Source organism: Nitrospirillum pindoramense, assembly GCF_007827955.1.
Taxonomy (GTDB): domain Bacteria; phylum Pseudomonadota; class Alphaproteobacteria; order Azospirillales; family Azospirillaceae; genus Nitrospirillum; species Nitrospirillum amazonense_B.
In genome coordinates this window covers 1-115,343 of the sequence record NZ_VITR01000009.1, presented here as the reverse complement: position 1 = coordinate 115,343, position 115,343 = coordinate 1, and the positions used below count along the sequence as shown (strand labels likewise).

General features: G+C 67.3%; 91 protein-coding genes and 2 pseudogenes. 53 read left to right on the top strand and 40 right to left on the bottom strand.

Features of this window, described 5'->3' with window-relative positions:
• Nucleotides 1–411: 411 nt before the first annotated feature.
• Entirely contained in the window at nt 412–1,140 is a 729-nt protein-coding gene (locus tag FBZ90_RS16200; RefSeq protein WP_145733717.1) for a class I SAM-dependent methyltransferase, read from the bottom strand.
• Between the two features lie 93 nt (nt 1,141–1,233).
• A complete protein-coding gene (recG, locus tag FBZ90_RS16195; protein WP_145733716.1) occupies nt 1,234–3,315 on the bottom strand; it encodes an ATP-dependent DNA helicase RecG in 2,082 nt (693 codons plus the stop codon).
• 159 nt (nt 3,316–3,474) lie between these two features.
• On the opposite strand from recG, the gene FBZ90_RS27875 reads away from it, so the two are divergent.
• The 6 genes and pseudogenes from FBZ90_RS27875 (at nt 3,475) to FBZ90_RS16165 (ending at nt 10,216) form a co-directional block, all read left to right on the top strand.
• Complete coding sequence (locus tag FBZ90_RS27875; protein ID WP_184806587.1) at nt 3,475–3,744, top strand: CopG family ribbon-helix-helix protein; 270 nt, start codon at nt 3,475–3,477, stop codon at nt 3,742–3,744.
• A gap of 8 nt (nt 3,745–3,752) precedes the next feature.
• Nucleotides 3,753–4,039: pseudogene (locus FBZ90_RS28835) on the top strand (type II toxin-antitoxin system RelE/ParE family toxin).
• Nucleotides 4,040–4,081: 42 nt separating this feature from the next.
• On the top strand, nt 4,082–4,375 hold the full coding sequence (locus FBZ90_RS16180) for a succinate dehydrogenase assembly factor 2 (protein ID WP_145733714.1): 294 nt from the start codon (nt 4,082–4,084) through the stop codon (nt 4,373–4,375).
• A 34-nt stretch (nt 4,376–4,409) separates the two neighbouring features.
• Nucleotides 4,410–8,090 (top strand): transcription-repair coupling factor, encoded by a 3,681-nt coding sequence (gene mfd / locus FBZ90_RS16175; RefSeq protein ID WP_246130449.1) that lies wholly within the window; start codon nt 4,410–4,412, stop codon nt 8,088–8,090.
• Nucleotides 8,091–8,200: 110 nt separating this feature from the next.
• The gene (locus FBZ90_RS16170; RefSeq protein ID WP_186455847.1) at nt 8,201–8,773 is read left to right on the top strand and encodes a tetratricopeptide repeat protein; all 573 of its coding nucleotides are present in this window, start codon (nt 8,201–8,203) and stop codon (nt 8,771–8,773) included.
• Nucleotides 8,774–8,923: 150 nt separating this feature from the next.
• Nucleotides 8,924–10,216: an O-acetylhomoserine aminocarboxypropyltransferase/cysteine synthase family protein gene (locus tag FBZ90_RS16165; protein WP_145733712.1), complete on the top strand. Its 1,293-nt coding sequence runs from the start codon at nt 8,924–8,926 to the stop codon at nt 10,214–10,216.
• 57 nt (nt 10,217–10,273) lie between these two features.
• Here the strand turns inward: FBZ90_RS16165 and FBZ90_RS16160 are convergent, their stop codons facing one another.
• The 5 genes from FBZ90_RS16160 to FBZ90_RS16140 all read right to left on the bottom strand — a co-directional run bounded on the left by FBZ90_RS16160 (nt 10,274) and on the right by FBZ90_RS16140 (nt 15,260).
• A complete protein-coding gene (locus FBZ90_RS16160) occupies nt 10,274–11,794 on the bottom strand; it encodes a tyrosinase family protein (protein WP_186455846.1) in 1,521 nt (506 codons plus the stop codon).
• Between the two features lie 301 nt (nt 11,795–12,095).
• Nucleotides 12,096–12,965 (bottom strand): DUF2189 domain-containing protein, encoded by an 870-nt coding sequence (locus tag FBZ90_RS16155; protein ID WP_145733710.1) that lies wholly within the window; start codon nt 12,963–12,965, stop codon nt 12,096–12,098.
• Nucleotides 12,966–13,219: 254 nt separating this feature from the next.
• On the bottom strand, nt 13,220–13,633 hold the full coding sequence (locus tag FBZ90_RS16150) for a VOC family protein (RefSeq protein ID WP_145733709.1): 414 nt from the start codon (nt 13,631–13,633) through the stop codon (nt 13,220–13,222).
• Between the two features lie 98 nt (nt 13,634–13,731).
• Complete coding sequence (locus FBZ90_RS16145; protein ID WP_040848305.1) at nt 13,732–14,148, bottom strand: thioesterase family protein; 417 nt, start codon at nt 14,146–14,148, stop codon at nt 13,732–13,734.
• 50 nt (nt 14,149–14,198) lie between these two features.
• A complete protein-coding gene (locus FBZ90_RS16140) occupies nt 14,199–15,260 on the bottom strand; it encodes a serine hydrolase domain-containing protein (protein WP_145733708.1) in 1,062 nt (353 codons plus the stop codon).
• Nucleotides 15,261–15,501: 241 nt separating this feature from the next.
• Here FBZ90_RS16140 and FBZ90_RS16135 point away from each other — a divergent pair, with 241 nt between their 5' ends.
• Nucleotides 15,502–17,031, top strand: a complete 1,530-nt coding sequence (locus FBZ90_RS16135) for an alkaline phosphatase family protein (RefSeq protein ID WP_145733707.1) — start codon at nt 15,502–15,504, stop codon at nt 17,029–17,031.
• 136 nt (nt 17,032–17,167) lie between these two features.
• The gene (locus tag FBZ90_RS16130; protein ID WP_246130448.1) at nt 17,168–18,082 is read left to right on the top strand and encodes a 3-keto-disaccharide hydrolase; all 915 of its coding nucleotides are present in this window, start codon (nt 17,168–17,170) and stop codon (nt 18,080–18,082) included.
• Between the two features lie 4 nt (nt 18,083–18,086).
• Here the strand turns inward: FBZ90_RS16130 and FBZ90_RS16125 are convergent, their stop codons facing one another.
• Both FBZ90_RS16125 and FBZ90_RS16120 read right to left on the bottom strand, forming a co-directional pair.
• On the bottom strand, nt 18,087–19,013 hold the full coding sequence (locus FBZ90_RS16125; protein ID WP_211102085.1) for an alpha/beta fold hydrolase: 927 nt from the start codon (nt 19,011–19,013) through the stop codon (nt 18,087–18,089).
• Nucleotides 19,014–19,066: 53 nt separating this feature from the next.
• Entirely contained in the window at nt 19,067–19,726 is a 660-nt protein-coding gene (locus FBZ90_RS16120; protein ID WP_145733705.1) for a DsbA family oxidoreductase, read from the bottom strand.
• A gap of 297 nt (nt 19,727–20,023) precedes the next feature.
• Here FBZ90_RS16120 and FBZ90_RS27870 point away from each other — a divergent pair, with 297 nt between their 5' ends.
• The 3 genes from FBZ90_RS27870 to cysS all read left to right on the top strand — a co-directional run bounded on the left by FBZ90_RS27870 (nt 20,024) and on the right by cysS (nt 23,439).
• The gene (locus FBZ90_RS27870) at nt 20,024–20,455 is read left to right on the top strand and encodes a hypothetical protein (protein ID WP_186455845.1); all 432 of its coding nucleotides are present in this window, start codon (nt 20,024–20,026) and stop codon (nt 20,453–20,455) included.
• A gap of 191 nt (nt 20,456–20,646) precedes the next feature.
• On the top strand, nt 20,647–22,008 hold the full coding sequence (gene gltX / locus FBZ90_RS16110; protein WP_145733703.1) for a glutamate--tRNA ligase: 1,362 nt from the start codon (nt 20,647–20,649) through the stop codon (nt 22,006–22,008).
• 57 nt (nt 22,009–22,065) lie between these two features.
• A complete protein-coding gene (cysS, locus tag FBZ90_RS16105) occupies nt 22,066–23,439 on the top strand; it encodes a cysteine--tRNA ligase (protein ID WP_145733702.1) in 1,374 nt (457 codons plus the stop codon).
• 18 nt (nt 23,440–23,457) lie between these two features.
• On the opposite strand, the gene FBZ90_RS16100 is transcribed toward cysS, so the two are convergent.
• On the bottom strand, nt 23,458–24,591 hold the full coding sequence (locus FBZ90_RS16100; protein ID WP_145733701.1) for a tetratricopeptide repeat protein: 1,134 nt from the start codon (nt 24,589–24,591) through the stop codon (nt 23,458–23,460).
• Nucleotides 24,592–25,422: 831 nt separating this feature from the next.
• Here FBZ90_RS16100 and FBZ90_RS16095 point away from each other — a divergent pair.
• Complete coding sequence (locus FBZ90_RS16095; protein ID WP_145733700.1) at nt 25,423–25,812, top strand: VHL beta domain-containing protein; 390 nt, start codon at nt 25,423–25,425, stop codon at nt 25,810–25,812.
• Nucleotides 25,813–25,863: 51 nt separating this feature from the next.
• Here the strand turns inward: FBZ90_RS16095 and FBZ90_RS16090 are convergent, their stop codons facing one another.
• Nucleotides 25,864–27,525 (bottom strand): methyl-accepting chemotaxis protein, encoded by a 1,662-nt coding sequence (locus FBZ90_RS16090; RefSeq protein WP_145733699.1) that lies wholly within the window; start codon nt 27,523–27,525, stop codon nt 25,864–25,866.
• A gap of 312 nt (nt 27,526–27,837) precedes the next feature.
• On the opposite strand from FBZ90_RS16090, the gene cimA reads away from it, so the two are divergent.
• Entirely contained in the window at nt 27,838–29,460 is a 1,623-nt protein-coding gene (gene cimA / locus FBZ90_RS16085) for a citramalate synthase (RefSeq protein ID WP_145733698.1), read from the top strand.
• 33 nt (nt 29,461–29,493) lie between these two features.
• Nucleotides 29,494–30,300 (top strand): RNA methyltransferase, encoded by an 807-nt coding sequence (locus FBZ90_RS16080; protein WP_145733697.1) that lies wholly within the window; start codon nt 29,494–29,496, stop codon nt 30,298–30,300.
• A gap of 16 nt (nt 30,301–30,316) precedes the next feature.
• Here the strand turns inward: FBZ90_RS16080 and FBZ90_RS16075 are convergent, their stop codons facing one another.
• On the bottom strand, nt 30,317–31,186 hold the full coding sequence (locus FBZ90_RS16075; protein ID WP_145733696.1) for an AraC family transcriptional regulator: 870 nt from the start codon (nt 31,184–31,186) through the stop codon (nt 30,317–30,319).
• 120 nt (nt 31,187–31,306) lie between these two features.
• On the opposite strand from FBZ90_RS16075, the gene FBZ90_RS16070 reads away from it, so the two are divergent.
• The 6 genes from FBZ90_RS16070 (at nt 31,307) to rpsD (ending at nt 37,306) form a co-directional block, all read left to right on the top strand.
• The gene (locus FBZ90_RS16070; protein ID WP_246130447.1) at nt 31,307–32,263 is read left to right on the top strand and encodes an alpha/beta fold hydrolase; all 957 of its coding nucleotides are present in this window, start codon (nt 31,307–31,309) and stop codon (nt 32,261–32,263) included.
• 65 nt (nt 32,264–32,328) lie between these two features.
• On the top strand, nt 32,329–34,023 hold the full coding sequence (locus tag FBZ90_RS16065) for an amidohydrolase (RefSeq protein ID WP_246130446.1): 1,695 nt from the start codon (nt 32,329–32,331) through the stop codon (nt 34,021–34,023).
• Nucleotides 34,024–34,074: 51 nt separating this feature from the next.
• The gene (locus FBZ90_RS16060) at nt 34,075–34,875 is read left to right on the top strand and encodes a tetratricopeptide repeat protein (protein ID WP_145733693.1); all 801 of its coding nucleotides are present in this window, start codon (nt 34,075–34,077) and stop codon (nt 34,873–34,875) included.
• 113 nt (nt 34,876–34,988) lie between these two features.
• Nucleotides 34,989–35,636 (top strand): tetratricopeptide repeat protein, encoded by a 648-nt coding sequence (locus FBZ90_RS16055; RefSeq protein ID WP_145733692.1) that lies wholly within the window; start codon nt 34,989–34,991, stop codon nt 35,634–35,636.
• A gap of 110 nt (nt 35,637–35,746) precedes the next feature.
• Nucleotides 35,747–36,463 (top strand): peroxiredoxin-like family protein, encoded by a 717-nt coding sequence (locus FBZ90_RS16050; protein ID WP_145733691.1) that lies wholly within the window; start codon nt 35,747–35,749, stop codon nt 36,461–36,463.
• Between the two features lie 228 nt (nt 36,464–36,691).
• Nucleotides 36,692–37,306, top strand: coding sequence for a 30S ribosomal protein S4 (gene rpsD / locus FBZ90_RS16045; RefSeq protein ID WP_145615591.1), 615 nt, complete (start codon nt 36,692–36,694; stop codon nt 37,304–37,306).
• A gap of 74 nt (nt 37,307–37,380) precedes the next feature.
• Here rpsD and FBZ90_RS16040 read toward each other — a convergent pair whose 3' ends face one another.
• From FBZ90_RS16040 to FBZ90_RS28830, 3 genes are all read right to left on the bottom strand, one after another.
• The gene (locus FBZ90_RS16040) at nt 37,381–37,926 is read right to left on the bottom strand and encodes a cytochrome b (RefSeq protein WP_211102082.1); all 546 of its coding nucleotides are present in this window, start codon (nt 37,924–37,926) and stop codon (nt 37,381–37,383) included.
• Nucleotides 37,927–37,946: 20 nt separating this feature from the next.
• Nucleotides 37,947–40,502, bottom strand: a complete 2,556-nt coding sequence (locus FBZ90_RS16035; RefSeq protein ID WP_145733690.1) for a cation-translocating P-type ATPase — start codon at nt 40,500–40,502, stop codon at nt 37,947–37,949.
• A 429-nt stretch (nt 40,503–40,931) separates the two neighbouring features.
• On the bottom strand, nt 40,932–41,075 hold the full coding sequence (locus tag FBZ90_RS28830; RefSeq protein WP_420872608.1) for a hypothetical protein: 144 nt from the start codon (nt 41,073–41,075) through the stop codon (nt 40,932–40,934).
• On the opposite strand from FBZ90_RS28830, the gene FBZ90_RS16030 reads away from it, so the two are divergent.
• Nucleotides 41,066–41,956 (top strand): sulfotransferase family protein, encoded by an 891-nt coding sequence (locus FBZ90_RS16030; protein WP_420872607.1) that lies wholly within the window; start codon nt 41,066–41,068, stop codon nt 41,954–41,956. The two genes, FBZ90_RS28830 and FBZ90_RS16030, sit on opposite strands and share 10 nt — an antisense overlap.
• Nucleotides 41,957–41,966: 10 nt before the next feature.
• Here the strand turns inward: FBZ90_RS16030 and FBZ90_RS16025 are convergent, their stop codons facing one another.
• Nucleotides 41,967–42,257: a hypothetical protein gene (locus FBZ90_RS16025; protein WP_145733688.1), complete on the bottom strand. Its 291-nt coding sequence runs from the start codon at nt 42,255–42,257 to the stop codon at nt 41,967–41,969.
• 110 nt (nt 42,258–42,367) lie between these two features.
• Between FBZ90_RS16025 and FBZ90_RS27865 the strand changes: the two genes are divergently transcribed.
• Nucleotides 42,368–42,538 (top strand): hypothetical protein, encoded by a 171-nt coding sequence (locus FBZ90_RS27865; RefSeq protein WP_186455862.1) that lies wholly within the window; start codon nt 42,368–42,370, stop codon nt 42,536–42,538.
• 117 nt (nt 42,539–42,655) lie between these two features.
• Here the strand turns inward: FBZ90_RS27865 and grxD are convergent, their stop codons facing one another.
• The 4 genes from grxD to purQ form a co-directional block, all read right to left on the bottom strand.
• Nucleotides 42,656–42,994: a Grx4 family monothiol glutaredoxin gene (gene grxD / locus FBZ90_RS16020; RefSeq protein WP_145733687.1), complete on the bottom strand. Its 339-nt coding sequence runs from the start codon at nt 42,992–42,994 to the stop codon at nt 42,656–42,658.
• A gap of 216 nt (nt 42,995–43,210) precedes the next feature.
• A complete protein-coding gene (locus FBZ90_RS16015) occupies nt 43,211–43,447 on the bottom strand; it encodes a BolA family protein (protein ID WP_040846404.1) in 237 nt (78 codons plus the stop codon).
• Between the two features lie 156 nt (nt 43,448–43,603).
• On the bottom strand, nt 43,604–45,823 hold the full coding sequence (gene purL / locus FBZ90_RS16010; protein WP_145733686.1) for a phosphoribosylformylglycinamidine synthase subunit PurL: 2,220 nt from the start codon (nt 45,821–45,823) through the stop codon (nt 43,604–43,606).
• On the bottom strand, nt 45,820–46,509 hold the full coding sequence (gene purQ, locus FBZ90_RS16005; protein WP_145733685.1) for a phosphoribosylformylglycinamidine synthase subunit PurQ: 690 nt from the start codon (nt 46,507–46,509) through the stop codon (nt 45,820–45,822). Before purQ ends, purL begins: the two co-directional genes overlap by 4 nt.
• 299 nt (nt 46,510–46,808) lie before the next feature.
• Here purQ and FBZ90_RS16000 point away from each other — a divergent pair, with 299 nt between their 5' ends.
• Both FBZ90_RS16000 and FBZ90_RS15995 read left to right on the top strand, forming a co-directional pair.
• A complete protein-coding gene (locus FBZ90_RS16000) occupies nt 46,809–47,234 on the top strand; it encodes a hypothetical protein (protein ID WP_145733684.1) in 426 nt (141 codons plus the stop codon).
• A 174-nt stretch (nt 47,235–47,408) separates the two neighbouring features.
• A complete protein-coding gene (locus tag FBZ90_RS15995; protein WP_145733683.1) occupies nt 47,409–48,800 on the top strand; it encodes an NAD-dependent succinate-semialdehyde dehydrogenase in 1,392 nt (463 codons plus the stop codon).
• Between the two features lie 74 nt (nt 48,801–48,874).
• Here FBZ90_RS15995 and galA read toward each other — a convergent pair whose 3' ends face one another.
• Nucleotides 48,875–51,409 (bottom strand): beta-galactosidase GalA, encoded by a 2,535-nt coding sequence (galA, locus tag FBZ90_RS15990; RefSeq protein ID WP_186455843.1) that lies wholly within the window; start codon nt 51,407–51,409, stop codon nt 48,875–48,877.
• 392 nt (nt 51,410–51,801) lie between these two features.
• On the opposite strand from galA, the gene FBZ90_RS15985 reads away from it, so the two are divergent.
• Nucleotides 51,802–54,645, top strand: a complete 2,844-nt coding sequence (locus FBZ90_RS15985) for a hypothetical protein (RefSeq protein WP_145733682.1) — start codon at nt 51,802–51,804, stop codon at nt 54,643–54,645.
• A 138-nt stretch (nt 54,646–54,783) separates the two neighbouring features.
• On the opposite strand, the gene map is transcribed toward FBZ90_RS15985, so the two are convergent.
• Both map and FBZ90_RS15975 read right to left on the bottom strand, forming a co-directional pair.
• Nucleotides 54,784–55,560: a type I methionyl aminopeptidase gene (map, locus tag FBZ90_RS15980; RefSeq protein ID WP_145733681.1), complete on the bottom strand. Its 777-nt coding sequence runs from the start codon at nt 55,558–55,560 to the stop codon at nt 54,784–54,786.
• On the bottom strand, nt 55,560–55,781 hold the full coding sequence (locus FBZ90_RS15975) for a ParD-like family protein (protein WP_145733680.1): 222 nt from the start codon (nt 55,779–55,781) through the stop codon (nt 55,560–55,562). Before FBZ90_RS15975 ends, map begins: the two co-directional genes overlap by 1 nt.
• A gap of 254 nt (nt 55,782–56,035) precedes the next feature.
• Between FBZ90_RS15975 and FBZ90_RS15970 the strand changes: the two genes are divergently transcribed.
• From FBZ90_RS15970 to FBZ90_RS15950, 5 genes are all read left to right on the top strand, one after another.
• Nucleotides 56,036–56,902, top strand: coding sequence for an ImuA family protein (locus FBZ90_RS15970; RefSeq protein WP_145733679.1), 867 nt, complete (start codon nt 56,036–56,038; stop codon nt 56,900–56,902).
• 4 nt (nt 56,903–56,906) lie between these two features.
• Nucleotides 56,907–58,607, top strand: a complete 1,701-nt coding sequence (locus FBZ90_RS27860; protein ID WP_186455842.1) for a Y-family DNA polymerase — start codon at nt 56,907–56,909, stop codon at nt 58,605–58,607.
• A 173-nt stretch (nt 58,608–58,780) separates the two neighbouring features.
• Nucleotides 58,781–62,053, top strand: a complete 3,273-nt coding sequence (locus tag FBZ90_RS15960; RefSeq protein WP_145733678.1) for an error-prone DNA polymerase — start codon at nt 58,781–58,783, stop codon at nt 62,051–62,053.
• A gap of 61 nt (nt 62,054–62,114) precedes the next feature.
• Nucleotides 62,115–62,375 carry a type II toxin-antitoxin system Phd/YefM family antitoxin gene (locus FBZ90_RS15955; protein WP_145733677.1) on the top strand — a complete coding sequence of 87 codons (261 nt, stop codon included), beginning with the start codon at nt 62,115–62,117 and terminating at the stop codon, nt 62,373–62,375.
• 257 nt (nt 62,376–62,632) lie between these two features.
• A complete protein-coding gene (locus FBZ90_RS15950; protein WP_145733676.1) occupies nt 62,633–63,439 on the top strand; it encodes an SDR family NAD(P)-dependent oxidoreductase in 807 nt (268 codons plus the stop codon).
• 162 nt (nt 63,440–63,601) lie between these two features.
• Here FBZ90_RS15950 and FBZ90_RS15945 read toward each other — a convergent pair whose 3' ends face one another.
• The 8 genes from FBZ90_RS15945 to FBZ90_RS15910 all read right to left on the bottom strand — a co-directional run bounded on the left by FBZ90_RS15945 (nt 63,602) and on the right by FBZ90_RS15910 (nt 75,874).
• Nucleotides 63,602–65,059 (bottom strand): esterase/lipase family protein, encoded by a 1,458-nt coding sequence (locus FBZ90_RS15945; protein WP_145733675.1) that lies wholly within the window; start codon nt 65,057–65,059, stop codon nt 63,602–63,604.
• Between the two features lie 75 nt (nt 65,060–65,134).
• Nucleotides 65,135–65,470, bottom strand: a complete 336-nt coding sequence (locus FBZ90_RS15940) for a MoaF-related domain-containing protein (RefSeq protein ID WP_145733674.1) — start codon at nt 65,468–65,470, stop codon at nt 65,135–65,137.
• 134 nt (nt 65,471–65,604) lie between these two features.
• Nucleotides 65,605–67,935: a TonB-dependent receptor gene (locus tag FBZ90_RS15935; protein WP_246130445.1), complete on the bottom strand. Its 2,331-nt coding sequence runs from the start codon at nt 67,933–67,935 to the stop codon at nt 65,605–65,607.
• Nucleotides 67,936–68,322: 387 nt separating this feature from the next.
• Nucleotides 68,323–70,659 carry a TonB-dependent receptor gene (locus FBZ90_RS15930; RefSeq protein ID WP_145733673.1) on the bottom strand — a complete coding sequence of 779 codons (2,337 nt, stop codon included), beginning with the start codon at nt 70,657–70,659 and terminating at the stop codon, nt 68,323–68,325.
• A gap of 366 nt (nt 70,660–71,025) precedes the next feature.
• Nucleotides 71,026–72,591, bottom strand: coding sequence for a P-loop ATPase, Sll1717 family (locus FBZ90_RS15925; protein WP_145733672.1), 1,566 nt, complete (start codon nt 72,589–72,591; stop codon nt 71,026–71,028).
• A 300-nt stretch (nt 72,592–72,891) separates the two neighbouring features.
• Entirely contained in the window at nt 72,892–73,794 is a 903-nt protein-coding gene (locus FBZ90_RS15920) for a LysR family transcriptional regulator (protein ID WP_145733671.1), read from the bottom strand.
• A 163-nt stretch (nt 73,795–73,957) separates the two neighbouring features.
• Nucleotides 73,958–74,539 (bottom strand): hypothetical protein, encoded by a 582-nt coding sequence (locus tag FBZ90_RS15915; RefSeq protein WP_145733670.1) that lies wholly within the window; start codon nt 74,537–74,539, stop codon nt 73,958–73,960.
• Between the two features lie 111 nt (nt 74,540–74,650).
• On the bottom strand, nt 74,651–75,874 hold the full coding sequence (locus FBZ90_RS15910; RefSeq protein WP_145733669.1) for a citrate synthase family protein: 1,224 nt from the start codon (nt 75,872–75,874) through the stop codon (nt 74,651–74,653).
• A 112-nt stretch (nt 75,875–75,986) separates the two neighbouring features.
• Here FBZ90_RS15910 and FBZ90_RS15905 point away from each other — a divergent pair, with 112 nt between their 5' ends.
• From FBZ90_RS15905 to FBZ90_RS15895, 3 genes are all read left to right on the top strand, one after another.
• Nucleotides 75,987–77,384, top strand: a complete 1,398-nt coding sequence (locus FBZ90_RS15905) for a CoA transferase (RefSeq protein WP_145733668.1) — start codon at nt 75,987–75,989, stop codon at nt 77,382–77,384.
• A 132-nt stretch (nt 77,385–77,516) separates the two neighbouring features.
• Nucleotides 77,517–78,128: a hypothetical protein gene (locus FBZ90_RS15900; protein ID WP_145733667.1), complete on the top strand. Its 612-nt coding sequence runs from the start codon at nt 77,517–77,519 to the stop codon at nt 78,126–78,128.
• Between the two features lie 19 nt (nt 78,129–78,147).
• Nucleotides 78,148–79,707: a PepSY-associated TM helix domain-containing protein gene (locus FBZ90_RS15895; RefSeq protein WP_186455841.1), complete on the top strand. Its 1,560-nt coding sequence runs from the start codon at nt 78,148–78,150 to the stop codon at nt 79,705–79,707.
• Here FBZ90_RS15895 and FBZ90_RS15890 read toward each other — a convergent pair.
• Nucleotides 79,704–80,150 carry an acyl-CoA thioesterase gene (locus tag FBZ90_RS15890; RefSeq protein WP_145733665.1) on the bottom strand — a complete coding sequence of 149 codons (447 nt, stop codon included), beginning with the start codon at nt 80,148–80,150 and terminating at the stop codon, nt 79,704–79,706. The two genes, FBZ90_RS15895 and FBZ90_RS15890, sit on opposite strands and share 4 nt — an antisense overlap.
• A gap of 120 nt (nt 80,151–80,270) precedes the next feature.
• Complete coding sequence (locus tag FBZ90_RS15885) at nt 80,271–81,911, bottom strand: long-chain-fatty-acid--CoA ligase (RefSeq protein ID WP_145733664.1); 1,641 nt, start codon at nt 81,909–81,911, stop codon at nt 80,271–80,273.
• Nucleotides 81,912–82,157: 246 nt separating this feature from the next.
• Between FBZ90_RS15885 and FBZ90_RS15880 the strand changes: the two genes are divergently transcribed.
• Together FBZ90_RS15880 and FBZ90_RS15875 are read left to right on the top strand one after the other, a co-directional pair.
• The gene (locus FBZ90_RS15880; RefSeq protein WP_145733663.1) at nt 82,158–83,441 is read left to right on the top strand and encodes an outer membrane beta-barrel protein; all 1,284 of its coding nucleotides are present in this window, start codon (nt 82,158–82,160) and stop codon (nt 83,439–83,441) included.
• A gap of 50 nt (nt 83,442–83,491) precedes the next feature.
• Entirely contained in the window at nt 83,492–83,941 is a 450-nt protein-coding gene (locus tag FBZ90_RS15875; protein WP_145733662.1) for a septal ring lytic transglycosylase RlpA family protein, read from the top strand.
• Between the two features lie 68 nt (nt 83,942–84,009).
• Here FBZ90_RS15875 and FBZ90_RS15870 read toward each other — a convergent pair whose 3' ends face one another.
• Nucleotides 84,010–85,653 carry an ankyrin repeat domain-containing protein gene (locus tag FBZ90_RS15870; protein ID WP_145733661.1) on the bottom strand — a complete coding sequence of 548 codons (1,644 nt, stop codon included), beginning with the start codon at nt 85,651–85,653 and terminating at the stop codon, nt 84,010–84,012.
• Between the two features lie 269 nt (nt 85,654–85,922).
• Between FBZ90_RS15870 and FBZ90_RS15865 the strand changes: the two genes are divergently transcribed.
• Together FBZ90_RS15865 and FBZ90_RS28410 are read left to right on the top strand one after the other, a co-directional pair.
• Nucleotides 85,923–87,011, top strand: coding sequence for a pesticin C-terminus-like muramidase (locus FBZ90_RS15865; protein WP_145733660.1), 1,089 nt, complete (start codon nt 85,923–85,925; stop codon nt 87,009–87,011).
• Nucleotides 87,012–87,057: 46 nt separating this feature from the next.
• On the top strand, nt 87,058–87,816 hold the full coding sequence (locus FBZ90_RS28410; protein ID WP_145733659.1) for a hypothetical protein: 759 nt from the start codon (nt 87,058–87,060) through the stop codon (nt 87,814–87,816).
• A gap of 213 nt (nt 87,817–88,029) precedes the next feature.
• Here FBZ90_RS28410 and FBZ90_RS28825 read toward each other — a convergent pair.
• Nucleotides 88,030–88,623 (bottom strand): annotated as a pseudogene (locus FBZ90_RS28825) (transposase); the annotation flags it as partial.
• 287 nt (nt 88,624–88,910) lie between these two features.
• Nucleotides 88,911–89,855, bottom strand: coding sequence for a hypothetical protein (locus tag FBZ90_RS15850; RefSeq protein ID WP_145733658.1), 945 nt, complete (start codon nt 89,853–89,855; stop codon nt 88,911–88,913).
• A gap of 413 nt (nt 89,856–90,268) precedes the next feature.
• On the opposite strand from FBZ90_RS15850, the gene kdpF reads away from it, so the two are divergent.
• The 10 genes from kdpF (at nt 90,269) to FBZ90_RS15800 (ending at nt 103,730) form a co-directional block, all read left to right on the top strand.
• Complete coding sequence (gene kdpF / locus FBZ90_RS15845) at nt 90,269–90,382, top strand: K(+)-transporting ATPase subunit F (RefSeq protein WP_211102081.1); 114 nt, start codon at nt 90,269–90,271, stop codon at nt 90,380–90,382.
• A 47-nt stretch (nt 90,383–90,429) separates the two neighbouring features.
• Nucleotides 90,430–92,157 carry a potassium-transporting ATPase subunit KdpA gene (kdpA, locus tag FBZ90_RS15840; RefSeq protein WP_145733657.1) on the top strand — a complete coding sequence of 576 codons (1,728 nt, stop codon included), beginning with the start codon at nt 90,430–90,432 and terminating at the stop codon, nt 92,155–92,157.
• Between the two features lie 67 nt (nt 92,158–92,224).
• Nucleotides 92,225–94,366: a potassium-transporting ATPase subunit KdpB gene (gene kdpB / locus FBZ90_RS15835; protein ID WP_145733854.1), complete on the top strand. Its 2,142-nt coding sequence runs from the start codon at nt 92,225–92,227 to the stop codon at nt 94,364–94,366.
• 16 nt (nt 94,367–94,382) lie between these two features.
• Entirely contained in the window at nt 94,383–94,994 is a 612-nt protein-coding gene (kdpC, locus tag FBZ90_RS15830) for a potassium-transporting ATPase subunit KdpC (RefSeq protein WP_145733656.1), read from the top strand.
• A 110-nt stretch (nt 94,995–95,104) separates the two neighbouring features.
• A complete protein-coding gene (locus FBZ90_RS15825) occupies nt 95,105–97,822 on the top strand; it encodes a sensor histidine kinase (protein ID WP_186455840.1) in 2,718 nt (905 codons plus the stop codon).
• A gap of 46 nt (nt 97,823–97,868) precedes the next feature.
• On the top strand, nt 97,869–98,570 hold the full coding sequence (locus tag FBZ90_RS15820; RefSeq protein ID WP_145733655.1) for a response regulator: 702 nt from the start codon (nt 97,869–97,871) through the stop codon (nt 98,568–98,570).
• A 143-nt stretch (nt 98,571–98,713) separates the two neighbouring features.
• Entirely contained in the window at nt 98,714–99,277 is a 564-nt protein-coding gene (locus tag FBZ90_RS15815; protein WP_211102080.1) for a PTS sugar transporter subunit IIA, read from the top strand.
• Nucleotides 99,278–99,383: 106 nt separating this feature from the next.
• Entirely contained in the window at nt 99,384–100,172 is a 789-nt protein-coding gene (locus tag FBZ90_RS15810) for a CBS domain-containing protein (RefSeq protein ID WP_145733654.1), read from the top strand.
• A gap of 161 nt (nt 100,173–100,333) precedes the next feature.
• Nucleotides 100,334–100,891 (top strand): EF-hand domain-containing protein, encoded by a 558-nt coding sequence (locus tag FBZ90_RS15805; RefSeq protein ID WP_145733653.1) that lies wholly within the window; start codon nt 100,334–100,336, stop codon nt 100,889–100,891.
• A gap of 562 nt (nt 100,892–101,453) precedes the next feature.
• Nucleotides 101,454–103,730, top strand: a complete 2,277-nt coding sequence (locus FBZ90_RS15800) for a glycoside hydrolase family 31 protein (protein WP_246130443.1) — start codon at nt 101,454–101,456, stop codon at nt 103,728–103,730.
• On the opposite strand, the gene FBZ90_RS15795 is transcribed toward FBZ90_RS15800, so the two are convergent.
• Together FBZ90_RS15795 and gstA are read right to left on the bottom strand one after the other, a co-directional pair.
• Nucleotides 103,702–104,172 carry a DUF2267 domain-containing protein gene (locus FBZ90_RS15795; RefSeq protein WP_145733651.1) on the bottom strand — a complete coding sequence of 157 codons (471 nt, stop codon included), beginning with the start codon at nt 104,170–104,172 and terminating at the stop codon, nt 103,702–103,704. The genes FBZ90_RS15800 and FBZ90_RS15795 overlap by 29 nt on opposite strands.
• Before the next feature lie 78 nt (nt 104,173–104,250).
• Nucleotides 104,251–104,883 (bottom strand): glutathione transferase GstA, encoded by a 633-nt coding sequence (gstA, locus tag FBZ90_RS15790; protein ID WP_246130442.1) that lies wholly within the window; start codon nt 104,881–104,883, stop codon nt 104,251–104,253.
• A 296-nt stretch (nt 104,884–105,179) separates the two neighbouring features.
• Between gstA and FBZ90_RS15785 the strand changes: the two genes are divergently transcribed.
• The 3 genes from FBZ90_RS15785 (at nt 105,180) to FBZ90_RS15775 (ending at nt 108,314) form a co-directional block, all read left to right on the top strand.
• Nucleotides 105,180–106,595 (top strand): DHA2 family efflux MFS transporter permease subunit, encoded by a 1,416-nt coding sequence (locus tag FBZ90_RS15785; protein WP_145733650.1) that lies wholly within the window; start codon nt 105,180–105,182, stop codon nt 106,593–106,595.
• 382 nt (nt 106,596–106,977) lie between these two features.
• Entirely contained in the window at nt 106,978–107,292 is a 315-nt protein-coding gene (locus FBZ90_RS15780) for a hypothetical protein (protein WP_145733649.1), read from the top strand.
• A gap of 215 nt (nt 107,293–107,507) precedes the next feature.
• On the top strand, nt 107,508–108,314 hold the full coding sequence (locus tag FBZ90_RS15775; protein ID WP_145733648.1) for an oxidoreductase: 807 nt from the start codon (nt 107,508–107,510) through the stop codon (nt 108,312–108,314).
• 26 nt (nt 108,315–108,340) lie between these two features.
• Here the strand turns inward: FBZ90_RS15775 and FBZ90_RS15770 are convergent, their stop codons facing one another.
• Nucleotides 108,341–109,228, bottom strand: coding sequence for an SMP-30/gluconolactonase/LRE family protein (locus tag FBZ90_RS15770; RefSeq protein ID WP_145733647.1), 888 nt, complete (start codon nt 109,226–109,228; stop codon nt 108,341–108,343).
• A gap of 237 nt (nt 109,229–109,465) precedes the next feature.
• Between FBZ90_RS15770 and FBZ90_RS15765 the strand changes: the two genes are divergently transcribed.
• The 3 genes from FBZ90_RS15765 to FBZ90_RS15755 all read left to right on the top strand — a co-directional run bounded on the left by FBZ90_RS15765 (nt 109,466) and on the right by FBZ90_RS15755 (nt 114,859).
• Nucleotides 109,466–110,692 carry a TCR/Tet family MFS transporter gene (locus tag FBZ90_RS15765; protein WP_186455839.1) on the top strand — a complete coding sequence of 409 codons (1,227 nt, stop codon included), beginning with the start codon at nt 109,466–109,468 and terminating at the stop codon, nt 110,690–110,692.
• 283 nt (nt 110,693–110,975) lie between these two features.
• The gene (locus tag FBZ90_RS15760; RefSeq protein WP_145733645.1) at nt 110,976–112,142 is read left to right on the top strand and encodes a response regulator; all 1,167 of its coding nucleotides are present in this window, start codon (nt 110,976–110,978) and stop codon (nt 112,140–112,142) included.
• A gap of 35 nt (nt 112,143–112,177) precedes the next feature.
• Nucleotides 112,178–114,859, top strand: coding sequence for a response regulator (locus FBZ90_RS15755; RefSeq protein WP_145733644.1), 2,682 nt, complete (start codon nt 112,178–112,180; stop codon nt 114,857–114,859).
• Between the two features lie 17 nt (nt 114,860–114,876).
• On the opposite strand, the gene FBZ90_RS15750 is transcribed toward FBZ90_RS15755, so the two are convergent.
• Nucleotides 114,877–115,284, bottom strand: a complete 408-nt coding sequence (locus FBZ90_RS15750; RefSeq protein ID WP_276509100.1) for a beta-barrel domain-containing protein — start codon at nt 115,282–115,284, stop codon at nt 114,877–114,879.
• Nucleotides 115,285–115,343: the final 59 nt, after the last annotated feature.

The window sequence follows — 115,343 nt, the reverse complement described above, 5'->3', positions numbered from 1 at the left end:
CGAGGGTAAGTCTCAGCCGGCCTATAGGGCTGGGCTGGTCGGCGGGGATGGAGCGGGCGCGATAAGCCCCGATCAATCCCATGCTCGCCATTCCGCCCAATGCGCCCCCCAGAACGGAGCCGACAAGGGCGCCCCGGCTGGTTGGCAGGTCGTGTCTCATGATGAAAATCACCATCGGTATCAAGCCGAACCCCAAGCCCAACAAGACGTGCCTGACGATGGTCAACGTTCGCAGGCTGACCTTATCGGCCGCGGGGCCCGTTGGGGTGGCGGCGGAAGTGGGCGTGGCGACCATGGCGTATCTCCTGAAAGGGGGCGGGACCCCATGGGACATACGGCGCCGATCCCGCGCTGCAACTGTGCGGAGGAAATAGCCCGGCGGCACAAGTTTCCGGTTGCGGGTGCCCTCCCTTATGGGCCCACCGTCAGTGATGCGTTAAAGCCATCCATTATTGCCTGTGAGGAAACAACCTCATTTTCCTGGTAGAACTTCTCAATTCCTTCATCTGTCATGGATATTCCGCCAAACTCTTTAAGTATTTCATAATAATTGTCCTCCAGAATTTTTGAGGATGGGTCGAGGTTTGTAATGCAGACGGTGCCCGTCGGTGTCGTGTCGACGAGCGTGATGTGCAGGTCTTTTCTATATTTCTTCAATATCGGTATCATTTTCCAGACGTCGCCGGTCCACCATCCGGCATAGCTCTGATTTGTTCGCTGTGGCGCATTGTGCTGCCTTTCAGTCATTTCCGCATTCACGGGCAGACAGTCATCCAGCATGATGAGGCTGTGTCGATGGCAGTTTTTTTCGCTGTTTATAAAATCTCTCAGCAAATATTCAAATTGATGGAGGCCATCAAGGAATACAACATCAAGCGTATCGCCTGATATTGCTCTCGCATCATGATCCCTGAAGAATTGGTCGCTGGTCTTTTGGTATAAGAAAAGGGACGGCTTCGTGCCGATGGGGCTTGAGCTGAACTGGAAACAAGGATCGACGCCGATTGCGGAGCAGTCGACCATTGCCAAGGTGGAACCATCGCGAACGCCGATCTCCATGTAGGTTCTAGCCATTTTTGACTTGACCATTTTTTGTATGAACACTCGGAAATCGATGCCGACATGATTGCGATGATACATGATGGCTCCAAATAAAATTATAAATTGAAATCAGTGGGGCCGGGTCTTGGATTTTCCAATCAAGCATTACGCCGCCGTTGGGACGGGGTGCTCTCAACCGGACCGTAGTGTGCGCACCGCCTCATCCCGCTGGAACAGGTAGAGCAGCACGCGCAGGGCCTGGCCGCGCGGGGTTTCCAGGTCGGGGTCGCGGGCCACCATCAGGCTGGCGTCGTCGCGGGCGGTGGCCAGCAGGTCGGCATGCACGGTGATGTCGGCCATGCGGAACTCCGGCAAACCCGACTGGCGGGTGCCCAGCACCTCACCGGCGCCGCGCAGCTCCAGGTCCTTCTCCGCGATGAGGAAGCCATCCTCGGTGGAGGTCATGACGTCCAGGCGGGCGCGGGCGGTCTCGCCCAGGGGGGCGGTGTACAGCAGCAGGCAGGCGGAAGCGCGGTCGCCGCGTCCCACCCGGCCGCGCAGCTGGTGCAGCTGGGCCAGGCCGAAGCGTTCGGCATGCTCCACCACCATGATGGTGGCCTCCGGCACGTTCACGCCCACCTCGATGACGGTGGTGGCCACCAGCACGGACAGCTCGCCGGCGGCGAAGCGGGCCATGACGGCGTCCTTCTCCGTGCCCTTCATCTTGCCGTGCACCAGACCGACGCACCCGCCCAGCCGTTCCATCAGCGTGGCATGTCGCAGGGTGGCGTTGGCGAGGTCCACGGTTTCCGACTCGTCCACCAGGGGGCAGACCCAATAAACGCGCTGCCCGGTCTTGATGGCGGCGGCCACGCGTTCCACCACCTCCTCGATGCGGTCGGCCGCGGCGGCGCGGGTCACCACCGGCTTGCGCCCCGGCGGCTTTTCCATCAGGCGGCTGACGTCCATGTCGCCATAGGCGGTCAGGGTCAGGGTGCGGGGGATGGGGGTGGCGGTCATGACCAGGGTGTCGACGCCGCGCCCCTTGGCCGCCAGGGCCAGGCGCTGGTGTACGCCGAACTTGTGCTGCTCATCGATGATGGCCAGCGCCAGGTCGCGGAAGGCCACGTCCTCCTGAAACAGGGCGTGGGTGCCGATCAGGATATCGATCTCTCCCGAGGCCAGGCGGTCCAAGACTTGCTGGCGCGCCTTACCCTTGTCGCGGCCGGTCAGCAGGGCCAGGCGGATGCCGGCGGCGTCGGCCAGGTCGGCCAGGCTTTCGGCATGCTGGCGCGCCAGGATTTCCGTGGGCGCCATCAGGGCCGCCTGGGCCCCGGCCTCCACCGCCGTCGCCATGGCCATCAGCGCCACGATGGTCTTGCCGCTGCCCACGTCGCCCTGCAGCAGGCGCAGCATGCGCTCCGCCTTGCCCATGTCGGCGTCGATCTCCACCAGCGCCTGGGCCTGCGCGCCGGTCAGCTGATAGGGCAACGCCGCCTGGATGCGGGCCCGCAGGCGGCCATCGCCCACCGTGGCGCGGCCGGCCAGCCGGCGCTGGTGCCACCGTACCAGAGCCAGGGCCAGCTGGTTGGCCAGCAGCTCGTCATAGGCCAGGCGCTGGCGCAGGGGACTCAGGGGGTTGACGTCCTTCTCACCCTGGGGATCGTGCGCCGCCGTCAGCGCCGCCTTCCAGGCTGGCCAGCCCTGGCGCTCCAGCCATGCCGGGTCCTGCCATTCCTCCAGCTCGGGCGTGCGGGCCAGGGCCGCCTGGATGGCGGTGCGCAGCGGCTTGGGGTTCAGGCCGCCCGTCAGGGGATAGACCGCCTCCACCTCCTGCGGCGGCGCGCCTTCCTCCACCGGGGCGAAATGGTCGGGGTGGGGCATCTGCAGCAGGCCGTTGAAACGCTCCACCTTGCCGCTGACCACCACCATGGTCCCCTGGGGCAGCTTCTTCTCCAGCCAGTCGCCCTTCACATGGAAGAACACCAGCTCCATCTCCCCGGTATGGTCGGTGCAGCGCACGCGGTAGGGGCGGTGGCGCTGCACCGGCGGCATGTGGCCGTCCACCCGCACCGTCAGGGTGACGATGCGGCCCTCCGGCGCCTCACTGATGCTGGGGGCGTTGGCGCGGTCCAGGACGCCGGTGGGCAGATGCCACAGGATGTCCGCCACATGCGGGCCGGTCAGCCGCTCCGCCAGCTTGCCCAGGCGGGGCCCCAGGCCCGGCAGGCTGGTGATGGGCGCGAACAGGGGATAGAGGACGGGCGGACGCAACGGGGCAGGCTCCAGGACGCAAAACCGTGGGCATATGCCTATATGTTAGCGGGCCCGCTTGTCGACCGGCTACCCTCGTGGTGTCTCTTGGCGGCGAGGCGTGTTTACGATGTGTTCTTTTTGGGGTATGATGGAAGCATCCCAAGCGGCGGAGCCGACATGACCAAGATGATGTCTGACAGCATAAGGCTGGAGCCTGAGCTTAACGACCAGGTGACCGCGCTGGCGGAAGCTTTGGACCGATCGCCGTCCTGGGTGATTGAACAAGCTGTCCGGGATTATCTCGCGGTCCAGGAAGGGCATTTGGCGGCCATTGATCAGGGGTTGCGCGAGGCTGACGCGGGCTTGCTAATTCCGCATGAAGAGGTTGCCGCATGGATTGAGTCGCTGGGCACACCGGGGGAATTGCCTATGCCCAGGCCGAAATAAGGTTCGGCATGCGCCTCCGTTGGTCCCCGTCGTCCTTGAGGGACGTGGTGTCCTTGCAAGCCCATATCGCCCAGCATGATCCGCAGGCTGCGGAAAATCAGCTTCGGCAAGTTGTTATGGCGGCCAAAGGGCTGGTCCGGTTTCCGGAGATGGGGAGGCAGGGCGGCGCCCCGGCACGCGGGAGCTTGTCGTTACCCGAACACCTTATCTGATCGCCTACAGGATACGGGGTGACAGGATCGACATTCTGCGCGTACTTCATGGCCGGCAGCTTTGGCCGGATGCCTTGAAATAAGTTCGGCCGCTCGCGCGTTCCCATCATCAAGGCTTTCCGATCATGTCCACCGACGACCTGTCCGAAACGTTTCCGGCCGAAGACGCCCTGGCCGTGCGCCGCAAGCGCCTGATCTTCCGCAGCTGGCATCGCGGGATGAAGGAAATGGACCTGCTGATGGGCACCTTCGCCGAAAAGCATGTGCCCACCTTCACCGTGGAACAGCTGGACCGCTATGAGCATTTGCTGGATTTGAACGACCCGGACGTCTTCGACTGGCTGCTGGGTCGCGCACCCTTCCCGGATGACCTGGACGCGGACCTGATGGCCCTGCTGCAGGCCCACCGCGTCGCCTGATTTTTCCGTCACCGCCTAACGCCTGGCTTCCCCCATGCCCCACACCGCGCCCGACACCGTGCTGCCGTCCGCCTTGCTTTCCAGCCTTAACCCCGACACGCCGCGCCGCCTGCTGGTGGCCGGCGCGCCGGAGGGGCATGACGCGCGCGTGCTGGCTGACTTGGCGCGGCGGGCGGGGGCGTCGGGCCTGCTGCACGTGGCGCTGGATGACACGCGCATGGCCCGGGTGCAGGAGGCTTTGGCCTTCTTCGCGCCCGACGTGGCGGTGCTGCCCTTCCCGGCGTGGGACTGCCTGCCCTATGACCGCGTCTCGCCCAACGGCGACATCGTGGCCCGGCGTATCGAGACGCTGACGACCCTGCTGGGCGCGCGGCCGAAAGGCCCCTTCGTCGTCCTCACCACCCTGAACGCCGCCCTGCAGAAGGTGCCGCCGCGCCTGGCCTTCCGCAACGCCACCTTCGGCGCCAAGGTCGGCGGCCGCCTCAACGTCGATGAGCTGCAGCGCTTCCTGGCCAACAACGGCTACACCCGCGCCCAGACGGTGCGTGAGCCGGGTGAGTACGCCGTGCGTGGCGGCATCATCGACCTGTTCCCGCCGGCGACGGCGGAGCCGTTGCGCCTGGACCTGTTCGGGGATGAGCTGGAAGGCGTGCGCGCCTTCGATCCCATGACCCAGATGACCACGGAAAAGCGGGCGGGCGTGGACCTCAAGCCCATGTCGGAGGTGTTCCTGGACGAACCCTCCGTCCAGCGCTTCCGCACCGGCTATCGCGAGCTGTTTGGCGCGGTCACCGACAGCGATCCGCTGTATGAGGGCATCAGCGCCGGCCGCAAGATGCCGGGCATGGAACATTGGCTGCCCCTGTTCCACGCCGGGCTGGACACGCTGTTCGACTACGTCCCGGCCGCGATGGTCAGCCTGGACGCGCAGGCGGAGGAGGCGCGCGACGCCCGCCTGTCCCAGGTGGCGGATTTCTATGACGCCCGCCGCACCTTCCAGGAGGTGGAGAAGAAGTCCGGCACGCCGGTCTACAAGCCGGTGCCGACGGCCAGCCTGTTCCTGGACGGCGACGCCTGGGACCGCCACCTGGCCCTGCGCTGCGTCGCCCAGCTATCGGCGTTTGCCGCTGTGGAGGGGGGCGCCAACCCCAACCTGGTGGACGCCGGTGGCCGCCGGGGGCGGGATTTCGCCGACGCCCGCGCCAACCCGGACGTGAACGTCTTCAAGGCTTTGGGTCAGCATATCGACCAGTTGCGCGCCGATGGCCGCCGCGCGGTGGTCGCCGGCTACAGCCAGGGCGCCCGCGACCGCCTGGCCAAGATGCTGAAGGAACACGGCATCAACCCGGCCCTGACCGCCGACAGCTGGGCGGAGGTGGGCGCGCAGGAGGCCAAGGCCACCGCCGTCATCGTGCTGGGCATCGACACCGGCTTCACCACCGGCGACCTGGCGGTCATCACCGAGCAGGACATCCTGGGCGACCGCCTGGCCCGCCCGTCGCAGAAGAAGCGCCGCGCCGCCAACTTCATCGCCGAGGCCGCCAGCCTGTCGCCCGGCGACCTGGTGGTGCACGTCGATCACGGCATCGGCCGTTACGATGGGCTGGAGACGCTGACCGTCACCGGCGCCCCGCATGACTGCCTGCGCATCCTCTACGACGGCGGCGACAAGCTGTACGTGCCGGTCGAGAACATCGAGGTGCTGTCCCGCTTCGGCTCCGAGGAATCGGGCGCGCAGCTGGACAAGCTGGGCGGTGTCGGCTGGCAGTCGCGCAAGGCCCGCGTCAAGAAGCGGCTGAAGGACATGGCGGACGCGCTGCTGCGCATCGCCGCCGAGCGCGCCCTGCGCAAGGCCCCGCCCATCGAGGTGCCGGACGGCGTCTATGACGAGTTCGCCGCCCGTTTCCCCTATGCCGAGACGGATGACCAGCTGAAGGCCATCGAGGATGTGCTGGAGGATTTGAACTCCGGCCAGCCCATGGACCGCCTGGTGTGTGGCGACGTCGGCTTCGGCAAGACCGAGGTGGCCCTGCGCGCCGCCTTTGTCGCGGCCATGAGTGGCCTGCAGGTGGCGGTGGTGGTGCCCACCACCCTGCTGGCCCGCCAGCATACCCGCACCTTCGAGAAGCGCTTCGCCGGCCTGCCCGTGCGCCTGGGGCACCTGTCGCGCCTGGTGACGGCGAAAGAGGCCAACCAGACCAAGGCCGGCCTGGCCGACGGCACCATCGACATCGTCGTCGGCACCCACGCCCTGCTGGCTAAGAGCATCCAGTTCAACCGCCTGGGCCTGGTCATCGTGGACGAGGAACAGCATTTCGGTGTGAAGCAGAAGGAACGGCTGAAGGAACTGCGCACCGACGTGCATGTCTTGACCCTGACCGCCACCCCCATTCCCCGCACCCTGCAACTGGCGCTGAGCGGCGTGCGCGAGCTGTCGCTGATCGCCACCCCGCCGGTGGACCGCCTGGCCGTGCGCACCTTCGTGCTGCCCTATGATCCGGTGGTGATCCGCGAGGCCATCTTGCGTGAGCATTATCGCGGCGGGCAGAGCTTCTACGTCTGCCCGCGCATCGAGGATCTGCCCAAGCTGCAGGAACGGCTGGCGGAGCTTGTGCCGGAGGTGAAGATCATCACCGCCCACGGCCAGATGCCGGCGGCGCAGTTGGAGGAGGTGATGACCGCCTTCGATGAGGGCAAGTACGACCTGCTGCTGGCCACCAACATCATCGAAAGCGGCCTGGACATCCCCAGCGCCAACACCCTGATCGTCCACCGCGCCGACATGTTCGGCCTGGCGCAGCTATACCAGGTGCGTGGCCGCGTGGGCCGGTCCAAGGTGCGCGGCTACGCCTACCTGACCTACCAGCCCAAGACCGTGCTGTCGCAGACGGCGCAGCAGCGCCTGCACGTCATCGAGACGTTGGACAGCCTGGGCGCGGGCTTCCAGCTGGCCAGCCACGACATGGACATCCGCGGCGCCGGCAACCTGTTGGGTGAGGAGCAGTCCGGCCAGATCCGTGAGGTGGGTGTGGAACTCTACCAGCAGATGCTGGAGGAGGCGGTGGCCGCCGCGCGCGGTGGCCTGACGGAGGCGCAGGCGGCGGAGGAACAGTGGACACCGCAGATCCAGCTGGGCATGCCCGTGCTGATCCCGGAAGACTACGTCGCCGACCTGGGCATCCGCCTGTCGCTCTACCGCCGTGTGGCGGACCTGGTGGACCGGGCGGAGATCGACGCCTTCGCCGCCGAGATGGTGGACCGCTTCGGCACCCTGCCGGGGGAGGTGGAGAACCTGTTGCGCCTGGTGGAGATCAAGCGCCTGTGCCGCGACGCCGGGGTACAGACCCTGGACGCCGGCCCCAAGGGCGCCGTCATCGGCTTCCGCAACAACGAATTCAAGAACCCGGCCGCCCTGGTCGGCTTCATCCAGCAGCAGGCCGGCACCGCCAAGATCCGGCCGGACCACAAGCTGGTTCTGCTGCGGCCCTGGGACAGCGCCGAAACCCGCATGGACGGCGTGCGCAAGCTGATGAGCGACCTGGCCAAGATGGCGGCGGGCGAGACGGTGAAGACCGACCCGCCCCCGCCGCCGCCGCCCCCGCCGCCGCCCAAGCCCCAGGGCAAGCCCGTCTCCGCCTGGGGCCACAAGCCGCCCCTGCCGGCCAGCAAGCTGAACCGCCCGGGTTTCTCCGCCCCGCCGCGCAGCCGGCGGTAGGGGCGCGAGGAAACGGTTGGCCCCGTGCCCTGGCGGTATAACCAATCCCCGCCTTCCGGATGTTGGCGGAGCGGGTTAAGATTCGGGATATGTCCTGGAGGGCAGGGGCCATGGTCAGGGTGCAAGAGCTTCTGGAACAAGCCGCCGCCGCCCGGCGGGCGGGCCGGCTGCCGGAAGCCATCGACCTGGCCAGCCAGGCCGTTACCCTGTCGCGCGCCAGTGGCCAGGAGGGTGGCGCCGATCTGCGCCAGGCGTTGACGCGGCTGGCACAGGCCTCGCGCGACCTGGGGCGTTACGATGACGCCCGATGCGCGCAGGAAGAGGCGGTGGCCCTATTGCGCGCGGATGGTGGCTTGCCCCTGGCGGGCGCCTTGCGGCACCTGGGCGGCATCCTCGACGACCAGGGCGCGCATGCGGAGGCGGCGCCGGTCTATGCAGAGATGATGGTCTTGTACCAGGCGGCGGACACCGCCCCGCTGGAGATGGCCAACGCCGTGCGTGCCCTGGCCTGTAATGCCGAGGGGCGCGGGAACCAGGGTGAGGCCGCAGTGCGATGGCAGGAGGCCCTCGACCGTTACGCCGTGCTCGACCAGCTGTTCCAACGAGACTATGGCCTGCCGGACAACCCCGGCGTCGCGGAGGCGCGGACCCGCCTTGCCCGCCTGCACGCCACGCCGCCCTGACGCAGCCCGGAACCGGGCGGAGAGGACATCTGCCCAACTATTCAGGCAAATAAATGAAATAATTTAATAAGCACCGATCCATGGGTGCAATTTCCAGTCGGGTGGGGCAACAATCGGCGCCAGTCCAATAAGAGATGGGAGAGCGCCGCCATGGCCGTCGACAGCAAGCACCCCGAAACCTTGGCCCTGCATGCCGGGTACCGCGCCGATCCCGCCACGGGGGCGGTGGCCGTGCCCATCTACCAGACGACGTCCTATCAGTTCCAAAGCACTGAGCACGCCGCCAACCTGTTCGCGCTCAAGGAACTGGGCAACATCTACACCCGTATCATGAACCCCACCACCGACGTGCTGGAACAGCGCCTGGCGGCGCTGGAGGGCGGGGTGGCGGCCTTGGCGGTGGCGTCGGGCCAGGCGGCCAGCACTTTCGCCATCCTGAACGTGGCCAGCGCCGGCGATAACTTCGTCACCTCCACCGACCTGTACGGTGGCACCTGGAACCTGTTCGCCAACACCTTCAAGCAATTGGGCATCGAGGCGCGCTTCGTCGATCCCTCGGATCCGGAGAACTTCCGCCGCGCCACCGACGACCGCACCCGCGCCTATTACGCCGAGACGCTGCCCAACCCCAAGCTGCGTGTCTTCCCCATCGCCGAGGTGGCGGCCATCGGGCGGGAATTGGGCGTGCCGTTGATCGTGGACAACACGGCCACCCCCATCATCGCCCGCCCGCTGGACCATGGCGCGGCCGTCGTCGTCTATTCCACCACCAAGTATATCGGCGGCCATGGCACCAGCATCGGCGGCGCCCTGGTCGATGGCGGAAATTTCGACTGGGAGGCGCACGCCGACCGTTTCCCCCTGCTGAACCAGCCGGACCCCAGCTATCATGGGGCGGTGTGGACCCAGGCGGTGAAGCCGCTGGGCCCCATCGCCTATATCCTGCGCGCCCGCGTCACCCTTTTGCGCGACATCGGCGCCGCCCTCAGCCCGTTCAACGCCTTCCAGGCCATCCAGGGGCTGGAAACCCTGCCGCTGCGCATACGGGAGCATAACCGCAACGCGGCGGCCGTCGCCGCCTTCCTGGCGGAGCATCCCAAGGTGGCCGACGTCATCCACCCCAGCCGTCAGACGGGCGAACTACGCCGCCGCGCCGACGCGGTGCTGAAGGGCGGCCATGGCGCCCTGGTGGGCTTCGAGCTGAAGGACGGGGCCGATGCCGGGCGCCGCTTCATTGATGCGCTGAAGCTGTTTTACCACGTCGCCAACATCGGCGATGCCCGCAGCCTGGCCATCCACCCGGCCAGCACCACCCATTCCCAGCTGTCGGTCGAGGACCAGGCGTCAACCGGCGTCACCCCTGGCTATGTCCGCCTGTCCATCGGCATCGAGCACATCGACGACATCCTGGCCGACCTCAGCCAGGCGCTGGACGCGGTGTGATGTGAAGGTACTGGCGCGGGATGGCCCCATCCCGCGCCAGCCTCCCCCGCAAGGGGGTCACTCGCTGCGCAACTCGATGCCGCCGGTGATGACGGGATCGGAACCCTGCGCCGGCGTGCCGGTGGGCACCAGCGACACGGTCGCCTTCTCCGGGTTCTTGCCCTCCGCTTCCAGCTTGGCGGCTAGGTCGGTGATGTCGAACACCTTGTCGACCCCGCCGTGGTCGGCATGGCCCGGCATGTCGACGGCGTCGAAGAAGGTGACGATGCCCACGTAGTTGGCGTCGGACGCCTCGGGCTTCGCCCCCTCCGGCAGGTTGAGATAGACTTGATAGGTGATGCCGGGGTGGATCTTGGCGTGCAGGCCGTGCAGCACCAGCAGCAGGCGCTGCGGTGCCGCCGCCCGCAGGCTCTTCTGGGTCTTCAGCGTGTTGCTGAGCGTGTTCTGCGGCGTGGTGGGCTGCAGCTCCACCTTTTGGGCTTGCGCGCCCAGGGTGACGGGGGCGGTCGCGTTGGGGGTCGGCTGGCTGGTCTGCAGCAGGGCCACGTTCTGGACTTTCGCGGTTGCGGTCGAGGCCTCGGCGCTGGCCACGGCCTGGGCGCCGAAGGGACCGTTCGGCGGCACCGGCAGCACGTCATAGCTGTAGGGCAGTTGGCTGTTGGTGCGATAGTTGTCGATGGCCAGCGTCACCGACTGGCCTTGCGGGCCGGCGAAGGTGAAGGTCTTGCCCGGCCAGCTGGGCGTGACGCCGCCCGCGGCGTTCCAGCCGGCCAGGATGCGATCGATGTTGCAGTGATGCAGCCAGAAGATCGGGTCCTCCGCCGCCGTCGGGACGTTGCCCATGTTGGTCTGGTCGCCCACGTAGACGTGGACCGAACCATGCAACTGGCTGTTCAGTTCGGCGTTGAAGCCCGTCCTGTTGTTACCGTAGTACGGCACATTCATATTGTTCAGATTCAGGAAATTCCTGCTGCCGGGGAAGTACTTGTTGATCGGGGCGCCGGCATTGACATCGGCGTAGCCGTTTTTCGGGTCATTGACGTTGCGGTTCTGCTGGAACAGCGTGCCGAACAGGGCGTCATTGCGATAGGCGTTCTGGAACTGGACCGGGATGGCGTAGTAGCGCGGGTCGGTATAGTTCCAATAAGGCAGGGCGAAGCCCGGTTGCTTGGTCACCGTGCGGATGATGGATTCCAGGCACAGCACGTACAGCCGGTGCCAGGGCAGGAAGAATTCCACGGGCCGGCCGCCGTGGGCCTGGCAGGTATCCCACGCCGCTTCCGCCAGTTGGCGCGCCGGGCTTTGGGTGCTGCCGAAGGCGTCACTGATCTCCTTCGCCTTTCCCCGGGGGGAGGCGTGGATGAACCATTGGAAGTTCCAGGACAGCGGATCGGTGACCGGCCGCTGCTTCATCAGCTTCACGCCCTGGGCGTAGATGGCGAGCATGCGCTGTCCCTCGGGCGTCGCCACGTCCGACCGGACATAAGGGGCGCCAAAGGCCGGCAGGGCCGGCAACGTGCTGCTGGCGGCTAGCGCCGCGGACCCCAGTAATGTGGCGCGCCGTGTGATGTTGACCATGAATGTCCACCCTTGCGTCATCGGGCGCGCCCCAGGGGGTGCCCATTGTTTTGCGAGGAACGCAATCGCTCCAAACGCAAAAGTAGCAAATGCCACCAGGGAGGAAATCCGCATAGAGTGATTACTACTTATGAGATTAATTTCATTTATTAACTTCATTTAAATGGCGAGCGTTGGCATCGGGTGCCGGGGAACGGGCCCCCCATGGAACGCCGGTCCAAACCGACGTCCCCGGGGCGCTCCGTCCCGGACCGCTCCATGGGTAAAGAGCCAAGATGGGGGTGCCGCCTGGAACGGGGCGTCAGGCCACCAGCCGGCGGTAGAGATGCCAGGTGCTGTGACCCAGCACCGGCATCACCACGATCAGGCCGACGAAGGCCGGCAGGGTGGCCACCAGCAGGCTGCCGGCGACGATCAGGCCCCACAGCGCCATGACACCGGGGTTGTGTGCCACCGCCCGCATGGAGGTGCCGATGGCGGTGTGCAGCGGCACGTCGCGGTCCAGCAGCAAGGGGAAGCTGATAGCGGCGATGGCCAGCACCACGGCGGCGAAGACGGCGCCCACGGCGCAGCCCACCGCGATCATGGTCCAGCCGGCGTGGGTGCCCGCCACATCGGCGGCGAACCGCGCGACCGAGGCCGGCGGTTGCGGCCCCAAGGTGGCGTCATAGATGCCTTGGGCGGCGTACAGCCAGGCGAAATAGAGGATGGTCAGCAGGAAGCCCAAGGCCGCGATGGCGGCGATGGCCGGCGACCGCAGGGGCCCGAACGCCTCCCGCCAACTGGGCCGGGCGCCACGTTCCCGCTGCCGGCTCATTTCCAGCAGGCCGATGGCCGCCACCGGCCCCACCAGCACGAAGCCGGAGGCCAGCGGGAACAGCATCGGCAGCATATTCAGGTTCACCGCCGCCCGGGCCAGCACACAGCCCAGGATGGGGTAGATGATGCATAGCGCGAAGACGTCGGTGCGAAAGGCGCCGACATCGCGGAAGCCGGCGGCGATGGCCGCGCCCAGATCGGCCACGCCGATGCGCCGCACCACCGGCGCCTCATGCGCCCGCAGATCCTCCATATGCCCGATGGCCCGGCCGACGCTGGCGACACCCGCCGCCGCGTCGCCCAGCCGTTCCCATGTCCATTCCACGGGATTGCGGATGGTTTGTTGTGTCATGCCCTGATCCTCCTGAACGCGGTTCGGTTTCAGGCAGGGGCCCAGAGATCGCTGGGGCCCAAGGCAAAGGTGTCCTGCGGTGGCGGCGGTGCGATGGTCAGCTGAACAGCCGCACGGGGGCGGTTTAGCGCCGCTCCTGTTTTCGCGGCAAGTGTACGCCGGTAGACAGGGATTGTTAATGGGCGAGGAAACGGGCGACAGGCACCGGACGCGCAACGGGGTTGCCCTGTCGAGGTGGGGTCGCCCGCATCCGGCTAGGGCTGGGGAGGAAGCTGGGCGGCGTCCAGGAAAAGCGGCTCCCAGACATGGCCGTCCGGATCCTCAAAGCTGCGGCTGTACATGAAGCCGAGATCCTGCTTGGGGTTCACATCGGCCTTGCCGCCGTGCCGGCTGGCGGTCTCGGCCATGGTGTCCACGGCGGCGCGGTCGTCGCAAGACAGCGCCAGCATCAACGCCCCGCTGGCGTGGGTGTCGGTGATGGGCTTCTGGGTGAAGACCCGCCACTTGTCGTGGGTCAGCAGCATCACGAAGATGGCGTCGGAGAACACCATGCAGGCGGCGGTTTCGTCGGTGAACTGCGGATTGTTCACCGCGCCGATGGCGGCATAGAACGCCATCGCCCGGGGCAGGTCGCGCACCGGCAGGTTGATGAGGATTTGCTTGGCCATTGTCCTCTCCTTTCAGGGGGCAGTGCCCACAGGACGCGCCATCCCGCCCGAAACCGACACGGCCCCGAAATTTTTCTTCCGGTGTTCCTGCCGGTTCATCAGCACGCCGCCTTCTTCTCCACCCGCGCCATGAAGCGGGCGTAGTCGATGACGCCCCGGCTGTGGAAGCCTTCGCCGATCAGGCCGGTGGCATCATGGGCGGCGACCTTGAAGCGCAGGGCGCGGCCGTCGAAGGCGATCAGTTCCACGGTGGCGGTGACGGTCATGCCCACCGGCGTGGCGGCCACGTGGCTGACATCGACATGGGTGCCGACGGTGCGCTCCCCCGGTTCCAGATAGGGTGCCAGCGCCTGCACGCAGGTCCATTCGATGAAGGCCACCATCTGCGCGGTGGCGAAGACCGGCGGCATGTCGTGAAAACCGCCGAAGGCGGCGGGCAGGGCGGGCACCAGCATGCTGGCGTCCACCGTCAGGCTTTCGCTGTGGCGCAGGCCGGGCTGCAGGCAGGATTTCATGGGGGCGGCCTCCTTTGTTGGGCGGCCGCTGTTCGTCAGGCCCCAGGGGATCAGGGCAGGGTCGCCAGAATGCCCAGCAGGATATCCTGCGATCGCCGCTGGCCATAGCCCTTGCCGTAGGCGATGGAGGTGACGGCCACCACCAGGTCCAGCGACGGCACCACATAGATCTTGTTGCCGCCATTGCCGGAGGCGAAGTGGACGGGCACGGTGCGGCCGTCGCCCACGGGCTCATCCTTTGCGTACCACATATAGCCGTAGAAATCGGCGTAGGGGTCGCTGGCGGCGATGGGGTGGGTGCGGGCCAGGCTGTCGCGGAGCCAGCGCGCGCTGACCACGCGGTGGCCGTTGTGCGTCCCCTGGTTCAGGACCATCTGGCCGATGAGGGCGGCGTCGCGGGCGGTGATCGACAGGTTGCCTTGCCCGGTGCCGTGGCCGCCAGGCAGGGTGCGCCAGTTGTGGGGCCCGATGCCCAGCGGGGTGAACAGGGCCTCCTGTGCCAGGGCGTCCAGGCTCTGGCCGGTGGCGCGCTCCACGATCAGGCCCGCCAGGAAGGCGTTGAGGGAGCAGTATTGGTAGCTGCGGCCCGGCGGCTCGCGCACCGGCACGGCCAGGGCGGCGGCGGCCCAGTCGCCGTTCTTCTCCCCCGCCGCATCCAGCGTGTCCTCATTGCCGGGGGAGGCGGGATCGGTATCGTCCGCCGCCAAGCCGGAGCGCATGGTCAGCAGGTCGCGGATGGTGATGGCCTCCCATCCCGCCGGCAGGGGGCCGGGCAGATAGCGGCCGATGGGGGCGTCCACGCCCGCCACCCGGCCCTGGTCGATGGCGATACCCATCAGCAGGCTGGTCAGGCTTTTGGTGGCGGAGCGGATGTCGTGCAGCGTGGCGGGGCCATCACCGTTGTAATAGGCCTCGGCGATGCGCCGCCCGTGGCGCATCACCACCACGCCCTTGAGGTCGGGATGGGGATCGCTGCGCCAGGTTTCGAGCAGGGCGGTCAGCCGGGATACAATCGTTTCCGTCGCCCCCGCCGTCCCTGGCGTCAGGCTGGCCAGCGCCGTGCCCGCCAGGCCACCGAGCACCAACCGCCGGTCGCAACACCATCCGTTCATGCCTGCACTCCCCTGATATGGGGATAGCGTGGCGTCGTTCGGGGAAAGGGACAACGGCCATCCGCGCGCGGTGGCTTGGGGCCACTTCGCGGTTGGACCGGCGCGGCCCTGCGGAAACTACAATCTATGAAAGAATTTCTCACATTCTATCCGTTGCCCAGGTAGTTCCGATCTGGAACTATGCGGCGAAATTCGGCGGGGGTGGACGCCTTCGCCGTACGCGCGCATGCAGGGGGGAATCATGGGAAACCGCTTGTCGTCGATCAAGCATGTGGTCCAGCTGATGCTGGAGAATCGGTCGTTCGACCAGATGCTGGGCTTCCTTTATGAGGACAGCGGCAACCGCTCCCCCGCCGGCCACCATTTCGAGGGGTTGACCGGGCGCGAAACCAATCCCGACGGCGCCGGCCATGAGGCGCGGGTCTTCAAGATCGGGCGGGAGGCGCGGCCCAGCCCCTATTTCATGCCGGGTGGCGACCCGGGCGAGGGCTTCTTCAACACCAACGTCCAGCTGTTCTCCACCGAGAACCCGCCGGACCGCGCGCGGCCGGAGAACCGGGGCTTCGTGGTCAATTTCCGCAGCGCCATCAACTACGACAACGGGCAGCAATACATGCACGTGCTGCCCGGCACCGCGCCCAACGACATCATGGGCATGTTCACGCCCGACCTGCTGCCGGTCCTGTCGGGCCTGGCGCGCGGCTATGCGGTGTGCGACCGCTGGTTCGCCTCGGTGCCGACCCAGACCATTCCCAACCGCTGCTTCGCCGCCGCCGCCACCTCGCAAGGGCATTTGGACAACAAGGTCAAGACCTTCACCTGTCCCAGCATCTTCGGCCAGCTGTCGCGGTTCGGCGTGGACTGGGCCATCTTCGGCTATAACCAGCCGCCGATGACCCGGCTGGACTATCCCGACACCCGCAATGCGCCGGACAGCCATTTCGGGCTGTTCAGCGATTTCCAGGCGCAGGCGCGGGCCGGCACCCTGCCGGCCTACACTTTCCTGGAGCCGGACTTCTCCTACACCGGCAACAGCCAGCATCCCAATTACGACGTGGCCCTGGGCGAACAACTGATCCACGATGTCTATTACACCCTGCGCGACAGCCCGGGCTGGAACGAGACGCTGCTGCTGATCACCTATGACGAGCATGGCGGCTGCTACGACCATGTGCCGCCCCCCTACGGCGCCACGCCGCCCGACGACACGGTGGGGGAGTTCGATGATTTCGATTTCCGCCGCTTCGGCGTGCGCGTACCGGCGGTCCTGATCTCCCCCCTGATCGAGCCGGGGACGGTGTATCGCGCCGACCACGGCACCATCGACCATACCTCCGTGCTCAAGACCATCGAGGAGCGCTGGAACATCCCGCCCCTGACCCGGCGCGACGCCGCGGCGCCCAGCTTGGGCGACGTGCTGACGCGGGAGGAGCCGCGCACCGACGATCCGCTGGCGGGGGTGGTGGTGCCCACCTCCGGCATGGTGCATCCCGGGCCGGGCAAGCCCTCCGCCCTGGAACTGGTGCATGCCCAGCGCCTGGCCGACCTGCCGGTGGCCAACGCCTATGGCACCTTCGACCATGACCCGCCGGACCTGTCGACCGCCGCCGCCGTGGCCGACTATATCCGCGCCCGCACCGCCGCCTGGCAGCACCACAAGGCCCGGCGCCAGGCGGGACCGCTGATGGCCACCCCGCGCGCGCCGCTGCCCACGGTCCTGCCGGCGGACCAGGACGCGCCGGCGGAACCGGATAGTCCGGCGGCCGGCTGACGCACGGCTTCCCCTGTCGCCCGCCCCTGTCGCCCGCCGCCCGATGCTGTTATGAAGGCGTCGCGATGAAATCGATAACATCGAGAGCGGCGGCATGGCGGTACGGGCGGCGTGGGGACTGGTTCTGGCGGTAGGAATGGGGCTGGGTTGGGGGCAGGCGGGGGCGGCGGAAGCGGTTCCCCCCAACCCCGCGCTGGCGGCGGTGCTGGCGGACGATCCGCCCTTCCAGGCGCAGCGCTTGCGCCTGGTGGACGTGCCGGCACCGGCGGGACCGGCGGTCAGCCTGTTCAACGGCCATGACTTGAGGGATTGGGACGCCTGGCTGGGCTATCCCGATCCGGCGCGCACCTATCTGGCGCGGCCCGGCCAGACGCCCGTGGGGACCGACCCCGCCGCCATCGCCAAGATAGTCCATGTGGTGAGGGAGGAGGGGGAGCCGGCGATTTTCATCACCGGGCAGATTTGGGGCGGCATCGTCAACCGGGGCGACCACGCCAACTATCACCTGCGCCTGGAATACAAGTGGGGCCGGGCGCGTTACGCCCCCCGCCTGGCCCTGCCGCCGAACAACGGCCTGCTGTACCACAGCCACGGCGCCCCCGGTGCCGTCTATGGCACCTGGATGGCGGCGGCGGAGTTCGAGATCATGCAGGGTTCCGTCGGCATGGTGGTGCCGGTGGGCCCCGACGTGACGGCGACGACGGACGTGGGGCGCGACCCCACGCTGATCGATCCGCAGCGGCGCTACATGAAGGGCGGCCGCGCCGTGGTGGTGACGCCGCCCGCCTGGAACGTGGAGGCCGCCAGCGATGCCGAGAAGCCGGCGGGCCAGTGGAACGTGCTGGACCTTTACGTGCTGGGCGACCAGGCCGTGCATGTGGTGAACGGTGTGCCGGTCATGGTGGTGCGCGACCTGCGCATGCGGGAGGGCGGCGCCTGGGTGCCCCTGACCCACGGCCGCATCCAGCTGCAATCCGAAGGGGCCGAGACGTATTTCCGCCGCATCACGCTGGAACCCATCACGCGCCTGCCCCGGGTGATCCAGGACTGAGCCCTTAGGGCGCCGCCGTCTCAGTCCCCAGGAAATCCAGCAGCAGACGGTTGATGGCTTCCGGCGCTTCGCGCTGCGGGAAATGGCCGACGCCGGGCAGCACCTCCCGGCGGTAAGGGCCGGTGAAGTGGCCGGCTGCCGTTTCGGTGGTGGCGGGCAGGGTGCAGCGGTCGTCCCCGCCCTGGATCATCAGGGTGGGCACGGCCAGGGTACGGGTGGCCCGCTGGCGCCTTTCCAACTCGGCGTAGCGGGGATCGGGCTTCGCCTCATCCCAGCGCACGCGATAGGAATGCAGGGTGATGGCGGCCCAGTCCGGGTTGTCGAACGCCGCCGCCGTGCGCTCGAACTCCACCTCCTCGTACCAGCCGGCGGGGCCCCAATTATCCCACTGGTGGCGGGCGAAGGCCTTGCCGTCATGGCAGACGGTTTCCGCCCCGCGCTCCGTCGTCAGGAACCATTGGTACCAATAGCTTTGGGCCTGGGGCAGGGCGGGGGTGGGCAGGCTGCCCGGCTCCCACCCCACAGACAGGGCGGCGATGCGACACAGCCGGTCAGGCGCCACGGCGGCCAGGAAATAGGCGACACGGGCGCCCCAGTCGTGGCCAATGACACTGAAGCGCTGCCAATCCAAGGCGTTGGCCAGGTCGAGCGCGTCCTGCGCCAGGGCGGCGATCTGGCCGGACCGGGTGGTCTGGCTGGACAGGAAGCGGGTGGGGCCGAAGCCGCGCCACCATGGGGCCACCGTCTTGTACCCCGCCGCCCACAGCGCGGGCGCGACCTTGTCCCAGGTGTGGGCGTCATCCGGCCAGCCGTGCAGCAGCAGCACCGGCGGCCCATCGGCCGGTCCGCCGGCGATATAGGCCATGTCCAGCAACGGTGTGGTGACGTGGTCGATCTCGGGTTCCGTCATCTCGGGTTCCGTCATGGGCATGATGTCAACCTGGTTGAAAAGCGGACGGTTCCGACGCGCCGCCCTGTGTTCCGTCAGCCCGCCGCGCTGGCCACCACGCCCTCGGCCCCCGCCAGGTCCAGCAGGGGCAGGAAGGCGCCGGGCTCCTGCGCGCCGGACAGGGAATAGAGGCGGTTGAAGATAAAGCAGGGCACCGCCTGGATGCCCAGTTGGCGTATGCTGGCCAGGGATTGCCGCAGGGTGTCGCGGTCGGCGTCGCTTTCCAGGAAGGCGGCGGCCGCGTCGGCGTCCAACCCGCTCTCCCCCGCGATGGCCGCCAGGACGGCGCGGTCGCCGATGTCACGACCGTCGCGGAAGAAGGCGGCCTGCAGGGCGGAGGCCAGCTCCATGGCCTGCCCGCCCCTGCCATTGGCGTCGGCATGGCGCATCAGGCGGTGGGCGTCCAGCGTGTTGGGCGTGCGGCGGATGCGGTCCAGGTTCAGGCTCAAGCCTTCCGCCGCCGCCGTCTGTTCCAGCAGGGCGTTGACCTGGCGGATGCGCTCGGCACTGCCGAACTTGGCCAGCAGGTCGATGGTGCGGTCGATACCGCCGGGTGGGGTGTCCGGGTCCAGCTGGAAGGGCATCCAGCGCACCTCCGGCTGCGATGTCGGCCGTTGCGCCAGCGCCCGCTCCAGCCGGCGCTTGCCGATGTAACACCACGGGCACACGAAGTCGGCGACGATCTCGATCAGCATGGGCGCGGGCGTGGTTCGGGTCGTGGTGGAGGCAGGGGACTATACGGCGGTGGTGGCGGCCTGCCGAGTCTCGTCCGATGGTTTATACACCAGGACCGCGAGGGCGGCGAGACGCCCACCGGCGGTGGCGTGTTTCTTTTCCGTTCCGGTCGGCAGCCTCCTGCGCTAAACTTTTCACGTCTCTGCCTTATGTGGGTGTGCCGTCGGCCTTGGTCGATGGCGCCGGGTGGAGATATCGCGGCGATTTCGCAATAGGCCGGTCCGGTGTGGACCTGCCCGCCGGTGGGGGCCCGTTCCATGAGCGAAACCTACGTCTCCATGAAGATCCGCGAGGCCATGGCCCAGGCCCAGGGCAGCCGCGCCCAGGCGCAGCGCATCCTGATGGCCTGGGCGCTGGCGGATGAGCAGTTGATGCGCGGCTTGTGCAAGCCCTTCCTCAAGGGCATCACCGGTGCCGCCATCGAACGCGCCTATCGCGGCACCGGCGCGGCGCCCTCCCTGGCCCCGGCCGGCGCGGCCGCCGCCGGTGGCGTCCCCCGGCGGGCGCCGGCGCCGCAACGCCTGACCCAGGCGCAATTGGACGCCATCGTCGCGCGCATGGGCGGCACCCGTCTGGCCAACCAACCGCCCATCCTGAACGGCGCGCCGCCCCCCAAGACCGATGGCACGGTTAAGCAGGCAGCCTCCGTCAAGGCCCTGGCCGCCGCCTTTCACCGCAAGAAGTTCTGACGGCCGGCGTCCCCGTTGCACAAGCACTGGCGGGCCAATCGGCGCCGCCCTGTTTCCCATGCCGCAGGCATCCCTGAAATGGGTGGAGCCCCCGGGGCTCCGCCTTTTGCTTTTGTGCCGCTTCATGGTATCGCTGCGGCCTTGCTTTCGTCCGGGTTTTGCTCCCGTTTTTCATAAGGTCCGCTTTTCCCATGAGCCCAGTCGCCGTCCGTTTCGCGCCCAGCCCCACCGGCCGCCTGCATATCGGCAACGCCCGCGCGGCGGTGATGAACTGGCTGTTCGCCCACAAGCAAGGTGGCAGCTTTATGCTGCGCATGGACGACACGGACCGGGAGCGGTCGACGGCCGAGTATGCCGCCGGCATCGAGGAGGATCTGCGCTGGCTGGGCCTGACGTGGGACCGCTACGCCCGCCAGTCCGACCGGCTGGACCGCTACACCGCCGCCGCGGAGCGCCTGAAGGCCGCCGGCCGGCTGTACCCCTGCTATGAGACGCCGGATGAGCTGGGCCTGAAGCGCAAGGCCCAGCTGGCCCAGCACCGCCCGCCGCTGTACGACCGCGCCGCCCTGCGCCTGACCGATGCCGACCGCGCACGGCTGGAGGCGGAGGGCCGCCGCCCGCACTGGCGCCTCAAGCTGGAACACACCCCCGTCGTCTGGGACGATCTGGTGCGGGGCACCCAGCGCTTCCAGGGCCAGGATCTCAGCGACCCGGTGCTGATCCGTGAAGATGGCCAGCCGCTGTACACCTTCGCCTCGGTGGTGGACGATATCGAGCTGGGCATCACCCACGTCATCCGGGGTGAGGACCATGTGGCCAACACCGCCGTGCAGATCCAGCTGTGCGAGGCGCTTCTGGGTGAAATTGGGGGCGGCCCGGTTCCCACCTTCGGCCATTTCCCCCTGATCACCGACGCCAGCGGCGCCGGCCTGTCCAAGCGCCTGGGCAGCCTGAGCCTGAAGAGCCTGCGCGAGGAATCGGGGCTGGAGCCGCTGTCCATCCTGTCGCTGCTGGCCAAGATCGGCACCTCGGACGCGGTGGAGGCCCGGGGCACGCTGGACGACCTGGTGGCCGATTTCGACCTGGCCAAGGTCGGACGCGGCACGCCCAAGTTCGATACCGAGGATTTGAACCGGCTGAACGCCCAGATCCTGCACCACATGCCTTACGCGGCGGTGGTGGACCGCCTGCCGGCCCTGGGCATGGCGGGGGCGGATGAGGCCTTCTGGCTGGCCGTGCGCCCGAACATCACCCATGTCGCCGAGGCCAAAGGCTGGTGGGACATCACCCACGCGCCGCTGGCGCCCGTGGTGACCGACGCCGCCTTCCTGGCCGCCGCCGCCCAGGTGCTGCCGCCGGCCCCCTGGGGCCCCGACACCTGGGGCCAGTGGGTGGACGCGGTGAAGGCCGCCACCGGCGCCAAGGGCAAGGCCCTGTTCATGCCTCTGCGCCTGGCCCTGACCGGCCTGGAGCATGGGCCGGAGCTGAAGACCCTGCTGCCCCTCATCGGGCGGGAGCGGGCGCTGGCCCGGCTGTCGGGGCAAACCGCTTAAACTGTCCGCATCGTCAGCGTATTATCGTCTTTTCCTCTTATCCCAGGTCAATCCGTCATGGCACTGCAGCTGTACAATACGCTCACCCGCGCGAAGGAAGTCTTCGTGCCCGTCGACGCCAGCCATGTGCGGATCTATTGCTGCGGCCCCACCGTCTACAGCTACGCCCACATCGGCAACGGCCGCACCTTCACCGCCTTCGACCTGCTGGCCCGGGTGATGAAGCACCTGTACCCCAAGGTGACCTACGCCCGGAACATCACCGACGTCGATGACAAGATCATGGACCGGGCCAAGGCCCTGGGCCAGAGCATCGAGACGGTGACGGAGACGACGACGGCGCAGTTCCATGCCGACATGGACGCGCTGAACCTGCTGCGCCCGGATGTGGAGCCGCGCGCCACCGGGCACATCGGCGCCATGATCACCATGATCGAGCGGCTGATATCGTCCGGCCACGCCTATGCCGCCGAGGGGCATGTGCTGTTCAACGTGCCGTCCATGCCCGACTATGGCCGCCTGTCGCGCCGCAGCCAGGATGAGATGATCGCCGGCGCGCGGGTGGAGGTGGCGCCCTACAAGAAGAGTGCCGCCGACTTCATCCTGTGGAAGCCGTCCGCCGAGGACCAGCCGGGCTGGGACAGCCCCTGGGGCCGTGGCCGCCCCGGCTGGCATATCGAGTGCAGCGCCATGACCGCCGCCCATCTGGGCCCGGTGTTCGACGTGCATGGCGGCGGGCTGGACCTGATCTTCCCCCACCATGAGAACGAGATCGCGCAGAGCCGCTGCGCCCACGGCACCCAGGTCATGGCCAACTACTGGGTCCATGCCGGCTTCCTGACCATGTCCGGCGACAAGATGTCAAAGTCGCTGGGCAACATCTTCACGGTGGCCGAACTGCTGGACGAGGTGCCGGGCGAGGCCCTGCGCCTGGCGCTGCTGCAGGCGCACTACCGCCAGCCGCTGGACTTCTCCAAGGAGGGCCTGCGCCAGGCCAAGGCCACGCTGGACCGCTGGTACGGCGTGCTGCGGGCCGCAGGGAACGTGCCGGCGGGTGAGGTGCCGGCCGACGTGCTGGCGGCGCTGGAGGACGACCTGAACACGCCGCTGGCCTTCAGCCTGCTGCATGAGCTGGCCAACCGCTTCCACAAGGAGACGGAGGAGGGCGCCCGCCAGGCCGTGGCCGCCGGCTTCAAGGCCGCCGCCACCCTGATGGGCCTGCTGACCCAGGACCCCGAGGCCTGGTTCCGCTGGACTCCCAAAGGCACGGAGGGCCTGGATGAGGCCGCCATCCAGGCCGCCATCCAGGCGCGCAAGGACGCCCGCGCCGCCAAGAACTTCGCCGAGGCCGACCGCATCCGCAAGGATCTGATGGACCAGGGCGTGGTGCTCGAGGATGGGCCCCAGGGCACGACCTGGAAGCGGGCGTAAGCGAAGCGGGGCGGGGGACTACCCCACCGGCGTCCTGGCCCGCAGTTCCCACGCCCGGGCCTCGTCCGTCCGGCCCAGCTTGCGCAGGCAGGCGGCACCGGCCGACAGGATGGCCGGCAAGCCGGCGGGATCGCCGTGCTCGGCGGTTTCGGCGGCGTGGCGGTACCAGTCCATGGCTTCGTCGAAGCGGCCCATGGCCACCAGGGTGTCGCCCACCGCGTGCACGGCATGGCACAGGCCCGCCAGGTTCACACGGCCGGCGGCGTCGCCGTCCTCCACCGCCGTGACCGCGGCCAGCGCCCAGGGCAGGGCGTCGGCGGGGCGCGCCAGGTCCATCAGGCACTGGCCGATGCGCAGACGCGCACGGCCGACGTCGTCATGGTTCACCGGTGCCAGAGGGCCGCCCCGCTCCAGCGCCGCCACGCTGCGCTGGAACCAGAGCAGCGCCTCCTCCACCAGGCCCAGGGCGTAGAGGCAGTCGGCCGCCAGGTGCAGGCTGGCGCCCAGGCTGGCGTGATCGATACGGCTGGGGTCGGTGCTTAAATTGGCGCCGCCCTGTTCCTTGGCCGCCACCGCCTGTTGCAGCCAGGTCAGGGCCACGTCCGGCTGGCCTTGGCGGGCCAGGCAGGCGCCGACCTGGTGCAGGCTATGCCCCACGGCCTCATAATCCACCCGCCCCTGGACATCTCCCCGCGCGGCCGCCTCCGCTGCGTGCTGGAACCAGGCCAGCGCCTCCGTGTCCCGGCCCAGGCGGGCCAGGCAGGTACCGACCAGATGCTGGCAGGCGGCCAGGTTGTCGCCGTGCACCCGGCCCTGGGCATCGCCCTGTTCCGCCGCGGCCACGGCGTCCTGGAACTCCACCAGCGCCTCATCGACGCGGCCCAGATCGTACAGGCAATATCCGACGTCATAGAGGATGCGGCCCAGGCGGTCGGCATCGACCACCCCGCGCGCGTCACCCTGCCGGGCCAGGGCCGCGGCATGCTGGAAAACGGGAAGGGCCTCCTCCGGACGGCCCTGGTCGATCAGGCCGCGCCCTTGGCGATGGAAGCGGTCGTGAGGCATGCCGTCCGGGCTCACGCCATCCGGGGACATGCCAACCGGGGACATGAACGCGTCGTCGGTGAAAGGGCGGGCCATGGGCGCCGGCATGTGGGATGGGTCCCTAGCCAAGAGGGTGCCGGCCAAGGGTGGCGGCTCGCCCCCCGCCCTGTCAACGCGGGCCCGGCCAGGGGGGCCTTAAGGGGAGGGGGATGGGGCCGGGCCTATGGAGGATGGGATATGGCGCGCGCGATAGCCCAGCCCCAAGAGGGCTCCGTGCCCCCCGTATGTCCCGGGAACGCTTCAGGTCACATCTTCCGGTGCGCGGCGTCGGCCTCGACCACGGCGTGGCCGACGCGATGCCGCGCGGCCAAACCTTCGGCGGGAGCGATGATCCCGCAAGCGCCGCCTTGGGGGGCAGGGCTGGCGGCGGGGCGCGCTGCGCCCAGCGCCAGTCGAACCCTGGAGATGACTGGGGTGGCCCGGCAGTGTGCCGAGAAGCGACGTGCTGCTTACTGGGGTTGGGGCCCCATTCACAGATCATTATTATAGCGTGAAGGAGTGGCCTTCATGAGTCACCGAATCTATAGGGAAAAGGATCAATAGATTATGATAAGAGAAGTCTAGATATCGCCAGACTGGTGCATTAATGGACGGAAAATTTCCTAATTTCTTTTCAATATGATTAAATTCAGCACGGAAGGCCGCTAAATGGCCAATGTCCATGCTCTGATTTTGCACGTCATAGGGAATTGAGGTAAATGTCGAGCTCTCGTTTCCTCTCTTTTCCTTCGGTGCTAAATGCCTGGTGTATGCGTCTGCTTCCGCCAGTCGCAGCAGGGCCAGCCGCCTATAAAGTTCGGTGGATGAAAAGTGCGCCGGTAAAGTTTCCTATGCCGGTATTTTTCCAATGAAAAATTCAAATATTGAGGGGGGTTTGTCATGCGTAAATTCGCTTTCTTCTGCGCCCTGGCTCTTACTTTGTTGTTCGCCTCATATGCTGGCGCCCAGCAATGCGATAATCAACAGGAAGCGTCGCCGCAATCACGGGTCAAGTCCGGCCTGACCCTGCAGAACACCACCAACAGCCAGATCAACGTTCTGTGGGCTGGATTCGACGGTGTCCTCACCCACTACACGACCCTGCAGCCAAAGCAGTCGGCGGACTTCGCCACCTACGTCGGCCACATCTGGTACCTGGAGGCGTTCACGCCCAACGGCGCCGTCTGTCCGGGGCCCATTCGCCCGGTGCAGACCACGTCCTGCAAGCTGAAGAATTCCTTGCAGGACGGCGACTTCGCCTATGAGCAGCAGGGCTGCCAGGTCGAGTAGGCGCCTGGGGCGGCGCGGGAGGAGCGGGTGGTGTAGGGGCCCAATGCCCCTTCACGCCGCCCGCACCGTTCCCAGAAACCGCTCCACCGCGCCGGTCAGCACGTCGGCATGCTCCGCCAGTTTGCCGGAGGTGCCCCTGATCTGGGTGGCGGCGGTGCCGGTGGTGGCGGCGGCGGTGCTGACGTGGGTGATGTCGCGCGACATGTCCTCGGTGCCGCTGGCGGCCTCGTTGATGCCGCGGGCGACCTCCCGGGTGGCGGCGGTCTGTTCCTCCACGGCGGAGGCGATGGCCATGGCGATGTCGGCCATGGCGGTGATGGCGGCCTCCAGCCCGGCCAGCGCGCCGGCGGTGCGGTCGCCCAGGTCCTGGATGCGCTTTACCTGGGCGGTTACGTCCTCGGTCGCCTTGGCGGTCTGGGTGGCCAGGGCCTTGACCTCGCCGGCCACGACGGCGAAGCCCTTGCCGGCCTCCCCGGCGCGCGCGGCCTCGATGGTGGCGTTCAGGGCCAGCAGGTTGGTCTGGGCCGCGATGCCGGCGATGATCTCCACCACCTCGGTGATGCGGCTGGTGCTGTCCTGCAATTGGCCCACCACCTGGGCGGAAGTGGCGCAGTCGGCGATGGCGTCCTGGGCTTGGCGGCGGGACCGTTCCACCTGGCGCGCGATCTCCTGCACCGTGGCGGCCAGCTCCTCCGACGCGGTGGCGACCATCTGCACATTGGCGGAGGTCTGCACGGCGGTGCCGGCCACGGCGCTGGACCGGTCGCGGGTGATGCCCGCCGCCTCCGCCATGGACTCCGCCGTGTCCTTCATCTCGCGCGCGGCGGTGGCTAGGGCGGTGATCAGGCCGGCCACCTGGGCCTCGAAGGTGTCGGCCACCGCCGCCTGGGCGGCCTTGCGCTCCCGCTCCGCCTGGGCGCGCAGGGCCACTTGTTCCGCCTCCAGCCGTTTCATGGCGGCGGCGTTGTCGCGGAACACCGCCAGGGCGCGGGCCAGGTCGCCCAGTTCGTCGCCGCGCCCGGTGGCGGCGACGGTGACATCCAGGTCGCCGGCGATGATGGCGCGCGTCGTGCCGGTCAGCCCGCCCAGGGGGCGCACCACCAGCCTCAGCGACAGGAAGACCGCGCCCAGCAGGCCGGCCGCGACGCCCAGCGCCCCCGTCCAGGCCAGGAGGCGCCCGGTTTGGGCCCGTGTTTCGGCCGCCTCGGCGGTCAGGGACGCGATCTTCTTGCCCTGGTCGTCGATATACCCGTCGGTGAGGGCCGAGGCCTCCCGCTCACGCGGCCGGACCTGGTCGCGGAAGCGGGCCGTGGCCGTGGCGTCGTCGCCCGCCAGGGCGGCGGTGATGACGTCGGTCGCCGCCCGCATCACCGCCTCCTGGTCCCGGGTGAAGGCCGTCATGCCGCCATCGGCCGGCAGCCGGGGCTGCAAGGCGGCGACCTGGCCGCGCATCTCCTGCACCCGTTTCAGGGCGCGGTCGGCGAAGGCCTTCTTGGCCGCCGGCGCTTCCAGGATCGTGTTCAGGGCGTCGCGCTGGATGGCGCGGCTGAGGGCGCGCACCTCCGACGCCTGCACCATCAGCGCCTGGGCATCCTCAAGGGATTGGGAAATCGCTGCCGTTCGCCGCAGGCCGATCTGGCCAGCGATGACAAGGAATCCGGCGATGACGGCAATGCCCACCGCCGGCAGCAGCAGTTTCGGTGTCAGGCCCATTCGTGTTTTCCGCTGTTCCATTGACTGACGACTATTCTTGCGGCGTTCCCGGCGGGCCATGTCCTGGGGCTGATGTGTCCGAACGGTGGTTGGGAGGGGCGCGGGCAAGGGGGAATTTTTCAAGTGAATTTAATAATTCAACTTAAAATATTATACAATATATCTTTCTGTATGGACGGATGCCGGGCGTCGGTATGTTCGGGCTCAGGGCCGCCATGTGCGCGGTTGGTAGCGGGAAAGGTTGCTTCGTTGCGTGGCTTCGTCCATTGTCGCAACTCCGTTTCGTTTATTGGCCTTGCCGCGATCCTCATTATGACTGACCGCCCCCGCATCCACCTGTACGACACCACCCTGCGCGATGGCGCGCAGACCCAGGGCGTGGACTTCACCGCGGCCGACAAGGCCGCCATCGCGCGCGAGCTGGACGCGCTGGGCATCGACTATATCGAGGGCGGCTGGCCGGGGGCCAACCCAACGGACGACGCCTTCTTCGCCGACCCGCCGGTGCTCAAGCGGGCGCGGCTGACGGCCTTCGGCATGACGCGCCGGCCGGGCCGCAGCGCCGGCAACGATCCGGGGCTGAACGCCCTGTTCAACGCCACCGACCGGGTGCCGGGCGCCGGCGTCTGCCTGGTGGGCAAGACCTGGGACTTCCATGTCGATGTGGCGCTGAACATTCCGCGTGGCGAGAATTTGGACCTGATCCGCGACAGCGTGGCGGAAACCGCCGCGCGCGGGCGCGAGCCGCTGTTCGATGCGGAGCATTTCTTCGACGGCTACAAGGCCAACCCCGATTATGCCCTGGCCTGCGTGCGGGCCGCCTATGAGGGCGGGGCGCGCTGGATCGTGCTGTGCGACACCAACGGCGGCAGCCTGCCGCATGAGGTGGAGGCCATCGTGGCGGCCGTGGCCCGCATCATCCCGGGCGACCGGCTGGGCATCCATTGCCATAACGACACCGAGAACGCCGTGGCCAACAGCCTGGCGGCGGTGCGCGCCGGCGCCCGCATGATCCAGGGCACGCTGAACGGCCTGGGGGAGCGCTGCGGCAACGCCAACCTCATTTCCCTCATCCCCACGCTGGCCCTGAAGATGGGATATGACACCGGCGTGGATGAGGAGGGGATGCGCCGCCTGGTCCATGTCAGCCGCCTGCTGGACGACCGGCTGAACCGCGCCCCCAACCGCCACGCCGCCTATGTCGGCGAAAGCGCCTTCGCCCATAAGGGCGGCCTGCACGTCTCGGCGGTGGAGAAGGACCCCACCAGTTATGAGCATGTGCCGCCGGAGAGCGTGGGCAACCGCCGCCACGTCGTGGTGTCGGACCAGGCCGGCCGCTCCAACGTCCTGGCCCGCCTGCGCGAGGTGGGCATCGCCATAGAGCCCAACGACCCGCGCGTCGGCGCGCTGGTGGAGGCGGTGAAGCGGCGGGAGTTCGAGGGCTACGCCTATGATGGGGCCGAAGCCAGCTTCGAATTGCTGGCCCGCCGCACGCTGGGCACCCTGCCGGACTATTTCCGCCTCATCTCCTTCCGCGTGCTGGATGAGCGGCGGTGGAACGCCAAGGGCGACCTGGTCACCCTGTCGGAGGCGACCGCCAAGCTGGAGGTGCCGGGCGTGGCCGACGCCCTGATGACGGTGGCGGAGGGCAACGGCCCGGTGAACGCCCTGGACACCGCGCTGCGCAAGGCCCTGATCCCCGCCTATCCGCATCTGGACGGCATGCGCCTGGTCGACTACAAGGTCCGCATCCTGACCCCCCAGGATGGCACCAAGGCGGTGACCCGCGTCATGATCGAAACGCGGATGCCGGACGGCGCCCCTTGGGTTACCGTCGGGGTATCGGCCAACGTCATCGACGCCTCGTTCAACGCGCTGTTCGACAGCATCACCTATTGTCTCTACCGCGCGGGGGCCACCGTTCCCGCCGCCTGAGGGACGAAAGCCAGTTTCAGGACCCCCCAAGCCATGAGTGGAACCGACCGCCGTATGCTCGCCAAATCCCAGGCCGAAGGGACGGAGGAGGGCGCGGGCCCGGCCGTCATCCTGGTGGAGCCCCAGTTGGGGGAGAACATCGGCACGGTGGCGCGGGCCATGCTGAACCACGGCCTGACCGATCTGCGCCTGGTGAACCCGCGCGACGGCTGGCCCAATGAGAAGGCGGTGTCGGCCTCGGCCGGCGCCACCCTGGTGCTGGACCAGGCCCGCGTCTTTGAGTCCACCAAGGACGCCATCGCCGACCTGCAGAAGGTCTACGCCACCACGGCGCGCCCCCGCTATATGGTCAAGACCGTGCTGACGGCGCGTGAGGCGGCGACGGAAATCCGGGCGCATGCCCAGGTCGGCCGCGGCGTCGGCATCCTGTTCGGGCCGGAACGCACCGGCTTGGTTAACGACGACATCGCGCTCGCCGACACCATCATCACCATCCCGCTGAACCCGGGCTTCTCCTCCCTCAACCTGGCGCAGTGCGTGCTGCTGGTGGCGCACGAATGGTTCCAGGCGGGCTATGAGGGGCCGGAGCGCGAGCTGTACACCGGCAACTCCCGCCCCGCCACCAAGGAGGAACTGGTCAACCTGTTCGAGCACCTGGAGGCGGAGCTGGACGCCACCGGCTTCTACACCAGTGAGGAAAAGCGCCCCAGCATGGTGCGCAACATCCGCAACCTGCTGCAACGGGCGCACATGACGGAGCAGGAGGTGCGAACCTTCCACGGGGTGATCGCCGCCCTGACCGGACGGCGCAAGGACGGCGGCCCGGTGAAGGGGCACTGACCCCCACGCCCATCCGTCACACAACCACCGGCACATAAAAATCAATGATGGCGCCGGGGCGGGTGGGCGCGAATTCACTGTCGTAAAGCTCGAAGTCCGGGCTGTCCGCCACCCGCAGGCCCGACGCCGGGATCAACTCGCCCCAGATGCGGGCCATGGCCGTCTTGACCTGGGGATGCAGGGGGCCGCCGTTCAGCGTGATGCGGAACACGGCGTAGGTGGCGGCGGGGATGCGCAGGGTGGTGAACCCCGCCGGGGGCTTGGCGTCGGGGGCGACGCGCACGCCGGCCATGTAATCGAAGCTGCCTTCCGACCTGTCCGCCGCCCACACCACGCCGTAGGTCGCCCAGCTGGGTTCTTGGCCCGGGAAGGGCAGGGCGCCGATCAGCGCCGGCCACAATTGCGGAATGGTGGCCTTGGTGGCGCCGTCGAAGCGCCGCGACGGCCCCGCGACGGTGAAGGCCTCCAGGGAGACCAGATCAGGCAGTTGCGCGACGTCGCCTTCGGCGGTTTCGGGCAGGGTCATGGGATATTGTCCTTCAAAAGGGGTGGCGGAGTAGCCTTGGCGGAAGCGGCCGGGGGCCACGCCGAAGAGGCGGCCGAAGGCGCGGGTGAACGCTTCCTGGGAGTCGAAGCCGCAATCGAACGCCAGGTCGATCAGGCGCACCTCCGGATCGCTGGTCAGGCGGCGCGCCGCCTTGACCAGCCGCCGCCCCCGGACGTACGCCATGACGCTGCGTCCCATGCGGGCGGTGAACAGTCGGGAGAAGTGATAGGGCGACAGCGCCATGCGCGCAGCGATGCCGTCCAGCGTTAGCGGCTGGTCCAAATTCTCCTCGATCCAGGGCAACAGGTCGGCGAGGCGGTCGGGGCGGGGCGGGCTCATGGCCTCACTATGACCAATGCCAACGCCGTCGTCCTGACCGGTCTTGCTGTTTTGGGGGGAAGGAAGGCACCCTGTCGTCCTACCGGTCCCGATGGGTCGGCCAACGATGCGGGGAACCCAATGCGGTCAGGGACGATGATACGGGCGGCGGTGTTGGCGGCCGCCTTGGCGATGGCGCCCATCACGGCGCCGGGGAGCGGGCACGCGGCTGCACCACCCGTCGCCGCCGGACGGGCGGCGAAGACCGAGGCCCAGACCATCCAGCTGTTCGGCGCCTCGATCCAATATTACGAGGCGGGGCAGGGCCCGACGCTGGTGCTGGTCCACGGCCTGGGCAGCAGCGCCCAGGGCGACTGGGGCAAGGTCATGTCGGATCTGGCCAAGACCCATCACGTCCTGGCGCTGGACCAACTGGGCTTCGGCGCGTCGGACAAGCCCATGATCGACTACGCCATCCAGACCTGGGTGGATTTCCTGGGCGAGTTCCTGCGTCAGAAGAAGGTGACGGACTTCACCCTGATGGGCGAATCCCTGGGCGGCTGGATTGCGGCGCAATACACCATCCAGTCCCTGGACGGCATCGCCGCCGATCCCGCCTTCGCCCTGCCCAGGCCGTCGCGGCTGGTGCTGTGCGACGCCGCCGGGCGGCATGACACCATGGCCAAGACCTTTGGCCCCAAGCCGGCAGGGGCCGACGCCCCGCCGCCCGCCGCCTCGCTGGCCGGGCAGAAGGCGCTGCTGGGCGCCATCTTCCATGATCCGCGCTGGTCCACCGGTCCCGCCGCCCTGAAGCGCGGTTTCGCCTGGAGCCTGTCCAAGGGCGACGCCTGGACCATCCATTCCGTCTACAGCAATCCGGCGCTGCTGAACGAGACGGTGGACGGCAAGCTGAAGGACATCACCATCCCCACCCTGGTGGTCTGGGGCGCCGAGGACAAGCTGCTGCCCCCGGCGGACGGCCAGTTCTACGCCGACGGCATCCCTGGTGCTAAACTGGTCACCATCCCCGACAGCGGCCACGCCCCCATGATCGAGACGCCCAAGGCCTTCCTGGCGGCGGTGGAACCGTTCCTGTAAGGGAATTTGACCGCACGGAAATCCCCTGTACCCTTGGCGGCAATGAAACCAAGGGGATGGGGATCATGATGCGAATGGGGCGGGTCGCGGTGGCGGTATCCGGTTTGGCGCTGCTGGCGGGCCAGATGGCGGCCCAGGCGGGGGCCGCGCCCACGCTGCTGGTCAACGCGCTCATCCATACCGAGGACACCGCCCATCCCACGGCCAGCGCCCTGGCCTGGGATGAGAGCGGCATCCTGCTGGCGGTGGGGGAGACGGCGGACCTGACCCGGCGCTATCCCGGCGCCGTCACGGTGGATGCCGGCGGCGCCCCCGTGGTGCCCGGCCTGATCGACGCCCACGGCCATGTGCAGGAGGAGGGGGCGGCGCTGCTGACCGCCGACCTGTCGGGCAGCACCAGCAAGGCGGAGATCCTCACCCGCCTGAAGGCGCAGGCGGCTAAGCTACCGCCCGGCGACTGGCTGCAGGGCTGGGGCTGGGACCAGAACCGTTGGCCGGATAAGGCCTTCCCCACCGCCGCCGACCTGGACGCCGCCTTCCCCGATCGGCCGGTGCGGCTGGAGCGCATCGACGGCCACGCCGTCTGGGTCAATAGCGCCGCCCTGCGGATCATGGCCGCGCGGCCCAAGGCCAAGAGCCTGGACGGCACCTGGCAGCCGCAAGGCGGCCGCATCGTGCGCCAGGGCAAGAAGGCCACCGGCGTGCTGATCGACAACGCCATGGATCTGGTGGCCGAGGCCCTGCCGCCGCGCACCGACGCCCAGATCCGCCAGAACTATACGCTGGCCTTCGCCGAGATGGTGTCGCTGGGCCTGACCGGCACGCATGAGCCGGGCATCGACCTGCAATCCTTCCGCGTGCTGCAGGACATGGCCGCCAAGGGGGAGGTGCCGGTGCGCCTCTACACCATGGCTGACGGCGACCATGAGGCGCTGGCCTGGCTGTGCACCCAGAACGGCGGCTACACCGACCCCTCGGGCCGCGTGCGCATGCGGGCGGTGAAGCTATACATCGACGGCGCGCTGGGCAGCCGGGGGGCCAGGCTGCTGCGCCCCTATAGCGACGATCCGGGCAACAGCGGCATCTATGTCACCAACCCCGCCGACTATCCCCGCATCGTGGCCAAGGCCAAGGGCTGCCACCTGCAGGTGGCGACCCATGCCATCGGCGACGGCGGCAACCGCCTGGTGTTGGACACCTACGCCAAGGTGCTGGGCGCGGACGTCAAAAGCGACCATCGCTGGCGGGTGGAGCATGCCCAGATCCTGACCCTGGATGACATCCCGCGCTTCGCCCAGTTGGGCGTCATCGCCTCCATGCAGCCCACCCACGCCACCTCCGACATGCCGTGGGCGGAGAAGCGCCTGGGCCATGACCGCTTGGCCGGCGCCTATGCCTGGCAGAGCCTGCGCCGGACGGGCGCCCGCTTGGCCCTGGGCTCCGACTTCCCGGTGGAAAAGGTGAACCCCATGCTGGGCCTCTATGCCGCCGTCACCCGCCAGGACCTGGCCGGCCAACCCCCGGGCGGCTGGCTGCCCGACCAGAATCTGACGCGGGAGGAGGCGCTGGCCGGCTTCACCCGTGACGCCGCCTACGCCGGCTTCATGGAGGGCGAGGTGGGCGCCCTGAAGCCGGGCCTGCGCGCCGATTTCGTCATCCTCAGCGGCGATCCCCTGACCGTGCCCCCGCGCCAGATCGCCGATATCAAGCCGCTGTCCACCTGGGTGGATGGCAAGAAAGTGTATGAGGCCGGGAAATAGGATTTTAGTACGGGGGTTGCACCCCTGGCGCGCCGCTACCGCCCTGATAGAATGATCGCGAACGTGCGACGATCGCACGGCATGGGGATGGGGGAAGCGATGCGCGCTGGGGTGTTCGCCGTTCTGGTGTTGTCTTGTCTCTTTGCCGGAACGGGGCTGGTTAAAGCTCAGGAACGAGAGGGGACGGCCGGGCAGCCGGCGCCTGCGGACAAGGTCGATCAGGAGGAGATGAGGCACCTGATCCGCGAGGGCCTGCAACTGCTGAAGTCCGGTCAGCCGCGCCAAGCCATCGACAATGACTTCGACAAGATCATCGCCGCTTACGAGGCCGCCTATAAGCACGGCAAGGTGCAGGTCTATTCGATCGCCAATCCGGCGGAGGCGCTGGCCTACATGGCGATGGCGGCCAAGGACGGCAAGCATGCGGTGGCGCTGGACGACACCTGGGCCTATGCCCTGTATTTCAAAGGCTACGCGCTGGTGGAAGTGGGCGATCTCGCCGGAGGGGAGGCGGTGCTGCAGCAGGCCCAGGCCATGGCCCCGTTCAATCCGCAAATCATGATGGAACGGGCGAACATCCATAAGCTGCGCAAGGAATGGCCGCAGGCGATGGAGCTGTATCAAGAGGCTGCGGGCTTTGCCAGCGGCTTCGCACGACCGGGGCTTGAAGCGGATATGGAGGCCAAGGCCAACCATGGCATCGCCTACATCGATTCAGAGACAGGCAAGCTCGATGAGGCGGAAGCCATCTATAAGAAGTGTCTGGAGAAGAATCCACAGGACGGTTACGCCAAGAATGAGCTGCAGTACATCGCCGAGCAGCGGGCGAAGCAAGCGCGGCCGGGGCGGTAGAGGTGCGGGTGGGCCGGTGGCTGACATGCTGCATCGTGGCGCTGGCCCTTGCGCCCGCTGTGGCATGGGCCACCCCGCCGGGGCCGGACCCGGCGGGTCAGGGAGCGGCCCCCTTGCCGGTCATCGATCTGGCGCCCGATCCCCTGCTGGCGGATGCCTTGCAGGAGGGGCTGGCGGCTTTGCGTGGAGGGAACGCCCGTCTTGCCCTGGATGGTTATTTCAACAAGATCATCGCCGCCTACCAGGCGCGCTACCGCGACATCAGGGAACGCCTCTATTGCGCCCGCACCCAGGCAGAGGCCAGCCGCTATCTTCAGGAGGCGGCGGGCCGGCAACAAAGCGTGCGGATCGTGGAGGCGGGGCTGGTCCAGGCCTATGCCTACCGGGCCTATGAACTGATGGTGCTGAACGATATGTCAGGAGCGGTGGAGAGCCTGGAGCGGGCACGTGACCTGTCGCCTGGCAACGCCGACATCCTGTCCCGCCTGGCCGTCCTCTACAAAGCGCGGCAGAAAGTGCCCCAGGCGCTGGAAACCTATCAGGCGGCAGTGCTGGCGGCGTCGGAATTGTCGCCGCCGGACCGACGATGGGAGGAACTGCACGACGCTTATCATGGACTGGGCGGCATGTTCCTGGCTATGGGCCGGCTGGATGAGGCCGCAGCCACCTATCAGCAATGCTTGGCGGCGCTGCCGGACGATGACGACGCCAACGAGGAGTTGGCGTACATCCGCCAGCGCCAGCGGGCCCAAGGCCACTGATGGGGCCACTTCATCCCGGCCAATAAGACGCTCAAGGATTCCTCGGGTTTTTCAGGGGGCCGCCGCTGGCAGAGTGGCGGCAACCCTTCAAACCCCGGGAGCCCAGAGCCATGAGCCAATCCGCCCTCACCGAAGCCGCTGCCCAGCCGACCTTGAACCAGCTGTTCGCCGACCTGCACGCCCACCGGGTGGCGACCATGGATCCGGCCCAGTTGCAGATCAACATCGACCAGCGGCGCGAATTGGTGGAAACGGCGGACAGCGCCGCCTTCGTCCGGCCGGGTGACCGGCTGGTGGGCGAGGTGCTGCTGGATGTGGAGGGCGGCACGCTGCACCTGGGCGCCCTGCTGGCGCGCGGGCCGGTGGTGCTGGTCTTCTTCCGCTTCGCCACCTGTCCCGCCTGTAACATCGCGCTGCCCTATTACCAGCGCCATCTGGAGCCAGGCCTGCGCGCGCTGGGCGCTCAACTGGTGGCGGTCAGCCCCCAGGTGCCGGAGCGCCTGGTCGACATCAAGCGCCGCCATGACTTGACCTTCACCGTCGCCAGCGACCGCGACAACGCCCTGGCTCGCCGCCTGGGCATCGTCTTCACCGCCAACGCCGCCTCGCAGGCCAGCCAGCTGGCCAAGGGCACGTCGCTGGGCGAGGTCACGGGCACCGGCACCTGGGAATTGCCCATGCCGACGGTGGTGGTGCTGGGGCGCGACGGCGTGGTGCGCTATGCCGATGTCAGCCCCGACTGGCTGGTCAGGACTGAACCGGGCCCGGTGCTGGACGCGGTGCGCGCCGTGGTGGCCGAGGATCGTTCCAGCCGGGCGGCGGAATAGGGGGGGGCGCCGGATCGTCCCCGCATGGCCCCTGTGCAATGGTCGCTGTGAGAAGCCTGCGGTTTCCATTGACTTGGCCGGCGCGCTGCTTATAGTGCCGGCCTTCCCTTCCCGGGAAGGCGGGTCCGGGGGATCTCTCCCCTTGTCCCCGTCCGTGGGGCCTGATTGGCAGGATGCCATGGAACTACCGGGACAACAAGCCGCGTCAGCGGCAGCTGGAGCTTAGAGATGAGCAAGCGTTTAGAGTCCAAGTATAAGATTGACCGCCGCCTTGGCGTCAACCTGTGGGGCCGTGCCAAGAGCCCGGTCAACCGCCGCGAATACGGCCCCGGCCAGCACGGCCAGCGCCGCAAGAAGCCGTCCGACTTCGGCCTGCAGCTGATGGCCAAGCAGAAGCTGAAGGGCTACTACGCCAACATCGGTGAGCGTCAGTTCCGCCGCATCTACCAGGAAGCCGTCCGTCGCCGTGGCGACACCGGCGAGAACCTGATTCAGCTGCTGGAGCGTCGCCTGGACGCCGTGGTCTACCGTATGAAGTTCGCGCCGACCCCGTTCGCCGCGCGTCAGATCATCAACCACGGCCACATCCTGGTGAACGGCAAGCGCCTGAACATCGCCTCCTATCGCGTGAAGGATGGCGACACCATCGAAGTGCGCCAGAAGGCCAAGCAGTTCGCCATCATCCTGGAGTCCGTCGCTTCGGGTGAGCGCGATACCCCCGAGTACGTGCAGGTCGACACCGGCGCGCTGAAGGGCACCTTCGTCCGCGCCCCGAACCTGGCCGACGTCCCGTACCCGGTGACCATGGAACCGAACCTGGTGGTCGAGTACTACTCGCGCTAATCCAGGCTCCTTCCGGAACCGGAAAGATCAGGCCGCGCCCCTCGGGACGCGGCCTTTTCTATTGGGCGTCCGTGTCACGTCCGGCGGGGCAGCATGCGCTCCAGGATGCGGTCGCGCCACAGCACGACATGGACGGCGACGGCGGCGACATGCAGGCCGATCAGCACCAGCAGCACGGTCACCAGGGCCTCATGTATTTCGCCCAGCGTCCGCCCCAGGCTTGACCCCGTGGCCACCAGCGCCGGCAGGTCCAGGGCGCCGAACAGCGTCACCGGCCAGCCGCGCCGCGACGCGTCGGCCCAGCCGGTCAGCACCAGGGTGAAGACCAGCAGGTACAGCAACCCATGCACCGCCGCCGCCGCCTTGTGCTGCCAGGCCGGCAGGCGGGGATCGGCGGCGGGCTGGGGCGTCAGCAGCCGCCAGCCCAGGCGCAACGCCATGACGGCGCCAATGGCGACGCCGAATGACAGGTGCAGGTTGACCAACCCTTCCGGCGGCATGCCCCGGCGGAGTTCCGGCATGGTCCAGCCCAACGTGTACTGCACCGCCAGCAGAACCACGACCAGCCAGTGGAACCCCTTCATGGCGCCGCTGTAGTGGGCTGTCGGTATCGCGTCCATGGCTTCCTCCTTTTTACTAATCAAAGGCGTAGTTGCTTGGCCCACAGGGGCTTGATCGCCTCCAGGGCCAGGACCATGACGGCCGCCGCCCCCAGGGTGATGGCCACGTCATGGGCGGGCAGCGGCGCGAAGGCGAACAGGGCCGCCGCCGGCGGCCAGGCCAGGGTCACCGCCAGCACAGCGCCCATCACCCCGGCCACCGTCCACAGCGTGGGGTTAGGGCGCGTCACCGCCCTGAGGAGGGAGGCGCTGAAGGAGCGGTTGACCAGCACCAGGCCGAAATTGACCAGCACCAGGGCAACGAAGGCCAAGGCCCGCGCCTCTTCTGTCGGCAGTCCACCGCGCAGCGCCCCGACAAACAGCAGGGCGACCGTGCCGAACGCGACGGTTCCCTGCAGCAGGCTCCACATCAGCAGCGCGCGCGAGAACAGCGGGCTATTTGGTGGCCGCGGGGGCCGGCGCATGCTGTCCGCCTCGGACCGCTCCGCCTCGAAAACGATGGAGCACACGGGGTCGATCACCATTTCCAGGAAGGCGATGTGCACCGGGGTCAGCAGCAGGGGCAGGTCCAGCACCAGCGGCAACAGGGCCAGGCCAGCGATGGGCACATGGATGGCCACGATATACCCCATGGCCTTGCGCAAATTGTCGTAGATGCGCCGTCCCAGGCGGATGGTCTGGACGATGGACCCGAAATCGTCGTCCAGCAGCACCAGGGAGGCCGCCTCGCGCGCCACATCGGTGCCACGGCCGCCCATGGCGATGCCGATATCCGCGGCCTTCAGCGACGGCGCGTCGTTCACGCCGTCCCCGGTCATGCCCACGATCTGGCCGGTCCCCTGCAGGGCCTTGACGATGGCCAGCTTGTGCGTCGGCTGGGTGCGGGCGAACAGGGCGGCCTCGCGGATGCGCACCGCCTGCTCCCCAGGCGATAGACGGTCCAGATCCGCCCCGGTGACCAGCGGGGCGATGGGTAGGCCAGCCTGGGCGGCGATGGCTCGGGCGGTTTCCGGGTAGTCGCCGGTGATCATGACCACCCTGATACCGGCCGACAGGCAGTCCCGCACGGCGGCCGGCACTTCGGCGCGCAGCGGGTCGCTGAAGCCGACCAGGCCCAGCAGGCGGCAGGAATACTCCCGGCGGTCCACGGGCGGCGGGTTCGGTGCCTCGCCCCCCGCCACGGCCAGGACGCGCATGCCGTTCCGGGCCATGCCGTCCACCGCGCTGAGCATCGCCGCGTGGGTGGGCCCGTCCAGGCGGCACAGCGCCGCCACGGCCTCCGGCGCGCCCTTGATGGCCACGATGGCGTTGGTCTCCGGATCTGCCTGCCAGACCTGGGTGATCGCTGGCAACCCCGGCTCCAGCCCGTATTCCTTCACCAGGGTCCAGGACGGGCCCGCCGGGGACATGTCCAACTCCCGCCCCAGGGCGTGAAAGGCGCGATCCATGGGGTCGGCGGGGGTTTGCGCGCTGGCCAGGATGCCATGCCGGATCAAGGCGCGGGTGACGTCCGCCGGGTGATCGCCTCGCGGGTCCAGGCCCTGCGCCAGGTCGGCGGCGTCCCGTATCTCCGTGATCGCCATGCGATTCTGCGTCAGGGTTCCGGTCTTGTCGGTGCACAGGACGGTCGCGGCGCCCAGCGCCTCGATGGCGGCCGCGCGGCGGGTCAGCACCCGGGCCCGCGACAGGCGCCACGCCCCCATCACCATGAACACGGTCAGCACCAGGGGAAATTCCTCCGGGATCATCGACATGGCCACGGCCAGGCCAGCCAGGATCCCTTGCAGCCAATCCCCCCGCACCAATCCGTACAGCGCCATGACCAGCAGGCTGACGGTCAGGCCGGCCACGGCGACGCCCCGGACCAGCCGCCGCGTCTGCCGGTTCAGGCGCGTGGGCTCCGGGTGGATGCCGCCCAGGGCGGCGCCGATCTTGCCGATCTCGCTGTGGCGGCCGGTGGCCGTCGTGGTGCCGCATCCCCGCCCGCGCACCACCAGGGTGCCGGAAAAGGCCACCGGTAGGTCATCACCGCCGGGGGTGACCGCCTCGGCGGCGGCGCTGCTGGCGGGCCGCTTGCGCACCGGCAGGGACTCACCGGTCAGCAGGGATTCGTCGATCTCCAGGTCTTGGGCGGAGATCAGATGGATGTCCGCGGGCACCCGGTCGCCTTCCTCGATGAAAACGACATCGCCAGGCACCACCTCCCGGCCGGGAATGCGCAGCCGCACGCCATCCCGCACAACCTGGGCGCGGGGACTGGTCAGGGTGCGCAGGGCGTCCAGCACCCGTTCGCTGCGGCTTTCCTGCGCGGCGGCGATGCCCACCGATGCCGTGGCGAACGCCAGCAGCATGAGGCCCTCACGCAGGTCACCCAACAGCAGGTAGATGAGGGCGCTGACCATCAGCAGCGCGAACATCGGCTCCGCCAGGATATCCAGCAGGATACGGGGCAGGGGGCGCCGGTCGGGGCGGGGCAGTTCGTTATAGCCGTTGGCCGCCAGCCGCCGCGCCGCCTCCGTGGCGGTCAGCCCGGAAACAGGGGTGCCGGCGATCGGGGCATGGGCGTCGCTGGGCATGGGGGCACACCGGTGGGCGGTGGTTGGGTTCCCCCAGACTGCGCCCCTTACGGTCAACCGCCTTGATGCACGTCAGCCAGGCGGGGCCCGCCGCCATGTTCAACCCGGCGCCTCATTGAACAACCATAGGGCGCGCTGAATGGTGGCGTCTCAGAGGTGCGGGCTCAGGTCTTATTGAATGATGATTGCAAAAATAGTGAGTAAATATTCATCTGTTATATGACGATTGTCGGGTTCGCCATATATCTTATGGATTTCGGAATATGATCCGGCCTATCCAAAATAATGCGTTTTATCTGGTCAAGTTGACGCAGGGATCTTCATCCTTATCCGTAACAGCAAAGTCACAAAAAGTACCTGTGACTTGTGGACGCAGCGTCACCTGGATTGTTCCGGGGAGTTGTCGTTCGTCCAATCACTGCGATGAGGTCAACGTCTTGTCGAACGCCTACGCCAAGAATTGGAATAGTCAAAGCCGCAGCGGCAGGGTGGTTTCCGGTCGCGTCGGGCCGGCCGTTGGCAGCGGCGGCACGATAGATCGGCTGCGGCGCCGCTTCGCCGACTTGCCGGCACCTGTCATCGTCTACAACAAGTCGCATTCGGGTAGTCGGCTTCTGGCCCAGATGCTGGAGGATCAAGGCGTTTTCATTGGTGGCCGGCTGAATGAATCCAACGACGCCATGGCCATCCTGCCCCTGGTGGAGCGTCTGGTCGAAGATTATTACCCCGATTACCAGGCGCTGTGGGACCAGGACTGGCCCGTGGACTTGGAGGCTTTGTTCGTCACGGCGATGATGGAGCATCTGGAGGGCTATGACGGACACTCCCCCTGGGGGTGGAAGCTGTGCGAAACGACATACATCGTTCCCATCATCGCCGCCGTCTTCCCAAGGGCTCGTTTCGTCCATCTGCTGCGCGATGGCCTGGATGTGGCGTTCAGCGACCATGTGCCGCCGCAGGCCCGGTTCTGGCGCAAGGTCTACTTCAACAACGGCGACATCCAGGGCTGGCGCGGCCTGTCCATGACCAACCGCGCCTATGTCCGGCGGCCCCACATCTACAACGCCCTGCACTGGCTTAATTCCGTGGAAGTGGGCCGCACCTATGGCGCCATGTTGCAGGGGCGCTACCTGGAGGTCCGGTATGAGGACCTGTGCCGGGACTTCCTCCCCACCTCACGGCGCATTCTCGGCTTCATGGGCCTGGCGCCGGATGAGGCGGCGTTGATGGCGCGCGCGGCGTCCGTCCGCAAGGGCACCATCGGCAAGCACCACCGCCACCGCCGTCAGCGCCGCCAGGTGCTGCGCCTGATCGAGCCGACGCTGTTGTCCCTGGGCTATCTGGATGCCCCCTCCCGGCCGGGCCCTTTGTGGCGCCTGCGGGAACGCTGGTACAGCGCCCTGCGCGAGATGGGCAAGGGATGGGCCCGGCTGTGCCAGGCTGTGCGGGCTTAGACGATAATCTCTAGCTCGCCATCTTGCTCAGGCGCCGGCGATTGGCGCGCACCTTGCGGCGGTAGTGCGCCAGCACCTTGGCGGTAGCGCCATCGGCGGTCACGCCCAGGCCGCCGGTCAGGGCCCGCATCTGCAGGTCCAGGCCGGCGGCGATCTTCTCATTCACCATGCGCTGCGCCTCCGTCTGGGCGGCGGCCCCGCCGGCCGCCAATTTCAGGGTGCGCAGGGTGATGACCTGCAGTGCCTCCACGCCCAGCAGCCAACTATCGAAGCCATTACGCATCCAGGCGTTTTTTCCCATCCTATATCTCCGGGCCGACATCATCTGAAATGAAACGGGACAGCCAGGCTTAAACGGCGGTGTTCCCGTCCCGGTTCCAACGATCGGCCGCTCGTCTGGGAACAATATCGATGCTTGCGACGTTTCGGTTGTGGCCTGGCCCAGTCGTGGGGGACCGGCCTCAAGACTTGATCGAGCAAAAACCGAAAAATGAGGAGGTCACGGCGATGCGTTACGCGCTTTTATGGCTGCTGGGGGTGCCGTTACCGGTCCTGATCATCATCTATCTGATTTTCCATTGAGCCGGTCTGTTGAGCCGCTCTGCGGCGTAATCCCCGCGCCGCGCTGACCCGCAGAAAGCCAAAGGGCCGCGCCCGGTGTCCCGGGGCGGCCCTTTGTCAATCCGATATGCGGCTCGGTCAGGCGGCGGCCTGGGCGGCGATGCCCTTCTCAGCCAGCAACTGCACCAGCTCGCCCGACTCATACATGTCGCGGACGATGTCGCAGCCGCCCAGGAACTCACCCTTCACATACAGCTGCGGGATGGTCGGCCAATTTGTGAATTCCTTGATGCCCTGGCGCAGGGCCGGGTCGACCAGGATGTCGATGCCCTTGAACTTCACGCCCAGGTGGCTCAGCACCTGCACGACGGCGGCGGAGAAGCCGCACTGCGGGAAAACGGGGGTGCCCTTCATGTAGAGCACGACGTCGTTCTCGGTGATGTCGCGGCGGATGCGCTCTTCGACGGTCTTGTCCATGTACGATCGATCCTCTGGTGCCGTGCCGTCGCGATGCTAAGGCGGCGGTTGGCGGTCTAACCCAAACCGGCGACTGGTCCCGCCGGTGCTGCCGGTGCCCAGGATACCGCGAGCGGTCAACCGGTTCACCAAACAACTTCACCTGTCATAAATGAGCGCGCGACGACCGTCTGTCCAGAGGGAATAGCCGGCGCATCGCCCCGCAAGGGCTGCGGATCAGTCCTGCGTGGCCGCCGTGGTCAGGGCCAGGGCATGCAGCTCATTGCCCATGCGACCGCCCAGGGCCGCGTACACCATCTGGTGCTGCGCCACCCGGCTCTTGCCCTTGAAGGCCGCGGCGGTGACGTAGGCGGCGTAATGGTCGCCGTCGCCCCGCAGGTCTTCGATCCGCACCTCGGCGCCCGGAATGCCTTCCCGGATCAGGCGCTCGATTTCAGAGGCGTCCATGGCCATAAGTTATTCCCCTTCTATGTTCCCTCAGGCGCCGGCGGGGCATCCGCCCCGTGGCTATCCTCGATTTCCAGTCCGCTGACGCTTCCCGGAAATCTCCGGCGCCCGCGGTCGCGGGCTACGCTGGCATGGATAAGTCATGCCAGCGCTCCCATTTGCTTAGGCGTCGCCGGCCATGTAGCCGGGCAGCCAGCCTTCGTGCGCCTCGCGCAGATCGGCCAGCGCCAGGGCGCCGCCGCCCAGGCCGGCGATGGCGTCGCCGCCCACCGTGCCCAGGGTGGTGACGGGTACACCGGCGGCCTTGGCCGCGTCGGTGACCGCGGCCACATCGCCGGCGGCGGCGGTGACCAGGTAACGGCCCTGGTCCTCACCGAACAGCAGGCCGGCGTCCGCCGCCTCCAGGCCGGTCAGGGCCACACCCTTCTTGCCACGCAGGGCCATCTCCGCCAGCCCCACGGCCAGGCCGCCGTCGGCCAGGTCGTGGCAGGCGGTCAGCTTGCGGGCCTCGATCAGGCCGCGCACCAAGTCGCCGGCACGGCGCTCGGCCGCCAGGTCCACCGGCGGCGGGGCGCCTTCCTCACGGCCGTGGACCTCACGCAGGTACAGCGACTGGCCGACATGGCCTTTCGTCTCACCCAGCAGCAGGACCACGTCACCCTCGGCCTTGAAGCCGCTGCCGATGGCCAGGGTGCTGTCCGTCAGCAGGCCCACGCCGCCGATGGCGGGGGTGGGCAGGATGCCTTCGCCGTTGGTCTCGTTGTACAGGCTTACGTTGCCCGACACGACGGGGAAGTCCAGGACGCGGCAGGCCTCCGCCATGCCTTCGATGCAGCCGGCGAACTGCCCCATGATGCGGGGCTTCTCCGGGTTGCCGAAGTTCATGTTGTCGGTGATGGCCAGGGGCAGGGCGCCCACGGTGATGATGTTGCGGTAGGCCTCTGCCACCGCCTGGGCACCGCCGCGCACCGGGTCGGCGTAGCAGTAGCGCGGGGTGCAGTCGGTGGTCATGGCCAGCGCCTTGGGCGTGCCGTGCACCCGCACCAATGCCGCGTCACCACCCGGGCCGATCATGGTGTCGGCACCCACCTGGCTGTCGTACTGCTCCCAAATCCAGCGGCGGGATGCCAGGTCCGGCGTGCCCAGCAGGGCCAGCAGGGTGTCGCGGGCCGACGCCTTCAGCGGGGCCTCCGCCGCGGCGATCTCGGCCTGCGGCGGGGTCGGCTCCGTCGGGCGGTTGTACAGCGGCGCCTTGTCGAACAGGGGCGCCAGTTCCACGTCGCACCAGGTGTGGCCATGCATGCGGATGACCATGCGGCCGTTGTCCGTCAGCTTGCCGATGACGGCGAAGTCCAGTTCCCACTTGTCGAAGATGCGCTTGGCCTCTTCCTCGCGGCCGGGCTCCAGGATCATGAGCATGCGCTCCTGGCTTTCCGACAGCATGATCTCATACGGGGTCATGCCGGCTTCGCGCTGGGGAACGGCGTCGAGATCCAGGTCGATGCCCAGGCCGCCCTTGCCCGCCATCTCGACGGAGGAGGAGGTGAGGCCGGCGGCACCCATGTCCTGGATGGCGACGATGGCGTCGGTGGCCATCAGCTCCAGGCAGGCCTCGATCAGCAGCTTCTCGGTGAAGGGGTCGCCCACCTGCACCGTCGGGCGCTTGGCCTCGCTGTCCTCGGTGAACTCGGCGGAGGACATGGTGGCGCCGTGGATGCCGTCGCGGCCGGTCTTCGATCCCACGTACACCACGGGCTTACCCACGCCAGCGGCCTTGGAATAGAAGATCTTGTCCGTCTGGGCCACGCCCACGGTCATGGCGTTGACCAGGCAGTTGCCGTTGTAGGCCTTGTGGAAGTTGGTCTCGCCGCCCACGGTGGGCACGCCGACGCAATTGCCGTAGCCGCCGATGCCGGCCACCACGCCCGCCACCAGGTGGCGGGTCTTGGGGTTGGCGGGCTCCCCGAAGCGCAGGGCGTTCAGGTTGGCCACGGGGCGGGCGCCCATGGTGAAGACATCGCGCAGGATGCCGCCCACGCCCGTCGCCGCACCCTGGTAGGGCTCGATGAAGCTGGGGTGGTTGTGGCTTTCCATCTTGAAGATGGCGGCCTGGCCGTCGCCGATGTCGATGACGCCGGCGTTCTCACCGGGGCCGCAGATGACCCAGGGCGCCGTCGTCGGCAGCTTCTTCAGCCACACGCGCGAGGATTTGTAGGAGCAGTGTTCCGACCACATGACGGAATAGATGCCCAGTTCCGTCAGGGTGGGCGTGCGGCCCACGCTTTCCAGCATGCTGGCGTATTCGTCGGGCTTCAGGCCGTGCTCGGCCGCCAGCTCGGCGGTAACCTTCGGTTCGCGGTCAGGGGTGTGGGTGACGCTCACGACAGGCTCTCCAGCAGGCTGGTAAACAGGGCGCGGCCATCGGTGTTGCCGTGCTGCGGGTCAAAGGCGCGTTCGGGATGGGGCATCATGCCCAGGACGGTGCGCGTCTCGTTGAAGATGCCGGCGATGTTGTTGGTGGCGCCGTTGGGGTTGCCGGCCGCGTTCACCACGCCGTTGGCGTCGGTGTAGCGGAAGGCCACGCGGCCATCGCCTTCCAGGCGCTTCAGCGTCTCCTCATCCGCCACGTAGTTGCCCTCGCCATGGCCCACCGGAATGCCGATGTGCTGGCCCGGGGTGTAATGGCGGGTGAAGGCGCTGTCGGTGTTCTCCACCTTCAGGTCCACCGTCTTGCAGATGTACTTCAGCGACTGGTTGCGGATCAGCGCGCCGGGCAGCAGCCCCGCCTCCGTCAGGATCTGGAAGCCGTTGCAGACACCGATGACCTTGACGCCCTTGGCGGCCCGTTCCTTCACCACCCGCATGACGGGGGAGTTGGCGGCCATGGCGCCGCAGCGCAGATAGTCGCCGTAGGAAAAGCCGCCGGGAACGGCGATGACGTCGACCTCGGGCAGGTCGGTGTCGCGGTGCCAGGCGTGGAAGGTCTTGTGGCCGGAAACCTGTTCCAGGGCCACGGCGATGTCCCGTTCACAGTTGGAACCGGGAAAGACGATGACGGCGGACTTCATGGGGGCCGCAAATCCAATCGTTGGAGGCCGGGGAAGGCGGGATTCCCGCCGATATTAAGCCGGCGCTGCACCCGTCGTCTTGTGGGGCGGAAGCTAGCCGCGCCGCAGGTCGAATGCAAGGTGCCGGGGTGAGGGGCTACCCCGCGCGGATGTGGGGGCGGGAATAGGCACACCGCCGGCCCTTGGCTTTGATCTGGACTGGAACGAAAAAGGAACATATGATGCTATTCCATCAACCGTCCAATGACCTATTTTGCCGGGCCTATCCATAGGCTGGTGTGCGGGAGCGGCGCCGATGAATGCTGGCTTGGATAGGGGCGCGCTTGCGCGGTGATGAAATGCCACTCCGAAAATGTCCGATAAATTGCCGCGGAGGAATGCTATTACTAGTTTCTTTGTTTTTAATTTTTCCGCCTAATCCAAAGAACACAGAAGAATCATTGCCATTGCCGGTAATCACGCCGCGCGCGCTTTGGATCGCCCAAAAAGCCGCTGAAGCGGAGGAGAGAATCAGGCAAGGCGATTTCCAATCAGCGAATGCTCTGCTTAAGCAGGCTATAAAAGCTCTCGGTGAGTGTCCCATGCTCGGTGTTTTTGATGATACCGAGCAGGGTATGGGTGTTGCCCAAGCTGACGAGGATGACGGCGACCTGGAAAACGCCGCTATCGACAGATATGCCGTACTTAGAAGTCGCATGGGTAGGTGTCCCCAAACATTCCCGTGATCGTCGCCTTTTCCGTCGCGTCTGTACGCCTGGTGTGGCGATCCGCTCGCCAGCGGCCAGCGACATCCCATCCCTCGATGGCGGCCTTGACCCACGTCATGGCCGCAGGCCGGACGGGGTGCTCCGATGGGGGTGGCCGGGACGGTGTGCCGGCCAGCAACGGAGGATGACGCCATGCCGTACGCGACCACCAATCCCTATACCGGTGACCTGCTGAAGACCTTTCCCGACGCCACCGACGCGGAGGTCGACCGCGCCCTGTCGGACGCCCACGCCGCCTTCCTGGCCTGGCGGGAAACGCCCTTCGCCCACCGCGCCGGCATCATGCAGAAGGCGGCCGACATCCTGCGTGCCGAGGCCGACGCCTATGCCCGGCTGCTGACGCTGGAGATGGGCAAGCTGTTCACCGAGGCGAAGGCGGAGGTGGAGCTGTCCGCCCGCATCTTCGAATATTATGCCGAGAAGGCGGAGGCGCTGCTGGCGCCGGAGAAACTGCCGGTGGCCGACCCGGCGGAGGGCGAGGCCGTGCTGGTGTGCGAGCCGCTGGGCGTGCTGCTGGCCATTGAGCCGTGGAACTTCCCCTATTACCAGATCGCCCGCATCATCGCCCCGCAGCTGTCCGCCGGGAACACCATGCTGCTGAAGCACGCCTCCAACGTGCCGCAGTGCGCCGCCGCGTTCGAGGGGCTGATGCGCCAGGCGGGACTGCCCGACGGGGCTTTCAAGAATCTTTACGCTACCCGCCAGCAGATCGAGCGCATCCTGAATGACCCGCGCGTCCACGGCGTGGCCCTGACAGGATCGGAAGCGGCGGGTGCCGTGATCGCGGCCCAGGCGGGCAAAGCCCTGAAGAAGTCCACCATGGAACTGGGCGGGGCCGACGCCTTCGTCGTGCTGGCGGACGCTGATATGGAAAAGACCGTCAAGTGGGCGGTGTTCGGCCGGCATTGGAACGGCGGCCAGGTCTGCGTCTCCTCCAAGCGCATGATCATCGTGGATGAGGTCTATGACCAGTTCCTGGACCGCTACATCGATGGCGTCGCCGGGCTGAAGGCGGGCGATCCCTTCGATGCCGCGACCACCCTGGCGCCCCTGTCGTCGCAAGGGGCCGCCGATGAGGTGAAGGAGAAAATCCGCGAGGCGGTGGCCTACGGGGCCAAGGCGACGGAGGTGGGCCCCAAGGTCCCCAACCAGGGCGCCTTCGTCCAGCCCACCATCCTGACGGAGGTGGGGGAGGACAACCCCGCCCGGTACTGGGAATTCTTCGGCCCCGTCTCCATGCTGTTCCGGGCCAAGGATGAGGATGACGCGGTGCGCATCGCCAACGACTCCCCCTTCGGCCTGGGCGGCTCCGTCTTCACCCGCGACACCCAACGCGGGGCGGCGGTGGCGGCCCGCATTTCCACCGGCATGGTCTTCGTCAACCACCCGACCATGGTGAAGGCCGACCTGCCGTTCGGCGGCATCCGCCGTTCCGGCTACGGCCGCGAATTGCTGGGCCTGGGCATCAAGGAGTTCGTGAACCACAAGCTGATCGACGTGGTCGACATCGACGCGCCGTTCTGAGCGTTGGGAGGCGACCACGCGGGCGCGGCGCCCATGCCGCGCCCGCGTGTTCATGCATCGTCAGGCTGGTGGCGTCAGGCTGGACCGACGCTCGGCACCAGCGCCGCCTTTGCCAGCGACAGTTCCACCGTGGCCGCCTTCAGGCCCTCGGCCTTGGCGGTCACGCGCACCGTGCCGGCTTGGCGGCCCGTCTGCACGATGGCGCCGCACAGGCCCTTGAAGGCCTTGCGATAGGGGGCGTGGTCGGGCTCCAGGCTGGTGGGGTCGCCGTTGCCCACGCCCAGCAGGCGGGCGCCGCCTTCTAGGGTGAAGGTGACGAGGGTGTCGGCATCGGGCACCAGACGGCCCTTGGCGTCGACCACGCTGGCCGACAGCACCGCCACGTCGTCGCCATCGGCCAACAGCGTGACGCGGTCGGCGGCCAGGGTCAGGGCGTGGGCCGGCCCGGCGGTTTCCTGCCGCTGGGTCAGCACGCGGCGGCCGTCCTTGTAGCCATGGGCCTCGATGGCTCCCGGCTGATAGGGCACGGTCCATTCCAGGTGACGGTTGCGGGTGACGTCCTTGCGCCCCAGGCTGCGGCCGTTCACGAACAGCTCCACCGCGTCCAGGTTGCTGTGGCACCAGACGGCGATGTCCTTGCCCTCCCGCCCCGGCCAGGTCCAGTGCGGGAACAGGTGCAGGTGCGGCTGGTCCGGCCGCCACCAGGCGCGGTAGTAGTGGTAGTTGTCCTTGGGAAAGCCGCACAGGTCCAGGATGCCGAAGTTGGACACGGTGTTGGGCCAGTCGATGAAGGGCGTCGGCTCCCCGCGATAGTCGAAGCCCGTCCAGGCGAAGCCGCCGGACAGGAAAGGGCGGCTGTCGTAGAAGGTCCACCACTGTTCCGCCGTGCTGGCCCACTTGGGATACTCGGTGTCATAGGCGGGGACGTAGTGGCGGGCGTCGTCGTGGGCATAGACGCCGCGGGTGCAGACGGTGCTGGCCGTTTCCGTCCCGATCATGGGCTGGTTGGGGAAACGGGCATGGAAGGCGTCGATCTCATCCAGGTAGTAGTTGAAGCCCATGACATCCAGCACCGGGCTGGCGCCCTGGCCGAACTTGCCGTTGAACGCCTCCGTGATCGGGCGGGTGCCGTCCAGTCGGTACACCGCGCGCTTCATGCTGGTGGCGATGCGGGCCCCCTGTTCCGTGCCGCGGTGGATTTCCTCGTTGCCGATGCTCCACAGGAAGACGGAGGGGCGGTTGCGGTCGCGCCTCACCATGCGCTCCAGCTGGCTCATGCCCTCCGGGTTGCTGGACATCTGGCGGGTTTCCTCCATCACCAGGATGCCCAGCCGGTCGCAGGCGTCCAGCAAGGCGGGGGCTGGCGGGTGGTGGGTGGTGCGCCAGGCGTTGGCGCCCATCTCCTTCAGCCGTTCCACGCGATAGGCGTGCAGGCGGTCGGGCACGGCGAAGCCCACGCCGGCATGGTCCTGGTGGTTGCAGGTACCCTTCACCTTCACCGGCCGGCCATTCAGGAAAAAGCCCTGGTTGGCGTCGAAGCGCAGGGTGCGGATGCCGAAGGGGGTGTGATAGCGGTCGACCACCGCTCCACCCACGCTGACCTCCGTTACCAGGGTGTGGAGGTTGGGCGCCTCCAGCGACCATAGGGCGGGTGAGGCCAGGGTGGCGGTCTGCGTCACGGCGCCCGTTTCCCAGGCGCCCAGCGTCACCGGCGGGGCATCCAGTTGCAGGGCGGGCTTGCCGTCGGGGCCCAGCACGGTGCTGCGGACCGTGAGGTCCGCCGCCGGGCCCTCATTGGCCAGCTCGGTGGTGATCGTGAGGTCGGCGCCGCTGGGCGTCACCGTGCTGCGCACGAAGGTGCCCCACTGCGGCACATGGGCGGGGGCGGTCTTCACCAGCCAGACGTGACGGTAGAGCCCGGCGCCCTCATACGACCAGGCCTCGCCCAGGGTGGCGTCCACGCGGATGACCAGGGTGTTGGCACCGCCCAGGAGGACGAAGTCGGTGATGTCCACGCGGAAGGGGGCGTAGCCGCTTTCGTTGGTGGCGACGATGAAGCCGTTCAGCACCACCAGGCAGTTGCGGGCGACCCCGTCGAACTCCAGCGACAGGCGGCGCCCGGCGTCGGCGGCGGGCAGGGTGAAGCTGCGGCGGTACCAGCCGACGCTGGTCTCCGGAAACTGCCGCCCCAGGGGCTTGAAACCCTGGTAGGCCATGGCCTCCGCCGCCTCCTTGCCCGGCAGCCGCGCCTGGGTGAAGGGCAGGTCCATCGCCCAGTCGTGCGGCAGGGTGACGGCGGCCCAGTCCTTGTCATCGAAATCGGCCTTGGCCACCGGCGCGCTGAGATCGCCGGACTTGGCGTAAGTGCTGCGGTCGGCGCCGAAGCCGAAATCCTGTAGCGGGTCGGCGGCATGCCCCAGATGGAAGCGCCAGCCGTCATTCATCCGCAGCCGCTCGCGCGGGGCCAGGTCGGCGGGCACGGGGGCAGGGGATGCTGCCGCGACCTGGGGGATCGCCGCCGGTGCCGGGGCGGCCCCCGCCGGCGCCACACCTAAGGCCGGAAGCGTAGCGGCGGTGACGAGCAGGCGGCGCCGGGTCAGATCAGGCATGGCGGGAATCCCGAAGTGGTGAATATATATATTATATAATATCCAATCGCGGCCGTGGGGAACCCCTAACATTTTGAGGGCATGGCCAGCCTCGCCCTCCAGCTTCCATATCTATGGCTGAACAAGCTTTAAGGCGCTAGAATCAGAGTTGATCTGGGGAATTGCTTTCTATCAGAGCGGTGGCTCAATATGCGATTGGCACTTTCATCGAAGGATTCTATAAACGCCAAGCGGCAGAATCTCGTTTCGACCTGCAAAAGCCGCCTCTTTTTTTGTGTCATCTAATAAATGGAAAATAAACCTCCATATATTAACATTATTACAATTCAATTACAAAAACTCAAGAAGAGAAAATAGCCAAAAACCTATTTTCAACGCATGGGGTCACGATAATGGGGCAAGAAAAAGACGCGGATATTTTAAAGATATTCGGGAGCGAGGCCAAGCCGAAGAGTGACGGTGCTCAGACATCTTCGTCAAGCTTTTCGAATCTTATTTTCGATACCTTCAGGCCAGAGATAGCCTCCGGCAAAAGCCCCATGAAAGGGGACCCCTCGCACAAGGCGGAACCGTCCTCCAAGGGCATCGATCTTGGGCAGGGCGCTGACAACAAGCCATCGCAAGGTGATGTTGGTCCATCGGGTGAGCGCAGACCATCGACAGGAGGGTCTTCGTGGTCCTTGGTCGGTCTTTCCGATGAGGATGACCCCGGGAAGGCCGCCAATCCGAAAACTGGCCAGGCTGCCGCCCGCAAGGAGGGGCAGGTCCCTCGCGATGCGGAGCGGATCAAGCTGAGCGTTGTGGATCCAGGCACCAAAGCGGGTGAGCAGAAGCCTGCCGAAAAAGCGCCGCTGACGATGAGCGGAGAGGTCAAACAGGAAATCGCCAAACTGCCGGCTAATTTTTTCAAACAGACGGCCGCAAGCATATTCACCATTAAGGCCAACCTGGCCCAGCAAGGCGCCGAAGTAGACGGCAAAATCAAAGTCTCCGGCAGCGATAAGCCGCAAGTGGTGAAGACGGAGATCAAAACGACGACGGGGTCGGTAACCCAAGAGACCGCGTCTGGTTTCTACAGCGCTGATTACGCTGGAAAACTAGCTTATGCCGACAAGGCCCAACGAGCGGCAGGCATCCTTGTCGCCGCGGGGTACGAAGGCGGTTGGAGCAGCAAGACGATCATTCGGGAGGATCGTTTCGGCGCGTTGGTGACGGTGACCGAAGCATGGGCGGATGCGACGTTTCAAGTCGACACCAGGGCAGGCGCGGACGCCAACGCCGCCGGCGCTCAGATGAATGTCAAGATCACGACACAGGTGACTGCCGACAAGGGCATCAAAATTTCGACGACGGATGCCGCCACCGGTATCACCTACACGAAGTCCGGCGTGCTGCGGGCAGAGGCCTCTGCGGGGGCCGAAGCCAAAGCTATGATCACCTGGGAGCGTGTGTCGGTGAAGTTGGGTGCCAGGGTGGGAGCGTCCGCCTCCGCGACTGGCGGTTTCCAGGCGATCGACCGGGATGGAACGGGGGTCGGAATCGGCTTGAGCGCCGCGGCGAATGCGGAGGCCCAGGCGAAGCTGGGCGCCGACGCCTCCTGGAATCCGATGGATGGATACACGGCCAAAATCAAGCAAGGGATCGAGGTGGATTTTGGCATCGCCTTGGGTCTTGAGCCAAAATTGGCAACGGTCGTCTCGGAACTCACAGTGGGGGCTGATGCCTGCTTCGGCAAGATCGGTGCCCATGCCGATTTCGACATCGGCTACAAGGATGGAATATTCAAGCTGTCCTTGGATATCGGCGGCGCGCTGGGGATCGGTGGCAATCTGAAGTTCAGTCACGAACTTGACGTGGTCAAATATGCCAAGAACGCCACGTACTGGTATGGGGCTACGGCATCGGGCGCGCAATTCGCCCATACCGGCCAATTCAACCCGGTTGTGTCGATTCTGAACCCGAGTGACTTGCCCGCCGCCGGTATTTTGGCATTTTTTGGAAATGCGCCCGAGGAACAGGAAGAGGTCGTTCCCCTTGACCATTGGCAGCCAACGGGCGCGGAATTTGACGCGACCACGAAAGCCATAATCTATGGCGGCGCCCCGGTTAACGATAAAAGCGACGTGATGAAATTGTTTGGCGAGATGGTCTACAAACTTGCCAGGCAGCCCAACCTTAAGCAAGTGATCGATAATTTTGGAAGCGGAAACAGCCAGTTTGCGAAATTAATCAAAGACAATAATAGATTTATGGACCGCGACCCGACGGATCTAAACTCCTTCACTTTCACACCGGGGAAAAACCCTGTCTATGACATCAGCGACCGTTGCGAGAAATGGTTCCCCGGCAGCGCTGATCCAGCAATCAAAGCAATAGAACTCTCTTTCAAGGGCCTGCCGTTAGGATTTGAGGAGGCGTTCAGGTTCAAAAACAGCGACGGGAACCAGACGCCGGACCCGCAATCCGCCTTCGCGATGTTTAGCGGTCTGAGCCTGGTGCAATATCTGTCGATCAAGGCTTATGAGCCGATCTTGGCGATGGATGAGCAGGAACTGGATGCGTATCTAAAATCGCCCCAGACCGCTCACCTCGAGGATGAGGCCAAGGTAAAATTGGCCAAGCTTTGGGACGATGCGCGCAAGCATGGGCGCTTGCCGGACCCCTATAGGAAGACAAGGTCGATAATCAGGCTGAATTCCTATGGTGCGAACGTTCTGGACATGGCCATCGACTCGGAATTCTGGAAACTCGCGAGAAGTGAGGCGAACGGCAAGGACAAGAAAGCACAGTTTGATAGTCTTGTGGCCGAATTCAACGGCAAGTTCTTTAAAATGCCCAAGTCCCCGGTTGCTGACCATACCCTTGGGCCGGTGAACGGATTTGGTCAGCATCTCATTGATTTCAAGTGCGTTCCGTTTAGCGAGGACATGTGGCGCCTGATTGATCTGGTCCCTGCCAAGGAAGGAAAAATCGGTATAAACGACCTCATCTATCAGCATACCGAGCGGAAGATGGATAGTCTTGGCAGCCCGCAAGCCGTCTTCCAGTTTTTATCGGACGCGGAAAGCTACTGGATTGCTGATAACGGATACTCCCGCACTGTCCTGTTTCAGGAGTGGTGGTCGAAAAATAAGAATGGGGAGTGGAGTAAGGCTGAAGATCCAGATGCGGTCGCCGCGCGACAATGGTACAATGAACATAAAAAAGAATTGTTCAGTAATAAACCGTTTCATTGATCTAGGTAATCGCTCTTTAACAGTCGCTTTTATTCGTTCGTAAGCTCTGGACCGGCCCCCTGTCGCGTTCTGACGCCATCATCGTTGCGGCGGCGCTGTCAGTTGCTGCGCATCATCAACCTTTTCAGGGTCTAGCCACTATAAGTCCGCTCGCCTTTTTCTTTCCTCCGCCCGCAGGGTCAGGACGCGCACGCCGGTGGCGGTGACGGCCACGGTGTGCTCGAACTGGGCGGACAGCCTGCCGTCCACCGTCACCACCGACCAGCCGTCGTCCTTGGTTTCCACCTGGGCGGCGCCCTGGTTCAGCATGGGCTCGATGGTGAAGACCATGCCTTCCTTCAGGCGCAGGCCCGTGCCCGGCTTGCCGAAATGCAGGATCTGCGGGTCCTCGTGCATCTCCCGGCCGATGCCGTGACCGCAATATTCCCGCACCACGGTATAGCCGTTGCGCTTGGCGTGGCGCTCGATGACATGGCCGATGTCGCCTAAATGGGCCCCGGGGCGCACTTGGCGGATGCCGTGCCATAGCGCCTCATAGGTCGTCTGCACCAGGCGTCGCGCGGCCGGTGCCACCGCGCCGATCAGGTAGGTCTTGCTGGAATCGGCGATGTAGCCGTTCTTCTCCAGCGTGATGTCGAAGTTGACGATGTCGCCGTCCGCCAGGATGTCGGTGGCGGCGGGCACGCCGTGGCAGACGACCTCGTTGCGGGAACAGTTGAGGACGTAGCCATAGCCGTATTGCCCCTTGCTGGCGGGGCGGGCGTGCAATTGGTTGACGATGTAGTCCTCGACCCTGTCGTTGACCGCCAGCGTGCTGAGGCCGGCCAGGGGCATGTCGTCCAGCATGTGGAAGACGCTGGCCAGCAGGCGCCCGGCCTCCCCTAGCTTTTCGATCTCGTCGGGGCGCTTGACCATTATGGGGTGGGTTCCAACTGCGGCGTTTCCGGTTCCAGCTTCACCGACGCCATCTTCAGTTGGATGCGCAGGATGTCGTTCAGCGACAGGGTGGGGTTGGCCTCCGCCAGCATGCCGATCTTCATCCAGTATTCGGCCTGGGCGTTGATGGACCGGCACAGCACGGTGCTGGCCTTGCGCACCTCCTCATGCAGGTCGTCGTCGATCTTCACGATGCCCATGGGGCTCTCCGATATATAAAACGTATACGTTTCATATAGTGTAGGCGGGGGGCCGTCAACCGACGCTGTCGATTTCGGATAGTCCGATTTTGGGGTGTCGACTCATCTTGACCGGGCTGGTGACTCCGGATTAGAACATAACAAGAACATCATCCCGCCCCGTGAGAACCCAAGGCAGCATCCCCATGCCCGCCATTCCTCCCCCCATTTCCGCAGCCCCGCCAACAGCATGCCCTGAAGAGGGACAGTCTGAGGTGGCCCTGGACCGTCAGCGCCTGCTGGCGATGCTGCGGGAACAGGTGCGCGCGGTGGAGGCGCCGGGGACCGGCCGGGGGGTGGTGCCGCTGGGGGTGCCGGCGGTGGATGCACATCTGCCGGCGGCCGGCCCGGGGGAAAGTGGCGCCCACGGCCTGCCGCGCGCCGCCCTGCATGAGGTGATGGCGGCCGGCGATCTGGACGCCGGCGCCGCCACCGCCTTCACGGCGCTGCTGGCCGCCCGGCTGGCGGAACAGGTGCGCGGCCCCATCCTGTGGATGACGCGCGCGCCCGACCTCTACGCGCCCGGGCTGGATGCCCAGGGGGTGGGGCCGGGCCGGCTGGTGGTGGTGCACGCCGCAAACGAGGTCGACCTGCTGTGGGCCATGGAGGAGGCGCTGCGCTGCCCCCGCGTGGGCGCCGTGGTGGGGGAGGCCGGCGGCCTGGACTTGACCGCCAGCCGCCGCCTGCACCTGGCGGCGGAAGCGGGTGGCGTCCCCGGCCTGCTGCTGCGCCTGAACGCGGGCAAGGGGGGCGCCATGAAGGGCTTGAAGGGGGCTGGGAGGGGCAGCGGGCGGTGCAGCACCCAGGCCACCGCCGCCGTTACCCGCTGGAAGGTCGGCACGGCGCCCATCCACGCTGATGACAGCGCCGCTTCGGCCTTCACCGGCCCCGCCTGGCGGGTGGAACTGCTGCGCTGCCGGGGCGGGCGGCCGGGGGCTTGGACCCTGTATGAACGCGAGGGGTTGAGGCTGGAGGCGGCGGGCCAGGCGGCCATGCCGGCGCCGGAGACGCCGGCGCCCGCCTCGGCGGTTGTGCCCTTCACCGCCACCCAACTCCCCTCAACTGCGCGCGCGGTGGGTTGATCCCATGCGCCGTATCCTTTCCCTCTGGCTGCCCACCTTCGCCACCGACCGCATCGCCCGTGGACTGACGCCGCCGCTGGCCGCCGGCACGCCCCTGGTGACCCGCCTGTCGGACCGGGGGCGTCTGACCGTGGCGGCGGTGAACGCGGCGGCGCGGGCCAAGCGCCTGGTGCCGGGCATGGGGCTGGCCGACGCCCGCGCGCTGGAGCCGCAGGTGCAGGTCGTGGATGCCGATCCCGAGGGCGATGTCGCGGCGCTGGAGCGCCTGGCCGACTGGGCCCGGCGTTACACCCCCTGGACGGCGGTGGACCCCAGCGACCCGCCTGGCTTCGGCCCCAAGGGACTTGGTGGGGGGCCCGGCCTGCTGATGGACATCACCGGCTGCGCCCATCTGCTGGGCGGCGAGCATGAACTGCTGCTGGATCTGGAGCGCCGGCTGGCCAAGGCGGGGGTCGAGGGGCGCGCGGCCATCGCCGACAGCATCGGTGCGGCCTGGGCGCAGGCCCGCTTCGGCGCCCAGCTGGTGGTACCGCCGGGTGGGGCGGTGGAGGCCCTGGCCGACCTGCCGTTGCCGGCCCTGCGCCTGGGCCCCGACCTGGTGGCCAGCCTGCGCCGCGTGGGCCTGCGCCGGGTGGGTGAGCTGATGCGCATGGCCCAAGGAACAGGAGGGGGGCAAGTCTCTAAGAACCGGGCGGCGCTGGCCGCGCGCTACGGCGCCCAGGTCGCCCTGCGCCTGGATCAGGCCCTGGGCTGGGTGGAGGAGCCGCTGTCGCCCCGTCGTGCGCCCACCCGCCACACCGCCCGCCTGACGGTGGTCGACCCCCTCTCCACGCCCGAGGGCCTGGCCCAGGCGGTGCGCCATCTGCTGGGCCGGGTGGCGGCCAGCCTGACGGCGGCGGGGGAGGGCGCGCGCTCGCTGGAACTGGAGGCCTGGCGCATCGACGCCGGGCACGACGCCCCGCCCCAAGTGCTGAGCGTGGGCGCCAGCCGCCCCAACCGCGACCCCGCGCATCTCTGGCGCCTGCTGGAACCGCGCATGGACCAGCTGGAGCCGGGGCCTGGCTTCGAGGTCATGGCGGTTTCGGTCACCCATGCCGCCCCCTTCGATGGCGGGCAGGCGGTGCTGGACGGCAACGGATTGGCCGACCTGGCGGGAGCGCCCCTGGCGAAGGGGGGAGAGGTGGCCGCTGCCGGCAACCCCCTGGTGGCCGACCCGCCCATCGCGGAACTGGTGGACCGGCTGGGCGCCCGTCTGGGTCCTGGCCGGGTGCTGCGCCTGCTGCCCCGGCAGAGCTGGATACCGGAACAGGCGGTGCGGGCGGTGCCGGCCGAGGCGCAGGACAACAGCCCGCCAGCGGCCCCGCCGGCACCCGCACAACTCGCCTGGCCGGCTGACCGGCCGCGTCCCATCCGCCTGCTGCCCCGGCCGGAGGCGGTGGAGGTGGTGGCGCCCATTCCCGACGACCCGCCCCTGCTGTTCCGCTGGCGTGACCAGACCTACCGCGTGGGCCGGGCCGAGGGGCCGGAGCGCCTGCTGCCGGAATGGTGGGAAGGGGGGGAGCGCCGCCCCAACCCCAATCCCGAGCCCCGCGACTATTACCGGGTGGAGGATGGCGAGGGCCGGCGCTTCTGGCTGTACCGCCTGGGCCTCTACCACGCCGGCGGCCCGCCGCCCCGCTGGTTCCTGCACGGTTTTTTCGGGTGACGTCTGCCCGCGTAAGAATTTCTTCCGGAGCGTAGCGACTAGGCCGCGACTGCGGCCGCCGGACCTTTTCGGGGAGCGGTAGCGGACTGAAAAGGGAGGATAGCCAAGGGCCGGATGGCCCGCCGGCGCTTGAGGATACGAAACATCAACTCCCGCCCGGCGCTTGAGGGAACATGCAAAGCTACTCCGAGCTTCAAGTCGCCAGCAATTTCAGCTTCCTGCGCGGCGCCTCCAAGGCCGCTGACCTGGTGGAGGCGGCCAAGGTGCTGGGGCATCGCGCCATGGCCTTGACGGATCGCAACAGCCTGGCGGGGGTGGTGCAGGCGCATGCGGCGGCGCGTGACCTGGATTTCCGCCTGGTGGTGGGCGCGCGGCTGGATTTGACGGACGGCCCGTCGTTGTTGTGCTGGCCCACCGACCGCGCGGCCTATGGCCGCCTGTCCACCCTGCTGACGGTGGGCATGCGCCGGGCGCCCAAGGGGCAATGCTTCCTGACCCGCGCGGATGTGGAGGCCCATGCCGTCGGCCAGATGATGGCGGTGGTGCCGCCGGACAGTCTCGATACTGGATTCGCCGCCGATCTGGCCGATTACCGCCGCCGCTTCGGCCGCACCCTCAGCCTGTGCCTGACCCACCGCTACCAGGGGGATGACGCCCGGCGGCTGGAGCGGCTGGCGGCTTTGGCGGAGGCGCACGGCCTGTCGCCGCTGGCCACCAACGACGTGCATTACCATCACCCGGCCCGGCGGGCGCTGCAGGACGTGATGACCTGCATCCGCGAGCATTGCACCATCCAGACGGCGGGCTGGCGCCTGGCCGCCAATGCCGAGCGCCACCTGAAACCGCCGGCGGAGATGGCGCGCCTGTTCCACCGCCATCCCCGCGCCCTGGCCCGCATCCGCGATATCGTGGATGCCTGCACCTTCTCCATCGGCGAATTGCGGGCCGATTACCTCTACCCCTCGGAGGTGGAGGGGGGTGAAACCCCGCAAGGGCGCCTGGCCCAACTGACCGCGGCGGGGGCGATCTGGCGCTATCCCCGGGAGCGCTATCCGGAGGGCGTGCCGGAGGATGTGCAAAAGCAGATCGACAAGGAATTGGCCCTGATCGGGGAGCTGGGCTACGCCTCCTACTTCCTCACGGTCTATGAGATCGTGCGCTTCGCCCGGGAGAAGGGCATCCTGTGCCAGGGCCGGGGATCGGCCGCCAACTCCGCCGTCTGCTTTTGCCTGGGCATCACCTCCATCGACCCGGTGAACACCGGCCTGCTGTTTGAACGCTTCATCTCCACCGCGCGCAAGGAGCCGCCGGACATCGACGTGGATTTCGAGCATGAGCGGCGGGAGGAGGTGATCCAGCACATCTATGAGAAGTATGGCCGCGACCACGCCGCCATCGCCGCCACCGTCATCTGTTATCGCTCACGGGGGGCTGTGCGCGATGTGGGCAAGGCCATGGGCATGAGCCAGGACACGGTGGCCCAGCTGTCGGCCATGATCTCCGGCTGGGGCACCGGCACGCCGGAGGAGGAGCGGGCGCGGGAGGCGGGGCTGGACCCCGACGACCCGCTGCTGCGCCAGGTGCTGGACCTGACGGGCCAGATCTCGAAATTCCCCCGCCACCTGTCGCAGCATGTCGGCGGCTTCGTCATAACGCCCAAGCCGCTGGCCACCTTCTGCCCCATCATGAACGCGGCCATGGAGGACAGGCAGAACATCGAGTGGGACAAGGACGATCTGGACGCCGCCGGCCTGATGAAGGTCGATGTCCTGGGCCTCGGCATGCTCAGTTGCCTGCGCCGGGCCTTCACCCTGCTGCGGGACCATTACGGCCGGGATCTGGACCTGGCCACCGTCCCGCAAGACGACGTGGCGACCTACGATATGCTGTGCGCGGCCGACACCCTGGGCGTGTTTCAGGTGGAGAGCAGGGCGCAGATGTCCATGCTGCCCCGCCTGCGGCCGCGCACCTTCTATGACCTGGTGGTGCAGGTGGCCATCGTCCGCCCCGGTCCCATCCAGGGCGGTATGGTCCACCCCTACCTGCGCCGCCGCCAGGGGCTGGAGCCGGTGGACTATCCGTCCGAGGCGTTGAGGAAGGTGCTGCAGAAGACGCTGGGCGTGCCCCTGTTCCAGGAGCAGGCGATGCAGATCGCCATCGTCGGCGCCGGCTTCACCGGGGCGGAGGCCGACGGCCTGCGCCGGGCCATGGCCAGCTTCCGCAAGCTGGGCGACATCGACACCTTCGAGGAGAAGTTCCGCACCGGCATGCTGAGCAACGGCTACACCGAGGAGTTCGCGGAGCGCTGCTTCAACCAGATCAAGGGCTTCTCCACCTACGGCTTCCCGGAAAGCCACGCCGCCAGCTTCGCCCTGCTGGTCTACGCCTCCGCCTGGATCAAGTGCCATTATCCCGACGTCTTCGCCTGCGCCCTGCTGAACAGCCTGCCCATGGGCTTCTACGCCCCGGCGCAGATCGTGCGCGACGCGGGGGAGCATGACGTGGTGGTGCGGCCGCCGGACGTGAACCATTCCGACTGGGACAGCCGGCTGGAGCCGCCGGCGCGCGGGCAGCGTTTCCAGACCCTGCGCCTGGGCCTGCGCCTGGCCAAGGGCCTGAGCGAGGCGGCGGTGCGGCCCCTGCTGGAGGCGCGGGGGCATGAGCCTTTCGCCAGCCCGCAGGATTTGTGGCGCCGCGCCCGCCTGGCGCCCCGCACCCTGGAGCTGCTGGCGGAGGCCGACGCCTTCCAGTCCATGGGCCTGGACCGGCGCCAGGCGCTGTGGTCGGTCAGCGCCCTGGGGGAGCGGCTGCCGCCCCTGCTGGACCTCGCCCTGGACGCGGAGGAAGGGACGGGCGACCCCTGGGCGGAGGAGCCGTCCCTGGCCACCCTGCCGGCCATGACCCTGGGGGAGCATCTGGTGGAGGATTACAGCCGCCTGTCCCTGTCGCTGAAGCGCCATCCCCTGAGCCTGGTGCGCGACGCGGTGGTGGCGCGGCTGGCGCGCCTGGCGGCGGAGCCCAAGGAGAGGATGACCCGCCGCTATCCCCTGATGCGCACGGAAACGTTGGAGACCCTGGCCGACGGCAGCCGCGTCGCCGTGGCCGGCCTGGTGCTGGTGCGCCAGCGGCCGGGCAGCAGCAAGGGCGTCATCTTCATCACGCTGGAGGATGAGAGCGGCATCGCCAACCTGGTGCTGATGCCCGAGACCTTCACCGCCTTCCGCCGCCACATCCTGGGCAGCCGCCTGCTGCTGTGCCTGGGCCGGGTGGAGAAGGTGATCGCGCCGACGCGCGACCAGGGCCCCAGCGCCACCCCCGTCACCCACATCCGCGCTGAGCGCCTGATCGATTACTCAGACCTGCTGTCCCGCTTGGACGAACCCACTGGCGCCGCCCCCGCCCGCCGGGCGGACGCGACCTTCCCCGATGGGCGGAACTTCCGGTGAGGGCAACTCGACCAAGTGTGGGGGACTGGCATGCTTGGTCAAGTTGGTCAGGAGGATGATCATGGCTACTCCCGTCAATCTCTATGACGCGAAGACGCATCTGTCACAGCCGGTTGAACGGGCCGCCGCGGGGGAGGAGATCGTCATCGCCAAGGCGGGACGGCCCATGGCCCGCCTCGTGCCACTGGCCTCAACCGCAGCACCCCGTGTTCCTGGCCTGTGGAAGGGCAAGATCCGCATCGGTTCGGATTCCGACGCGCCGTTGCCGGAGGAAATCGCCCGCACTTTCGGAACCGATATACCCGAAACCGGCATCCCATGAGGTCGCTATGCCGTCCCTATCCTGGGGCATGACGATCCCTGATAAGGCTGGCCTCACGGGCTTCCCCGTCTGAGGCGCCGGCGCCCTCATCCCTTTGCGGCCTTTCCGTTCAAGACCGTCCGGGCTGTTCCGGCCATCCTTGCCGCCGCCCCCTTTCGGGCTTGCGAGGCGCCGGCATCACGCCCATTGACTATCATGATGATAGTGACAATATCCCGGCGGCAATCTCTCATCCTTCCCATAAGGAACCGTCCCTCATGAGCACGTCTTCCAAGGGCACCGCCCTCGTCACCGGCGCCTCCTCCGGCATCGGGGCCACCTATGCCGACCGCCTGGCCCGCCGGGGCCATGACCTGATCCTGGTGGCCCGCAACCAGGACCGGCTGGAGGAGGCCGCCGCCCGCCTGCGCGCCGAGACTGGCGTCAAGGTCGAGGTGCTGGTGGCCGACCTGTCAGTCCAGGCCGATGTGGAAAAGGTGGAGCACCGTTTGCGCGGCGACGCCGCCATCACGCTGCTGGTGAACAATGCCGGCCTGGGTCCGAAGGGCCCCTCCCTGGGCAGCGACATCGCCTATCACGACAGCATGATCGCCGTGAACGTCACGGCGGTGAACCGCCTGGCCATCGCCGCCACCGACGCCTTCGCCGCCAAGGGTGCCGGGACCGTGATCAACATCGCCTCCGTCGTCGCCCTGATCCCGGAGATGTTCAGCGCCACCTACGCCGCCACCAAGGCCTTCGTCCTGGCGCTGACCCAGTCACTGCAGGCGGAGACCGCCAAGGCCGGCAAGACGGGCGTGCGCTTCCAGGCGGTGCTGCCCGGCCTGACGCGGACGGAGATTTTCGACCGCGTAGGCAAGTCCTTCGATGACCTGGACCAGAGCATGGTCATGGAGGTGGGGGAGATGGTGGACGCGGCGCTGGCCGGCCTGGACCAGGGCGAACTGGTCACCATCCCCTCTCTGCCCGACCCGGCGGATTTCGACGCGGTCAGCAAGGCCCGCTACGCCCTGGGCCCCAACCTGTCGCGCAACCACGCCGCCAGCCGTTACAAGGCGGGTTGATACCCCTGGCATTTGACCCTGAACGGTCAAATGCCCCCTCATTCGCCGGGCGCGAGCATCCGCTGGCTTGGCTTCCTCGCTGCGCCCTGCGGTACTCGCTCCGGCGCCCGCAGTCGCGGTCTACAGCGACACGAGCCAACATCTCGTGCCGCTGGTACAATCTCAGGGCGTATCGACGTCCGTTCCGCTGGGCGGGCGGTCCCTCAAGTCTTCCAGGGGGGCCGTCACGGGGTCCAGGTGGAAGACGGCCCGGTCGACGTGGCGCTTCAGCACCACGTCGACATAGGTCGTCTGGTTGGGCCGCAGGGCCATGGCCAGGCCGGCGCCGTCGGTGTGGAACTCCACCGGGACATAGCCGACGAAACCGCCGTCGGCGGCCGGCCGCGCCTGGACGCGCAGGCCGAAATGGGCGCCGGGCAACCGCGCCATGACGTCGTAATCCAGGTAGTAGACCAGGCAGTTGGGTGAGACGCTGTTGCGCTGCCGGTCGACGAAAAAGCCCTGGGGCAGGTCGTCCGGGCTATAATCCGGGCCGCCCAGCAGATAGAGGTCGAAGTCGTTCACCGCGTCGCCCTGGTCATCCCGGACGCGGAAGACCAGTTGGCAGTGGCGCTGCCCCTCATGCGGCTTGGCCTGGGCCACGGCCTGCTGGGTGGCGTCGGTCAGGTGGGCCAGCGCCGCCGTGCACGCCGCGTAGGCCGCCGGGCTGTCGACCTGCAGGCAGCGCAGGATCTCCGCCACCACCGGCTTGGCGGCGGCGTTCTGGGGGGTGACGCTGCCTATGATGCCCAGGCGGTCGCCGGCATGGCTGGCATCGGGAATGACGCCGAAGGCCAGGGCCTGGCGGGGCGCCCGGGGCCCGCCATCGGGGCTGAGCGCGGCGGCCGGCCGCCCGTCGAAATGCGGGTGCCGGTTGTCCACCGTCGCCGCCGTTTCCACCAGCGTCAGGAACAGGCAGTTCAGGTTGGCCCCGGCCACGCGCACCACGCCATCCGACCCTTCCTCCGCCAGATAGGAATTGAGGAAGTCGTAGAAGTGGCCATCGATGGCCTGGCCGGTGAGCACGGCGGGGTAGAGGTCCACGGCCGTGGGATCGTACTCCAGCCAGCGGCCGTTCAGGCGCCACTGGTCGGCGCTGCCCAGGGCCAGCCAGTCCAGGATGCGCTCCCCCGGTTCCACGCCGTCGAAGAAGGCCCGGATGCGGCCCACCCGCTCCTTGCCCAGGGTGGCGAGGGGGGAGCCGTGGTTGGCGGGCGCCAGCATGACCAGGTGGCGCAGCGGCGGCCGCCGCAGGCCGGTCCCGCCGTCATACAGCCGGCTCACCCATTCCCGCACCACCGGGCCGCCGGTGGAATGGGTGACGCAGGAGAAGTCGGGCAGGGGCATCCCCGCCGGGGCGCCGGGCAGCAGCGTGTCGCGCAGGGCCTGGTCGAAAGCCCGCACCACGTCGGCCATGGCGATGGCGTCGCGGAAGCTGATGTAGCTGCCCAGGTGGATGTGCGCCACTGTCAGGGGCAGGCCGGGCGCCGTCAGCGCCGCCTGCCGCACCAGGGCGTCCGGCAGGCCGCCATAGGTGGTGACGCTGGTGACGCTCCAGCCATGCACGAAAACCAGGATCATGGGCCCCCCGACTTGCCCCTCGGCGCTATACCAGCATGCAGCATAGCCGGGTGACGTCGGGTGCGCAGCAGGGCGTCAGCACGTCCCCACCGGCCCCGGCACCTGGACGAAGGTGCCGTGGTCCTGGACGAAGGTCAGGTCGGGGTTGGTGATGTTGGTGACGATGGTGTGGCGGGCATAGTCCTCGACATGCACCACCGTGGTCTTGTCGGCCTCTTGCCAGGTCACGAGGAACTGGTCGTCGCGCAGCTCCCCCACCCTGATGGTCACGGTTTCGGACTGGCCCCGGCTGCCGTCCTGGTTGATGACGGTGTAGGTCAGCGACGTGATCGAGGTGAAGTGCAGTTCGACCCGGAAGGTGGTGAAGGTCACCAGGTAATAGTGGCCGACGGCGGGGAAGGGCGTGGGCATGGGACGTCTCCGCGAAAGGATGGCGCCCGGGGTGGGTTATCCCCGGGCGCACCTCATCCTAGCAGGAACATCCATGGTGCCATGCAACCATAAGGGGTTTATCCCTTTGGATCAGCAGCGCCAAGCGTGTGACGTCAGTACGCCACCCGCACCCGCACGCCATAGAGGCGCGGCGGCCGGATGCTTTCGGTGTTGTAGCCGGCGCCCAGGGCCTGCACGGGCTGATAGCCCATGTTGACCACCGCCTGGTTCTCCACGTTGTTGACGTAGCCGGTCAGGCTCCACCACGCATGCTGCGGGGTGTAGGTCAGGCGCAGGTTGGTGGTGTGATAGCCGCCCTGCACCTGCTTGGCCAGGTAGTCATAGGCGGTGTGGTAGGAGGAGGAGAGGTAGACATCCGCCGCCGCCGTCACCGTGCCGTTGCCGTCCAGGCGGAAGTCGTGCTGATAGCCCAGCGTGGCGGTCCAGCGCGGGGCGTTGACCGCCGGCTTGCCCGAGCAATCCACCGCCCAGATCTTGGCGGCGCCGACCGGCTTGGGCACCGCCGCGGCGGTGGCGTTGGTGTAGGCGCAGCCCACCGACGGCGCCAGGCCCAGGCCGCTGTAATAGCGGTAGTGGAGGTCGTCGTAGGCGGTGTCCAGGTACTGGCCGCTGGCGGTCAGCAGGTCGTCCGCCGTCACCTGCCACCGGCCATCCAGCGCCAGGCCGCGCATGTGCGCCCGGCCGGCGTTCTGCGTCACGGACAGGGCGGCGTAGGGGGCCAGGGCGATGCCGGTCAGCACCGGGGCGGTGTAATTGATCTGCTGGTCGCGGTACTCATAATCGAACGCTTCCAGGTTCACCTGGGCCTTGCCGCCCAGCAGGCTGTTCTTCAGGCCCACGGTGTAGGCCGTCAGGTGTTCCGGCCCGTACTGGTCGCGCTGGCTGACGGGGGCGGAGAAGAAGCCCCCCGCCTTGTAGCCGGTGGCGATGGTGGCATACAGCAGCGAGCCGGGGGCCAGGTCGTAATCCGCCCCCGCCTTCCAGCTGGTGCCGTTCCAGTCGTGCCGGTCGTCGCGGCGCAGCAGGGTGGGTGAGGCGGCGGAGAAGGTGTTGCTGCCGAACAGGATGGCTTGCGTCTTCTCCTCATGCGACAGGCGGCCGCCGGCGGTCAGGCGCAGGTCGGGAACCACGGCGTAGGTGAGCTGGCCATAGACGGATTCGGATTCCGTCGTCAGGTCGCCCTTGCCGACGGCGTGCTGGATGAAGCTGTTGAAGTTCTGGTCGGCGTACAGGTTCTCATCGAAATAGCTGGCGCCGCCCACCCAGCTCAGCGGCCCCTGGCCGTTGGAGGTCAGGCGCGCGTCCACCGAGGTGGAGCGCGACCGCGACGTCAGGCGGAAGGCGCTGGGGACGTAGGTCAGATAGTCCTCATCCATGCCGCGATAGGCGGGGGTCAGCGTCAGGGTGGCGAAGCTGAAGTCCTTGGCGATGTCGGTCTTCAGACCCCAGCCCTTGTCGTCGATGAAGCCGTCGTTCTTAGCGTTGCCGATCAGCGGGCTGAGGCGGGCCACCGCCGGCAGCGCCGCGTAATAGGCCTTCACCGCCGACGGGTCGGACGGGCCCACCCACGGGTTGTCGCTGTTCACGAAGGGGTACTGCACCTCCGCGTCGCCCTTGCCGCCCCGGTGGGCGTAGTCGGCGGCGAAGCGGATATGCCAGTCGTCCGCCGGCTCCAGCGCCACCTGCACGCGGCCGGCCTGGCTCTGGTCGTCGTCATAGCCGTCGGAGAGATAGCCCTTGCGGTCCACCACCTGGCCGGCCACGCGCAGCGCCGCCTTGTCCGACAGCGGCACGTTCAGGGCGCCCTCGCCCTTGCGCAGGTTGTAGTTGCCGAACTCCAGCGAGGCGTGGCCCGAGGTTTCGCCCAGCACCGGCACCTCCGGCACGATGTTCAGCACGCCGGCGGAGGCGTTGCGGCCGTACAGCGTGCCCTGCGGGCCGGGCAGCAGCTCCAGGCGGCGCAGGTCATAGAAGGCCAGGCTGGCGCCGGCCGGGCGGGGGACATAGACGCCGTCCAGGTTGAAGGCCACCGCCGGCTCGGAATAGCTGGTGGAGATGAAGCTGCCGATGCCGCGCACGTAGAGTTGCGGCGTGCCGCCCGCCGCCGGCGCCACCACCAGGGCCGGCAGCACGCGGGTCAGGTCGGCGGTGTTGGTCAGGCTGTTGGCCGCCAGGCTGGCGCCGGTCACGGCCTGCACGGCCACGGGGGCGGACTGCAGCGTCTGCGCGCGCTGTTCCGCCGTCACCACGATGTCGTCCAGCGTGCCGTCAGACGCCGCGCCGGCGGCGTCGGCCGTATCCGGCGCCCCCCCAGGGGAGGCATCGGCGGAGGCCCCGCCCGCGGCTTGGGCGGCGGGGGCATGCAGGGCGGCGGCCAGAAAAAGGGTGGCCATGGCCGTCGCCGGCCGAAACAGTTTGGTCATGTATGTGTCCCCAACGCATGGCAGCTGTTGGCCGGACCGGGCGGTCCGGGGCGCCGCTTGGGCGGGCGCCATTCCGTGCCTATGCAGACAGGCGCCAGGAGACAGAAAATGACCTGACGGCGCAATGAAATAATAATCAGATTTGATTAGAATTGATTGGTGATACCGTGAAACCACACAACGCAAGACGCCGCCCCCGCGTGGCGCGCGGGGACGGTGCCGGTATTGCAATCTTTATTGGTGATAATTGTCAGGGTTACTGGCCGCCCGCCCGTTCAGCGGAAGCGGCCGTAACGGCGCCGCGAGGCGCGGTAGCCAAGCCGCCGGATGGCGGCGCCGGCGCTTGAGGGCGGCTATCCTGACCCCAGGTCAGGATAGCCGTACACATCAATAACGCACGGTGGCGCGCACGCCATAGGTGCGCGGCGGGCGGATGTTGGCGTAGTTCAGGCCGTTGCCGAAGGCCTGGTTGGGCTGGTAGCTGGTGTTGACCACCGCCTGGTTTTCCACGTTGTTGACATAGCCGGTGACGGACCAGCGATCATCGGCGGCGTTGTAGGTCAGGCGCAGGTTGGTCATGTGATAACCGCCCTGCACCTGTTCCGCCAGGTAGTCATAGGCGGTGTAGTAGGAGGCGGAGAGGTAGACATCCGCCGCCGCCGTCAGGCCGGAACCGTCGGCGAAGCGGAACTCATGCTCATAGCCCAGGTTGGCCGTCCAGCGCGGGGCGTTGGTCCCGGGCTTGCCGCTGCAATTCACCGTGTAGATGGCGGAGGGGACCACCGGCGCCGGGCTGGCCCCCGTCGCCACGCTGTAGGGGCACCCGACCGAGGGCGGGGCGCCGAAGTTGGAGAAGTAATTGTAGCTGAAGCTGCTGTAGCGGCTGTCGATATACTGCACGTTGGCGGTCAGCAGGTCCTGCGCCGTCGCCTTCCACCGCCCCTCCACCTCGAAGCCGCGAATGCGGGAGCGGCCGACATTCTGGGTCACGAAGATGGGGGCGTAGGGGGTGCTGGACGACCCGGTCAGCGTCGGCGACAGATAGCTGATCTGCTGGTCGCGGTATTCATAGTCGAAGGCTTCGACGTTCAATTGCACCTGGTTGTCCCAGAAGCGGTTCTTCAGGCCGACGCTGTAGGCCGTCAGATGCTCCGGGTTATAGGTGTCGGGGCCGATGCTGGCGAAGAAGCCGCCAGCCTTGAAGCCGGTGCCGATGTTGGCATAGAGCAGCGACTGCGGCGCCACGTCGTAATCCACGCCCACCTTCCAGGTGGCGGCGTTCCAGATGCGGTCGTCGGCGCGGGCGCTCAGCGCGGGCTTCACCGGGCTGAACGTGGCGGTGCCGAACTGGCTGTCCTGCGTCTTCTCCTCATGGGTGAAGCGGCCGCCGGCGGTCAGGCGCAGGCTGTCGGTCAGCGCGTAGGTCAACTGGCCGAAGGCCGCCGTCGTCTCATCCGTCAGCTTGCTGTTGATCACCGTTTCCATGACCCAGTGGTCATAGTCCTGGTTGGCCGTCACATCCTCGGTGAAGTAATAGACGCCGGCCAGCCAGGTCAGCGGCCCGCCGCCGCTGGACGCCAGCCGCGCCTCCACCGATTTCTGCGCGCTGTCGCTCTTCACCGCGAAGGCGGAGGGGATGTAGGACAGGTAATCCTCATGCACCTCGCGATAGGCCGGGATGACGGTCAGGGTGGCGAAGCTGAAATCGTGGCTGATCTCGGCCTGGGTGCCCCAGAACTGGTCGTCGATATAGCCGTCGGTCTTGGCGTTCTCGATCAGCGGGCTGTGGGCGGAGGCTGGCGGCAGCCCGGCGTAATAGGCGGCGACCTCGCGCGGATCGGACGGGCCGACCCAGGGGTTGTCGGCGTCGGCGTAGGGATACTGCACCTGGCCGGAGCCCTTGCCGCCCCGGTGGTAATAGTCGCCGGACAGGCGCACCCGCCAATCCTCCGTCGGCTCCAGCAGCAGTTGCAGGCGCCCGGCCTGGCCCTGGTCGTCGTTGTAGCCGTCGGTCAGATAGCCCTTGCGGTCGATCACCATGCCGGAGGCGCGCAGCGCCACCTTGTCGCTCAGCGGCACGTTGACGTAGGCGTCGCCCTTGCGCAGGTTGTAATTGCCGATGTCCAGCGTGGCGGCGGCCGACAGCGCGTCCAGCTTCGGCGTCTCCGGCAGCACGTTGACGGCCCCGCCCGAGGCGTTGCGGCCGTACAGCGTGCCCTGCGGGCCCTTCAGCACCTCCACCCGCTGGATGTCATAGAAGAAGCCGTTGGCGCCGGCGGGGCGGGAGATGTAGATGCCGTCAAGGTTCACCGCCACCGACTGCTCGGCATATTGGTTGGACGCGAAGGTGCCGATGCCGCGCACATAGACCTGCGGCACGCCGCCCGCCGCCGGGGCGATCACCACCGAGGGCACGCTGCGCGTCAGGTCCGACACATCGGCCACGCCCGCGTCCTTCAGCGCCGCCCCGCCCAGGGCCGACACGGCGATGGGCGCGTTCTGCAGGCTCTGCTCCCGCCGCTCGGCGGTGACGACGATGTCCTCAAGCTGGCTGGTTTCCGCCGCCGGGGCAGCACCCTTGGCGCCGGCGGACGCGGCGGGGGCGGGGGGAACGGAGGCGGGGGTGGCGCTCTGCGCCAGGGCGGGGGAGGCGATGGCTGCCCCCAAGGCGGGTGTCAGCAAAAGGGCGACGGCAGCCGTCGCCGGACGCACGATCCGGTGCATATGTGTTCACTCCCTGCGCGGCCTCTATGGCCAGCCCGCAGCCCCCCACGACAAAAGCCGTGCTCTTCCAAGGGACTAAGGCCGGGGCGCCGGTTCCCGGGCGCCTGCTGTGCCGCTACGGGCAAAGGTAGATCGCAATGATGCATTCATCAAATCGATAGGCTGGATAGGGGTGTATCGGGGGAAGTGATTTAAAGCAGGGTATTTCGGATCCAGTTTGCGTTTGACCAGACACAGCGGGCTCTGGATCCATGCCTTAAGATGGAGGGCGCCCGCTGATGCCCCCTTTTACGTACTTCGGTTATTCAGGATCCAGATTGCGCGGATCTCTCACCCCGTCTTTGGAGTATCTACTCTAAATTCAGTTCAGTTTGGGATTTGGAAAACCTTTCTTAGGGATGCATGTATTATAAATTTTTCATCGATTGTTGGCTCTCCCATATCTCTGAATGACCATCGATCTCTTTTTCTTAATAAGCCTGACTCTGTTTTTACGTTGAAGAAATTTCCAGCTGCTCCAACCCTATATAATGCGCGGCATATATCAACTATTTCAGGTCTAGTATTAAAACCGTTGGCGAGACTTGGATCTGTTTTCTTTAATTTTTGAACGCGCGCCTCCAGATCTATTACTGTAAAAGACGGACTGAATCCAGTTAATATTGCCTTTAAATTTGATATCTTCCTCGAATCGTAACTTCCCAGCAGCTCCTCTTCAATTTCTCTCCATACCGCTTGCGAGAATTCAATGGACGTTTCCTCGAAAGATTCTTTTGTGAAAAAAGAGTTCTCAGGGTCATATTTCTTTGCAAGATTTAGCATATTTATAATATTTCTAGGCTTGAACATTGATGTGTCTAGTAAGTAGTCTTTTATATTTTTCCCGTGTAATTTTTCGTTAAAATAGACATCCCATACGTTGTCCGATGGAATTTCGTCATTTTCAATTTCAGAATTATTTATTTTTGCGCTAACAATATTCAAGATAGGTTGATTCTCGGAAGTCCCCTTGACGTTCCAGCTTACGGACACGCCGAAATCATTAATATCGCGAACGATTTCGGGGCCAACTCTATTTACCTCCTCGAGTACTTCAGAACGTACCGAGGCGTACACTACAAATGAAGCACTTTTTGCCCCCAAAGCCCGATTAACTCTAGCCACAGACTGAAGAAGATCTCTGATTAAGAAAAGGTCGCGCTCCCTCTGGTCTGGTCTATTCCAAAAAAGCTCTAGCTCATCGAAAAACAAAGCACACCTTTTTCTTGTTTTTAATTGAACATCGCACAGATATTTTTCTATTATCTCAATAATCTCAATCGGCTTCCGATCGTCATTCTCGTCATGTATTGCTTGAACCTCTGCATTTATTTGTCCTGTAAATATTCCTGTCTTTATACCGGCCTTTGCTGCGGCCTTAATCTTGGAAATAGATAGATCTGAAAATGACGTAGGTCGAGTCTCATTATAAACCCCAATTAATCTCTTTAAATCATCCGCTACTTCTTTATTGGAAATGACGTCATCTATGTTCAGTAATCTTAATAAATTTTTATAAATAAACCAAAGCCAGTTGGTCGTGTAGTCATATTGAACTGATATATCATTGCCAATTCGTATAATCTCAAAATCTCCACCAGTGGCTAACTTCGCTCTTTCTGCTTCGCTGATTCCGGTTTTGAAGAGCACGGTATTCGTATTCGCTCCATTTTCTGTTAATTTATTCCTAACAAAAAGCAGTAATGCTGTTTTGCCGCAACCCTTTTGGCCAGATATGAAGAATCTGGCACCTAAAATTAAATCATCTAATTTAACCCTTGGTGGTATCTGAAATGAGTTCATAAAAACTGAGCTTCCATATCTATTTTGCTGAAAAATTTCGTTCTTTGCATCGGCCTCGCCGAATTGCAACATTCCTATGTTTATGGGCATGATGAATCTTTATTCCTAGATGTGTAAGGTCATCACTGGAATATAGCTGTTAAGAGTCTTTTTGACAACTCTATGGGGTGCTCCGCTCTCTGATAAGGCCATGGCAATCTGGATCATGCCTCTTGGAGAGGTCAATGCGGCGTTCGTAATCACGAACGAGCGAGGTGGCGTTATCTTGTCATCTCGCTGAAGGGGCATTCGGGGCCCCCCAGCAGAGCGGAATGAGCCGAGTTTACTTTACCAAAACCTGGCTATTTTGAGTATGACGCCAGTGACTAAATGCGCCCGGCCTGACGCCTTTCACGCCCCCGCGCACTCCCGCAAATACCCCCGCAGCCAAATCAGGCCGGGATCGCGGTCGAACTGGTAGTGCCACTGCATCATCTCGGTCAGCACCGGGAACTCGATGGGCGGGGGCAGGATGCGCAGGGGCAGGTGCTGGGCGTAGAGGTGGGCCAGGCGGGTGTGCATGGTGCTGATCATGTCCGTTTCCACCAGGATGGAGGCGACGGAGGAGAAGTCGGGGGCCACGGCGCCGATGGTGCGGGCGTAGCCATAGCGCTCCATGAACCATTGCTCGAAGGCCGGGGTGCGCTTGCCGCCGATGATCACCACCACGTGCGCCATCTCCAGATAGCGCTCGAACGTCAGGCTGTCGCCCACGTCCGGGTTGTCGCGCCAGACGACGCAGCTGTGCGTCTCCTCGAACAGGATTTCCTTGGGCTGGTCGCTGGTGAGATAGGCGTCGGGGGTGATCACCAGGTCCACGTCGCCCCGGTTCAGGCGGTCGTGGACATCGTCGCCGACCACGCTGATCTCCAGCCGCAGGCCCGGCGCCTCGCGCCGCAGGCGGCGGATGGCGCGGGCCAGCACCACCTCGGTCACATAGTCCGACGCCACCACGCGGAACACGCGATTGGCCGTGGCGGGGTCGAAGGTGGGGCGGGCCTCGATGGTGGTCTGTACCCGGATCAGGATGTCGCGCACCGGCTCCACCAAGGCCAGCGCCAGCGGCGTGGGCACCATGGTGCGCCCCACCATCACCATGATCTCATCATCGAAATAATCGCGCAGGCGGGCCAGCGCCCCGCTCATGGCCGATTGGCTGAGATGCAGGCGATGGGCGGCGCGTGAGACGTTGCGCTCCTCCAGCAGCACGTCCAGCGCCACCAGCAGGTTGAGATCGAATCGGCGGAAGCGCATGGCGTCCATCCTCCCGGTTTTATTGTTCGAGGTGATACCTCGCCCCATTTTGGTACGTCAGAACCGATAGCTCGGCCAGCCTTTTGCCGGCCCGGCCGTACCGTATTTAACGATGGGGGTATATCGGTGCCGCCGATAGCTGGCCGTCCGTGGGCCCGCGCCGTCAGCCCAGGGCGATGGCGGAGCCGGTGAAGGGCACGGCCAGGGTGTAGCCGGCGGGGGGCGGCGTCACCGGCGTGGCGGCGGCGGTGCCGAACTGGGTGATGCCGGCGCCGATGTGCTCGGCCAGGTCATGGCGGCCGCCGGCGAAATCGAAGGGCTGGCTGCCGGTCAGCCGGGCGGAGAAGACGTTGGTCGCCAGCAGCGGGCTATCGCCCGCGCTGACCGTGGTGCCCACCACCAGGCTGGTGCGGCGGAAGGTGGCGATGCATTCCCCCTGGGCGAAGGTGGCGGGGTCGTCGAAGGTGGCGGCCGGCTGGCGCTGCAGGAACACGGCGAAGCCGCCCACCGGGTCCAGGCCCAGCGACAGGGCGCCGTTGGTCGCCGCGCCCGCCCGGAACGGCTGGGCCGCGAAGGTGAAGTGGGCGGCCGTCTCGCTGATTGCCCCGCTGGGCGCGGCGAACAGCGGTACGCCGGGGAAGGGCAGGTGCAGGAAATAGCCATAGTCGGCCAGCGTGCCGTCGGCGGCCTTGTAGAAACGGCCGGTGACGTACCAGGCCAGCTCGGCGGGCAGGAGGGTGGGCATGAGGGGCAGCCTCCAAATGGCGAACCACCCGTATACCGTGTATCGTCCGCCGCCGCAGCCTCGGCGCCCGGCATATCGCTTTGGCCCAGGCACCCGCCCTCGGCGTGTGTATCACGGCTTGGGCATTGGCCGCGGCCCGGTGTAAAGGGCGCGGGGACGGATGAGCTGGGCGTCCGCCCGCTGTTCCAGGGCGTGGGCGATCCAGCCGACGGAGCGGCCCAGGGCGAACAGGCCGAAGGCCGCGCCCGGCGGCAGGCGCAGGTGTCGGCGCAGCACCACCAGGGCGGTGTCGATCACCGGCGGCTGGCCCACCAGGCGCTGTGTCTGCTCCATCACCACGGCCCAAGCCGGGCGCTGGGGCAGGATGCGGGCCAGCAGGGCGGCGGCGCGCGGGTCGCCCGCCGGGTACAGCGGGTGGCCATAGCCGGGGATGTCCTCCCCCCGCGCCAGGCGCTGGCGCAGTCGGCCGGCGGTGTCGCCATCGGCCCCCACCTCATCCCACAGCGCCTCCACCCGCGCGGTCAGGCCGCCATGGCGCGGTCCCCCCAGGGCCGCCAGCCCGCCCAGCACCGCCGCCCGCAGGCTGGCGCCGGTGGAGGCGACGCAGCGCGCGGTGAAGTTGGAGGCGTTCAGCTCATGGTCGGCGCACAGCACCAGGGCCATGCGCACCAGCTCGGCCCCCTCCTTGTCCAGCCCCCACGCCTTGGCGCATTGCCGGTGGATGGGGGCGGCGTCCGGCGCCGTGCCCAGCAGGCACGCAGTCAACAGCCGCACCAGCGCCGCCGCCCCCTGGGCCAGCCGGCCGGGCGCCCGCTGCCAGATGGCGGTGTCGGCATCGTCGCTGGCCAGGGCCAACAGGGGCAGCAGCGTCTCCTCCGCCCGGCGGCCGTGGAAGGCGGCGCGGGCGGCGGCGAAGGCGGGCGCCGGGGTGGGGGCCGGCCCGCTGAACGCGTCGGCCAGGGCCGTGCCACCGGCCGGGACCTGCCACAGCAGGCCCGCCACCTCCTCCACGCTGGCGCGGGCGGCCAGGTCCAGGGCGTCGTGGCCGCCATAGTACAGCCGGCCGTCCTGGATCAGGGTGATGGCCGATTCCAGCACCGGCAGGCCCCAGTCCAGCGTCGCCTTGGCGATCTCCTTGGGCCGGCGGCCCCGGATGCGGGTCAGGGCCAGGCGATCGACCTCCGCCGCCAGGTAGCGGCTGCCCCGGCCATCGCCCGCCGGCTGGGCGCGCAGCAGCCCCCGGCTGACATAGGCGTACAGGGTGGGGCGGGAGACGCCCAGCCGAGTGGCGGCCTGGGCGGCAGTCAGCAGGTCGGCGGTCAGCGGGTCGGCCATGGTGTCCCTTGGTTGATTATCCTCATCAACGTTGATTGAGTTAATCAACGTTGACGATAAATGTCACCGGTTCATCGTCGGGGCGTTCCGAACCTCATGGAAGGTCCCAGCCATGACCACCCCCGACACCGCCGCCCACCCCACCCCCGACAGGCGCTTCCTGGCCGGCATTTGGGACGCCCTGGGGGGCGACCCGACCGCCCTGGACCGTGTCACCTTCATCGGCGACGGCGGCCTGCCGGCCGTCTACCCTGTCACCGACTTGGCCGTGGCCTCGGTGGCCGCCGCCGGGCTGGCCCTGGCTGGGCTAACGGGGGCTGGGCTGACGGGGGCCGACGCCGTCGTGGCCGACCGCCGCCTGGCCTCGGCCTGGTTCGGCTATGCCCTGCGGCCCCTGGGCTGGGAACTGCCGCCCGTCTGGGACGCGGTGGCGGGCGACTACCGCGCCGCCGACGGCTGGATCCGCCTGCACACCAACGCCCCCCACCACCGCGCCGCCGCCCTGTCGGTGCTGTCGGTGCCGGCGGAGCGCGCGGCCGTGGCCCGCGCCGTCGCCGCCTGGCCGGCCACCGACCTGGAAACCGCTGTGGTGGCGGCGGGCGGCTGTGCCGCGGCCATGCGCGACGCCGCCGCCTGGGCGGCGCACCCCCAGGGCCGGGCCGTGGCGACCGCCCCTTTGCTCAGCCTGGATGAGGTGGGGCAGGGCGGTGTAGCCTGGCGCCCCGATCCCGCCCGCCCCTTGGCCGGCATTCGGGTGCTGGACCTGACGCGGGTGCTGGCCGGCCCCACCGCCACCCGCTTCCTGGCCGGCTGCGGCGCCCAGGTGCTGCGCATCGATCCGCCGGATTGGGAGGAGCCGGCCCTGGTGCCGGACATGACCCTGGGCAAGCGCTGCGCCCGGCTGAACCTGCGCGCGGCCGACGACCTGGCGACCTTGCGCCGGCTGCTGGCCGGGGCGGACGTGCTGGTCCACGGCTACCGCCCCGACGCCCTGGCCCGCCTGGGCCTGGACGAAGACAGCCGCCGCGCGCTCAATCCCGGCCTGGTGGACATCTGCCTGGACGCCTATGGCTGGACCGGGCCCTGGGCCGGCCGGCGCGGCTTCGACAGCCTGGTGCAGATGAGCAGCGGCATCGCCGAGGCCGGCATGCGCCTGCTGGACCGCGACCGGCCCACACCCCTGCCGGTGCAGGCCCTGGACCATGCCACCGGCTATATTATGGCGGCCATGGCGCTGCGCGGCTTGGCCCGCCGGCGCGAGACCGGGCGCGGCATGGTGGGCCGCGCCTCCCTGGCCGCCACCGCCCGCCTGCTGATGGAAGGCGGGGCGGGCCGGTTGGACGGGCCGCCGCTGGCGCCGGAGACTGACGCCGATTTCAACCCGGTCGTCGAGCAGACCGCCTGGGGCCCCGCCCGCCGCCTACGGCCGCCGCTGGCCGTGGCCGGGGCGCCCCTGGCCTGGGACCGGCCCGCCAGCCCCCTGGGCAGTGCCATGGCGGCCTGGGCGTGAGCTTGGTCATTGCAATTGCGAATTACTCTTATCTATAGTGCCGGACGCTAAGGGGTGCTGGCCGGGGGGATGATCGGCCGGGGGCCCTGAGCACGTTTAAGAACGTGACACGCTTGAAAAATGGGCGACGGCATGACGGCGACGATGGGCTTTTTGGGGGGCTTGGCCCTGACGGTGCTGGGCATCGTCCTGCTGCGGCGGGTGTGGGCGTCGGCCACGGCGCCGCGTTGGCACACCCTGCCGGGCTGGGGCCTGATCCTGGCCGGTTTCGCCGGCTGGCTGGCCGTGGCGGATGCCGACAAGGCCATCACCATTGGCCTGCTGGCGTTCTCTCTGGTGGGCGTCGCCGTGCTGGTGGCCGGCCGCGACCGCCGGCGCCGCCCGCACCGCGCGCCCAAGGCGCCCAGCGCTAAAACGCCCAAAGCCGGCGCACCCTCCGCCAAAACAACGGGAGCCAACCCGCCGGCCAGCCGCCCCTGGGTCACCGCCCTGCGCGGCACCGCCCGCGTCCTGCTGGCCGGCCCCCTGGCCGCCGGCATCGGCCTGTCCCTGGCGGCGCTGGTGGCGGTGCGGGGCGGCGGGCTGGAGGGGGACCGGCTGGTGGCCGGCGGCTTCGTCGGGCCCATCGCCTGGGGCATCGCCATGACCTGGGCCTTGGCCGACGCGCGCCTGGCCCGGGTGGGCCTGCTGCTGCCCCTGACGGCCGGCGCCGCCGTGGCGGCCGCCTGGCTGGCCCGCGCCTGACTCAATAGGGGACATGATCATGATTAAGCGCTTCGCCGCCCGCGTCCTGGCCCGCCGCGCCCAACCGCGTGCCAAGAGCGGCCTCGTGCAGTCCGCGCTGGCCGGTCATTCGGCCCTGGGCTTGGCCCTGGGCGCCCTGATCTACATCGTCTGCCTCAGTGGCGCCGTCGCCGTCTTCGCCGACGACCTCGGCCGTTGGGAATGGGCCGCCACGCCGGAATCCGCCAGCGTGGCGCCCGAGGCGGTGGACAAAGCCATGGCGGCGGGCCTGGTCCGTGCCGGGGAAATGGCCGGCGGGGTGGAAAAAGTCAGCGTGCTCTACACCCTGTTGCCCCGCCCGGATTGGCCGCACCTGGCGGTGCGCGCCTATACCCAGGCCGGGGGGGAACTCACCTGGCAGGCGGATGCCGACGGCGTGCTGGCCGACGCTCCGTCCGACAAGTGGACCGATGTCATCGGCGACGTGCATCTGGGCCTGACCCTGCCCGGCCTGTGGGGCGGGCTGGTGGTGGGCACCGTCGGCATCGCGCTGATGTCGCTGCTATTCTCCGGCATCCTGGCCCATCCGCGCATTTTCCGTGACGCCTTCGCCCTGCGCCTGACCGGCGGGCGGCGGCTGGGGCTGGCCGACCTGCACAATCGCCTCAGCGTCTGGGGCCTGCCCTTCCATCTGGCCCTCAGCATCACCGGCACGCTGTTCGCGCTGGCCAGCCTGATGGTGGTGGCCATCGCACAGGTGGGCTATCACGGTAATCTCGCCCGCGCCTCCGCCCCCTTGCGGGGGCCGGCGGTGGTGGCGGACGCCGCCACCCAGCCGCTGCCGCCCATCGCCCTGCTGCAGGCCCAGGTGGCCGATCCCACGCCGGGTGCCGCCCGCATCTCCCGCTTTTATTATGTGGAGCGGCCGGGCACCCGGGGTCAGCGCGTCCTGCTGGACATGACCCGCCGCGACGGCCTGACCCAGGGCGACCGCTTCTATTTCGATGGCGCGGGCAAGTTGCTGGCCCCGGCTGGTTTCCTGGACGGCTCCATCGGCCTGCGCGTCTATGGCGCCTCGCTGGCCCTGCACTGCGCCACCTTCGGCGGCCTGGCCGTGCGCCTGGCCTATGGCGTGCTGGGCCTGGCGCTGGCCATCGTCTCCGCCACCGGTTTTTCCATCTTCCTGGCGCGGCGGCGTGATCGGGGCCGGCCGCTGCCAGGGCTGGAACGCGCCTGGGCCGGTGTCACCTGGGGCGTGCCCCTGGCCATGGCCCTGTCCGCCGCCTGCACCCTGGTGCCGGGGCTGGCGCGGGAGCCGGTCTACATCGGTGCCTTCTGGCTGCCGGTGGCGGCCCTGCCGCTGCTCAGCCTGCTGGTGCACAGCGGGGAGGGAGTATCCCGCCTGCTGCGCCGGGTGCTGGGCGGGGGGCTGCTGTTGCTGGCCGTCGCGCACCTGGCCAGGCACGGCATCGGCCTGCCGGGCGCTGCCTTGGTGGTGGACCTGATCCTGGCCGGGGCCGGCGCCGGCTTCATCGCCAGCACGGGCCTCATCGGGCGCCGCGCGGCCGCACCAGCCGCCCCGGCCTCCGTCGCGCCTTAGGCCGGGTCGGCCCCGCTCACCACCATGGTGCGCAGGATGGCGGCGACATCCTCGGGAATGGGGGTGGGGCGCCGGGTGGCGTTGTCGACATAGACATGAACGTAGTGGCCGGCGGCCGCCGGCGCGTCCTCGTCATTACGGAACAGCGCCAGCTCATAGCGCACGCTGCTGCGGCCCATGTGGGCCACCCGCACCCCCACCGTCACCCGGTCGGGGAAGGTGATGGGCGCGAAGTAGCGGCACTGCGTCTCCACCACCAGGGCGATGGCCGTGCCCCTCTCCGGCGCCAGCACGCCCTTCTCGATCATGTGCTGGTTCACCGCCGTGTCGAAGTAGCTGTAATAGACCACGTTGTTGACATGGCCATAGGCGTCGTTGTCGGCCCAGCGGGTGGTGATGGGCTGGAAGTGGCGATAGTCGGCGCGGCTTTCGGGCGTGCTCATGGGCGTCCTGCGGGTGCGGGATGGGGCCCCCAGGACATACCCGCGAAGACGGCGACGGCGCCACCGGTTTCGCCGGGGCGCCGTTCCGTCAGGGGTATGGCGGGGCGTTACGCCGCCGCCCTACTCAGCCGCCGCGGTGGCCGCCTTGGCGCGTTCTTCCGCCACCAGGGGCTGCTTCCACAGCTTGCCCACGGCGGTCTTGGGCAGGGTGTCCCGGAACTCCAGCGCGGCGGGCAGCTCGTGCCGGCCCAGCTTGTCCGCTAGGAAGGCGCGCAATTCCTCCAGGGTGAAGGCCGCCGCGCCGGGGCGCAGGGTGACGAAGGCCTTGGCGCTTTCCCCGCGATAGCTGTCGGGGATGCCGATGACGATGACCTCCGCCACGGCGGGATGTTCGTAGATCGCCTCCTCCACCATCCGGGGATAGACGTTGTAGCCGCCGGACAGGATCATGTCCTTGCGCCGGTCGACGATGAACATGAAGCCGTCCTCGTCCAGGTAGCCGATGTCGCCGGTGCGGAACAGGCCGTCGACGAAGGCCTCCCGCGTCTCATCCGGCAGCTTGTAATAGCCCTGGGTGACGTTGCGGCCCTTGATGCAGATCTCGCCCTTTTCATTGGGCCCCAGGGCGGTGTGCGGGTCCGCCAGGTCGCGGATTTCGATGGTGATGCCGGGCATGGGGATGCCGGCCGATCCGACCTTGCGCTTGTGCGGCGGCGTGATGGTGCCGGCGGGGCTGGTTTCGCTCATGCCCCAGCCTTCCAGGACGGGCTTGCCCGTCACCGCTTCGAACTCATGCGCCAGTTCCACCGGCAAGGGGGCGCCGCCGCTGCCGATGAACTTGAAGCTGGAAAAGTCGATGTCCTTGACCCGGGGGGAGGACGCGATGGCCCGGTGCATGGTGGGCACGCCGGCGAACAGGGTGGGCCGGTACGCCTGGATACTGTCCAGCACGGCGTCGGTGTCCCAGCGCGGGTGCAGGATCATGCGATAGCCGTTGCGCATGGCCCGCACCATCAGCGTGTCCAGCGCATAGATGTGGAACAGGGGCAGGGCGACCAGCAGCGTCTCCTGGCCCGGCGCCAGGCCCAGGAAGCGGCTGAAGGTGTCGTAGGCGTCGGCCGAGGCGCTGAGGTTGCGGTGGGTCAGCATGGCGGGCTTGGGCAGGCCTGTGGTGCCGCCGGAAAATTGCAGCGCCGCCAGGTCGTCCAGCGTCGGCGCCGGCCAGCCGGCCACGGGCGCCGCCGCCGGGGCCAGCAGGGCGGTGAAGGGCAGGGCGCCGGCGGGCAGGGCCTCGGCCGCCACTCCCTGGCCGGCGACGTCGGCGGGCCCCGCCACCACCAGGCGCACGCCCGGGGCCAGGGGCAGCTTGTCCGCCAGTCCGGCGAAGCTGACGACCAGGCGGACATCCGCCTTGACCTGCTTGTGCGTCAGCTCCCGCTCCGCATCCAGGGGGCTCATCGGCACCACCACGCCGCCGGCCTTCAGCACGGCGTAGAAGGCCAGGACGAAATGCGGGGTGTTGGGCAGGTGCAGGCCGACATGCACGCCCGGCCCCACGCCCAGCGCCGCCAGATTGGCCGCCACGCGGGTGCACAGCGCGCCGAAGGTGGCGAAATCCACTGTCTGGCCCATGCAGGTCAGGAAGGGCTGGGTGGGCCAGGTGGCCACGGCGCGGTCCAAATCCTCCACCAGCGTGGGCAGGGGCGGTTCGCTGTTCCAGTCGACGCCCGGCGGATAGGACTTTTCCCACAGCATCGTCATGACGATGGTTTCCTCCCGTTATGTGTCCGGCCTTCGCACGAGGCCGGGTTGGTAACCGCCATGCTTTCATAAGGGGCGGGTCTTTGCCAAGCGCCACGGCGGGGTGCGACAGTGACGCGGTCCTCCCCGGATAAAGGCTTTTTGATTTTCGTCCGCCGGCTTTCGCATCGAACTTTAAGGCGGCCTTGCCGTCTCTTGGCGCCACGCCGGCATCCCCGCCGGCCAGAGAACCAGAGACGCCTTCCCATGTCGCATTCCATCCAGTCCACCATTCCGCGCCGCCGCACCGCCCGGCACATCGCCTCGGCCACGGCCGCCTGTGCCCTGGTGCTGGCGGCGGGCGCCGCCCGCGCTGATGACACGCCGGCCGCGCCGACGGACATCACCATCAGCGGCCTGGTGGAGGCCGGCATCACGGTGGCGAACCACGACCTGGACCGGGGCCCCAACTACGGCCACCTGTTCACCGACCGCACCGACCAGCTGGTGCTGAACCAGGCGGTAGGCACCATCGCCAAGGACGCCGGCTCCGGTGACGATTTCGGCTGGGGCTTCAAGCTGCAGGGCATGTATGGCACCGACGCCCGCTACACCCACTTCCTGGGTGAACTGGACCGCGCGATCGGCGAACGCACCCAACTGGACATCGTCGAGGCCAACGTCACCGCCCATATCCCGCGGGTCGCGGGCGGCAGCCTGGATTTGAAGGTGGGGCAGTACGCCTCCCCCTTGGGGGCGGAGACCATCGTGGCGTCCGGCAACCCGCTGTACAGCCACAGCTACATCTTCAATTTCGGCCTGCCGTTCAAGCACACCGGCGCGCTCGCCACCCTGCACCTGGCGGGCGGCATCGACCTCTATGGCGGTGTCGACAGCGGCGTGAACACCAGCCTTGGCCGCGATGGCGACAACAACGACGCCTGGTCCGGAATCTTCGGCTTTGGTTACGCCACGGCCGACGGCACCGTGTCGCTGGTGGCGCTTACCCATGTGGGGCCGGAGAACGCCAGCACCAAAGCGCCCCTGGGTTTGGCGCGCGCCAATGACGAGGCGCGTTGGATCAACGACGCCGTGCTGACGGTGAAGGCCAACGACGCCCTGACCCTGATCACCGAGCTGAACTATGTCCGTGACGACCTGGTGAAGGCGGAGGCGTTCGGCGCCGCCCAGTACGCCACCTGGAAGTACAGTGACGCCCTGTCGCTGACCCTGCGGACCGAGCTGTTCCGCGATGTCCAGGGCTTCTACGTCTCGGCCTATCAGGGCAATCAGGACTATGTGCTGGCGGAGGCCGGATGGCCGACGCGCGCGCCGGTGCTGTCGGCCGGCCAAGGGGCGACCTATCTGGCGCTGACCGCCGGGGTGACCTGGAAGCCGGCGGCCAGCCTGGGCTGGGACGCCCTTCCCGACGGTTTCGCCCTGCGGCCGGAGGTACGCTACGACCGCTCGCTGGGCAACGCCCGGCCCTTCGCCGGCGACCAGGGGCAGACGACCTTCGGTCTCGACATGCTGATCCCCTTCGGCGCCTGAGCCGTCGGTCGCCGGCACCGCTTTTTCATAACAACGATTGCGAGAGTCCCATGAGGACGCAGCTGTGGGGTTGCCTGGGCCTGGTGGCGGGGTTGGCGCTGACGCCGGCCTTCGCCCAGGGGAGTGCCAACGGCGACAGCCCTCAGGTTGGGCCCCAGGTTGGTAAAGCCAGTTGGTATGGGCGGGAGCATGCGGGCCACCGCACCGCCAGCGGCGAGGCCTACGACCCCGAGGGCCTGACCGCCGCGCACCGCACCCTGCCGCTGGGCACGGTGATCGAGGTGTCGGCCCACGGCCAGATGGTGAAGGTGCGGGTGAACGATCGCGGCCCTTATGTCCAGGGCCGGGTGTTGGACCTGTCGGCCGCCGCCGCCCGCGTCCTGGGCCTGGATCGTACCGGCACCGCCGTGGTCAGCATCCGCCCCACCGGCGCCGTCTGCCCCGCCAACCGGGCCTGCGATGCGGCGCCGGAAACGGTGGCGGAAGCGGGATCGCCCTGAGGTCCCACGAAACGGAAAACTCTTCCTCGGGAGGGGCCGGCGCCGGCGAGTGCCGGCCCCTCTTTTCTTTAGGCGGCGCCCAGCAAGACCTCCGTCACCTCCTCCGAGAACCACTTGCGGTGGCCGTCGATCAGCACGCCGCCCTTGCCGTCAGCGGGCGCCCTTGCCACCGGCAGGCCGTGATCCAGCAGGCCCTGGGCGCACGCCGGCCAATCACCGCTTTCCTCCGGCAGGTTCAGGGACGCCCAGGACAGGGTGCCGCTGACGTCGTCGCTGTAGCCGTGCCGTTCCGTCCAGCGGGCGCCGTGGTCCAGCAGGAAGCGGGCGAGGGCGGCGTCGCCCCGGAACACGGCGTGGTTCAGGGCGGTGGCGTTCCAGTCGCCCGCCTGGACGCCCAGGGGCCAGCCCAGGCGGACCATGACGGCGATGGCGGCATCGCAGCCCCCTTGCGCCGCCAGATCCGGCAGCAGGCGCAACTGTGCCTCCGACAGGCCGGCCGGCAGGTCCGGCCGCTGGGCCTGGAGGGTGCAGGCCGTGGCTTCGTCCCCGGCGGCACAGGCGGCCATGAACCGGTCTTCCACCGACAGCGGCGCGTCGCCGCCAGCCTGGCGCAGCAGGTCCGCGACCTCCGTCATGCCATAGCGCAGGGCGACCGTGTAGGCGGGGATGCCGTCCGGCGTGCGGGCGCTCGGGTCGGCCCCTGCCGCCAGCAAGGCCGCGATGTGGGCGGGCGAGCGGCGGCGGTGGATGGCCCACAGCAACGGTGAGCCCCAATCGGACAGCGGCGGGGTGCGCGCCGGTTCGTTGGCGTCGCCACCCTGGGCCAGCAACAACTGGAGCACCGCCAGATTGTCCATGTCCAGCGCCCGGTACAGGGCGTTGGATCCGGCGACGCGGGCACCCGCCTTCAGCAGCAACTCAACGCAGGGCGGGCTTTCCAGGGCATGGTACAGCGACTCCCCATCGTTGGGATCGGCGCCGGCCTGCAGCAGCAGGGCCGTGAGGCCGGGGTCGTGGTTCTGCCCGGCGGCGCCATAGAGGGCGGACAGGCGTTCCGTCTCCGACGGCTGCGCCACGCTGGCGGGCGGCCAGCGGTTGCCCACCGCCTGGTTGGGGTCGGCGCCGGCGGCCAGCAGCGCGCCGGCGCAATCCCGCAAGTGCTCGGTAAAGCCGGGCACCCGCACCAGGCTGGAATGGGTGACGGCCACCAGGGGCGGCAGGTTCAGCGGGCCGCCGGGGCGGTTCACCCAGGTGGGGTCCTGGGCGATGGCCTGGCGCACGCGCGTCCCATCGCCCATGGCGCAGGCTAGGATGGGGTCGCCCACCGCGACGTCCGGGGTCTCCGCCAGCAGGCGGACGGCGGCGGCCGGGCGGGGGCGGCGCATGCTGCCGCCGATGTCGCCGGCATAGACCAGGCGCAGCCATTCCAGCCGCGTCTCCGCCTCGTTCGCGGTGGCGCGGCGGCTGGCGACGAAGGCGTCGAGATCAGCCCAGGAGGGGAAACCGTATTCCCGTGCCAAGCAGGACTGGGCGTCGTGCAGCCGCAGCCGCTGCGCCGCCAGGCTTGCGTCGTCCCGCCCTTGCGCCGCCGGCAGGCTGGCGCGGAAACGGGCGAGGGCGTCGGCATCGCCGCGTCGATAGGCCGCCAGCAGCTCCTTGGCCTGGCGTTTCAACTGGTCGAGGTGGGGATGGGGGGGAAGCGGTCGGGTCATGAAGCGAACCTCCGTGCGTGAAGCGCCGACGACCCACAAATCCGGCTGCACAAAGGTCGAATGTGACCGATGGTGATGGTGCCAGGGGGCTCAGCCCTTCCCGCGGGTCCGGAGGCGGCATGGCGACCGCGCCCCGGCACGATACGGCGGCGGGGCGGTCCGATCAACAGCCTTGGGCATATTTCCAGTGGGCAGGTGGAAATCCCGGGCCGCCGCCAAACACTTCTTCCCGGTTGCCTCGTGATGCCTGGCCTATCCGGAACCCTTGAATGACAGATGATCTCAGCACGATCCGCTCCGCTGCCCGGACATCAGGCACCGTCCTGGACGACCCGGATGATCTGGAAAACCTGGCCATCTTCCATTGGCTGGGGCACCACGCCCTGATCAACCGCAAGGGCGCCCGGCATTTCGTCATCGGATCGGAGCTTCTGACCCTGTTCTGGCAGGCCCGGTTCAAGAAGTTCGGCAGCGCCGATGAGATCAAGCATCTGCTGGCGCCCCTGGCCGGCCGCCATCCCGACACCGTCGCCCTGGGAACGCTGACCCGGCTGCTGGCGGGTATCGGCGACACGCCGCACAACAACGCGGAGGTCATCACCATGACCGCCGCCGCCATCCTGGCTGGGCGCCTTTGGTTCCTGGATGTGCCGCGCCGCATGCCCGTGGTGGTCACCCGGACCGATCCCGCCGTGTACCAGGCGCTGAACGGCCAGTATGGCACCACCATCAACTTCACCTTCCTCAGCCAATTCGAAGGCGGCCAGCAGCTGCGCGGCTATGTTCCCTTCGGCAATGACGGCCTGGTCGCCGGCTCCAGTGGCATGACGGTGGCCACGGGCTTCGACGTTGGCCAGAAGAAGGAGGCGGAACTGAAGGCCATGGGATTGCCACAGGATGTGATCACCCTGGTTTCGCCCTTCGCTCACCACAAGTTCAAAGGCATGACCAAGATCCAGGTGGCGAAATGGGTGAAGGACACGGCCCCGCTGCCCATCCTGACCAAGGCGCAGGCGGACGCGGTGGACAAGGCCGTGCACGGCGATGTGCTGAACGCCATCAAGAACGCCTGGGACCAGGGCCGGGACAAGGGCGTTCCGGCGTTCACGGAACTGCCCACGCCCTGGCAGACGGTTCTGTTTTCCCGCGCCTTCCACCAGGGCAATGGTGTCGCCAGCACCAGCGTGGCGCAGCCCTTCTTCACCGCCGCGTTCGCCGGCAAGTGGGACGAGGCGGTGACGGCGCTGCGGAATTACGCGGTGTCCCAGGATTGGTATAAGCAGCGGGTGACCAGCGAGGCGGCCTATCTGGATACACAGAAGCCGCCGCCGGTCACGCCCCCGGGCCGGCATGGTTGAGCCGGCATCTTCACCCCGCCTCCGATGACGAAATAAACGGGAAATCATGATCGCCCTCCGTCGCCTGTGCTCCGCCGCCGTCTTGATGCTGACCCTTCTCCTGGCCGCAGGGGGACAGGCGGCGGAACAGCCTGCCGGCGGGGGGGCTGGCGGTGATCTCGTGACCCAGGCGATCCGCCTGCTGCACCCCCACTACACGGCGGCCAACCCGGCGCTGGGCCCCGTGCCGCTGGAGGATCATCTGTTCCTGCTGGGCGCGCCGGCGTTCAAGAACTGGACACCGGCGGAAAGCCCGCTGCTGCCGGCCGACCTGCGCATCCTGGCCTTGGCCGAGCGCGATGAAGCCGACGGCGGGCTGAGCTTCGCGGTGGAGGTCGGGCTGTTCACCGTCAAGGGTGGCACTTTGGCTCTGCTGACCAGTGCGAAGCTGGACGATCCGGACATGGTGACGGACCAGGGCGCGCACCTGGTGGGGGCGACGCTGGACCTGGCCCCCTATCGCATCGGGGAGGGGGAGACGGCGTTCGGCGTGCGGGTGCAGTCCGCCTATGACGCCGCCGGAGCCGGCGCCCATGTCGGGGGCGAAACGCTGTACCTGCTGCGCCCGCTCAAAGACGCCGAACCGGCGGTCATCTTCTCCGCCCCGGTGGCGTACGAGGATGCCGACGGCAAGGCGGCGCCCAAGGGCACGCTGGTCATCAGCCAGAAGAAGACGAAGGGCTTTTATGACCTGCTGCTGAAGACGGGCGCCAAGTCCACGGTTTATCGCTGGACGGGGGATGCTTATGAGAAGAGGGGCGGGTAAACGTCGGTCGGTTTTTTTTGGGAGGGGCTGGCCCTTGAGCTGGGAGGCCGGCGTGGAAAGGGGCAAAGCGTTGGTGTAGCCGACGCGGTTTCGTTCACACCCGCGGCGAAGCCGCGTCACCCGTGCCGAAGGCCACGGTCGCAGAGCGACCGTGAGGGCCATGGCCTCGGGGCGGCCATAGTGGCTGTCACCCCGGACCAGGATGTCGACGCGCGGACAGCGGGCGCGGAGGGTGCGGACCACATGGCGCACCACCAGGGCCACCTCGGTGCCGTCCAGCGTCTTGCCCGGCCTCAGGAAGACCGCCACCGGCTTGCCGGTGACCGCCTCGTAGATGTGGATGGGCATGAAGCAGCGGCTGTCGTGGTGGGCGTTGAACAGGCAAAGCTGCTGCTGGCCGTAGGCCCGGTCCTCGGTGTCGTCGATGTCCAGGATGATGCGCCAGGGAACGGTGGCGAAGCGGACGCAGAACAGTTTCACCATGGCCGCCATCATGCGCTTCAGCGCCACCGGGCCCGGCAGGTTCTCCAGGCGCGTCATCGTCGGCTGCGAGCACAGGTCGCCTCCGGTTTCCGGCGGGCGGCCGCCGGCCATCTTGAACGCCGGGTCTCGGCGCAGCCGGTCGCAGTCTTTGGCATCCGGATAACCCGCGGTGATCGCCAAGGCGCGGAACCGGACCATCTCAGCCAGCCCATGAACCACCCGCTCCGGCGCGCGCGAATCCTCGATGCAGCGCGCCAGCCGGTCGGCGATCTTCAGTCGACGTTCCACCTCCGCCAGAAGCAGGACGCCTCCGTCCGACGACAACCCCCCACCGTCGAAGCGACCGATGACGGGCTTGCCGCGAACCGGTGACAGGCCCGGCAGCGGCAGGGTAGGGTCAACTTCGGCGGGTATGGCGCTCCGGAAACAGCAGGTTCGGCTTCAGCAATCGAATCCTACGTGATTCCAGTGCCTTAGGCCATGCCCGCCAACCTTGGTGCATTATTCGGGCTAGACGGTTTGGCCCGCCGGAACCGGGGCGCCGCCCGTTGGGTAAAGCTAACGAGCCGGGTTCCTACCCGGCTCGTTAGCCCTAGGGAACTTGGGCAGATTTACGACGGCGGGACGGGCTGAAATCCGAGTTGCTGGGTTGTGGCATCAAAGTAATAGCTGTAAACCTGCAGGAAATTGATACCAGTATTGACGAATCCAGTGCTATTGGCGCCGCCCTGTAGGATGTAGGACGGCGTGCCAGGTCCGGTTTCGCCGACGGTGAAATGGTAGCTGAAGGACCCATTGGCGGCGGCGAGGGTAATTTTGTAGCCGTGCAGTTCTTTAGCCAACGAATTCCCCGCACCAACGGAGGGGACCGCCGAGTCTGTCAGATACATGCCCGGGATGCCGCAATCCATCAGCATGTTGCAAATATTGGTTATTGTGGTGCCGTGTTTGTCCGTGGACGGAGGAGTCGTGGTGACATTTATCGTTGGCATGTCAAATCCCGACGCCGCGGCTGCGTTCGGATTCAAGCTCAGGAATTTATAGTCGCTGAGATCGCTGGCGCTCTGGCCGAGTGTAACCGTGACCTGGTTCGGATCGGTATTACTAAGGGTCAAGTTGAAGCTGGGATTCTGGCCGGTGACATTCAGGAATGGATTGTCAAGGAGTTGAGCGGTGCTGGTGGGCACAAGCCCAAGACCGATTCCTAACATAGCCCCACTGTGTTGCTCTTCGCAGACCAGAGCTCGTATTTCATTCAGGGCTACAGCATTTCCATTCGGTTCTTTGAAGTAAAGACCAGAGACAGTGCAGATTGTGCCTGCGACCGTGAATCCGCTGGGATGATAAATACGTGTGATTTGTTCGGTTGTTTTAGTAATCCAGGGATATAGGTTGCCATTTTTGTCATGGGTCGCATGATATGGGAGGACTAGACCATTGGATCCCGTGTCAAGATTCACCAACACCGGTGTATTGTCTTCCGTGTAGATGTCCAGCCAAACCGACTGTCCAGCGGCGCTTCTCACATTGGCGATCAGAGTGGGGCACGATGTCATGCTTAATATCCTATGGTTGATTATTAAATTTACCATTCGGCTATTAGTTGTTATAGCCGCATTTCAAATACCAGCAGAAACCGTGCCAACTGTTACTGCTATAAAATTCAGAGGCTTAACGTCCAAGATGTTCATGTGATTTCTGGTGTCCGACATGACGGACATGTCGGATGCCCCGATCTCTGGTTCCGACCATTTGCCCTCCCACCATTAAAATCCTTTTATTTCCGACCCCCGGCTTTGCCATCGAATTTTGATGGCCATCGGCGGTTTCCTCAGCGTCGACCCATTCCGCCCGGAAGCGCCTTTCTTGAGAGGCTTCCGGGCTTCGTTCGTGAGGAACAACCGCATGCTCGACGTCATCCTTGTCGCCCTTCTGGTGGGGCTTTTCGGGCTGGGCGTGGCCTACGCCTATGCCTGCGAGAGGCTGTGAGGCGCCCATGTTCGACCTGATCCTGGGCGCCGCCGTCTCGGTCGGCCTGACCCTTTACCTCGTCTATGTCCTGATCCGGCCAGAACGGTTCTGAAGACGGGCGCTTTTTAAGCGCCCATCGCGCATGCGGAGATTTTTCCCGTGACCTTCAACGGCATTCTTCAGATCGCGCTGTTCGCCGCGATCATCCTGGTCCTGACGCGACCCCTCGGCGGCTTCATGACCCGTGTCTTTTCCGGTGAGCGCACGCTCATCGGCCGGGCGCTGGGCCCGGTGGAGCGCGCCATCTATCGCCTTTGCGGCGTCGATGAGACGACGGAGCAGCATTGGCTGACCTACGCCGTCGCCCTGCTGCTGTTCAACATGATGGGCGCCCTGGTGCTGTACGCGCTGATGCGCCTGCAGGCCCTGCTGCCCTTCAACCCGCAGGGGCAGGTGGCGGTGACGCCGGACCTGTCCTTCAACACCGCCATCAGCTTCGTCACCAACACCAACTGGCAGTCCTATGGCGGTGAGACCACCATGGGCTATCTGGTGCAGATGGCCGGCCTGACGGTGCAGAACTTCATGTCCGCCGCGACCGGCATCGCGCTGGCCCTGGCGCTGGTGCGCGGCTTTTCCCGCCGTGGCGCCCGCACCATCGGCAATTTCTGGGTGGATCTCACCCGCTGCACCCTCTACGTGCTGCTGCCCGCCTGCATCGTCATGACCCTGTTCTTCGTCTGGCAGGGCGTGCCGCAGAACCTGGGGGCCTATACCGAGGCCACCACGCTGGAAGGCGCCAAGCAGTTGATCGCGCAAGGCCCCGTGGCCTCGCAGCTGGCCATCAAGATGCTGGGCACCAATGGCGGCGGCTTCTTCAACGCCAACTCCGCCCACCCGTTCGAGAACCCCAACGCCCTGGTCAACCTGGTGCAGATGGTCGCCATCTTCGCCATCGGCGCCGGCCTGACCAACGTGTTCGGCCGCATGGTCGGCAACGAGCGCCAGGGCTGGGCCATCCTGGCCGCCATGGGCGTGATGTTCCTGGTGGGCGTCGGCGTCTGCTATTGGGCGGAGGCCCAGGCCAACCCGCTGCTGGCCGGCCTGCCGGTCGACCAGGCCGTCAGCGCCCTGTCGCCCGGCGGCAACATGGAGGGCAAGGAGGTGCGGTTCGGCATCGCCAACACCGCCCTGTTCGCCACCATCACCACCGACGCCTCGTGCGGCGCCGTTATCGGCTGGCATGACAGCTTCATGCCCCTGGGCGGCCTGGTCCCGCTGGTCAACATGCTGCTGGGCGAGGTCATCGTCGGCGGCGTGGGCGCCGGCCTCTACGGCATCCTGCTGATGGCGATCATCGCCATGTTCGTGGCCGGCCTGATGGTGGGCCGCACGCCGGAATACATCGGCAAGAAGCTGGAGGCGAAGGAGGTGAAGATGACGGTGCTGGCCATCCTGGCCATGCCACTGGTCATCCTGCTGTTCACCGCCATTTCCTCGGCCATTCCCCTGGGCACGGCTGGTGTCGCCAACAACGGCCCGCACGGCTTCTCGGAAATCTTCTACGCCTATGCCTCGGGTGCCGCGAACAACGGCAGCGCCTTCGGCGGGCTGTCGGCCAACACGCTCTGGTACAACACCACCCTGGGCGTGACCATGTTCGTCGGCCGCTTCTTCATCATCATCCCGGCCCTGGCCATCGCCGGCGCCCTGGCGGCGAAGAAGACCGTGCCCGTGTCCGCCGGCACCTTCCCCACCACCGGCCCGCTGTTCGTCAGCCTGCTGGTGGGCGTGATCCTGATCGTGGGCGGCCTGACCTACTTCCCCGCCGTGGCGCTGGGGCCGGTGGTCGAGCAGCTGCAGATGATGGCCGGCACCACCTACTGACCCCCGGGTAGAAGCCCCGCATTGGCGTCATCCGTTCTTCGGAGATTTTGAGATGTCATCCCCTTCCATGTTCCACCCGGGGCAGCAGCCGGCCCCCCAACCGGCGCCAACCCCGTCCGCCCGCCGGTCGGCCAAGTCGGCGCTGCTGGACCCCGCCATCCTGGGCCCGGCGGTCAAGGCCAGCTTCACCAAGCTGAACCCCGCCACCCTGGTGCGTAACCCGGTCATGTTCCTGGTGGCGGCGGTGGCCCTGCTGACCACCGTGCTGCTGGCGCGCGACCTGGTGACCGGTGCCTCGGGCGCCGGCTTCTCCTCCCAGATCGTGCTGTGGCTGTGGTTCACGGTGCTGTTCGCCAACTTCGCCGAGGCGGTGGCCGAGGGCCGGGGCAAGGCCCAGGCTGACAGCCTGCGCAAGACCCGCACTGAGACGGTGGCCAAGCGCCTGACCGGCCCCATGGTCGCCAAGGGGGCGGCCGTCACCAGCTTTCAGACGGTGGGGGCCGCCGACCTGAAGGTGGGCGACCATGTCGTGGTCGACGCCGGCGACATCATCCCCAGCGATGGCGAGATCGTCGACGGCATCGCCACGGTGGACGAGTCCGCCATCACCGGTGAATCCGCCCCGGTGATCCGGGAAAGTGGCGGCGACCGCTCGGCCGTCACCGGCGGCACCCGCGTGCTGTCGGACCGCATCATCGTCCGCATCACCGCCGCCCAGGGCTCCACCTTCCTCGACCGCATGATCGCGCTGGTCGAGGGGGCGGAGCGGCAGAAGACCCCGAACGAGATCGCGCTCAACATCCTGCTGGTGGGCATGAGCCTGATCTTCATCCTGGCCGTCGTCACCATCCCGGGCTTCGCGGCCTATGCCGGCGGGTCGGTGTCGGTGGTGGTGCTGGTGGCGCTGTTCGTCACCCTGATCCCCACCACCATCGGCGCGCTGTTGTCCGCCATCGGCATCGCCGGCATGGACCGCCTGGTGCGCTTCAACGTGCTGGCCATGTCCGGCCGCGCGGTGGAGGCGGCGGGCGACGTCGACACCCTGCTGCTGGACAAGACCGGCACCATCACCCTGGGCAACCGCCACGCGGCGGAGTTCATCCCCGTCTCGGGCGTCAGCGACAAGGAACTGGCCGAGGCCGCGCAGCTCTCCTCGCTCAGCGACGAGACGCCGGAAGGCCGGTCCATCGTCGTGCTGGCCAAGGAGAAGTACGGCCTGCGCGGCAAGGACATGGGCGGCCTGAACGCCCGCTTCGTCCCCTTCGCCGCCCAGACGCGCATGAGCGGCGTCGATCTCGCCAGTGAAAACGGGGAGGGCGGCATCCAGATCCGCAAGGGCGCCGTGGACGCCGTGCTGCGCCACGTTGCGGCCCTGCGGGGCAGCCAGCCGGTGCGCCATCCGGAGCTGGAGGCCATCACCGAGCGCATCGCCAAGGCCGGCGGCACCCCCCTGGCGGTGGTGCGCAACGACCGGGTGCTGGGCGTCATCTACCTGAAGGACATCATCAAGGGCGGCATCCGCGACCGCTTCGCCGAGCTGCGCCGCATGGGCATCCGCACGGTGATGATCACCGGCGACAACCCGCTGACCGCCGCCGCCATCGCGGCCGAGGCGGGCGTGGACGACTTCCTGGCCCAGGCCACGCCGGAGGACAAGCTGGCCCTGATCCGCAAGGAACAGGCCGAGGGCCGCCTGGTCGCCATGTGCGGCGACGGCACCAACGACGCCCCGGCCCTGGCCCAGGCGGACGTGGGTGTCGCCATGAACACCGGCACCCAGGCCGCCCGCGAGGCCGGCAACATGGTGGATTTGGACAGCGATCCCACCAAGCTGATCGAGATCGTGGGCATCGGCAAACAGCTGCTGATGACCCGCGGTGCCTTGACCACCTTCTCCATCGCCAACGACGTGGCCAAGTACTTCGCCATCATCCCGGCGATGTTCGCGGGGCTGTACCCGGCGCTGAACGCGCTGAACGTCATGCACCTGGCCACACCGCAGTCGGCCATTCTCTCGGCCATCATTTTCAACGCCCTGGTCATCATCGCGCTGATCCCGCTGGCCCTGAAGGGCGTGCGGTACCGCGCCCTGCCGGCCGCCAGCCTGCTGTCGCGCAACATGCTGGTCTATGGCCTGGGCGGCATCATCATCCCCTTCATCGGCATCAAGGCCATCGACATGGTCGTGACCGCCGTCGGCCTGGCCTAAAGGAGGCCTCAGAGCCATGCTCAAGCAAATCCGTCCGGCCATCTCGCTGGCCCTGTTCTTCACCGTCCTCTGCGGCCTGGTCTATCCGCTGGCCATGACCCGCATCGCCCACGTCCTGTTCCCGCGCCAGGCCGCCGGCAGCCTGATCACCAACAAGGACGGCACGGTGGTGGGCTCCACCCTCATCGGGCAGAACTTCACGTCGGAGAAGTATTTCTGGGGCCGTCCGTCGGCGACCACCGACACCGACCCCAATGACAGCACCAAGACCATCGCCGCCCCCTACAACGCTGCCAACTCCATGGGCTCCAACCTGGGGCCCACCTCCAAGGCGCTGGTGGACCGCATCCAGGGGGATGCGGAGAAGTATGGCGCCACCAAGGACCATCCGGTGCCGGTGGACCTGGTGACCACCTCGGCCAGCGGCCTGGACCCCGACATCTCGGCCGCCGGCGCCTATTACCAGGTGGCGCGCGTGGCGAAGGCGCGGGGCATGACCGAGGCCGCCGTGCGCAGCCTGGTGGACGCCCATGTCGAGGGCCGCCTGCTGGGCCTGATCGGGGAGCAGCATGTCAACGTCCTGGCGCTGAACCGCGCCCTGGACGCGGCACACCCGTCGGGTAACTGATTGTCTTAAAGGGAAGAGCTCGCCGCTTCGGATCCGTTGGCGCTATTGTTGGCCAACGTTCCGAAGCGGCGGCTTTTGCTGTTTGCGCTTGGGCCTTCGAAAGAGCACCCGTGACCAACGCCGACTACACCACCCGCCCGTCGCCGGACGCCCTGCTGAGCCAAGCCATGCAGGAGCGCCGGGGCAAGCTGCGCATCTACCTGGGGGCCGCCCCCGGCGTGGGCAAGACCTATCAGATGCTGGAAACGGCGCGGCAGCTGAAGGCGGAAGGCGTGGACGTGGTGGTTGGCGTGGTGGAAACCCATGGCCGGCGCGAGACCGAGGCCATGGTGGCGGGGCTGGAGGTCGTGCCCCGCCGGGTGCTGGAGTACAAGGGCCGCCAGTTGGACGAGATGGACATCGACGCCCTGCTGCGCCGCCGTCCCCGCCTCGCTCTGGTGGACGAGCTGGCCCACACCAACGCGGCCGGCAGCCGTCACGCCAAGCGCTATTCCGATGTGGAGGAGCTGCTGGCCGCCGGCATCGACGTGCTGACCACGCTGAACATCCAGCATGTGGAAAGCCTGAACGACGTGGTGGCGCAGATCACCCGCATCCGCGTGCGCGAGACGGTGCCCGACAGCGTGCTGGAGATGGCGGATGAGATCGAGGTCATCGACCTGCCGCCGCAGGACCTGATCAAGCGCCTCAACGAGGGCAAGGTCTATATCCGCGAGCAGGCGCAGCGGGCGCTGAAGCACTATTTCTCACCCGGCAACCTGACCGCCCTGCGTGAGCTGGCGCTGCGGCGGACGGCGCAGCGGGTGGACGACCAGATGCTGTCCTACATGCAGCGCCACGCCATCCAGGGCCCCTGGGCGGCGGGCGACCGCGTGCTGGTCTGCGTGTCGGAGGACAAGACCGCCGGCGGCCTGGTGCGCTACGCCAAGCGCCTGGCCGACCGGCTGAAGACCCGCTTCACCGCCCTGTATGTCGAGACCGCGCGCACCCAGCGCCTGGGTGAGGCGGCGCGCGACCGCATCGCCGACACCCTGCGCCTGGCGGAGCAGCTGGGGGGCGAGGCCATCACCGTGCCCGGCCGCACCATCGCCGCCGACCTGCTGGCTTATGCCCGCGCCAACAACTTCACCCATATCATCATCGGCAAGTCCGAACGCCCGCGCTGGTTCGAGATCGTCCACGGCTCCGTCGTGCATGAACTGGTGCGCAAGGCCGGCACCATTTCCGTCCATGTCATCGCCGGTGACGCGGTGGAGGCGGACACGATCCCGCCCAAGATGGTGCGGACCCGCCCCGAATCCAGCGGCCTGGCATGGCAGCCCTATGGCGTGGCGACGCTGATGGTGGCGCTGGCCACCGTGGCGGGCAGCCTGCTGGGCAACGCCATGGATGTGCGCAACCTGTCGCTGGTCTACATCGCGGCGGTGCTGGCCAGCGCCATCCTGCACGGCTATGGCCCGTCGCTGTTCGCCTCCTGCCTCAGCGTCCTGGCCTACAACTTCTTCTTCCTGCCGCCGCTGTACACCTTCACCATCCGCGACCCGTCCAACGTGGTGGCGCTGGTGTTCTTCACCATCGTCGCCGTCTTCACCAGCCGCCTGACGGCGCGGGTGAGGGAGCAGGCGACCATCGCCGCCAACCGCGCCCGCATCACCGCGCAGATGTTCTCCTTCGCGCGCAAGCTGGCCGGCATCGGCGAGATGGAGGATTTGCTGTGGGCCACCACCCACCAGGTGGCGCTGCTGCTGAAGGTGCGGGTCGTGCTGCTGATGCCCGACGACCAGGGCACCCTGGAGGTCAAGGCCGGCTATCCACCCGAGGACCAGGTGGGCGAGATGGACCTGGCCGCCGCCCGCTGGGCCTATGACAACGCCAAGCCGGCGGGACGCGGCGCCCCCACGCTGCCCGGCACCCAGCGCCTGTTCCTGCCCGTGCGCACGGAGCGCGGCGTGGTGGCGGTGGTGGGCGTGGATACCGACGACCCCGGTCCCATCCTGACGCCCGACCAGCGCCGCCTGCTGGACGCCATCATGGACCAGGCCGCCGTGGCCATCGAGCGGGTGAAGCTGGTGCAGGACATCGACAAGGCCCGGCTGGAGGGGGAGACGGAACGCCTGCGCTCCGCCATGCTGACCTCGCTGTCGCATGACCTGCGCACGCCCCTGGCGGCCATCATCGGCACCGCCACCACCCTGAAAACCGATGCCTTGGCGTCGGAGGGGGAGGGGCTGGAACCCGCCACCCGCGCCCAGTTGACCGGCGACCTGCTGGTGGAGGCGGAGCGCATGGGCCGCTTCGTGCGCAACCTGCTGGACATGACGCGGCTGGAGGCTGGGCTGGACATCCGCCGCGAGCCGACGGACCTGGTGGACGTGGTGCACACCGCCACCCAGCGGGCCAAGCCCGTGCTGGCTGGCCGCCCGCTGGACCTGGATCTGGCGCCCGACCTGCCGCTGGTGCGCACCGACTACCTGCTGCTGGAACAGGTGCTGTTCAACCTGCTGGACAACGCCGCCAAATATTCCGGGCCGGAGGGCAGGGTGGGGGTGAGCGCCGCGCGGCGGCACAACCATGTCGTCATCCGAGTGACGGACGAGGGCGTGGGCATCCCGCCCGACAGCCTGGAGCGCATCTTCGACAAGTTCTACCGGGTGGAGGCGCGGGACCACCGCCAGGCCGGCACCGGCCTGGGCCTGGCCATCTGCCGTGGTTTCATGACCGCCCTGGGCGGCACCATTAAGGCCACCAACCGCACCGACCGGACCGGCGCCGTGTTCGAATTGACCTTGCCCACCGACGACGCGCTAGATGCCTGGGTTCTCGGGTAATCCCGGGTTCTCGGGTAATAGAGCATGCTGGACTAGAGTTGAGATCATGAGCAAACCCCATCGCATCCTGGTCATCGAGGATGAAGTCGCCATCCGGCGCCTGCTGCGCGCCGTGCTGGCCCCCCAGGGCTGGACCTTGGTGGAGGCGGCGACGGCGCAGGAGGGGCTGGTGCAGGCCCGCCTGCCGGGCGTGGACCTGGTCCTGCTGGACCTGGGCCTGCCCGATGGCGACGGCCTGGACCTGGTGGGCAAGCTGAAGGCGGAGCGGCCCACGCCCGTCATCATCCTGTCCAGCCGCGATCAGGAGGAGGACAAGGTGGCGGCGCTGGACTTGGGCGCCGACGACTATGTCACCAAGCCCTTCGGCACGGCGGAGCTGATGGCCCGCATCCGCGCCGCCCTGCGCCACGCCGTGCAGCAGCAGGGCGGCCGGTCGGTGGTGAACGCCGGCGGGCTGGCCATCGACCTCATCAACCGGCAGGTGACGCGGGGGCCGGAGAAGCTGCACCTGTCGCCCACGGAATTCGACCTGTTGCGTTTCCTGGCGGCGCACGCCGGCAAGATTCTGACCCACCGGCAAATCCTCAAGGAAGTCTGGGGCCCCGCGAAGGAAGACGAGGTGCAGTACTTGCGCGTCTATATCCGCATGCTGCGCCAAAAGATTGAAAGTGACCCCAACGCGCCGGGAATCATTCAGACCGAACCCGGCATCGGCTACCGCTTGGTCATTAGTGATGAATCCCTCTGATTCCACGGACTTTTAACGGAAACGAATCATGGACGGGCATCCATACCCTGCCGGCATCTGCGTTATGCTGCCGCAGTTGGGGCTTCCCAAAGGGGGCAAGATCGCTTATGTGACGGCGATCGGTAACCAGCACGGTTGTTTCCATGCTCCGCTCCAGCGTTGCGCCCCGGTCGGCCTTCGCCGCCCCCAAGGTCGCTGACGTCATGGCGTCGATCGCATCCGATCCGTCGGCCAATTCCTCCGGCGCCCCTTCCGCGCTGGCCCCGTCCTCCGTCGGGCTGGGCCTGACGGTGTCGACCAAGGACGCCGTCCTGAAGGAGATCGCGCTGCGCATCGCCGCGGCCGGCGCCCTGGACGCCGGCGCCGTCCTGGACGATTTGCGCTCCCGCGAGGCGCTGGGCTCCACCGGCGTGGGCGCCGGCATCGCTATCCCCCATGCCCGGTTCGCCAGCATCACCCGGCCCATCGGCGCCTTCATCCGCTTGGCCAAGCCGGTGGAGTTCGAGGCCATCGACGGCGCCCCCGTGGATCTGGTGTTCGGCCTGCTGACGCCCGTCCATTGCGGCAACGCCCACCTTCAGGCCCTGGCGCGCATCAGCCGCGCCCTGCGCACGCCCGGCCTGGCCGCCACCCTGCGCGCCGCGCCGGACGCGCTGTCCCTGCACGCCCTGGTCGCCCCCATCCTGGACGCTGGCGCCGCATGCTGAAGTGAAGAGGCGGGGCCGAATTGATGCGGGCGCTGAATTGACCCGCATCAAGGACGCCCACCGCCCCCGGGCCCACTATGGCGCATCCCAACCGGAGGATGCCGCCATGACCGCGCCCGCCCCGAATTTCGAGATTTTCAAGCCCACCGCCGTCCGCCAGATCATGACGCCCGGCGTCCTGACCGTGCGGCCGGAGACGCCGCTGGTGGATGCCCTGCGCCTGATGGTGCGCAACCGCATCAGCGGCCTGCCGGTGGTGGAGGATGATCCGGCGGCGGATGGCGGCGGTTGCCGTGTCGTCGGCGTCCTGACCGAGGGCGACCTGATGCGCCGGGCCGAGACGGGGACGGAGGCGCAAAGCCACTGGTGGCAGCGTCTGTTCATCACCCCGGGCGACCAGGCCGACCAGTACAGCAAGGTCCATGGCCGTCGGGTGGATGAGGTCATGACCCGCAGCGTCCTGACCGTGGACGTGGACGACGACATCGCCACCGCCGTCGCCCTGATGGACCGTCATAAGGTGAAGCGCCTGCCGGTGCTGGCCCATGGCCATTTGGCGGGGGTGATCAGCCGCGCCGACGTGGTGCGCGCCCTGCTGCACACCCTGGACCTGGGCGTGACGCCGGTGGAGGAGCCGCCCTTGCTGGACAGCGAAATCCGTTATCGCCTGCTGGTGGAATTGGCGGACAAGCGCTGGTGGGCCGACAGCCGCGTGGATGTGACGGTCGCCAATGGTATCGTCACCCTGACCGGCGTCGTCTATGACGCCCGCGTGGCCCAGGCCTTCCGCGTCGTGGCGGAAAACGGCCCCGGCGTGCGCGAGGTGCGCGATCAGTTGGTGGTGGCTGAGGGCCTGCCCGGCTGGGCCGGCGTCGATAACGCCTTCGTGGCGTGAGGCAGCTTTCGCCGTCCAACTCGGCAGGTTTTGACCGGCGGCACCCTTTCTTTCCGGTGTCGCCGGGAGCCGATGTGCCTGGAATCAAGGGCTTGGTTTTGGCTTAAAAGTTGCATGTTTGTCGTTCTTCACTCACCGATAGATTTGTTGGGAGGGGAACGATGAAAATGATGCCTGTCATCAATTGCGGGGTCAGCACGGGTGTCAACCACCTGGGGCCGCCGAGCGGCGACACCGCCGCCCAGCAGTCGGCGCTGAACCAGATTTTCGAGGTCAGCGACACTGACAAGGATGGCATCCTCAGCGCCAAAGAGGTGGAGGCCGCCGTCGCGTCCGGCGAAGGCGGCGCGGCCGATGCCGACGCGCTGTATGGAAAGTTGAGCGCGGATGGCACCCGAACGGTGGACCGCCAACGCTTCATGTCCAGCTTCCCGGGGGGCAGCCTGACCGGCCCCACCCTGTACCTCCTGGCCCAGACCAAGGACATGACCGACCACGGCTATGTCGAGACGCGGCACCTGGTGTCCTTGGTCAATCCCGAGACGGGGGAGGAGGACGGCGGCGAATACCCCTGGATTCCGCCAGAGAAGACCGACCCCGGCGGCCCTGTCGCCCGCGCCGCCCTGGACATGATGTATGGCGCCTTCGGGCAGGCGGTGAACGATGCCGGCAAGGACATGCTGGGGCGGATGCGGGATAACCAGGCGTTCCTGCCGTGATCGGTAGGGCGGGGCGTCGTCGTTCCGAGGCGCCCCATCATACCAAGTAGCGATAATCCTGACCTATGGCCAGGCCCATCGCCCTCAATCGCCGGCGCCGCCATCCGGCGGCTTGGCTTCCGCGCCTTATGGCGCGCGGCGGCAGTCGCCGCCGATACCAAGGAGCGATGAATGGAAATCATCGCTCCTTGGTATCAGCCCATGCCCTGTTGACATTAAGCAGATTACTCCGACAAATAGTTGCAGATGTTAACGTTATCACGGGCGTGGCCGCGATTGGCGTCCCAGGGGCGGTCACCCCCGTCTGAGCCGCGTCAGAATAAACGAGGGTCCGCCGCGGCAGGTGCGGGACGGACCCGAGGGAGAACCCCAGGGAGAACAGCGTGATGCCACCAGGCTGCGACCGATTCCTGGCGCTGACGGCGATCCATGCCGTCGTGTCCCCCTCCCCATAGGGGGTTACCCGCGCGCCGGATCACGCTCGACGCGACATCCCCGTGAAACAAGCCTCATAAAACAAAATACGACAGGGACGGCCATGCGCTCATCATTGAAGGACTTCATGTCCAAGTCTTTGCTGCCGACCATGGGCATGCTGCTGGCGCTGACGTCGGCCGCCCAGGCCGATACCGTGGTTCAGAAGCTGGAAGATACCGGCGCGTTGGCCTTGCGCACCGAGCGCGGCGTTCTCACCATCGAGCCCTGGCAGGATGGCATCATTCACGTCCGGTTCGGGACGCCCGGCTATCGCGGCAACTACAATCCGGCCGTCATCGCCCATCCCGGGACCGTCGCCTTCCAGGTCGAGGAGACGCCTGACACCTATCTGCTGACCACCGCGCGGCTGCATGTCCGCGTCGCCAAGCGGACGGCGGCGGTGACCTTCCTGGACGCCAAGGACCATGTGATCCTGGAGGAGGGGGAGCGTGACGCCGGGGTGGGGGCCACCCAGTGGTTCAAAACCGCGACGCCGGTTTATGGATTGGGCCAGCACCAGAATGGCGTGCTGGACTACAGCGGCCACACCATCCACCTGCAGCAGGCCAACACCGACGTGGGCATTCCCATGCTTGTGTCACCCACGGGGTTCGGCCTGCTGTGGAACAACGCCTCCGTCACCGATGTCGACGTCGCCACCGGCACGTTGCCGCTGGGCATCCGGTCAGAGGCGGGGCCGGGCATCGATTATCACTTCATCCTGGGACCCAAGCTGGATGAGGTGATCGCCGGTTATCGCGCGCTCACCGGCGACGTGCCGTTGATGGCCCGCTGGACCTGGGGCATGTGGCAGTCCAAGGAGCATTACAGCACCCAGGAAGAACTGGTCGCCATCCCGCGGCGCTACCGGGATATGGGCGTGCCCATCGATGCCGTGGTGCAGGATTGGCAGTATTGGGCGGGTGGCCAGTGGGGCAGCCATCAATTCGAGGCGTCGCGCTATCCCGATCCCAAATCCATGGTCGGCGCGATCCATGACCTGCATGTCCACACCATCATCTCGGTATGGCCGCGTTTCGATCTTGGCACCGCCAACCTCGCGGAGCTGGATCAGGCCGGCGCCGCCTTCCCGGACGCCTTCAACAATGTCTACCCCGTCGGCTTCGGCCGCTGGTACGACGCCTGGAGCCCCAAGGGACGGGAGATCTATTGGTCCCAGATCATGCGGAACCTGGGCGTCCTCGGCTTTGACGGCTGGTGGCTGGATGGGGACGAGGCGGAGCTGGGTGGAAAGACTGGCGAGATGCGGGAGCAATCGACCGCCGCCGGCCCCGGCATCGTCGTCAACAACAGCTTCCCCCTGCTGCACACCAGCGGCGTCCATGACGGCATGCGGCGGGACCAGCCGGACAAGCGCGTGTTCATCCTGTCCCGTTCCGCCTACGCCGGCCAGCAGCGCAACGGCGTCATCACCTGGTCGGGCGATACCCACGCCAGTTGGGAGACGCTGGCCAAGCAGATCCCGGCGGCGCTGAATTTCTCGCTGAGCGGCGAGCCCTATTGGTCGGCGGATATCGGCGGCTTCTTCAGCCCCGACCCGGCGAAGGATCAAAGCTATGCCGAGCTGTTCGTGCGCTGGCACCAGTTCGGCGTCTTCAACCCGATGTTCCGCATCCACGGGGCGGGGCAGGGCAAGGAAATCTGGAATTTCGACCCGGCGATCCAGAAAATCCTGATCGACGACGTCAAGCTGCGCTACCGCCTGCTGCCCTACATCTATTCCCTGTCCTGGGATGTGCTGAGCCATCGCGGGACGATGATGCGGGCGCTGGCCTTCGACTTCCCCGATGACGCCGCCGCCCTGCGTGTCACCGACCAGTACATGTTCGGAAAGGCGTTCCTGGTGTCGCCCGTGCTGCAGGCGGGGGCCACGACGCGCAGCGTCTATTTGCCGGGCGACGGCCCGTGGTTTGATTTCTGGACGGGCGCCGCCCAGCCGGGCGGCCGGCGCGTGGATGCGAAGGCGGACCTGGCGACGCTGCCGCTGTTCGTGCGCGCGGGCAGCATTGTGCCGCTGGGCCCCGTCAAGGCCTATGCCGACGCCCCCAGCGATGAGCCGCTGGAACTGCGGGTCTACCCCGGCCGCGACGCCGCGTATGAGCTGTATGACGATCAGGGCGACGGTTATGGCTACCAGGCGGGCAAGCGCGCGATCATCCTCCTGGCCTGGTCGGACAAGCAGCGCCGGCTGACGATCCAGGCGCGCGACGGCGCCTTCGCGGGAATGCCTGCCACAGTGCGCTTCCGTGTCGTCTGTGGGGCGGCGGCGGGAGCTGGGGACGAAAAGACCGTCGTTTACACGGGCGCCGCCGTCACCGTTCCGCTGCCGCGCTGTCGGTGACGCTGCCCGAGGTGGTGGAGGGTTGCACGCTCCAGAACGCTTCCGCCCCCGCCGGCAATGAGGCCAGCACGCGGTCGAAGTCGTCCAGATAGACGTGACGGCGCAGGGCCTCCGCCACGTCGCGGATCGCGGTATCGGGCGCGAAGTTGTGATCGCGGCGCAGCGCCTGCACCTCGCGCGTCAGCGAGGCGCGGTCGGTGAAGGGCACCGGCGGCTCGTCAATCGGCCAGTCCTTTACGAAGATGGCGCGCAGCAGGGGCGGCAGCACGCCAGCGAAGCGGATGGCGTCGGCGGGGCCAAGCCGGCGGCGGAAGGTCTGCAACACCCCCTGCACCATGGTGTAGGTCTGGTTGCGGGTGGCCAGGCCGGCGACGTCGCGGGCATCGGCCAGGAAACGCTCGAAGTCCTGGGACGCGTGCTGCAATTCCATGGGGATGGGCATGGGGCCGGTCTCCTTCCCGCGCCGGTGCCGTCAGGAAGGGCCGCCGAGGAAGGCGGCCCTTCTTCATGGGATGGCCGCTCAGGCGGCCAGCAGCCCCTCGGCCTTCAGCGCCGCCTGCACCTTGGGGCGCTGGCCCACGCGGGTGAAGAAGGCGGAGAGCTTGGGATAGGCGGCGAGGTCGACCCCGACCTTGCCCGCCCAGGTCAGCACGACATAGGCATAGGCGTCGGCCACGGTGAAGGTCTCGCCGGTCAGGTAGGAACGGCCGTCGGCCAGCACGGCCTCCAGATACGCGAACCGGCGATCCAGGTTCTGCTTGGCGACCGTCTTGTAGTCGTCCGGCGTCGCCGGGTTGAACAGGGGGCTGAAGCCCTTGTGCAGGTCGGTGGCGATGAAGTTCAGCCACTCCAGCACCTTGTAGCGGCCGAGGCTGCCGGCGGCGGGGATGAGGCCGCTGGCGGGGGCCAGGTCGGCCAGATACTGCGCGATGACCGCGCCCTCGGTCAGCACGGTGCCGTCATCCAGCGCCAGCGCGGGGACGGAGCCCTTGGGATTGGCCTCCAGGAAGTTGGCGCCCGTTTCTGTCACCTTGGTCTTCAGGTCCACCGCCTCGATGGCGATGTCCAGACCGGCCTCAAGGGCCACGATGTGCGGGGAAAGCGAGCAGGCGCCGGCCTTGTAGTAGAGCTTCATGGAACGATCCTCTGCCATTCTTCAGCTGCTTCCGGGCCTTGACCGGGAAGCGGATGGGGGAACCATTCCTAAGGGGGGCGCGTTCCGGTGCCAAGGGGCGAAATCCCGCACGACCATATCGCGGACGCGGGGTCACAGGGGGAACGGCTTGGTCGAGTGTCCCGCACCGCATGGTTGGGTGGGCCGACTGTCAGCCATGCTGGGCACACACTTGTTCCACGCGACGGCTTTGCCCAAATTCTCAAACGTCGGGTAGCGTTTTCGTCGCCCTGTTCCCGCGTCAAAGCCCCGGATGAAAGGCAGTGTTACGGCCCATGCTCGTCGCGCTCATCATATCGTGCGCCTTGTTCATGGAGAACCTGGACGCCACCGTACTGGCTACGGCCTTGCCGGCCATGGGCACCAGCCTGGGCGTCAGTCCCATCCATCTCAGCCTGGCCATCACCGCTTACATCCTCAGCCTGGCCGTGTTCATTCCTATCAGTGGCTGGGTGGCCGACCGCTTCGGCTCCAGCCGGGTCTTCCGCGCCGCCATCGTGCTCTTCACCCTGGGTTCCATCGCCTGCGGACTTAGCCAGTCCCTGCCGCAGCTGGCGGTGGCCCGCCTGCTGCAGGGCGTGGGTGGCGCCATGATGGTGCCGGTGGGGCGGCTGGTGCTGTTGCGCACCGTGCCCAAGGACCAACTGGTCCGGGCCATGAACTACCTGACCACGCCGGCCATGGTGGGGCCGCTGATCGGACCGCCCATCGGCGGCCTGCTGACGACCTACCTGTCCTGGCGCTGGATTTTCTTCATCAACATCCCCATCGGCCTGCTGGGGCTTTACCTGTCCTGGCGCTACATCGCCGATCATCGTGAGGAATCGGTGGCCAAGCTGGACGGTTGGGGCTTCGTCAGCTCCGGCGTGGCGCTGGCCGCCCTCATGGCCGGTTTCGAGTCCATCGGCCGCGACGGGGTGGATTGGCGCGTGGCGCCGGCGCTGTTGGTGTTCGGACTGCTGGTCGGCATCGTGGCGGTGCGCCACTCGCGGCGCCATCCCCATCCCCTGATCGACCTGGACCTGCTGAAGACCGCCACCTTCCGCATCAGCGTGCTGGGCGGGTCGCTGTTCCGCATCTGCATGGGCGCCATCCCCTTCCTGTTGCCGCTGATGCTGCAGGTGGGGTTCGGCATGACGGCCTTCGTCTCCGGCCTGCTGACCTTCGCCACGGCGGCGGGGGCGCTGGTCATGAAGATGACGGCCGGTCCCATCCTGCGCCGCTATGGTTTCCGCCAGGCGCTGGTGATCAACAGCGTCCTGTCCGCCCTGCTGACTGGCGCCATCGGCCTGTTCCGGCCCGATACGCCGGTGGCGCTGATCCTGGTGGTGCTGCTGGTGGGCGGCTTCTTCCGCTCCCTGCAGTTCACCGGCCTGAACACCCTGGCATTCGCGGACGTGCCCGCCGCCCGCATGAGTGCCGCCACCAGCCTGTCGTCCATGGTGCAGCAGGTGTCGCTGGGCATGGGCGTCGCCGCCGGCGCCCTGCTGCTGCACGTCACCCTCGCCAGGCATGGCGGCGAAGCCCTGCAGCCCCATGACTTCATGGTCGCCTTCCTGACGATCATGGCCATCGGACTGACCTCGGTCTTCCACTTCATCCGCCTGGACCCTGACGCCGGCGCGGAGGTCAGCGGCCACCACACCCATCCCCTGAAGCCCGCGACCGAAAGCGCCGCCGGCGACGATTGAAGCCGTTGCCTGCCATTGGAATGGGGCTTCACGCCGCCCTTGGCGTGGACCAGCCCTTGGCGTGTGTAAGGTGTTCGGCGGACGTCTTTTCTATCCAGCGATAGGCCCATAACTTGCCAGCGCCGACAGGGGGCTGCGAGAGGGAACGGTCCATGCCGCCTTGGCGGCCGGCGCTCTGCGTCGCGCCGGCCCGGCTGTGTCGCCCCGTCCGTGTTGCCCCGTCCGTGTTGCGAAGGCCAGCCGGCATGGCAGGCATTTGTAAAAGTGATGAGTGACGATATAGAATAAACGTCACTCATTATCTATCTTTCACCGGGTAGCACGATGGTGCTCCCCGCCGCCTGATGGCGCGGGTTCGTTTCATAGCTCCCGGAGAAAGAAGATGCTCGCCTCGATCAACAGAATCTCGCGGAGGTCGGCCAAAGCGCTGATCCTATTCAGCGTTATGTCGGGCACGGCCTTTGCCGCGCAGGACCAGGACCCGGCGAAAGTCTTCGTCGCGTCGCTGATGGGCAACCGGGAACCCGTGGCGCGCAGCGTCGTCTCCCCCGTCTCATTGCCCGAGACCGATCCGGCGCGGCGGTTCATCGATGGCTTGCAGGGCAAGCGCAACGACCTTTTCCGCCCGGCCGCGCCGGCCACGGTTTCCCGCCCCGATCAGGACTTCATCAACCGCTTGGGGGGCAGGGCGTCCTAGAGCCGGGCGCGTTTAACCGGAAACACGCCCGGCTCTAAGTCCTTGTTCAGAGAGCGGATTCACGCTCCAAAGCGATCCCGCTTTTGCGCGATCCGTTCCAAAGCGCGACCGCCCCTGCGTTTTCCTTAATGTCTCGTCAGGCCAACACGGGCCGATCCCGGAAGTGCTTTTGAAGCCTTCTCGCTATGGAACCGCCCACCACTCAAGGGACCGCTATGTCCAACTCTCCAGTCGTCGTCATCACCGGCGTTTCATCGGGCATCGGGCGTGCCGCCGCCGAAAATTTCGCCAGGCGGGGCTGCCAGGTATTCGGCACCGTGCGCGACATCGCTAAGGCAAATCCAATACCCGGCGTCGTTTTGATTGAGTTGGATGTCCGCAGTGATGACTCCGTTCGACGCGGCATTGAGAACATCGTGGCGAAGGCGAAAAGGATCGACGTCCTGGTGAATAGTGCCGGCGTCAGCCTGCTCGGCGCCACCGAGGAAACATCGATCGCCGAGGCTCAGACCCTCTTTGATACCAATGTGTTTGGCATATTGCGGACGGTAAAAGCCGTGCTGCCGCATATGCGGGCGCAGCGCGCCGGAAGAATTGTCAACGTCAGTTCTGTGCTCGGCTTTCTTCCCGCGCCGTATATGGGCCTTTATTCGGCGTCCAAGCATGCCGTCGAGGGATTGTCCGAAACCTTGGATCACGAGGTCCGCAGCTTCGGGATACGGGTGGTCCTGGTCGAGCCGTCGTACACCAAGACCAGCCTTGACGTTAACGCGCCGCAAGCGGCGTCCCAACTGACGGCCTACGACGCCGAGCGGGATACGGTCTTCCGTACCATCCAGCAGAGCCTGGGTAATGCGCCGGGGCCCGATCGCGTGGCCGCCACCATAGTCGACGCGGCCTTGGGCACCTGGAGAATGCGGCGCACCCCGAAAGGCGAGGCTTCTCTGCTCAGGATATTACGGCGCTTCATGCCCTCCGGCCCCGTCGACGCCAGTTTAAGGAAGACATTCGGCCTGAGGTGACGGGATGAAGTCGCCGCAGCCCGACCTCATCCCCCGTACGTGTGCTCCGGCAGGCCCGGGACATCGACGCGGAAGCTGAAGATGCCGCCGGACTGCGGATGGCGGGCCAGTTCGGCCTCGTCCAGCTTCTGCCGGGCGGTGGTGACGTAGGCGGTCTTCAGGTCGGGGCCGCCGAGGGCGATCATGGTGCAGAGGCGGGCGGGGATGGCCACCTCTTCCAGGATTTCGCCCCTGGGTGACAGGCGCACCACCCGGCCGCCGTCGTACAGCGCCGTCCAGTAGCAGCCCTCCGCATCCACCGAGGCGCCGTCCGGCCGGCCCAGGCCATGCGGAAACTGGTGGAAGACGCGCCGGTTGGACAGATGGCCGCCCGCCAGGTCGAAGTCATAGGCGTAGATGACGTGGTTGGGCGTGTCCGCCAGATAGAAGGTGCGGTCGTCGGGGGAGAACGCGATGCCGTTGCTGGTGAGGAAGCCGGTGGCGATGTCGGTCACCTGGCCGTCCACGCCCAGGCGGTACAGCGTACCGTTGCGATGCTGCTTGGTGCCATCCAGGGTGCCGGACCAGAAGCGGCCCAGCCGGTCGCAGCGACCGTCGTTGAAGCGGTTGTCGGGCCGCGACTCTTCCACCTGGGCGCCCAGGGGCATGGGCTCCGCCGTGAAATCGGACAGAAGGGCGAAGCCGTCCTTCATGCCCAGGACCAGGCCGTGGGCACCGTGGCGCGCCAGGCAGGCCGCCGGCTGGTCGAAGCCGCGCTGCACGTCCTGGCCGGCGGCGGGATCGAAGCGATGGAGCGTCTTGGCCGGGATGTCCACCCAGTACAGCGCGCCATCCCGGCCATCGGCGCCGTCAACCCAGCGCGGGCATTCGCCCAACTGGGCCTGGGCGTCCAGAACACAGCTGACTTCACGCATCGTTCGTCCTCGTTAACCGATTGGCTGGATAGGTTGGCACCATATAGCGGCAGGTGACCGGCCAAGGCCAGGGCTTCGCGGCCGGAGGTGTTTGAGGGATCGACATGACCCGGACATAGTGACCGCCCCTGTTTTCAGGACTCCCCGCCGGCGCGCAAAAGGATTAAGGGTAGGCCCGCAAAGAACGATGATCCCGCCCGGCGCCCGCAACGCCGGGTTTCCAGTCTGGGCCTGACAATGACCGCATCCCCCACGCCGCGCCGCGCCGCGCTGGCCTTTGTCTTCGTCACCGCGTTGCTGGATGTCTTGGCGCTGGGTATCGTCATTCCGGTGCTGCCGGACCTGTTGAAGGGCTTCGTCGGTGGCGACAACGCCCGGGCCGCGCACATGGTGGGCCTGTTCGGCACCCTGTTCGCCGCCATGCAGTTCCTGTTCTCCCCCCTCATCGGCGCGTTGTCCGATCGGTTCGGCCGACGCCCCATCCTGCTGGTGTCCTGTTTCGGCCTGGGCGCGGACTACCTGCTGATGGCCCTGGCGCCGACCTTGAGCTGGCTGGTGGTGGGGCGCATCCTCTCCGGCATCACCGCCGCCAGCTTCACCACCGCCTCGGCCTACATCGCCGACGTGACCCCGGCGGAAAAACGCGCCGGCGCCTTCGGTATGCTGGGCGCCGCCTTCGGCCTGGGTTTCATTGTCGGCCCGGCGGCCGGCGGCCTGCTGGGGGCTGTCAGCCCGCGCCTGCCCTTCTGGGTGGCCGGCGGTCTCAGCCTGCTGAACGCCTGCTATGGCCTGTTCGTTCTGCCGGAATCGCTGCCGGCCGACCGCCGCGGCGTTTTCTCCTGGCGGCGTGCCAACCCGCTGGGCGCGTTCGCCCTGCTGCGCGGCGCGCCGGGTCTGCTGGGCCTGGGCGGCATCGTCTGGCTCTACTATCTGGCGCATGAGGTGCTGAACAACACTTTCGTCATCTACGTCAACGACCGCTATGGCTGGGGGCCGGAGTCCGTGGGCCTGACCCTGGCAGGCGTGGGCGTGTGCAGCACCGTCGTGCAGGGCGGTCTGGTGGGCCGCGTGGTGAAGCGCCTGGGGGCCCGTCGCACCATGATGGTGGGGTTGGTCGCAGGCACCGCCGGTTTCGCCGTCTTCGGCGCCTCATCCGCGGGTATCGGCTTGCTCTGCGGCATCCCCCTGGTGGCCCTCTGGGGCATGGTCGGGCCTTCCGCCCAAAGCCTCATGTCCGCCCGGGTGTCGGCGACGGAGCAGGGGTTGCTGCAAGGCACGCTGGTCAGCATCCGCGGCGTCACCGGCATGGTGGGCCCCGTGCTGTTCACCACCGTGCTGGCCGACAGCGTGGGCCCCTTCGCCATGCTGCCCCACGGGTCGCCCTTCCTGCTGGCCGCCGTGCTGCTGATGGCGGCGCTGGGCCTGTCGTTCCTGGTCACCCGGCCGCAAGAGGCGGTGGCCTGAAAAAGGGGCCGTTCCAAGCCGTGAATGGCGATGATTGAATAAAAACTGGGCGGATGGCCCATAACTAAAGTGTAATTTTTCGCAAACCGTCATCTCGTCGAAATAATCAGCCTATACAAAAGAGGAAGACAACCTGGGCTAGAGGCGCGCCCCGGTCGGGCCCTGGCCCCTTTCAAGGGCCCCCCCGCCTGAACTGCGCGCGCAAGCCTCTGGTGTAACGTGACTTTCTCCGACGGCGGCCCCGGCAGGGGCAGGGCCGGCACCTCTGGCGTGGGCGACGGCGATGTGGGAAGAAACGGGCTCCGGTTTTGCGGAGAAGACGCGGCCGCAAATATTGGTGGTCGACGACACGCCCGACAACCTGAAGATCATGAGCGGCCTGCTCAAGGACAATTACCACGTCCGCGTCGCCAATTCGGGTGAGCGTGCCCTGGCGGTCGCCGCCGCCCATCCCCGGCTGGACCTGATCCTGCTGGACATCGTCATGCCCGGCATGGATGGGTACGAGGTCTGCCGCCGCCTGAAGGCGGACCCCGCCACCCGCGACATCCCCGTCATCTTCCTCACCGCCCGCAACGAGGTGGCGGATGAGGAACAGGGCCTGTCCATGGGCGCGGTCGACTACATCACCAAGCCCATCAGCCCGCCCATCGTACTGGCCCGGGTCGGCACCCACCTGCGACTGAAGGCGGTGGCCGACCTGCTGCGTGACAAGGCGGACTTCCTGGAGGCTGAGGTGGCCCGCCGCACGCGGGAGATCATGGCCATCCAGGACGTCACGGTCATGACCCTGGCCTCGCTGGCGGAAACGCGGGACACGGACACCGGCAACCACATCCGCCGGACGCAATTCTACGTGCGCGCCCTGGCGCTGCGCCTGCGCCGTCACCCCCGCTTCGCCGGCTACATCACGGACAGCCGCATCGACACCCTGTTCAAGTCGGCGCCGCTGCATGACATCGGCAAGGTCGGCATTCCCGACCGCATCCTGTTGAAGCCGGGCCGTTACCAGCCCGATGAATTTGAGATCATGAAGCGCCACACCACCCTGGGCCGCGATGCCATCGAGGCGGCGGAGGACGCGCTGGGCGCCCCGGTCGAATTCCTCACCTGCATCAAGGAGATCGTCTACTCCCACCATGAGAAGTGGGACGGTAGCGGTTATCCCGAGGGGCTCTCGGGGGATGAGATTCCCATTTCCGCCCGGTTGATGGCCGTGGCGGACGTCTATGACGCCCTGATCAGCCGTCGGGTCTATAAGGAACCCATGCCGCACGAGCAGGCCGCCGCCATCATCGCCGATGGCTCCGGCGGTCATTTCGATCCCGATATCGTCCAGGCTTTCCTGGAGATCGAGGACGAGTTCCGGACCATCGCCGCGCGCTTCGCCGACAAGGACGGCTTCCTGGATGAGAAGCGGGACTACCTGTTGGCGGCGGACAGGCGTTAGCCCGGGAAGGGGCCGGCCGTCGGTCGGAAGTCGATATGCAACTCGCCGGCGGGGATGATCTGACGCAGGGGGGCAGGGCGGCGCCTGTGGTTTACCGCGCGCGCGATATCCTGCTGCCGGCGCAGGGTATAGCGGAACGCACGCCCTGCGGCGATGTCGTGCAGATGTTCCTCAGCGCCCCCCTTCTGCCCTGCGTCGCCGTCGTGGATGACTGGGGCGGCGTGCTGGGTTTGATTGCCCGCGAGTTCCTGCTGTCGACCTTCGCCCACCAGATCAAGTCGGAACTGTACCGGCGGCGGCCGGTAGCCTTCATGCTGGGCCGGCCCTACCTGTGCGTCGATGTCGACACCCCCCTGGACGACGTCAGCGCCATGATCGCCAGTGATCACCCCAAGGCGCTGACGGAAGGCTTCCTGATCACCGACCAGGGCCTGTATGCCGGCGTCGGCACGGGCGTGGCGCTGTTGAGCCGCATCGTCGCCATGACCCGGGCCCGCGCGCTGGAACTGGAGGCCGCCCGCCACACGGCGGAGGCGGCGTCCCAGGCCAAGGCGGATTTCCTGGCCAATATGAGCCACGAAATCCGCACGCCGATGAACGCCATCATCGGCATGAGCCATCTGGCGCTGAAAACCGACCTGAATCCCCGCCAGCGGGATTACATCAGCAAGATCCAGCGCTCCAGCCAGCATCTGCTGGGCATCATCAACGACATCCTGGACTTCTCCAAGATCGACGCCGGCAAGCTGACCATCGAGCGGGTGGAGATCCGGCTGGATGAGGTGCTGGACGGCGTCGCCAATCTGGTGTCGGAACGGGCGGCGGCCAAGGGCCTGGAATTCGTTTTCGACGTGGATGCCGGCGTACCCGGCAACCTGATGGGCGATCCCCTGCGCTTGGCCCAGATCCTGATCAACTTCGCCGGCAACGCCGTGAAGTTCACCGAGACGGGGCGCATTTCCATCCACATCCGCGCGGTCGATGAGGATGAGGCGTCGGTGACCTTGCTGTTCCAGGTGGCGGACACCGGCATCGGCATGACGGCTGAGCAGCAGGGGCGCCTGTTCCGCAGTTTCGAGCAGGCCGACGCCACCACCACCCGGCGCTTCGGGGGCACGGGGCTGGGCCTGGCCATCTCCAAGCGCCTGGCGGAACTCATGGGCGGCTCGGTCGGTGTGGAGAGCACCTATGGCCGGGGCTCCTGCTTCTGGTTCACGGCCAAGTTGGGACGGGTGCCCACCAGCCAGCCGCTGTTGCCCCGGCCCGACCTGCGGGGACGCCGGGTGCTGGTGGTGGATGACAGCCGCAACGCCCGGCGGGTGATGTCGGCCATGCTGGCCTCCATGTCCTTCCGGGTCGATGGGGCGGCCGACGGCCACGCCGCCATCGCCGCCATCCAGGAGGCGGCCGCCGCCGGGTCCCCCTACGACGTGGCCTTCCTGGACTGGCAGATGCCGGATATGGACGGCATGGAAACGGCGCGGGCCATCGGCGCGCTGGGCTTGGCCCGTCCGCCGCACCTGATCATGGTGACGGCCTACAGCCGCGATGACGTCCGGCGGGCGGCGGAACGCAGTGGCATCGAGGATGTGTTGATCAAGCCGGTGAACTCCTCCGTGCTGTTCGATGCCGTCATCCGCGCCATCGCCGGCGCCGAAGACGCACCGCCCCGGGCCGCCGCTGGCGTGTTCGCCGACTTCCAGGCCTTGCGGGGGCTGTCCGTCCTGCTGGTCGAGGACAACGACTTCAACCAGCAGGTGGCCATCGAGCTGTTGACCGATGTGGGTGTCAGCGTCGACCTGGCCGAGAATGGTGCCATCGCGCTGGAGAAGATCGCGGGGCGGCGCTACGACGCCGTCCTGATGGATGTGCAGATGCCGGTCATGGATGGCCTGACCGCCTCGCGCCGCATCCGCGAGATGGGCGAGATGGCGTTGCCCATCATCGCCATGACCGCCAACGCCCTGGCGTCGGACCGCGACCGCTGCCTGGCGGCGGGCATGAACGACTATGTCTCCAAGCCCATCGATCCTGACCAACTGTTCGCCGTCCTGGCGCGCTGGGGGCAGGGAAGGGCCGGGACGGTGGCTGCGCGGGTGACGCGGCCGCCTTTGGAAAAAGGGCTCGAACCGATGCCGGAGCGCGCCATCGACATTCCCGGCATCGACGCGGAGGATGGGTTGCGGCGGGTGCGCGGCAAGCGCGCGCTCTATGCCGACATCCTGAGGAAGTTCGCGGCCAACCAGCGCGCCACCCCCGCGGCCATCCTGGACCGCTGGCGCAGCGGCGACACGGTGACGGCGGAGCGGCTGGCCCATACCCTCAAGGGCGTGGCCGGCACCATCGGCGCCGGCGACGTGCAGCGCGCGGCGGCGGCGGTGGAGGCGGCCTTGCGCGGCGGCGCCGCGCCCGAGCGCACGGTGGCCGTCCTGACCCCGCTGCTGGAGGATGTGGCGGCGGGCATCGAGCGCTGGCTGGCGGACGACGCGCCGCCCCTGGCGCCGGCGGCCACCCCCGACGCCGACCCGGCCAAGGCGGCGGCCCTGATGGCGCGCCTGCGCGACCTGCTGGCCGACAACGACCCCGAGGCCGAGGAATTGGCCGAGAGCAACCTGCATCTGCTGCGCGCGGCCCTGCCGGCCCCCCGCGCCGAGGAGTTCATCCAGTCGGTGCGCGGCTTCGACTTCAGCCGGGCGCTGGAGTTGATGGGGACGTAACCCGTCATTCCAGAGTTTTACCCCTTTGGCCCATCAACGACAGCTCTCGCCCGAATGGCCCTGAGCGGATCCAAGACCCAATCGATGAAATGCAGGCGGTCCGTCACCACATCACCGGTCAGTGTCATTCCCGAGGCCAGGGAGCGCTTCTCGCCATATGCGTTTATGCTGGTGCGCTCCAGGCTCACTGTCACGCGATAGACAGGCTCCTTTAAGGTGATGGGCGCCAGCAGTTCCCCATTCCGGTAGGTGGCGCGCGATATCTGGGTGACCCGGCCCTGAACGGTTCCAAAGCGCTGGTAAGGAAAGGCATCGATGCGCAGCCGCACCTCCTGACCTTGCTGTATGAGTCCTGCGGCGCGCGACGGGACCAGTAGATTGGCCTCTAGCCTGGATAATTCACCGCCCCGATTTGCCCGGCTCATGCTGGTGACGCAAGTTCGCGCATAGGATGTGAGGCGCCCACCGCCCCCCCCCGCTGGGG

What these genes read in the sequence shown, in the direction of transcription:
- FBZ90_RS16025 (WP_145733688.1), bottom strand. Translation starts at nt 42,257, where the DNA reads ATGGGAAAAAACGCCTGGATGCGTAATGGCTTCGATAGTTGGCTGCTG.
- FBZ90_RS16060 (WP_145733693.1), top strand. Translation starts at nt 34,075, where the DNA reads ATGATCGCGAACGTGCGACGATCGCACGGCATGGGGATGGGGGAAGCG.
- FBZ90_RS16070 (WP_246130447.1), top strand. Translation starts at nt 31,307, where the DNA reads ATGCGGTCAGGGACGATGATACGGGCGGCGGTGTTGGCGGCCGCCTTG.
- purQ (WP_145733685.1), bottom strand. Translation starts at nt 46,509, where the DNA reads ATGAAGTCCGCCGTCATCGTCTTTCCCGGTTCCAACTGTGAACGGGAC.
- FBZ90_RS15935 (WP_246130445.1), bottom strand. Translation starts at nt 67,935, where the DNA reads ATGACCAAACTGTTTCGGCCGGCGACGGCCATGGCCACCCTTTTTCTG.
- FBZ90_RS16130 (WP_246130448.1), top strand. Translation starts at nt 17,168, where the DNA reads ATGGGGCTGGGTTGGGGGCAGGCGGGGGCGGCGGAAGCGGTTCCCCCC.
- FBZ90_RS15800 (WP_246130443.1), top strand. Translation starts at nt 101,454, where the DNA reads ATGTCCAAGTCTTTGCTGCCGACCATGGGCATGCTGCTGGCGCTGACG.
- FBZ90_RS16155 (WP_145733710.1), bottom strand. Translation starts at nt 12,965, where the DNA reads ATGACACAACAAACCATCCGCAATCCCGTGGAATGGACATGGGAACGG.
- FBZ90_RS15890 (WP_145733665.1), bottom strand. Translation starts at nt 80,150, where the DNA reads ATGAGCACGCCCGAAAGCCGCGCCGACTATCGCCACTTCCAGCCCATC.
- FBZ90_RS15950 (WP_145733676.1), top strand. Translation starts at nt 62,633, where the DNA reads ATGAGCACGTCTTCCAAGGGCACCGCCCTCGTCACCGGCGCCTCCTCC.
- FBZ90_RS15895 (WP_186455841.1), top strand. Translation starts at nt 78,148, where the DNA reads ATGATTAAGCGCTTCGCCGCCCGCGTCCTGGCCCGCCGCGCCCAACCG.
- FBZ90_RS16150 (WP_145733709.1), bottom strand. Translation starts at nt 13,633, where the DNA reads ATGGCCAAGCAAATCCTCATCAACCTGCCGGTGCGCGACCTGCCCCGG.
- FBZ90_RS15910 (WP_145733669.1), bottom strand. Translation starts at nt 75,874, where the DNA reads ATGGCCGACCCGCTGACCGCCGACCTGCTGACTGCCGCCCAGGCCGCC.
- cimA (WP_145733698.1), top strand. Translation starts at nt 27,838, where the DNA reads ATGACTGACCGCCCCCGCATCCACCTGTACGACACCACCCTGCGCGAT.
- FBZ90_RS15815 (WP_211102080.1), top strand. Translation starts at nt 98,714, where the DNA reads ATGCTCCGCTCCAGCGTTGCGCCCCGGTCGGCCTTCGCCGCCCCCAAG.
- FBZ90_RS16015 (WP_040846404.1), bottom strand. Translation starts at nt 43,447, where the DNA reads ATGGCCATGGACGCCTCTGAAATCGAGCGCCTGATCCGGGAAGGCATT.
- FBZ90_RS15880 (WP_145733663.1), top strand. Translation starts at nt 82,158, where the DNA reads ATGTCGCATTCCATCCAGTCCACCATTCCGCGCCGCCGCACCGCCCGG.
- FBZ90_RS15865 (WP_145733660.1), top strand. Translation starts at nt 85,923, where the DNA reads ATGACAGATGATCTCAGCACGATCCGCTCCGCTGCCCGGACATCAGGC.
- gltX (WP_145733703.1), top strand. Translation starts at nt 20,647, where the DNA reads ATGAGCCCAGTCGCCGTCCGTTTCGCGCCCAGCCCCACCGGCCGCCTG.
- FBZ90_RS16120 (WP_145733705.1), bottom strand. Translation starts at nt 19,726, where the DNA reads ATGCTGATCGAGATCGTCGCCGACTTCGTGTGCCCGTGGTGTTACATC.
- FBZ90_RS15875 (WP_145733662.1), top strand. Translation starts at nt 83,492, where the DNA reads ATGAGGACGCAGCTGTGGGGTTGCCTGGGCCTGGTGGCGGGGTTGGCG.
- kdpC (WP_145733656.1), top strand. Translation starts at nt 94,383, where the DNA reads ATGCTCAAGCAAATCCGTCCGGCCATCTCGCTGGCCCTGTTCTTCACC.
- FBZ90_RS15945 (WP_145733675.1), bottom strand. Translation starts at nt 65,059, where the DNA reads ATGATCCTGGTTTTCGTGCATGGCTGGAGCGTCACCAGCGTCACCACC.
- FBZ90_RS15755 (WP_145733644.1), top strand. Translation starts at nt 112,178, where the DNA reads ATGCAACTCGCCGGCGGGGATGATCTGACGCAGGGGGGCAGGGCGGCG.
- FBZ90_RS15805 (WP_145733653.1), top strand. Translation starts at nt 100,334, where the DNA reads ATGAAAATGATGCCTGTCATCAATTGCGGGGTCAGCACGGGTGTCAAC.
- FBZ90_RS15765 (WP_186455839.1), top strand. Translation starts at nt 109,466, where the DNA reads ATGACCGCATCCCCCACGCCGCGCCGCGCCGCGCTGGCCTTTGTCTTC.
- FBZ90_RS15750 (WP_276509100.1), bottom strand. Translation starts at nt 115,284, where the DNA reads ATGAGCCGGGCAAATCGGGGCGGTGAATTATCCAGGCTAGAGGCCAAT.
- FBZ90_RS15900 (WP_145733667.1), top strand. Translation starts at nt 77,517, where the DNA reads ATGACGGCGACGATGGGCTTTTTGGGGGGCTTGGCCCTGACGGTGCTG.
- FBZ90_RS15775 (WP_145733648.1), top strand. Translation starts at nt 107,508, where the DNA reads ATGTCCAACTCTCCAGTCGTCGTCATCACCGGCGTTTCATCGGGCATC.
- FBZ90_RS16065 (WP_246130446.1), top strand. Translation starts at nt 32,329, where the DNA reads ATGATGCGAATGGGGCGGGTCGCGGTGGCGGTATCCGGTTTGGCGCTG.
- FBZ90_RS15820 (WP_145733655.1), top strand. Translation starts at nt 97,869, where the DNA reads ATGAGCAAACCCCATCGCATCCTGGTCATCGAGGATGAAGTCGCCATC.
- FBZ90_RS15995 (WP_145733683.1), top strand. Translation starts at nt 47,409, where the DNA reads ATGCCGTACGCGACCACCAATCCCTATACCGGTGACCTGCTGAAGACC.
- FBZ90_RS16135 (WP_145733707.1), top strand. Translation starts at nt 15,502, where the DNA reads ATGGGAAACCGCTTGTCGTCGATCAAGCATGTGGTCCAGCTGATGCTG.
- galA (WP_186455843.1), bottom strand. Translation starts at nt 51,409, where the DNA reads ATGCCTGATCTGACCCGGCGCCGCCTGCTCGTCACCGCCGCTACGCTT.
- FBZ90_RS16160 (WP_186455846.1), bottom strand. Translation starts at nt 11,794, where the DNA reads ATGGTCAACATCACACGGCGCGCCACATTACTGGGGTCCGCGGCGCTA.
- FBZ90_RS15795 (WP_145733651.1), bottom strand. Translation starts at nt 104,172, where the DNA reads ATGCCCATCCCCATGGAATTGCAGCACGCGTCCCAGGACTTCGAGCGT.
- FBZ90_RS15975 (WP_145733680.1), bottom strand. Translation starts at nt 55,781, where the DNA reads ATGGGCATCGTGAAGATCGACGACGACCTGCATGAGGAGGTGCGCAAG.
- FBZ90_RS15960 (WP_145733678.1), top strand. Translation starts at nt 58,781, where the DNA reads ATGCAAAGCTACTCCGAGCTTCAAGTCGCCAGCAATTTCAGCTTCCTG.
- FBZ90_RS15780 (WP_145733649.1), top strand. Translation starts at nt 106,978, where the DNA reads ATGCTCGCCTCGATCAACAGAATCTCGCGGAGGTCGGCCAAAGCGCTG.
- FBZ90_RS16180 (WP_145733714.1), top strand. Translation starts at nt 4,082, where the DNA reads ATGTCCACCGACGACCTGTCCGAAACGTTTCCGGCCGAAGACGCCCTG.
- cysS (WP_145733702.1), top strand. Translation starts at nt 22,066, where the DNA reads ATGGCACTGCAGCTGTACAATACGCTCACCCGCGCGAAGGAAGTCTTC.
- FBZ90_RS15870 (WP_145733661.1), bottom strand. Translation starts at nt 85,653, where the DNA reads ATGACCCGACCGCTTCCCCCCCATCCCCACCTCGACCAGTTGAAACGC.
- FBZ90_RS16095 (WP_145733700.1), top strand. Translation starts at nt 25,423, where the DNA reads ATGCGTAAATTCGCTTTCTTCTGCGCCCTGGCTCTTACTTTGTTGTTC.
- rpsD (WP_145615591.1), top strand. Translation starts at nt 36,692, where the DNA reads ATGAGCAAGCGTTTAGAGTCCAAGTATAAGATTGACCGCCGCCTTGGC.
- FBZ90_RS16040 (WP_211102082.1), bottom strand. Translation starts at nt 37,926, where the DNA reads ATGGACGCGATACCGACAGCCCACTACAGCGGCGCCATGAAGGGGTTC.
- FBZ90_RS15885 (WP_145733664.1), bottom strand. Translation starts at nt 81,911, where the DNA reads ATGACGATGCTGTGGGAAAAGTCCTATCCGCCGGGCGTCGACTGGAAC.
- FBZ90_RS15955 (WP_145733677.1), top strand. Translation starts at nt 62,115, where the DNA reads ATGGCTACTCCCGTCAATCTCTATGACGCGAAGACGCATCTGTCACAG.
- FBZ90_RS27860 (WP_186455842.1), top strand. Translation starts at nt 56,907, where the DNA reads ATGCGCCGTATCCTTTCCCTCTGGCTGCCCACCTTCGCCACCGACCGC.
- mfd (WP_246130449.1), top strand. Translation starts at nt 4,410, where the DNA reads ATGCCCCACACCGCGCCCGACACCGTGCTGCCGTCCGCCTTGCTTTCC.
- FBZ90_RS15925 (WP_145733672.1), bottom strand. Translation starts at nt 72,591, where the DNA reads ATGCCCATAAACATAGGAATGTTGCAATTCGGCGAGGCCGATGCAAAG.
- grxD (WP_145733687.1), bottom strand. Translation starts at nt 42,994, where the DNA reads ATGGACAAGACCGTCGAAGAGCGCATCCGCCGCGACATCACCGAGAAC.
- FBZ90_RS27865 (WP_186455862.1), top strand. Translation starts at nt 42,368, where the DNA reads ATGCTTGCGACGTTTCGGTTGTGGCCTGGCCCAGTCGTGGGGGACCGG.
- FBZ90_RS16035 (WP_145733690.1), bottom strand. Translation starts at nt 40,502, where the DNA reads ATGCCCAGCGACGCCCATGCCCCGATCGCCGGCACCCCTGTTTCCGGG.
- FBZ90_RS15915 (WP_145733670.1), bottom strand. Translation starts at nt 74,539, where the DNA reads ATGCCCACCCTCCTGCCCGCCGAGCTGGCCTGGTACGTCACCGGCCGT.
- map (WP_145733681.1), bottom strand. Translation starts at nt 55,560, where the DNA reads ATGGTCAAGCGCCCCGACGAGATCGAAAAGCTAGGGGAGGCCGGGCGC.
- gstA (WP_246130442.1), bottom strand. Translation starts at nt 104,883, where the DNA reads ATGGCAGAGGATCGTTCCATGAAGCTCTACTACAAGGCCGGCGCCTGC.
- FBZ90_RS27875 (WP_184806587.1), top strand. Translation starts at nt 3,475, where the DNA reads ATGACCAAGATGATGTCTGACAGCATAAGGCTGGAGCCTGAGCTTAAC.
- FBZ90_RS28410 (WP_145733659.1), top strand. Translation starts at nt 87,058, where the DNA reads ATGATCGCCCTCCGTCGCCTGTGCTCCGCCGCCGTCTTGATGCTGACC.
- FBZ90_RS15940 (WP_145733674.1), bottom strand. Translation starts at nt 65,470, where the DNA reads ATGCCCACGCCCTTCCCCGCCGTCGGCCACTATTACCTGGTGACCTTC.
- FBZ90_RS15920 (WP_145733671.1), bottom strand. Translation starts at nt 73,794, where the DNA reads ATGCGCTTCCGCCGATTCGATCTCAACCTGCTGGTGGCGCTGGACGTG.
- FBZ90_RS16140 (WP_145733708.1), bottom strand. Translation starts at nt 15,260, where the DNA reads ATGAACGGATGGTGTTGCGACCGGCGGTTGGTGCTCGGTGGCCTGGCG.
- FBZ90_RS16170 (WP_186455847.1), top strand. Translation starts at nt 8,201, where the DNA reads ATGGTCAGGGTGCAAGAGCTTCTGGAACAAGCCGCCGCCGCCCGGCGG.
- FBZ90_RS16075 (WP_145733696.1), bottom strand. Translation starts at nt 31,186, where the DNA reads ATGAGCCCGCCCCGCCCCGACCGCCTCGCCGACCTGTTGCCCTGGATC.
- FBZ90_RS15770 (WP_145733647.1), bottom strand. Translation starts at nt 109,228, where the DNA reads ATGCGTGAAGTCAGCTGTGTTCTGGACGCCCAGGCCCAGTTGGGCGAA.
- FBZ90_RS15930 (WP_145733673.1), bottom strand. Translation starts at nt 70,659, where the DNA reads ATGCACCGGATCGTGCGTCCGGCGACGGCTGCCGTCGCCCTTTTGCTG.
- FBZ90_RS16050 (WP_145733691.1), top strand. Translation starts at nt 35,747, where the DNA reads ATGAGCCAATCCGCCCTCACCGAAGCCGCTGCCCAGCCGACCTTGAAC.
- FBZ90_RS15760 (WP_145733645.1), top strand. Translation starts at nt 110,976, where the DNA reads ATGTGGGAAGAAACGGGCTCCGGTTTTGCGGAGAAGACGCGGCCGCAA.
- kdpF (WP_211102081.1), top strand. Translation starts at nt 90,269, where the DNA reads ATGCCTGCGAGAGGCTGTGAGGCGCCCATGTTCGACCTGATCCTGGGC.
- FBZ90_RS15985 (WP_145733682.1), top strand. Translation starts at nt 51,802, where the DNA reads ATGGGGCAAGAAAAAGACGCGGATATTTTAAAGATATTCGGGAGCGAG.
- FBZ90_RS15810 (WP_145733654.1), top strand. Translation starts at nt 99,384, where the DNA reads ATGACCGCGCCCGCCCCGAATTTCGAGATTTTCAAGCCCACCGCCGTC.
- FBZ90_RS15785 (WP_145733650.1), top strand. Translation starts at nt 105,180, where the DNA reads ATGCTCGTCGCGCTCATCATATCGTGCGCCTTGTTCATGGAGAACCTG.
- kdpB (WP_145733854.1), top strand. Translation starts at nt 92,225, where the DNA reads ATGTTCCACCCGGGGCAGCAGCCGGCCCCCCAACCGGCGCCAACCCCG.
- FBZ90_RS16080 (WP_145733697.1), top strand. Translation starts at nt 29,494, where the DNA reads ATGAGTGGAACCGACCGCCGTATGCTCGCCAAATCCCAGGCCGAAGGG.
- FBZ90_RS27870 (WP_186455845.1), top strand. Translation starts at nt 20,024, where the DNA reads ATGAGCGAAACCTACGTCTCCATGAAGATCCGCGAGGCCATGGCCCAG.
- FBZ90_RS15850 (WP_145733658.1), bottom strand. Translation starts at nt 89,855, where the DNA reads ATGACATCGTGCCCCACTCTGATCGCCAATGTGAGAAGCGCCGCTGGA.
- FBZ90_RS16145 (WP_040848305.1), bottom strand. Translation starts at nt 14,148, where the DNA reads ATGAAATCCTGCCTGCAGCCCGGCCTGCGCCACAGCGAAAGCCTGACG.
- FBZ90_RS16100 (WP_145733701.1), bottom strand. Translation starts at nt 24,591, where the DNA reads ATGCCGGCGCCCATGGCCCGCCCTTTCACCGACGACGCGTTCATGTCC.
- FBZ90_RS16000 (WP_145733684.1), top strand. Translation starts at nt 46,809, where the DNA reads ATGCTGGCTTGGATAGGGGCGCGCTTGCGCGGTGATGAAATGCCACTC.
- FBZ90_RS16165 (WP_145733712.1), top strand. Translation starts at nt 8,924, where the DNA reads ATGGCCGTCGACAGCAAGCACCCCGAAACCTTGGCCCTGCATGCCGGG.
- FBZ90_RS15905 (WP_145733668.1), top strand. Translation starts at nt 75,987, where the DNA reads ATGACCACCCCCGACACCGCCGCCCACCCCACCCCCGACAGGCGCTTC.
- FBZ90_RS16200 (WP_145733717.1), bottom strand. Translation starts at nt 1,140, where the DNA reads ATGTATCATCGCAATCATGTCGGCATCGATTTCCGAGTGTTCATACAA.
- FBZ90_RS16125 (WP_211102085.1), bottom strand. Translation starts at nt 19,013, where the DNA reads ATGCCCATGACGGAACCCGAGATGACGGAACCCGAGATCGACCACGTC.
- FBZ90_RS16090 (WP_145733699.1), bottom strand. Translation starts at nt 27,525, where the DNA reads ATGGGCCTGACACCGAAACTGCTGCTGCCGGCGGTGGGCATTGCCGTC.